103 protein-coding genes and 1 pseudogene (2 of these 104 running past the window's edge) are annotated in these 115,343 nt (G+C 60.0%); 58 read left to right on the top strand and 46 right to left on the bottom strand.

The genetic code is table 11. The annotated features are described in order from the left end of the window. Window positions 1-244, bottom strand: the beginning of a protein-coding gene (gene ctaD, locus PspS34_RS11450) for a cytochrome c oxidase subunit I (RefSeq protein WP_159390388.1). Its footprint begins 1,529 nt before the window's first position; only the first 244 of its 1,773 coding nucleotides appear in the window; its start codon is at window positions 242-244; the stop codon falls past the left edge of the window. Window positions 245-293: 49 nt separating this feature from the next. Beyond that, entirely contained in the window at window positions 294-1,766 is a 1,473-nt protein-coding gene (locus PspS34_RS11445; RefSeq protein WP_159389750.1) for a cytochrome c oxidase subunit II, read from the bottom strand. 314 nt (window positions 1,767-2,080) lie between these two features. On the opposite strand from PspS34_RS11445, the gene PspS34_RS11440 reads away from it, so the two are divergent. Further along, the gene (locus tag PspS34_RS11440) at window positions 2,081-2,419 is read left to right on the top strand and encodes a hypothetical protein (protein ID WP_150813696.1); all 339 of its coding nucleotides are present in this window, start codon (window positions 2,081-2,083) and stop codon (window positions 2,417-2,419) included. Window positions 2,420-3,339: 920 nt separating this feature from the next. On the opposite strand, the gene PspS34_RS11435 is transcribed toward PspS34_RS11440, so the two are convergent. Both PspS34_RS11435 and PspS34_RS11430 read right to left on the bottom strand, forming a co-directional pair. Further along, the gene (locus tag PspS34_RS11435; protein ID WP_159389749.1) at window positions 3,340-4,290 is read right to left on the bottom strand and encodes a LysR family transcriptional regulator; all 951 of its coding nucleotides are present in this window, start codon (window positions 4,288-4,290) and stop codon (window positions 3,340-3,342) included. Next, a complete protein-coding gene (locus PspS34_RS11430; protein ID WP_159389748.1) occupies window positions 4,287-5,261 on the bottom strand; it encodes a quinone oxidoreductase in 975 nt (324 codons plus the stop codon). Before PspS34_RS11430 ends, PspS34_RS11435 begins: the two co-directional genes overlap by 4 nt. A 491-nt stretch (window positions 5,262-5,752) precedes the next feature. Here PspS34_RS11430 and PspS34_RS11425 point away from each other — a divergent pair, with 491 nt between their 5' ends. Together PspS34_RS11425 and PspS34_RS11420 are read left to right on the top strand one after the other, a co-directional pair. Then, window positions 5,753-6,031 (top strand): DUF2790 domain-containing protein, encoded by a 279-nt coding sequence (locus tag PspS34_RS11425; RefSeq protein ID WP_057715339.1) that lies wholly within the window; start codon window positions 5,753-5,755, stop codon window positions 6,029-6,031. 276 nt (window positions 6,032-6,307) lie between these two features. Then, window positions 6,308-6,961, top strand: coding sequence for a hypothetical protein (locus PspS34_RS11420; protein ID WP_154910528.1), 654 nt, complete (start codon window positions 6,308-6,310; stop codon window positions 6,959-6,961). Between the two features lie 146 nt (window positions 6,962-7,107). Here PspS34_RS11420 and PspS34_RS11415 read toward each other — a convergent pair whose 3' ends face one another. Beyond that, a complete protein-coding gene (locus PspS34_RS11415) occupies window positions 7,108-7,407 on the bottom strand; it encodes a hypothetical protein (RefSeq protein ID WP_150813722.1) in 300 nt (99 codons plus the stop codon). A 319-nt stretch (window positions 7,408-7,726) separates the two neighbouring features. Further along, window positions 7,727-8,368 carry a response regulator transcription factor gene (locus PspS34_RS11410; RefSeq protein WP_057715341.1) on the bottom strand — a complete coding sequence of 214 codons (642 nt, stop codon included), beginning with the start codon at window positions 8,366-8,368 and terminating at the stop codon, window positions 7,727-7,729. A 283-nt stretch (window positions 8,369-8,651) separates the two neighbouring features. On the opposite strand from PspS34_RS11410, the gene PspS34_RS11405 reads away from it, so the two are divergent. Both PspS34_RS11405 and PspS34_RS11400 read left to right on the top strand, forming a co-directional pair. After that, entirely contained in the window at window positions 8,652-13,514 is a 4,863-nt protein-coding gene (locus tag PspS34_RS11405; protein ID WP_159389747.1) for a HAMP domain-containing protein, read from the top strand. A 117-nt stretch (window positions 13,515-13,631) separates the two neighbouring features. Continuing rightward, the gene (locus PspS34_RS11400) at window positions 13,632-14,765 is read left to right on the top strand and encodes a response regulator (protein WP_154862244.1); all 1,134 of its coding nucleotides are present in this window, start codon (window positions 13,632-13,634) and stop codon (window positions 14,763-14,765) included. On the opposite strand, the gene PspS34_RS11395 is transcribed toward PspS34_RS11400, so the two are convergent. After that, window positions 14,739-15,101 carry an alkyl sulfatase C-terminal domain-containing protein gene (locus tag PspS34_RS11395; protein WP_159389746.1) on the bottom strand — a complete coding sequence of 121 codons (363 nt, stop codon included), beginning with the start codon at window positions 15,099-15,101 and terminating at the stop codon, window positions 14,739-14,741. The two genes, PspS34_RS11400 and PspS34_RS11395, sit on opposite strands and share 27 nt — an antisense overlap. A gap of 249 nt (window positions 15,102-15,350) precedes the next feature. On the opposite strand from PspS34_RS11395, the gene PspS34_RS11390 reads away from it, so the two are divergent. Continuing rightward, window positions 15,351-15,905, top strand: a complete 555-nt coding sequence (locus PspS34_RS11390) for a YdeI/OmpD-associated family protein (protein WP_159389745.1) — start codon at window positions 15,351-15,353, stop codon at window positions 15,903-15,905. Between the two features lie 226 nt (window positions 15,906-16,131). Here the strand turns inward: PspS34_RS11390 and PspS34_RS11385 are convergent, their stop codons facing one another. Continuing rightward, window positions 16,132-16,923 carry a PDZ domain-containing protein gene (locus tag PspS34_RS11385; protein ID WP_159389744.1) on the bottom strand — a complete coding sequence of 264 codons (792 nt, stop codon included), beginning with the start codon at window positions 16,921-16,923 and terminating at the stop codon, window positions 16,132-16,134. 361 nt (window positions 16,924-17,284) lie between these two features. On the opposite strand from PspS34_RS11385, the gene PspS34_RS11380 reads away from it, so the two are divergent. From PspS34_RS11380 to PspS34_RS11360, 5 genes are all read left to right on the top strand, one after another. Continuing rightward, the gene (locus PspS34_RS11380) at window positions 17,285-18,025 is read left to right on the top strand and encodes a Mut7-C RNAse domain-containing protein (RefSeq protein ID WP_057715344.1); all 741 of its coding nucleotides are present in this window, start codon (window positions 17,285-17,287) and stop codon (window positions 18,023-18,025) included. A gap of 106 nt (window positions 18,026-18,131) precedes the next feature. After that, complete coding sequence (locus PspS34_RS11375; protein WP_159389743.1) at window positions 18,132-20,258, top strand: TonB-dependent receptor; 2,127 nt, start codon at window positions 18,132-18,134, stop codon at window positions 20,256-20,258. Window positions 20,259-20,345: 87 nt separating this feature from the next. Then, entirely contained in the window at window positions 20,346-21,623 is a 1,278-nt protein-coding gene (locus PspS34_RS11370) for a flavohemoglobin expression-modulating QEGLA motif protein (RefSeq protein WP_159389742.1), read from the top strand. A gap of 165 nt (window positions 21,624-21,788) precedes the next feature. Then, window positions 21,789-23,357: a DUF3300 domain-containing protein gene (locus tag PspS34_RS11365; RefSeq protein WP_159389741.1), complete on the top strand. Its 1,569-nt coding sequence runs from the start codon at window positions 21,789-21,791 to the stop codon at window positions 23,355-23,357. An 80-nt stretch (window positions 23,358-23,437) separates the two neighbouring features. Next, on the top strand, window positions 23,438-24,271 hold the full coding sequence (locus PspS34_RS11360) for a DUF2950 domain-containing protein (protein ID WP_057715348.1): 834 nt from the start codon (window positions 23,438-23,440) through the stop codon (window positions 24,269-24,271). A 42-nt stretch (window positions 24,272-24,313) separates the two neighbouring features. On the opposite strand, the gene PspS34_RS11355 is transcribed toward PspS34_RS11360, so the two are convergent. Further along, window positions 24,314-24,817 carry a GNAT family N-acetyltransferase gene (locus PspS34_RS11355; RefSeq protein ID WP_159389740.1) on the bottom strand — a complete coding sequence of 168 codons (504 nt, stop codon included), beginning with the start codon at window positions 24,815-24,817 and terminating at the stop codon, window positions 24,314-24,316. A 158-nt stretch (window positions 24,818-24,975) separates the two neighbouring features. Here PspS34_RS11355 and PspS34_RS11350 point away from each other — a divergent pair, with 158 nt between their 5' ends. The 4 genes from PspS34_RS11350 to arsH are packed head-to-tail and all read left to right on the top strand — an operon-like array spanning window position 24,976 to window position 27,836. Further along, complete coding sequence (locus tag PspS34_RS11350; protein WP_090454848.1) at window positions 24,976-25,323, top strand: metalloregulator ArsR/SmtB family transcription factor; 348 nt, start codon at window positions 24,976-24,978, stop codon at window positions 25,321-25,323. 23 nt (window positions 25,324-25,346) lie between these two features. Beyond that, a complete protein-coding gene (locus PspS34_RS11345) occupies window positions 25,347-26,630 on the top strand; it encodes an arsenic transporter (protein WP_159389739.1) in 1,284 nt (427 codons plus the stop codon). A 28-nt stretch (window positions 26,631-26,658) separates the two neighbouring features. Continuing rightward, on the top strand, window positions 26,659-27,129 hold the full coding sequence (locus PspS34_RS11340; protein WP_159389738.1) for an arsenate reductase ArsC: 471 nt from the start codon (window positions 26,659-26,661) through the stop codon (window positions 27,127-27,129). Between the two features lie 11 nt (window positions 27,130-27,140). Next, on the top strand, window positions 27,141-27,836 hold the full coding sequence (gene arsH, locus PspS34_RS11335) for an arsenical resistance protein ArsH (protein WP_159389737.1): 696 nt from the start codon (window positions 27,141-27,143) through the stop codon (window positions 27,834-27,836). Window positions 27,837-27,985: 149 nt separating this feature from the next. Here arsH and PspS34_RS28395 read toward each other — a convergent pair whose 3' ends face one another. Continuing rightward, window positions 27,986-28,750, bottom strand: coding sequence for a hypothetical protein (locus PspS34_RS28395; protein ID WP_159389736.1), 765 nt, complete (start codon window positions 28,748-28,750; stop codon window positions 27,986-27,988). A 440-nt stretch (window positions 28,751-29,190) separates the two neighbouring features. Between PspS34_RS28395 and PspS34_RS11325 the strand changes: the two genes are divergently transcribed. The 6 genes from PspS34_RS11325 to PspS34_RS11300 all read left to right on the top strand — a co-directional run bounded on the left by PspS34_RS11325 (window position 29,191) and on the right by PspS34_RS11300 (window position 34,400). Further along, window positions 29,191-29,967, top strand: coding sequence for an ABC transporter substrate-binding protein (locus PspS34_RS11325; protein ID WP_154862218.1), 777 nt, complete (start codon window positions 29,191-29,193; stop codon window positions 29,965-29,967). A gap of 91 nt (window positions 29,968-30,058) precedes the next feature. After that, window positions 30,059-30,748, top strand: a complete 690-nt coding sequence (locus tag PspS34_RS11320) for an ABC transporter permease (protein WP_057715357.1) — start codon at window positions 30,059-30,061, stop codon at window positions 30,746-30,748. A gap of 12 nt (window positions 30,749-30,760) precedes the next feature. Then, window positions 30,761-31,459 carry an ABC transporter permease gene (locus PspS34_RS11315; protein WP_159389735.1) on the top strand — a complete coding sequence of 233 codons (699 nt, stop codon included), beginning with the start codon at window positions 30,761-30,763 and terminating at the stop codon, window positions 31,457-31,459. Window positions 31,460-31,468: 9 nt separating this feature from the next. Continuing rightward, on the top strand, window positions 31,469-32,581 hold the full coding sequence (locus PspS34_RS11310; RefSeq protein ID WP_159389734.1) for a succinylglutamate desuccinylase/aspartoacylase family protein: 1,113 nt from the start codon (window positions 31,469-31,471) through the stop codon (window positions 32,579-32,581). Between the two features lie 18 nt (window positions 32,582-32,599). Further along, window positions 32,600-33,364, top strand: a complete 765-nt coding sequence (locus PspS34_RS11305) for an ATP-binding cassette domain-containing protein (RefSeq protein ID WP_159389733.1) — start codon at window positions 32,600-32,602, stop codon at window positions 33,362-33,364. A 127-nt stretch (window positions 33,365-33,491) separates the two neighbouring features. Continuing rightward, a complete protein-coding gene (locus PspS34_RS11300) occupies window positions 33,492-34,400 on the top strand; it encodes a MurR/RpiR family transcriptional regulator (RefSeq protein WP_150814844.1) in 909 nt (302 codons plus the stop codon). A gap of 57 nt (window positions 34,401-34,457) precedes the next feature. Here PspS34_RS11300 and PspS34_RS11295 read toward each other — a convergent pair whose 3' ends face one another. The 3 genes from PspS34_RS11295 to kynU all read right to left on the bottom strand — a co-directional run bounded on the left by PspS34_RS11295 (window position 34,458) and on the right by kynU (window position 38,616). Beyond that, complete coding sequence (locus PspS34_RS11295; RefSeq protein ID WP_159389732.1) at window positions 34,458-35,867, bottom strand: amino acid permease; 1,410 nt, start codon at window positions 35,865-35,867, stop codon at window positions 34,458-34,460. A gap of 85 nt (window positions 35,868-35,952) precedes the next feature. After that, window positions 35,953-37,266 carry an OprD family porin gene (locus tag PspS34_RS11290; RefSeq protein WP_159389731.1) on the bottom strand — a complete coding sequence of 438 codons (1,314 nt, stop codon included), beginning with the start codon at window positions 37,264-37,266 and terminating at the stop codon, window positions 35,953-35,955. A 99-nt stretch (window positions 37,267-37,365) separates the two neighbouring features. Beyond that, entirely contained in the window at window positions 37,366-38,616 is a 1,251-nt protein-coding gene (kynU, locus tag PspS34_RS11285; RefSeq protein WP_154862213.1) for a kynureninase, read from the bottom strand. Between the two features lie 390 nt (window positions 38,617-39,006). On the opposite strand from kynU, the gene PspS34_RS11280 reads away from it, so the two are divergent. Continuing rightward, a complete protein-coding gene (locus tag PspS34_RS11280; protein ID WP_007971266.1) occupies window positions 39,007-39,480 on the top strand; it encodes an Lrp/AsnC family transcriptional regulator in 474 nt (157 codons plus the stop codon). A 15-nt stretch (window positions 39,481-39,495) separates the two neighbouring features. On the opposite strand, the gene PspS34_RS11275 is transcribed toward PspS34_RS11280, so the two are convergent. Continuing rightward, window positions 39,496-40,509, bottom strand: a complete 1,014-nt coding sequence (locus tag PspS34_RS11275) for a helix-turn-helix domain-containing protein (RefSeq protein ID WP_150814848.1) — start codon at window positions 40,507-40,509, stop codon at window positions 39,496-39,498. A gap of 378 nt (window positions 40,510-40,887) precedes the next feature. Here PspS34_RS11275 and antA point away from each other — a divergent pair, with 378 nt between their 5' ends. The 3 genes from antA to antC are packed head-to-tail and all read left to right on the top strand — an operon-like array spanning window position 40,888 to window position 43,811. Further along, window positions 40,888-42,279 carry an anthranilate 1,2-dioxygenase large subunit gene (gene antA, locus PspS34_RS11270; protein ID WP_159389730.1) on the top strand — a complete coding sequence of 464 codons (1,392 nt, stop codon included), beginning with the start codon at window positions 40,888-40,890 and terminating at the stop codon, window positions 42,277-42,279. After that, entirely contained in the window at window positions 42,279-42,770 is a 492-nt protein-coding gene (antB, locus tag PspS34_RS11265) for an anthranilate 1,2-dioxygenase small subunit (protein WP_150814850.1), read from the top strand. The genes antA and antB overlap by 1 nt, the downstream gene beginning before the upstream one ends. A gap of 18 nt (window positions 42,771-42,788) precedes the next feature. Beyond that, the gene (gene antC / locus PspS34_RS11260; protein WP_159389729.1) at window positions 42,789-43,811 is read left to right on the top strand and encodes an anthranilate 1,2-dioxygenase electron transfer component AntC; all 1,023 of its coding nucleotides are present in this window, start codon (window positions 42,789-42,791) and stop codon (window positions 43,809-43,811) included. 83 nt (window positions 43,812-43,894) lie between these two features. Here antC and kynB read toward each other — a convergent pair whose 3' ends face one another. Then, window positions 43,895-44,548 (bottom strand): arylformamidase, encoded by a 654-nt coding sequence (kynB, locus tag PspS34_RS11255; protein ID WP_159389728.1) that lies wholly within the window; start codon window positions 44,546-44,548, stop codon window positions 43,895-43,897. Window positions 44,549-44,847: 299 nt separating this feature from the next. Here kynB and PspS34_RS11250 point away from each other — a divergent pair, with 299 nt between their 5' ends. The 5 genes from PspS34_RS11250 (at window position 44,848) to PspS34_RS11230 (ending at window position 51,529) form a co-directional block, all read left to right on the top strand. Next, window positions 44,848-45,189, top strand: coding sequence for a hypothetical protein (locus PspS34_RS11250; protein WP_057715362.1), 342 nt, complete (start codon window positions 44,848-44,850; stop codon window positions 45,187-45,189). A 100-nt stretch (window positions 45,190-45,289) separates the two neighbouring features. Next, entirely contained in the window at window positions 45,290-46,546 is a 1,257-nt protein-coding gene (locus tag PspS34_RS11245) for a TolC family protein (RefSeq protein ID WP_159389727.1), read from the top strand. After that, window positions 46,543-48,027 (top strand): efflux RND transporter periplasmic adaptor subunit, encoded by a 1,485-nt coding sequence (locus tag PspS34_RS11240; RefSeq protein ID WP_159389726.1) that lies wholly within the window; start codon window positions 46,543-46,545, stop codon window positions 48,025-48,027. Before PspS34_RS11245 ends, PspS34_RS11240 begins: the two co-directional genes overlap by 4 nt. Beyond that, on the top strand, window positions 48,024-51,182 hold the full coding sequence (locus PspS34_RS11235; protein WP_159389725.1) for an efflux RND transporter permease subunit: 3,159 nt from the start codon (window positions 48,024-48,026) through the stop codon (window positions 51,180-51,182). Before PspS34_RS11240 ends, PspS34_RS11235 begins: the two co-directional genes overlap by 4 nt. Then, window positions 51,179-51,529, top strand: coding sequence for a copper-binding protein (locus PspS34_RS11230; protein WP_159389724.1), 351 nt, complete (start codon window positions 51,179-51,181; stop codon window positions 51,527-51,529). Before PspS34_RS11235 ends, PspS34_RS11230 begins: the two co-directional genes overlap by 4 nt. 299 nt (window positions 51,530-51,828) lie before the next feature. Here the strand turns inward: PspS34_RS11230 and PspS34_RS28795 are convergent, their stop codons facing one another. Further along, the gene (locus tag PspS34_RS28795) at window positions 51,829-52,857 is read right to left on the bottom strand and encodes a hypothetical protein (protein WP_178122800.1); all 1,029 of its coding nucleotides are present in this window, start codon (window positions 52,855-52,857) and stop codon (window positions 51,829-51,831) included. Between the two features lie 359 nt (window positions 52,858-53,216). On the opposite strand from PspS34_RS28795, the gene PspS34_RS11220 reads away from it, so the two are divergent. From PspS34_RS11220 to PspS34_RS11210, 3 genes are all read left to right on the top strand, one after another. Further along, window positions 53,217-53,702, top strand: a complete 486-nt coding sequence (locus PspS34_RS11220; RefSeq protein ID WP_057715369.1) for an adenosine-specific kinase — start codon at window positions 53,217-53,219, stop codon at window positions 53,700-53,702. Window positions 53,703-54,034: 332 nt separating this feature from the next. Next, complete coding sequence (locus tag PspS34_RS11215; protein WP_150815227.1) at window positions 54,035-54,844, top strand: glycosyltransferase; 810 nt, start codon at window positions 54,035-54,037, stop codon at window positions 54,842-54,844. A gap of 83 nt (window positions 54,845-54,927) precedes the next feature. After that, complete coding sequence (locus tag PspS34_RS11210) at window positions 54,928-55,731, top strand: 2OG-Fe(II) oxygenase (RefSeq protein ID WP_057715371.1); 804 nt, start codon at window positions 54,928-54,930, stop codon at window positions 55,729-55,731. 92 nt (window positions 55,732-55,823) lie between these two features. On the opposite strand, the gene PspS34_RS11205 is transcribed toward PspS34_RS11210, so the two are convergent. The 4 genes from PspS34_RS11205 to PspS34_RS11190 all read right to left on the bottom strand — a co-directional run bounded on the left by PspS34_RS11205 (window position 55,824) and on the right by PspS34_RS11190 (window position 59,888). Then, a complete protein-coding gene (locus PspS34_RS11205) occupies window positions 55,824-56,573 on the bottom strand; it encodes a hypothetical protein (protein WP_150815228.1) in 750 nt (249 codons plus the stop codon). 102 nt (window positions 56,574-56,675) lie between these two features. Further along, window positions 56,676-58,271, bottom strand: coding sequence for a DUF5666 domain-containing protein (locus PspS34_RS11200; protein WP_159389723.1), 1,596 nt, complete (start codon window positions 58,269-58,271; stop codon window positions 56,676-56,678). Beyond that, window positions 58,268-59,110 (bottom strand): DUF6502 family protein, encoded by an 843-nt coding sequence (locus PspS34_RS11195; protein WP_150815230.1) that lies wholly within the window; start codon window positions 59,108-59,110, stop codon window positions 58,268-58,270. The genes PspS34_RS11200 and PspS34_RS11195 overlap by 4 nt, the downstream gene beginning before the upstream one ends. Window positions 59,111-59,315: 205 nt before the next feature. Then, window positions 59,316-59,888: a DUF2214 family protein gene (locus tag PspS34_RS11190; protein WP_150815231.1), complete on the bottom strand. Its 573-nt coding sequence runs from the start codon at window positions 59,886-59,888 to the stop codon at window positions 59,316-59,318. 267 nt (window positions 59,889-60,155) lie between these two features. Here PspS34_RS11190 and PspS34_RS11185 point away from each other — a divergent pair, with 267 nt between their 5' ends. Further along, complete coding sequence (locus PspS34_RS11185; RefSeq protein ID WP_159389722.1) at window positions 60,156-60,788, top strand: dihydrofolate reductase family protein; 633 nt, start codon at window positions 60,156-60,158, stop codon at window positions 60,786-60,788. Window positions 60,789-60,877: 89 nt separating this feature from the next. Then, a complete protein-coding gene (locus PspS34_RS11180; RefSeq protein WP_154862201.1) occupies window positions 60,878-61,684 on the top strand; it encodes a glycosyltransferase in 807 nt (268 codons plus the stop codon). Window positions 61,685-61,759: 75 nt separating this feature from the next. On the opposite strand, the gene PspS34_RS11175 is transcribed toward PspS34_RS11180, so the two are convergent. The 3 genes from PspS34_RS11175 to mqo form a co-directional block, all read right to left on the bottom strand. Further along, window positions 61,760-62,419 carry a c-type cytochrome gene (locus tag PspS34_RS11175; protein ID WP_154862200.1) on the bottom strand — a complete coding sequence of 220 codons (660 nt, stop codon included), beginning with the start codon at window positions 62,417-62,419 and terminating at the stop codon, window positions 61,760-61,762. Window positions 62,420-62,429: 10 nt separating this feature from the next. Next, complete coding sequence (locus PspS34_RS11170) at window positions 62,430-63,689, bottom strand: molybdopterin-dependent oxidoreductase (RefSeq protein WP_159389721.1); 1,260 nt, start codon at window positions 63,687-63,689, stop codon at window positions 62,430-62,432. A 638-nt stretch (window positions 63,690-64,327) separates the two neighbouring features. Then, complete coding sequence (mqo, locus tag PspS34_RS11165; RefSeq protein ID WP_150815240.1) at window positions 64,328-65,974, bottom strand: malate dehydrogenase (quinone); 1,647 nt, start codon at window positions 65,972-65,974, stop codon at window positions 64,328-64,330. Window positions 65,975-66,365: 391 nt separating this feature from the next. Between mqo and ilvD the strand changes: the two genes are divergently transcribed. Then, complete coding sequence (gene ilvD / locus PspS34_RS11160; protein ID WP_159389720.1) at window positions 66,366-68,048, top strand: dihydroxy-acid dehydratase; 1,683 nt, start codon at window positions 66,366-66,368, stop codon at window positions 68,046-68,048. A 190-nt stretch (window positions 68,049-68,238) separates the two neighbouring features. Here the strand turns inward: ilvD and PspS34_RS11155 are convergent, their stop codons facing one another. After that, window positions 68,239-68,889 carry a DUF2238 domain-containing protein gene (locus PspS34_RS11155; RefSeq protein WP_150815242.1) on the bottom strand — a complete coding sequence of 217 codons (651 nt, stop codon included), beginning with the start codon at window positions 68,887-68,889 and terminating at the stop codon, window positions 68,239-68,241. Between the two features lie 157 nt (window positions 68,890-69,046). Between PspS34_RS11155 and PspS34_RS11150 the strand changes: the two genes are divergently transcribed. Next, window positions 69,047-69,478, top strand: a complete 432-nt coding sequence (locus tag PspS34_RS11150) for a nuclear transport factor 2 family protein (RefSeq protein WP_102672517.1) — start codon at window positions 69,047-69,049, stop codon at window positions 69,476-69,478. Window positions 69,479-70,290: 812 nt separating this feature from the next. Here the strand turns inward: PspS34_RS11150 and PspS34_RS11145 are convergent. Beyond that, window positions 70,291-71,106, bottom strand: a complete 816-nt coding sequence (locus tag PspS34_RS11145; protein WP_090454826.1) for an AraC family transcriptional regulator — start codon at window positions 71,104-71,106, stop codon at window positions 70,291-70,293. Window positions 71,107-71,240: 134 nt separating this feature from the next. Between PspS34_RS11145 and PspS34_RS11140 the strand changes: the two genes are divergently transcribed. Next, window positions 71,241-71,759 carry a carboxymuconolactone decarboxylase family protein gene (locus PspS34_RS11140; protein WP_159389719.1) on the top strand — a complete coding sequence of 173 codons (519 nt, stop codon included), beginning with the start codon at window positions 71,241-71,243 and terminating at the stop codon, window positions 71,757-71,759. Window positions 71,760-71,923: 164 nt separating this feature from the next. Here the strand turns inward: PspS34_RS11140 and PspS34_RS11135 are convergent, their stop codons facing one another. After that, entirely contained in the window at window positions 71,924-73,012 is a 1,089-nt protein-coding gene (locus tag PspS34_RS11135) for a polyamine ABC transporter substrate-binding protein (protein WP_159389718.1), read from the bottom strand. A 54-nt stretch (window positions 73,013-73,066) separates the two neighbouring features. Further along, window positions 73,067-74,368: an FAD-binding oxidoreductase gene (locus PspS34_RS11130; RefSeq protein ID WP_159389717.1), complete on the bottom strand. Its 1,302-nt coding sequence runs from the start codon at window positions 74,366-74,368 to the stop codon at window positions 73,067-73,069. Between the two features lie 163 nt (window positions 74,369-74,531). Here PspS34_RS11130 and PspS34_RS11125 point away from each other — a divergent pair, with 163 nt between their 5' ends. After that, a complete protein-coding gene (locus PspS34_RS11125) occupies window positions 74,532-75,419 on the top strand; it encodes a LysR family transcriptional regulator (RefSeq protein WP_159389716.1) in 888 nt (295 codons plus the stop codon). Window positions 75,420-75,652: 233 nt separating this feature from the next. Here the strand turns inward: PspS34_RS11125 and PspS34_RS11120 are convergent, their stop codons facing one another. The 3 genes from PspS34_RS11120 to PspS34_RS11110 are packed head-to-tail and all read right to left on the bottom strand — an operon-like array spanning window position 75,653 to window position 78,626. After that, window positions 75,653-77,161: a tripartite tricarboxylate transporter permease gene (locus tag PspS34_RS11120; protein ID WP_159389715.1), complete on the bottom strand. Its 1,509-nt coding sequence runs from the start codon at window positions 77,159-77,161 to the stop codon at window positions 75,653-75,655. A 15-nt stretch (window positions 77,162-77,176) separates the two neighbouring features. After that, window positions 77,177-77,659 carry a tripartite tricarboxylate transporter TctB family protein gene (locus PspS34_RS11115; RefSeq protein WP_154910566.1) on the bottom strand — a complete coding sequence of 161 codons (483 nt, stop codon included), beginning with the start codon at window positions 77,657-77,659 and terminating at the stop codon, window positions 77,177-77,179. Between the two features lies 1 nt (window position 77,660). Beyond that, complete coding sequence (locus PspS34_RS11110; protein WP_159389714.1) at window positions 77,661-78,626, bottom strand: tripartite tricarboxylate transporter substrate-binding protein; 966 nt, start codon at window positions 78,624-78,626, stop codon at window positions 77,661-77,663. Window positions 78,627-78,956: 330 nt separating this feature from the next. Here PspS34_RS11110 and PspS34_RS11105 point away from each other — a divergent pair, with 330 nt between their 5' ends. Continuing rightward, entirely contained in the window at window positions 78,957-81,353 is a 2,397-nt protein-coding gene (locus PspS34_RS11105) for a DUF3772 domain-containing protein (protein WP_159389713.1), read from the top strand. Window positions 81,354-81,459: 106 nt separating this feature from the next. On the opposite strand, the gene PspS34_RS11100 is transcribed toward PspS34_RS11105, so the two are convergent. Both PspS34_RS11100 and PspS34_RS11095 read right to left on the bottom strand, forming a co-directional pair. Next, window positions 81,460-82,950, bottom strand: coding sequence for an aldehyde dehydrogenase family protein (locus tag PspS34_RS11100; protein WP_057715395.1), 1,491 nt, complete (start codon window positions 82,948-82,950; stop codon window positions 81,460-81,462). Window positions 82,951-82,998: 48 nt separating this feature from the next. Then, window positions 82,999-83,388: a c-type cytochrome gene (locus PspS34_RS11095; protein ID WP_090454817.1), complete on the bottom strand. Its 390-nt coding sequence runs from the start codon at window positions 83,386-83,388 to the stop codon at window positions 82,999-83,001. Between the two features lie 282 nt (window positions 83,389-83,670). On the opposite strand from PspS34_RS11095, the gene PspS34_RS11090 reads away from it, so the two are divergent. Both PspS34_RS11090 and PspS34_RS11085 read left to right on the top strand, forming a co-directional pair. After that, a complete protein-coding gene (locus tag PspS34_RS11090) occupies window positions 83,671-84,993 on the top strand; it encodes a hypothetical protein (RefSeq protein ID WP_057715399.1) in 1,323 nt (440 codons plus the stop codon). A 54-nt stretch (window positions 84,994-85,047) separates the two neighbouring features. Next, window positions 85,048-87,174, top strand: coding sequence for a methyl-accepting chemotaxis protein (locus tag PspS34_RS11085; protein ID WP_159389712.1), 2,127 nt, complete (start codon window positions 85,048-85,050; stop codon window positions 87,172-87,174). 283 nt (window positions 87,175-87,457) lie between these two features. Here the strand turns inward: PspS34_RS11085 and PspS34_RS11080 are convergent, their stop codons facing one another. Continuing rightward, the gene (locus PspS34_RS11080; protein WP_223509062.1) at window positions 87,458-88,294 is read right to left on the bottom strand and encodes an IS3 family transposase; all 837 of its coding nucleotides are present in this window, start codon (window positions 88,292-88,294) and stop codon (window positions 87,458-87,460) included. After that, on the bottom strand, window positions 88,291-88,596 hold the full coding sequence (locus PspS34_RS28535) for an IS3 family transposase (RefSeq protein ID WP_008047186.1): 306 nt from the start codon (window positions 88,594-88,596) through the stop codon (window positions 88,291-88,293). The genes PspS34_RS11080 and PspS34_RS28535 overlap by 4 nt, the downstream gene beginning before the upstream one ends. Window positions 88,597-89,079: 483 nt before the next feature. Between PspS34_RS28535 and PspS34_RS11075 the strand changes: the two genes are divergently transcribed. The 3 genes from PspS34_RS11075 to PspS34_RS11065 are packed head-to-tail and all read left to right on the top strand — an operon-like array spanning window position 89,080 to window position 92,708. Beyond that, window positions 89,080-90,393 carry an amino acid permease gene (locus PspS34_RS11075; RefSeq protein WP_150815066.1) on the top strand — a complete coding sequence of 438 codons (1,314 nt, stop codon included), beginning with the start codon at window positions 89,080-89,082 and terminating at the stop codon, window positions 90,391-90,393. Beyond that, window positions 90,386-91,666: an aspartate aminotransferase family protein gene (locus tag PspS34_RS11070; RefSeq protein ID WP_159389711.1), complete on the top strand. Its 1,281-nt coding sequence runs from the start codon at window positions 90,386-90,388 to the stop codon at window positions 91,664-91,666. Before PspS34_RS11075 ends, PspS34_RS11070 begins: the two co-directional genes overlap by 8 nt. 10 nt (window positions 91,667-91,676) lie before the next feature. Then, window positions 91,677-92,708: a phosphotransferase gene (locus tag PspS34_RS11065; protein WP_159389710.1), complete on the top strand. Its 1,032-nt coding sequence runs from the start codon at window positions 91,677-91,679 to the stop codon at window positions 92,706-92,708. Between the two features lie 168 nt (window positions 92,709-92,876). Here the strand turns inward: PspS34_RS11065 and PspS34_RS11060 are convergent, their stop codons facing one another. Further along, on the bottom strand, window positions 92,877-93,170 hold the full coding sequence (locus tag PspS34_RS11060; RefSeq protein ID WP_150815062.1) for a DUF6124 family protein: 294 nt from the start codon (window positions 93,168-93,170) through the stop codon (window positions 92,877-92,879). Window positions 93,171-93,645: 475 nt separating this feature from the next. Then, on the bottom strand, window positions 93,646-94,155 hold the full coding sequence (gene hpaC / locus PspS34_RS11055) for a 4-hydroxyphenylacetate 3-monooxygenase, reductase component (RefSeq protein WP_057715405.1): 510 nt from the start codon (window positions 94,153-94,155) through the stop codon (window positions 93,646-93,648). A gap of 259 nt (window positions 94,156-94,414) precedes the next feature. Here hpaC and PspS34_RS11050 point away from each other — a divergent pair, with 259 nt between their 5' ends. Further along, a complete protein-coding gene (locus tag PspS34_RS11050) occupies window positions 94,415-95,044 on the top strand; it encodes a response regulator (protein WP_090454806.1) in 630 nt (209 codons plus the stop codon). A gap of 238 nt (window positions 95,045-95,282) precedes the next feature. Here the strand turns inward: PspS34_RS11050 and feaR are convergent, their stop codons facing one another. The 9 genes from feaR to PspS34_RS11005 all read right to left on the bottom strand — a co-directional run bounded on the left by feaR (window position 95,283) and on the right by PspS34_RS11005 (window position 103,182). Continuing rightward, on the bottom strand, window positions 95,283-96,203 hold the full coding sequence (gene feaR, locus PspS34_RS11045) for a transcriptional regulator FeaR (RefSeq protein WP_159389709.1): 921 nt from the start codon (window positions 96,201-96,203) through the stop codon (window positions 95,283-95,285). A 152-nt stretch (window positions 96,204-96,355) separates the two neighbouring features. Continuing rightward, a complete protein-coding gene (locus tag PspS34_RS11040) occupies window positions 96,356-97,306 on the bottom strand; it encodes a PDR/VanB family oxidoreductase (RefSeq protein ID WP_057715407.1) in 951 nt (316 codons plus the stop codon). 159 nt (window positions 97,307-97,465) lie between these two features. Then, on the bottom strand, window positions 97,466-98,206 hold the full coding sequence (locus PspS34_RS11035) for an SDR family oxidoreductase (RefSeq protein ID WP_154862360.1): 741 nt from the start codon (window positions 98,204-98,206) through the stop codon (window positions 97,466-97,468). A 10-nt stretch (window positions 98,207-98,216) separates the two neighbouring features. Then, on the bottom strand, window positions 98,217-98,717 hold the full coding sequence (locus tag PspS34_RS11030; protein ID WP_046040360.1) for an aromatic-ring-hydroxylating dioxygenase subunit beta: 501 nt from the start codon (window positions 98,715-98,717) through the stop codon (window positions 98,217-98,219). Beyond that, complete coding sequence (locus PspS34_RS11025) at window positions 98,714-99,997, bottom strand: aromatic ring-hydroxylating dioxygenase subunit alpha (RefSeq protein ID WP_159389708.1); 1,284 nt, start codon at window positions 99,995-99,997, stop codon at window positions 98,714-98,716. The genes PspS34_RS11030 and PspS34_RS11025 overlap by 4 nt, the downstream gene beginning before the upstream one ends. Window positions 99,998-100,020: 23 nt before the next feature. Next, complete coding sequence (locus PspS34_RS11020) at window positions 100,021-101,145, bottom strand: amidase (protein ID WP_154910577.1); 1,125 nt, start codon at window positions 101,143-101,145, stop codon at window positions 100,021-100,023. Then, window positions 101,142-101,612, bottom strand: coding sequence for a nuclear transport factor 2 family protein (locus PspS34_RS11015; RefSeq protein ID WP_150815057.1), 471 nt, complete (start codon window positions 101,610-101,612; stop codon window positions 101,142-101,144). The genes PspS34_RS11020 and PspS34_RS11015 overlap by 4 nt, the downstream gene beginning before the upstream one ends. 3 nt (window positions 101,613-101,615) lie before the next feature. Beyond that, complete coding sequence (locus PspS34_RS11010; protein ID WP_057715413.1) at window positions 101,616-101,987, bottom strand: hypothetical protein; 372 nt, start codon at window positions 101,985-101,987, stop codon at window positions 101,616-101,618. 31 nt (window positions 101,988-102,018) lie between these two features. After that, the gene (locus PspS34_RS11005) at window positions 102,019-103,182 is read right to left on the bottom strand and encodes an acyl-CoA dehydrogenase family protein (protein WP_154910579.1); all 1,164 of its coding nucleotides are present in this window, start codon (window positions 103,180-103,182) and stop codon (window positions 102,019-102,021) included. A gap of 72 nt (window positions 103,183-103,254) precedes the next feature. On the opposite strand from PspS34_RS11005, the pseudogene PspS34_RS28900 reads away from it, so the two are divergent. The 9 genes and pseudogenes from PspS34_RS28900 to PspS34_RS10965 form a co-directional block, all read left to right on the top strand. Beyond that, window positions 103,255-103,332 (top strand): annotated as a pseudogene (locus PspS34_RS28900) (outer membrane lipoprotein carrier protein LolA); the annotation flags it as partial. 189 nt (window positions 103,333-103,521) lie between these two features. Next, a complete protein-coding gene (locus PspS34_RS11000) occupies window positions 103,522-105,003 on the top strand; it encodes an ATP-binding protein (RefSeq protein ID WP_159389707.1) in 1,482 nt (493 codons plus the stop codon). Between the two features lie 363 nt (window positions 105,004-105,366). Continuing rightward, window positions 105,367-106,515: an amine dehydrogenase large subunit gene (locus tag PspS34_RS10995; RefSeq protein WP_154862354.1), complete on the top strand. Its 1,149-nt coding sequence runs from the start codon at window positions 105,367-105,369 to the stop codon at window positions 106,513-106,515. A gap of 11 nt (window positions 106,516-106,526) precedes the next feature. Then, a complete protein-coding gene (locus PspS34_RS10990; protein WP_154862353.1) occupies window positions 106,527-107,066 on the top strand; it encodes a MauE/DoxX family redox-associated membrane protein in 540 nt (179 codons plus the stop codon). A 5-nt stretch (window positions 107,067-107,071) separates the two neighbouring features. Further along, window positions 107,072-107,698, top strand: coding sequence for a methylamine dehydrogenase accessory protein MauD (mauD, locus tag PspS34_RS10985; RefSeq protein ID WP_150815354.1), 627 nt, complete (start codon window positions 107,072-107,074; stop codon window positions 107,696-107,698). 18 nt (window positions 107,699-107,716) lie between these two features. After that, the gene (locus PspS34_RS10980; RefSeq protein WP_150815355.1) at window positions 107,717-108,238 is read left to right on the top strand and encodes a methylamine dehydrogenase light chain; all 522 of its coding nucleotides are present in this window, start codon (window positions 107,717-107,719) and stop codon (window positions 108,236-108,238) included. A 223-nt stretch (window positions 108,239-108,461) separates the two neighbouring features. After that, on the top strand, window positions 108,462-108,983 hold the full coding sequence (locus PspS34_RS10975) for a cytochrome C (RefSeq protein ID WP_150815140.1): 522 nt from the start codon (window positions 108,462-108,464) through the stop codon (window positions 108,981-108,983). 120 nt (window positions 108,984-109,103) lie between these two features. Next, window positions 109,104-109,322, top strand: a complete 219-nt coding sequence (locus tag PspS34_RS10970; RefSeq protein WP_057715420.1) for a DUF4287 domain-containing protein — start codon at window positions 109,104-109,106, stop codon at window positions 109,320-109,322. 111 nt (window positions 109,323-109,433) lie between these two features. Further along, window positions 109,434-110,105, top strand: coding sequence for a class I SAM-dependent methyltransferase (locus tag PspS34_RS10965; protein ID WP_150815139.1), 672 nt, complete (start codon window positions 109,434-109,436; stop codon window positions 110,103-110,105). 286 nt (window positions 110,106-110,391) lie between these two features. Here PspS34_RS10965 and PspS34_RS10960 read toward each other — a convergent pair whose 3' ends face one another. Then, complete coding sequence (locus tag PspS34_RS10960; protein ID WP_159389706.1) at window positions 110,392-111,465, bottom strand: diguanylate cyclase; 1,074 nt, start codon at window positions 111,463-111,465, stop codon at window positions 110,392-110,394. 198 nt (window positions 111,466-111,663) lie between these two features. On the opposite strand from PspS34_RS10960, the gene PspS34_RS10955 reads away from it, so the two are divergent. The 3 genes from PspS34_RS10955 to PspS34_RS10945 all read left to right on the top strand — a co-directional run. Next, window positions 111,664-113,118 carry an NAD(P)/FAD-dependent oxidoreductase gene (locus tag PspS34_RS10955; RefSeq protein ID WP_159389705.1) on the top strand — a complete coding sequence of 485 codons (1,455 nt, stop codon included), beginning with the start codon at window positions 111,664-111,666 and terminating at the stop codon, window positions 113,116-113,118. Between the two features lie 22 nt (window positions 113,119-113,140). Then, window positions 113,141-114,097: an alpha/beta fold hydrolase gene (locus tag PspS34_RS10950; RefSeq protein WP_090456361.1), complete on the top strand. Its 957-nt coding sequence runs from the start codon at window positions 113,141-113,143 to the stop codon at window positions 114,095-114,097. Window positions 114,098-114,207: 110 nt separating this feature from the next. After that, window positions 114,208-115,343: the 5' portion of a VOC family protein gene (locus PspS34_RS10945; RefSeq protein WP_159389704.1), read on the top strand. It continues 259 nt past the right edge of the window; 1,136 of the gene's 1,395 nt are visible here — the first part of the coding sequence; its start codon is at window positions 114,208-114,210; its stop codon lies off the right edge, out of view.

The raw sequence follows: 115,343 nt of genomic DNA, 5'->3' as shown, positions 1-115,343 counted from the left end.
TGATCATGCCGTGCATGGTCATCGCCTGATAGTAAGTACTGGCGTCCATGAACGCCAAACTGCCGGGGAAACCTATCTGCATGCGCATCAAGCTGGACAACACCAGAGCGATAAGACCCACGAAGATGGCCGTCAAGGAATATTGAATGGCTATGACCTTGTGGTCCTGACTCCAGATATATTTGGTCAGGAAACTCTTGGGCTCGTGCAGTGCTTCTGTCTCGGCTTGCTCCGCATAGGCCATCACGTCATCCTCCTGCCGAAGTTTCAGTGCATTCCTGGCTGTTTTACGGCTACTTCCCTGGCTCCGCCTTGCTCGCATCAGCGTCAGCATTCGCTTTGGATTTGATAAAAGCGATCAGTGCATTGAGCTCCTCGTCACTCGGAGCCAGGGCCGGCATGACGGCTGCATAGCCCTTGACGATTTTGGCATTGGGATGCAGAACCGATTCTTTGATATAGCCCTCGTCGACCTTTACGCTCGTATCGTCGGCAAGGGTTTGCGTCTTGCCATACAGGCCCTGCCAGCTGGGGCCGACGCCCTTGTTGCCATCGACACTGTGGCAGGCCAGACAACCGAGCGACCCGGCCAGTCGCTGCCCCTGCGCCACCAGGTCTTCACCCGGGCTCGACGCTTCGCCGGTCGAAGGTTCATCGTCTTGCCCCGCAGCACCCAGTGATTTGATCAGGGCGATGACAGCGCCCAGTTCATCGTCTTTGAGAGTATAGGCCACCATCACCGGCGGGTAGCCCTGTACCAGCCGGGCCTTCGGATCGAGAATCGACTCTTTCAGGTAGGCCTCGTCGACCACCGCACTGGTGCCATCGGCAAACTGTTCAGTGCGGCCGTACAGCCCCTTCCATCCCGGGCCGAGACTGGCACTGCCATCCTGGCTATGGCAGGCCTTGCAGCCGAGCTGTTCGACCAACTGGCGGCCTTTTTCCAGCACGCTGTCGCGACCGGGTTTGGCAGTTGTCGTCAATGTCTGCGCAAAAGTCGGCTGGCCTTTGAGCCATTGATCGAAGACGCCCTGCTCTTCCACGATCATATGGCCGCGCATGTTGTAATGACCTACGCCACAAAATTCAGCGCAAAGGACTTCGTATTTTCCGGTTTTAGTTGGCGTAAACCAAAAGTACGACACCATTCCTGGCACCATATCCATCTTGCTGCGAATTTGCGGTACATAGAAATCGTGCAGGACATCTTTAGCGCGCAACAAGACTTTTACCGGCCGGTCGAGCGGAAGGCGAACTTCATTATTCATTACAAGCACATCGTCCTGCCCTGCAGGATCCTTGGGATCAAGGCCGAAGGGATTGGCGGAATCAATAAACCTGATATCCGATTTGCCCAGCTTTGCGTCCTGGCCGGGAAAACGAAAGGCCCACTGCCACTGCTGGGCGACCACTTCAAGTTCGTAAGCCTCTTTCGGCACCCGGATGAAATCGTTGTAGACAACAAGGCCTGGCGCCAACATCCCGGCAATACCGACCGACGTTATGATAATTAGCCACAGTTCCAGCTTTTTATTTTCTGGCTGGTAGGCCGCCCTGGCACCCTCCTTGTGACGATACCGCATCACCGCTACTGCCATGAATACCGTGATGGCAATGAAAAATATTCCGCTAATGATCAGGGTGATGAACAGGGTGGTGTCTATGGAACCCCAGTTGGAAGCTGCCGGTGTCGCGTGCCAAGGCGCCAGTATGTGGAATAGCACTGATGCAATAACGATTAGTATCAGGACAATTGCTATTGCCATTTCCTCTTCATCCTATTCCTGTTGTTCATTGGTTATGCAAAAGCATCGCCTCTGACGTCCAAGCAGGGCAGACAAATACCACCCATCCGGGCGGCAAAGTCAGTAAGAAGTATAGAGCCCATCGGGTTGTACGTGAGGTTGGCAAGCGAGGCCCGGCGACCGGCTATACTGAATGTCTGATGACGGACAGCAGGGTCGGCCAGAAGCGGCGCCAAAAATCGAACCCTGCCCTTGTGCAGTCATCCAACATAAGTGATGGCATCGAGCAGGAACGATAGCTACAGATTCCAGCAATCCACATGGGAGGTTTCGTCATGAGTGCCCTGACGATCGAAGGTTGGTGCAAAACCAGCGGCGCCCAAAAGTCCACCCCGATGGGGGAAGTTCATTTCTACGTCGACGGCCCTCTGCACCTCCGTCTGGAGCAGGCCGAAGAGCGCTTGCAGAAGACCCACGAGCCGGAAGCCATGGTCGATGTCGATATGGACTCGATGGATCTGATCATGCCCGAGGGATACGCCCCCTTGTCCGACTGTCAGATGCGTGTCTATTTGCACCACGAACGCGGACAGTTCCATCTGGTTGGACACCGGGCGAGTGACGGCAGTTTGATCTACACCAATGCGGTGTTGATAGATCAGCTGCTTGAGTAGCGGTTACGTGATTCTCGGCATCGATGTTTCTCCGCGGGTAATGTGCGGTGCCGAAAACTCACTCGTCTATTAAACAGAATTCAGTGTGTTGCTTCGACCGGTTGAATCCACAGTTAGAAGCAGCCCTCTCGCCCCGTTGAATCCACCTCGCCTCAGGGACAAGTAGCCCCTACTAAAAACGATCGGTTAAACAGGGCCGCTACTCTCTCCAAAAATGGGGTACTACACCCACCCAACCAGGCGTTTACCACCAACTTTGAGGAATATTCCCCCCTCCCCCCATTCTCTCGCTTGAAACCCCTCGCAAACAGCTTGTTAATTAATTTGAGTTTTTTCTTCGCCCTATTGAAATGGCTCATTAGTTGCACCACCCCTGGTACCCGCAACAGCTGTCGTCCCGGACATCATGGAGACGGCGGGGCTCGCCGGATTCGGCATGACGCGAGGGGTAGGAAATGAAACGCGTGACACCACCATGCGGTTCCATCGCCTTACTACCCAAGTCAAGCCTGTGGTGCGTGTTCCACGCAAAAGTGAGGATGAGTGATGGCTTCCACTGATAGATCAATTGCTCGAATCACGAAACGGCCGATGGCCCTTTATAAGCAGCTGGCCGAGTTGGGCCTGATGTTTATCGCGTTGGTGATGACGCTGGCGTTGTCCGCTGTACTGGCGATGGAATTGACCCTTGGAGTGTTCTGACGAGTTATTGCTCATGCGACGAGCGCCCGTTTTACCAGGCACCCATGTAAAGAAAGCGGTTATGGGAGGTGTGTCATGTGGAATCAGCCTCTGATGATTGTGGCGATCTACCTTGCCATCACCCTCTGCATCGGCTGGTTGTGGTCCGTTACTATCCTGTATTGGCTTTGATGCAATGCTGATTTTATGAACGCACATGGCCGGCAGCCATGTGTCGGTCAGGTGAATCGAAGGTCAGCCGGTGAGATGGTCCATGGGGGCGCGGGGGTAAACTTTGACTCGATCCATTGTTTGAACGCGACGACCACGGCACCCGGAAACTTGGCTGATGGCCTGACCAGGTAGACCCCACCGGCGGTATCCAATTGCCAGTCAGGAAGGACCTGCAACAGTCCCCCGGCAGCAATATCACGGCTCATCAACCAGTCACCTGCCCCCAGTATTCCCGCATCGGCGCAGGCCGCCGCAAGTAATGATTCGCTGTCATTGGCCGTCAGGTTTCCTTTGGGAGAAACCGTCTGCAGTTCATTGCCGCGATGGAGTCTCCACTGAGGAAAAGACGCAAGGCCACTGAAGCGAAGGCAATTGTGCCTGATCAGGTCCTGTGGCGTTTCGGGCATGCCGTGCTTTGTGATGTAAGCAGGCGAGGCACACAGTATCCGGCGATGGTCACTCAGTTTTTTGGCTATCAGCCGGCTGTCGTCCAACTCTCCGATTCGGATCGCCGCGTCAAAACCTTCATCGATGATGTCGACCAGACGCTCGCTATAGTCAGCGATGATCGAGACATGCGGATGAGCCTTGAGAAACTCCGGCAGCATCGGGCCAAGCCAACGCCTGCCCATGGCTGCCGGCAATGCAAGGCGCAAAGTACCGCGGATTTCGCTGGCACCCTCGGACGCTTGCTGCTGCGCTTCATTCATCAATTCAATGGCTGAGCGAAGGCGTTGCTCCAGCCTGGCACCTGTTTCAGTAATTCGAACCTGGCGGGTGGAGCGCTCCACAAGCCGAACGCCAAGGCGCTTTTCCATTGCGGCGAGTCGTTTCGAAACGACTGTTGGGTGTCGCTGCAATAGCCGGCCTGCCCCGACAAACGAGCCTTGCGAGGCCACGGCCAGAAACGCAGCGATTTCGTCGCTGTGCTGATTGTTCAGAACATCAAGATTCATGGTTTTAGAATGATCGCCCCCGATGAACGCCCCGACTCCAGGTCCGCATGCGCCAATGCTGCGTCCGCCAGAGAGTAACTTGCCCGGACCGAAGGTTTGATAATACCTGCACCTATGGCGGCCAACACATCCTGCGCTCGTTCCTGATACTCAGAGACACTCGCCGTATGGGCTACCAACGAAGGACGTGTCAGGAACAGCGAGCCTTTGGTATTGAGTGTCGACAGTTCCACGGCTGACGGCGCACCCGATGAGGCTCCGAACGATACCATCAGGCCTCGTGGTCGCAAGCTATCCAGGGATGCCTGGAAAGAAACACGCCCTATCGGGTCATAGACGACGTCGACCATTTTACCCTTGGTGATACGAGCGACCTGGGAAGCCAGGCTGTGCGCATCGAACACCAGGACTTCATCGCATCCCGACGCCAGAGCTTTCTCGACACTGGCCTGCTTTGAAACCACGCCGATCACGATGGCACCCAAGTGTCTGGCCCACGGCACCATGATTTCCCCCAGCCCTCCGGCCACACCGTAGAGGAGAATGGTTGTACCGGGCCCCACAGGATAGGTGGCTTTCAACAGGTACTGCGCAGTGATGCCCTTGAACATGACGGCTGCTGCATCGTCAAATGACAGCGAATCCGGAATTCTGACCAGCCGCTCTGCCGGATAAAGCCGGGCCGAAGCATAGGAACCCAAGGGGCCGGTGGCATAGGCGACGCGATCCCCTACTCGCACGTTGCTGACACCCACACCCACAGCGGCGACACGCCCCGCGCCTTCCAGCCCAATTCCAGATGGCAAAGCAATGGGCACCGCCCCTTTTCGTTGGCTAACGTCGAGAAAGTTGACACCTACAGCCTCTTGCTCAAGCCATACCTCGCCCTGGCCGGGCGCTTGTTCGCTCAGTGTCTCCAGGTTCAGTACTTCAGGGTTGCCGAACTGGTTAAACCGGATCGCAGATACCATGGTCATCTCTCCTTCAGTCAGAAGCCGTTATCAAATGAGTGACCTCAGTGTGATAACTGACCTGCTGATGAACAAGACGGGTTGATTGCAGGACATTAATGCACCTGTTGCAGCAATATAATCACGGATAGCACGCTTTACTACGTGGAGCATGTTGGTTTCATTGTGATTTTGGAGATGCCAAAGATTGCCTCCGTGAGTCCTCCATGGGTCGGATATAACCCTCGGTGACAGGCAGAAATCGGCCAATACCCCACGCGTGACAATCGGTCATGACATGTCATGACCTCCTTGAAAAACGGACTTTTTCCAGCAAATACGGGGGTTAAAGGACGAACGGTCGAGAGGCGTCAAGCGTGGGGAATTGCCGGGAGTTTGCAGCCACTACAGGCTTTTCAGGCAGGCGCGTTCGTCGCGGTCAAGTGAACTTCACTTTCACCACGTGTCACATTAAGTCCTTGTCAAGCGAACTTCAGTGGAGGTACAGCCTTATGAGCATGGCCACGATTGTCAGTGCCGTGATTTCCAGTCTCGCACCCAGTGTCTTTGACCAGAGCAGCCTGCAAGAACCCGGTGCGCATGTTTCAGCCGTCGAATACCACTACGGGATGGACATCGATGTGAAACGGGTACTGCAGCGCACCGATACATCCGACAAGACCGGCGTGGTACCGGTGACCCTGGTCTACGAAGACAGCGAGGGCGAGGTTCACAAGATCCGTTTCCTCGAATGGGGTGGAAGCCCCGCCGACCCTACCAGCATTGCCTGATTCGCTCGTCGATCGGATTCCGGGCCTCACCGCCCCCCAGAAGCGGAAGTTAAACCTCCCATGCACTCAGTGCGATTGAGGTTTTTGGTTACTTGAAAATGGACATGATCGAATGACTAAAAATTCATTCGAGAAACTCACTATTATCTTGCTGGCGTAATGTCGCAAGATTAACTGATAACAATTGCTGGATCTAAATGGCAGTCAGCAACGGTAAATTCCAATCAAGCCGTGCCGAGAGCCAAGTTGATTCACTATTGAAGCCAAGAGGTCACCATGGAACTTAGTATGTTTTCTTCGTCCACCGTGGAATATGTGCGTTTGGGCGTTGTATATTTTCATCTTATCGCCTGCTGTGTGGCAATCGGGCTGGTCTTGACCAGCGACATTGCAATGGTCAAGCAACTCCTGAAGGGAGATGCGTCAGGCCACCACGATGACGCGCACATGGAAAGCCTTCAAAAAACCGTAGTGCTTGCACTTGTAGCGCTCTGGATTACGGGCATTGGTATTGTCGGGATCGATTATGCCGGCAAGGGGATGGAATATTTCCTCAATCCAAAACTGCAAGCCAAAATCGGCATAGTTGTGCTGTTGACCTTTAACGGCATCCTGTTGCATAGCGCGGTATTGCCGGCGCTGAAAAAAGCCGGTTCGTTACTCAAACTCTCCTTCAGCCTGCGCATGCTGGCGCTGTTTTCCGGCGCCCTCTCTGGCGTGTCATGGTTCTATGCCGCCATGCTGGGCATTGGTCGTCCGCTGGCCTGGAAGTACTCGCTGGTGGAGTTGCTGGCAGCCTATCCGGTACTCATCGTCGGCGGTTTCGGGATGATGGTACTGCTCACCGCCTGGGCAAAAGACAGAGACACCGAAGCGCGCAGGGAGCAAGGCACCAGGACCCTGGGTAACGCCGCCCTCGCTGGATGGTGAAGCCAGGTTGAACAAGGAAGTTCAGCTTTAGCCAATAAAAATTAGCTGTTCGCAAAATTTGAGTTGAGCGCCTGACCGGCAAAGTTTCCCTGCCGGGCGACGATAGTGAAATTTCAATTACCCGCAGTAGTCATGGAGACAGGCATCTATCGCTTCCCCTTCATGCAGACTACGGAAAGATATGCACCCCAAAGAACACCACATAGGGCAAGTATCAGCTCCGGATTGAAAACACTCTGATCGACCGGCGCCACCAGGATTTCGCTATAAAGGCACATGGCGCCCGCGATCAACGCAATAAAGTAGCCTGTCCGGTTTCTAGTCCGGCGCAGCAACAGAACCTTTTTCAGGCCCTCGTCTTTCCATTCCTGTCGGGGTATGAGTTGGATCTCCTCCAGCAGCACCACTCCCCACAGCAATGCGCATAACCAATAACCTATCATCATGATGCCCTCCAGTTTGAACATTGATTCAACATGAATGCAGCGTGCACTCCGCGCTCAACTTGCGAGTATCAATTCCGGAGTCTTTTCTGACTCGTGAAATTTGCTCTCATGCATATCCTGAAGGCCATGGCGGTACAAGACTTTGACGAAGACAACTCCATTGAGCGAACGAAAATTTGCCGAGAGGTAAATATGCTTGATTGGAACGGCTCGCGCTATCGACGTTAGCAGGACATCTTTGTGGAGATTTCGACCAAGAGCTTGTAGTGATTCCACTACAAACAGTCTGGTGGTCGGCTGCGTCGGATGGCAGGGCGATCTAAGTCAACAGGCCGTTTTCGAGTGCATAGCGGGCCAATTTCGCGTTGCTGTCCATCCCTGTTTTTTCCAGGATACGTGCCCGGTACGTCGTGACGGTACTCGGACTCAAGTGCAATATCTGAGCGATGCGGACAATTCTCTCGCCTGCAGCGAGGAGCTTGAGTACTTCAAGCTCCCGGTCGGATAGCGCTTCGTGGGGCGCCGCGTCGCCTTTGCCGATAGCGTTGACCAGTTTTTCCGCCAGCTCAGGACTGACGTGCTTGCCACCTGAGGCCACCTTGCGAACTGCCGTAACCAGGGTGGCTGCGGAAATATCTTTGGTGAGGTAGCCCGCAGCGCCGAGCTTGATTGCGCGTAACGCATAGGCCTCGACCGAATGCATGCTCAGCATCAGAACGGCGAGCTTGGGCTTGTGCGCACGCATGAGTTTGAGGAGTTGGAGGCCGGTCTTGTCGGGAAGCTGAATATCCACCAGCGCCACGTCGAAATCCTGCTCCCGGACCAGGAGCATTGCGTCTTGTGCCGTCTCGGCTTCACCCGTTACGTCGATCTCGCCGGCAGTCTCCAGCATGCGTCGCACGCCACTACGCACGATGCTGTGATCATCCACCAGCAAGACTCTGATTTTGTGGTCAATCATCTATATTTTCCATTCGCACCCGCAAGGCCCCGGCCGCATCGTGTCTCGACGTACGGATGATGTTGAACCCGCCGACACAGTGGCGTGCGCTCATGCATTCCCACACCAGCCCTGCGGCCAGTGGCCAGCAAGCCATGGAATCTACTGCAGAGTTTGACGTTAGCAGGCACAGAGCACACTTGCACTTTTGCCTCAGGCGTTAGCGGCGCCTAAGCTCTTAGGATTGTCTGCACGCCCATGGGTAATGCCTTGCCCGTGGCATCAATTATGACTGGACAGAGGCATGGCCACAGTGACGACACCGATCGAAGTTTTCGACATGAAGACGTTGCTGGCAGCGCTGAAGTCGTTGCGCAAAGGTGACTTCACTACGCGTATGCCGGAAGACTGGACCGGCATGCCGGGCAAGATCGCCGACACGCTCAACGAGATCATCGACATGGCAGCCGACACCACCACCGAGTTCGAACGCGTGGCGCGTCTGATCGGCAAGCAGGGCAAGGTCGATGAACGTATCGAATTGCCGATGATGAAAGGCTCATGGCAAAAGATCGTCAACTCGAGCAATGCGCTCACCAGCGACCTCATCAGCCCGATGAACGAGATCATTCGCGTTGTCGGTTCGGTTGCCGAGGGTAATCTGAACCAACAGGTACCGCCGGTACTCAACGGCCTGAGACTGCGGGGTCAGTTCCTCAAATCCGCCGAGATCGTGAACACCATGGTGACGCGACTGGGCTCCTTCGCTTCCGAGGTGACCCGCGTGGCGCGCGAAGTCGGCACTGAAGGGATTCTCGGTGGGCAGGCCAATGTCAAAGGGGTGTCCGGCACCTGGAAAGACCTGACCGACTCCGTCAACGACATGGCCGCCAATCTGACCACCCAGATGCGCAACATCGCTTACGTGACGACTGCGGTGGCCAAAGGCGATCTGGGCAAGACGATTACCGTCGAAGCCAAGGGTGAGATTCTCGAGCTGAAAAACACCATCAATACGATGGTCGGCCAGCTCTCGAGTTTCGCTGCGGAGGTGACCCGCGTGGCGCTGGAAGTCGGTACCGAAGGCAAGTTGGGCGGTCAGGCGGAAGTGCGCGACGTATCAGGCACCTGGCGCGACCTGACCGAATCGGTCAACGGCATGGCGGCCAACCTGACCACCCAGGTGCGCAACCTCGCACAGGTGACGACGGCAGTGGCGCGCGGCGACCTCGGCAAGAAAATTACGGTTGAAGCCAAGGGCGAGATTCTCGAACTGAAAAACACCATCAACACGATGGTCGACCAGCTCTCCAGCTTCGCCGCGGAGGTGACACGCGTCGCACTGGAAGTCGGTACCGAAGGCAAACTGGGCGGACAGGCCGAAGTGACCGGCGTGTCCGGTACCTGGAAGGACTTGACCAATTCGGTCAACGGCATGGCGGCCAACCTGACCACCCAGGTGCGCAACATTGCCGACGTGACGACGGCGGTGGCCAACGGCGACCTGTCACGCAAGATCACAGCCGAAGCGAAAGGAGAAATTCTCCAACTCAAGGAAACCATCAACACGATGGTGGACCAGCTCTCGACCTTTGCCGACGAAGTGACGCGCATGGCTCGCGAAGTGGGGACTGACGGCAAGCTCGGTGGCCAGGCCAAGGTGACAGGCGTCGGTGGAACCTGGAAAGATTTGACCGACTCGGTCAACAGCATGGCGGCCAACCTGACCAATCAGGTGCGCAACATCGCCGACGTGACGACGGCGGTGGCCAAAGGCGACCTGGGGCGCAAGATTACCGTGGAAGCCAAGGGCGAAATCATGGAGCTGAAGAACACCATCAACACCATGGTGGACCAGCTCAATAGCTTTGCCGCCGAAGTGACGCGGGTGGCGCGCGAAGTCGGCACCGAAGGCAAGCTCGGGGGACAGGCACAGGTGCAAGGCGTGTCCGGCACCTGGAGGGATCTGACCGAAAACGTGAACTTCATGGCCGCCAACCTGACCAGCCAGGTGCGAGGCATCGCGAAAGTGGTGACCGCGGTAGCCAACGGCGACATGAAGAAGAAACTGACACTGGAAGCCAAGGGTGAGATCGCCGAACTGGCCGACACCATCAACGGTATGACCGATACGCTGGCGCTGTTCTCCGATCAGGTGACCTCGGTGGCGCGTGAAGTGGGCGTCGAGGGCAAGCTGGGGGGCCAGGCCAACGTGCCGGGTGCTGCCGGCACCTGGCGCGATCTGACCGACAACGTGAACGGTCTGGCGGCCAACCTGACCAATCAGGTGCGCGCAATCGCCGATGTGGCGACCGCCGTGACCAAGGGCGATCTGACGCGTTACGTGGAGGTGGAAGCTAAGGGTGAAGTGGCGGAGCTGAAGGACAACGTCAACGAGATGATCCGCAACCTGCGGGAAACCACGCGGCAAAACGCGGAGCAGGATTGGCTCAAGAGCAATCTGGCGAAATTCAACCGTCTGCTGCAGGGCCAGCGCGATCTGGCGGCAGTCTCCAAGATGGTGCTGTCTGAACTGGCTCCGCTGATCAACGCCCAGCACGGTGTGTTCTACATGATGAACGAGAGCCCGCCCGATCCTGCGAAACTCAAGCTACTGTCCGCTTATGCGTACAAGGGAAACATCAATGTAAACGATGAGTGGCGGCTCGGCGAGGGCCTGGTCGGGCAATGCGCCTACGAGAAGCGGCGCATCCTGCTGACCGATGTACCCGCAGATTACGTCGCGATTTCATCCGGACTGGGTGCGGCCGCCCCGCTGAACATCATCGTGTTGCCGATCCTGTTCGAGAACAAGGTCAAGGCCGTCGTCGAAATGGCTTCGTTCACGCGCTACAGCATCATTCATCAAACCTTCCTTGATCAGCTGGCTGAATCGATTGGTATCGTGCTCAACACGATCGAAGCCAATATGCGTACCGAGGAACTGCTCAAACAGTCGCAATCGCTGGCGCAGGAGCTGCAAAAGCAACAAGAAGAATTGAGACAGACCAACGAGGAACTGGGGGACAAGGCTGGACTGCTGGCGGAGCAGAAAGCCGAAGTCGAGCGCAAGAACCGCGAAGTCGAAATCACCAAGCTGTCGCTGGAGGAGAAGGCGGAGCAACTGACGCTGACCTCGAAGTACAAGTCCGAATTCCTCTCCAGTATGTCCCATGAGCTCAGAACACCATTGAACAGCTTGCTGATCCTGGCCCGCCAGCTCAGCGACAACGCGGAACACAATCTCACTCCCAGGCAGGTCGAATATGCCAAGACCATCCGTAGCGCGGGCAAGGATCTGCTGGAGCTGATCGACGAGATTCTCTATCTGTCCAAGATCGAGTCGGGTACGGTCACACTGGATCTGAATGAAGCGCAGTTCGCCGATCTGCACGACCAGATCGAACGCACCTTCCGGCCGGTCGCCGAAAGCCGGGGCCTCTCCTTCACGATTGAACTGGCGACTACCCTGCCCCCCGTCATCCGGACCGACGAAAAGCGCCTGCTGCAGGTGGTCAAGAACCTGCTGTCCAACGCCTTCAAGTTCACTGAGCAAGGCAGCGTCAAGATCAGCATCGCGCCCGCTGTATCCGGGTGGAGCGTGGATAACAGCGAACTGAATCGTGCCGATGCGGTGGTCGCCTTCGTGGTCACCGACACCGGCATTGGCGTCTCGGCCGGCAAGCAGAAGCTGATCTTCGAAGCGTTCCAGCAGGGAGATACCGGAACCTCACGAAAATACGGCGGCACCGGCCTCGGCCTGTCGATCAGCCGCGAGCTCGCACACCGGCTGGGCGGTGAGCTGCGACTGATCCCCGGTGAGATCGGCAAGGGCAGTACTTTCGCGCTGTACGTGCCCTTGCGTACACAGGATGCCCAGGGTCAGACGCTAGACGAATCAGCGACAGAGGCAGTACCTGGCCAGGTCAAGCGCGACCTCATGTCAACGCCGACCGCACAAGTACTGGACGACCGCGAGTCTGTCCAACCCGGGGATCAAGTGCTGCTGATGCTCGAGGGCGACGCCCGATTCGCCAGCATTCTGCTCGAGGCCGCGCACCAGAAGGGGTTCAAGGCTATCGTCACGACCCGTGGCGCGGATGCACTGGAGCTTGTCGAGCGCTTCAAACCCGCCGCGATCACGCTGGACCCGGGCCTGACGGACATCGATGGCTGGTCGCTGCTCGAGCAGTTGAAGCGCAATTTCGCCACGCGTCACATCCCGGTCCAGATCATCTCGATCGCTGACGACCACACCCGCGGGCTGCGCTATGGCGCTTTCGACTATCTGCTCAAACCGGTCACAGCCGACGAGATTCAAAATGCGCTGGTCGGCATCGTGGCATTCGCTCGGCGCAAGACCCGGAACCTGCTGCTCATCGACGGCGACGAAGGGAACCGCGCCCGCATCCTCGATCTGCTCGGCAACACCGACGTGAAGATCACAGCGACCGACAGCGGCGCTGAAGCCATGAAGAAACTGGCAAAGAAACGCTACGACTGCATGGCAATCAATCTCAAACTGCCCGACGCATCCGGCATCAGGTTTCTCGAGGCGTTGCAGGAAGACCCCGCCATGCGTGAATTGCCGATCGTCGTCTATGGTGTAGAGACGCTGACCAAACCGGAGCACGAGCGTTTCAGGACACTGCTCGGCAAGGGCGTCATCAAGGCCGTTCAGTCCCCCGAGCGCATACTCGACGAAACCGCACTGTTTCTACACCGTGTCGTCGCCAGGCTGCCGCAGACCCAGCGCAGAATGCTGGAAAAACTCTATGAGGGTTCGGACAGTCTCGAGGGTAAAAAGGCCCTGGTGGTCGACGATGACGTGCGCAATATTTTTGCCCTGACCAGCGTGCTTGAGAGCAACAAAATGCTGGTGGCCACGGCCGAAAACGGCCGAACCGCCATAGAACTGCTGCAGCAGCAGCCCGATACCGACATCGTGCTGATGGACATCATGATGCCCGAGATGGATGGCTTTGAAACCATGCGCCAGATCCGTACATTCAAAAGATTTGAAGCCCTGCCCATGATTGCGCTGACGGCCAAGGCGATGATGGGTGACCGTGAAAAGTGCATCGAGGCAGGCGCCTCGGACTATGTCAGCAAGCCGGTGGATACCGACCAGCTACTGTCACTGATGCGCAAATGGCTCTATCGATGATTCTGTGCCGCGCTCATTGCGCGACAGCAAAGGTGGCAAAGTGCGCAAGGCCGGCTCGACTTTACCGGTGTTGCCGTAATGGCAAGAGGCGCTAGCGCAAACCGAAGTGGCATAAATATGCAGCAGGAACCCCCGGTATTCAATGAGAGAGCCCAGGTGCGGCACCCGCTCCCGCCTGATGGCGTACCAGCATCCGTGTTGCTGGTGGATGACAATCCCGCCAAGCTCACGGCGCTCGCCGCGGTGATTGCCGACATGGGCCTCGATATTGCCACCGCGACTTCCGGACGCGAGGCGCTGCGCCTGCTATTGCAGCGCGACTTCGCCGTCATTCTGCTCGACGTGAAAATGCCAGTGATGGACGGTTTTGAAACCGCTGCACTCATTCACGGCCGCCCGAAGTCGGCCCACACGCCCATTATCTTCGTCACGGCGGAGGCCGACACCGATTCCGAGCGTTTCCGCGGTTATACGGCCGGCGCAGTCGATTACATCTTCTCGCCGATTGTGGCCGAGGTTCTTCGCGCCAAGATCCAGGTGTTTGTCGACCTGTTCTACTTGCAGCGCAAACTGACGATGCAGGCCGAAGAATTGCTGCAATCGAAGCTGCAGCTGCGTGAACTGGCCTCCTATCAGGAGCACATCAAGGAAGAAGAGCGAAAGCGGATCGCACGGGACATCCATGACGAGCTGGGACAGAGTCTGCTGGCGTTGCGAATCGATGTCTCCATGTTGCAGACGCGCACCAGTACCATGCACCCCAAGCTCAACGAAAAGGCCAGCGATGCTCTGAATCACCTCGATACAGCCATCCGCAGTGTCCGCAGTATCATCAATGATCTTCGGCCACCCGTACTCGATCTGGGATTGCAGGCAGCGATCGAGTGGCAACTTGAAGAGTTCCGTCAGCGCAGCGCGATCGATTGCACGATGTCGGCGAAAGACGAAAACTTCCGTTGCGATCTGAATGAAAAATCCGCCACCACTCTGTTCCGCATCGTGCAGGAATCGCTGTCGAATATTGCCCGGCACGCGCAAGCGACACAGGTGCATATCGAACTCTCCAGTGAGGGTCGCCGGCTTTACCTGCAGATCAAAGACAACGGCGTAGGCATGACGGATCGCAAAAAACTGAACTCGTTCGGGTTGGTGGGGATGAAGGAACGCATCAGCATGCTGGGCGGGGAGTTCACGATCGACAGCGCACCGGACAAAGGAACGAGATTAACGATATCGCTGCCACTCGACTGACCAGGCCGGCATCTTGATATCACCCGAAGCCAGTGCGTCTTTCAACGAGGTCTCTTTCAACACGATCTTGTTCAGCGTGTCGCGGGTCAGGGTCACCTTCGCATCGGCATCTTTTGCTTCTACACCTTCGGTGTGGTTGAGCACGCCATTCTCCATTTCCACCGAATATTTCTGTTTAAGGTCGGTAAAATCGAAGTTGAGCGATAGCCGCTTGCCTTCGGCTTTCGGACCGAAATCCGGGTCTGGAAGCCTCTGCCAAAAGTAAAGATTTCGATCTCGGACGCGTACTTTTTTGAAGCGCAAACCATGGCCGACTTTTTCAACAGAATCGGCCATAAGCAGCCACTGGACAGACTAGTGGCTAATAGGTAGCTTCGACCTTCTGCACTGAGTCTTTACCGCAGCTGAGCATGGCGTCATCAATGTCGCGCTTCTCCCTGGGCTATGTCGTGTTTGCTGCAATTCCTCCAGACTAGACAAGGGCTTGCAGGACGACAAGGAACATTATACGACATCACTGTCGCGTTTAAACGCGACAGTGATGTCGCCAAATAGTAGTTAGGCGTATTAGTTGGAGGAGTTGCAATGACAACAATCGATGTGAAATCCCGATTCGAAGCAAAGCTTCTTCGTCCGGCAAAGTCTGGTAATGATACGTCGTGGGCGTTCGTAGTACTGCCAAGAGACGCAAGTGAACAGCTTCCGAGGCGAGGAAGGACGACAGTTGAAGGCACAATCAATGGACACCATTTCCAGGCAACCCTTGAGCCGGATGGTCAGCGGAGCCATTGGCTGCAGGTAAGTAGAGAGTTACTCGAAGCTGCAGGCGCGGCCGTTGGGGATATCGTTACACTAGAGCTAACCCCTGTGAAGAAGGAACCCGAGCCTGACATCCCAACAGACTTTCAGGAGGCACTGGCAGCCACTCCTGAGGCTCGTAAAGTTTGGAACAACACGACGACCATCGCACGAGTAGACTGGATACACTGGATTACTTCAGCCAAGCAACTTAAGACGCGCGTAAAACGAATTGGTGATGCCTGCGATATGCTTGCATCCGGCAAGAAGCAGGTTTGCTGTTTCGACCAGTCCGGCTACTACAGTAAGGCCTTCCGTGCGCCCGAGGCAGAAGATTTTTAAATGGAACATTCCGTTGAATACGCCTGACAATGCATTCAAATCGTTCGCTTCGTTCACCGGGACCGGCTGAAGCCGGCCTTTTAGCTTAGTTGTTAAGAATGTCTGCAAAGGTTCGTTCACTGCCGTTCATGGCCACGATCCATGGTGTTTAAATCTGGCATAAATGGCTGATCAGTTCGATTGCAAGCGGGTGGGTTAACCTGTGCATTCACCACATGGGCCTGAGCTACGGTATTGTTAGTTTCTTTATTATGGACTTGCCATTACGGACAAGCATGACATCGACCGTTTTTCCCTGGCGCATGCGTACAAAATCGACAGCGTTAGGAATTTGGTCAACGGAAAGATTATCAGCCTTAAGAATTGTATCTCCAGGAAGTAGATCCGCTTGATAGGCAGCAGAACCGCGCACAATGGAGGTAATCACAACAGCACGCTGTGTGCCAAGAGCTTGAGCTTCCGCAGTAGTAGGTGCGCGAAAATGCAGTCCTAAGGGCTGGTTGGTCCTGACGTAGTACGTGGCGGTCTGAAAATAGCTATCCCTACTAACTTGGATCGCAGTCCATTGTTGCCCGGAAACAGTTGCATACGAAGAGCCATATGCAGTGGCTGTTCCTCCATAGTTATTGTAAGCAGTCGCTTGCCCATAACTACTCACGGTTTGCTGAGTGGGAAGTGATACCGGTACAGCTTGGGTGTTGGTACGCTGGTAAATGGGCTCGTAGTAGACCACCAGATCAGCACCAACTGTCCGACCTTGCTCAATTGCTTTCTGCTGTGTCGATAACTCATCGCTGAACATACTAAACCCAAGTGCTTCATAGCTATTTTCATAGTACGTCTGAACGTCCTGGACCGGGTTTGTGCCGAGCGCCAGGGTCGGCTCCGCAGGAGCGGGAGCGGTTCGATAGGCGGCGATATATTCCGGATCAGAAAGTGACTTGTAGCTTTTGGCGTAGGGGTTTGCGCAACCAGCTAGAGTGAGGAAGCCAACGATCATCAATACGTTCTTGATCACAGCCATTTTCCCTATGAGCTATTTGATAGATGCCACATGTCCGAGAGCAGACCGAGCCTAGAGCGTCGTCTAGCTCGGTGACAAGGAAATCCTCTAAAAAAACAAAAGCTGTGCAGCTATGAGGCTTTTCTGAGTGAACCGTTACAGTGGTGGTTGTTGACCGTGGAATTAAATATAGACCCGAGCGGCTGCTTCTGGCTGCTTTTGACTATCGCCACCGGCAGCAATGGATCGGTGGCTGCCCCTCGTCAGAAGCAGCAATCGGCCCAACAATGGTCATTCAATGTCTACAGATCAGGGGCGACTCAGTAGATGTCCGGACCAGACACGGTCATCCTGCAGCCCTGCCATACTGTTCAACATGACCAGTGCAACTTTCCGCTTCTACGAGGAGCTCAACGATTTCCTGCCGGCCGAACGGCGGCGGCAACCCTTCACCTGTGAGTGCGCGCAAGGGGCGACGGTCAAGCACATGATCGAGGCGCTCGGGATACCGCACACCGAGGTCGAACTGGTGCTGCTCAACGGCGAGTCGGTGGGCCTGGAGCGGGTGATCCTCGACAATGACCGGCTGGCGGTGTATCCCAAGTTCGAAGCGCTGGACATCAGCCCGCTGCTCAAGGTTCGTGCGCAACCTTTACGGGTGCTGCGTTTCGTCGCGGATGCGCACCTTGGCGGGCTGGCCAGCCTGCTGCGCATGAGCGGCTTCGACACCCTCTACGACAATGGCTTCGAGGATAGCGAAATCGCCGAGATCGCTGCGCAGCAAGGACGCATCGTGCTGACCCGCGACCGCGAACTGCTCAAGCGGCGAATCATCAGCCACGGCTGTTATGTGCATGCCCTGAAACCGTCGCTGCAGCTGCGCGAATTGTACGAGCGCCTCGATTTGGCGCGTAGTGCGCGGCCATTCAGCCTGTGCCTGCATTGCAACCTGCCGCTGCACGAGATCAGCCTGGAACTGGCCCGGACGCAGGTGCCGCCACGCATTGGCGTCCTCTATTCGCACTTTCTGCGCTGCGACGCCTGCCAACGGGTTTACTGGGAGGGTTCGCACTGGCGCGGTATGTGCGCATTGCTGGCACCGCTGCTGAATCGATAGCCGCCAGTCCTTGGCGGGCAAAATAACAAAATTGCCATGTGCTCCCTTCGTTCCTTCTTGCGTCGCACTGTTCATTGCCCGTTCCCGTACGTCTGGAGTTTTCCCAATGCCCTCGCCTCATTCCTTGCCCGCTGCGCTGCTGGGCCTGGCCCTTGTTTATCCGGCCATGACCGAGGCTCAGGGCCTGGAGTTGGGACAAGTGCTGATTGGCGCTGAGGACCAGAGCGACGAAGACCAGGGGATCGAGGACGCCAGGGCCCGGCTGGCCCAGGTGCCCGGCGGCACCAACGTGGTCGACATGCGCCGTCCGTTGCAGGGCCGCGTGGCCAGCAATCAGGATGTGCTGGCTTACCAGCCGGGGATCTATGCCCAGTCGGCGGGCAACGAAGGGGTGAAGATCTCTATCCGCGGATCGGGGATCAATCGTGCACCGGGTGCCCATGCCTCGGGGCTGTACGCCATGCTCGACGGTCTGCCGCTGACCGGCCCCGGCGGCACGCCCTATGAATTGCTGGAACCGCTGTGGCTCGACCACGTGCAAGTGCTGCGCGGCGCCAACGGATTCGACCGGGGCGCCCTGGCTCTTGGCGGGGCCATCGATTACGTCAGCCATACCGGCTACAACGCGCCGAAGTTGCAGGTACGCTACGCAACGGGCAGTCACGGCTATCAGCAGCGCCAGGTCAGCTCCGGACAGGTGCTCGGCGCCTTCGATTACTACGTGGCCATGACCGACGCCAACGCCGACGGCTATCAGGACCACACGGCCAGCGAGAGCCAGGGTGTCATCGCCAACTTCGGCTATCGCTTCAACCCCAACCTGGAAACACGCTTCTACCTGCGCCACCGCCAGACCGACAACGATCTCGCGGGACGGGTGACCAAACACTCCATCGAGCACAACCCACGGGCGGCCAACCCTGCCTACGTGGCGCGGGACGACCACCGCGACGAGCCGGGCAGCACCTTTATCGGCAACAAGACCACCTGGTACATCGATGACGATTCGAGCATCCAGACCGGTCTTGTCTACCACGACTATCCCATGGACCTGAGCGAGGGCCCCAACCGCCTGAAGGTGGCGTACACGGATGTCAGCGGCACGTTCGACTACAAGCGTCGCGACACGCTCTGGGGGCTGGAAAGCCAAAGCACCCTGGGCCTGCGAGTGACCAAACACCTGCCCAACGCCGGTGCCAGCGAGTTCGTGCGCATCCCCACCGGCAACACCGCCGGTTACGCACCGGGCACGCTGATCCGCAACTTCACCTACCAGGGCTCGGACACGGTCCTGCATGTCGGCAATGACCTGGAGATCGCCGACGACCTGTGGCTGACCACCGGCCTCGCCGCGATCTACACCCGCCGTGAAAGCGCTGTCACCTACCCGCAGGAAGGTGGCAAGACCAGCCTGCACGACTGGGACTACGCCCCGCGCGTGGGCCTGCGCTACCAACTGACACCGGACCTGCAACTGTTCGGCAATCTCAGCCGCTCGGTCGAGGCGCCACATCCGTGGTCGCTGATCTATAGCTCGAACATCCGATTCCCAAAAGGCAGCGGCCCCGCGACAGGCGCCCAGCGCCAACCGGTCACGCTGCAAAACCAGACCGCCACCACCCTGGAAATCGGCGGCCGTGGCGACAGCACGCTGGGGCAGTGGAGCCTGGCCTGGTACTACGCCCAGGTGCGCCACGAATTGCTTTCGGTGCTGCCGGACGCCAACGCCACCACGCCCTACGAGCTCAACGCCAGCCCGACCGTGCACCAGGGCGTGGAAGCCAGTCTGCTGAGCCCCCTCTGGTCGCCGGGCGATGGCGGCCAATTGAGCCTGCGCCAGAGCTATACCTTCAGTGACTTCCACTACCGCGACGATGAGCGCTTCGGCGACAACCGCCTGCCGGGTCTGCCGATGCACTATTACCAGGGCGAACTGCGCTACGACTGGCCACAAGGCTTCTTCGCCGCGGTCAACACGCAATGGGTGTCGAAGGTGGCCGTCGATTACGCCAACAGCTACTACGCCGATCCCTATGCCATATTCGGCGCGACCTTGGGCTACAACGCGCCCAAGGGCGACTGGCAGACCTGGCTGGACCTGCGCAACCTGACCGACAAGCACTATGCCGCCACGGTCACGCCGGGCTACGACGACAAAGGGCTGGACGCGGCACGATCCACCCCCGGTGAAGGCATGGCGATGTATGTCGGGGTGTCGTGGAGCCTGCTCTGAGACCGTCTACCTCACTTCGTAAACGCACACAACCGCGCGCGACGACTAAGCTTTTGTAACGCCACTTCGTCCCTCAAGGAGCTATCCATGAGCGCCGCCGCCCTGTCCGAACTCGATGCCGCCCTGCCCGGCCTGACCCGCAAGATCCGCGTGCTGGATGCCCTGTCCTGGCCGGACGGCGTCGAGGAAGACTTCCTGACGAAATGGCGCGGCGGGCGGGCCGGGTTACCCAAGGTCCAGTTACAACCCCGCGACCACAGCGCCGACATCGCCGCCCTGGAAACCTTTATCCGCCGTTGCGATGTGGGGCATCCGGCCGGCAATTACCTGGCCATGACCGCCCGTAGCTATGCCACGGCCGGGCACATGCTGGGAGCCATCGGTACTCCCGCCTTTACGCAGTATTCATCCGCGCTGTACCGGCGCCCGGATTTCTATTACACACGCCTGCAACTGAGCATGCTTGACGCGGCCCGGTTCTTCCTCAAGACCACCGACGCCCTGCTGGGCAATGCGCGGATTCCACCCTGCCCGGCCGAGATCCCGGCCAAGGCGTTCGCCGCCTGGATTCAACCGGAACTGGACCGATTCTTCGGCGTCGGACAAATCACGGTCGTGCTCGATCCGAACCTGGCCGCCAAGGCCATCGCCGGATCGAGCCGCATTCGCCTGCGGGCCAGCGCGCTGTTCTCGGAACTGGACAAGCATCAGCTGTTGCAACACGAGGCGTTCGTGCATGTCGCCACGGCACAGAACGGCGCGCGCCAGCCCAACCTCACGAGCTTGGGCCTGGGGGCGCCCCGCACCACCCAGACCCAGGAAGGCATTGCCACCCTGGCCGAACTGTTCACCGGCAGCATGGACATCAACCGCCTGCGGCGCCTGGCCCTGCGCGTGCTCGCCGTCCAGCAGGCGCTGGAGGGTGCCGACTTCATCCAGGTGTTCGAAGGTTTTCTGGCGGCCGGACAGACAGAAGAGGAATCCTTCCGCTCAACCCAACGGGTGTTCCGCGGCGCCGACCTGCGGGGCGGTTCGGCGTTCACCAAGGACGCCGCCTACCTGACCGGGTTGCTCGGCGTCCACACCCTGCTGCGCATTGCTATCCGCGACAACCGGCCGGAACTGGTCGGGCATCTGTTTGCAGGGCGCCTCAGCCTGGCTGACACCATGCGCCTGGCGCCCCTGTTCGAGTCTGGCTGGCTCAAGGGGCCGGTCTATCTTCCGGCCTGGGCCAGCGACCTGCGCCTGCTGGCCGCCAACCTGGCCTTCTCGGCGTTCATCGCCCAGATCAAGCTGGAGGTGCTGGACCTGGATGTGTTCATGGCATTCGCCGAAGAACACGAAAGCGATGCCAGTGCACATTGACCAGGAACAGGATCACACCGTTTGAAAGTCAACCTGGCTTTTTAAAATCAACTGCTACCATTAGGAAGCGGTGTCGACGTCAGGCTCTGTGGCTTGCAAAGTCGGCTTCACCTGCCAGGGATTGATCCACTCATTTCAAGCCTGCCTGACCCCACGGGGGGTGCAATGCACAATCCATTACTTTACGCGTTGTCGGCCGTACTGTTCTTGAGCGGATCGTCCTGCCTGGCACTGGGTACGGAGGGGACCGCTGCCGCACCGGCCCCGGTTCCGGCACCCGCCGCAGCCCCCGCACCGGCAAGCACAGCCAATGCAGCGCCCGTCGCCCCGGCGGCCAAGGATCCGGTATTCACCCAGGAACAACTGGATCAGATGCTGGCGCCCATTGCGCTTTACCCGGACCCACTGTTTGCACAGGTGCTGATGGCCACCACCTACCCCGGGGAAGTCGGCGAGGCGGTCAACTGGTCCAAAGCCCACCCGAACGCCAAGGGTGACGATGCGGTCAAACAGGTGGCGAACCAGCCATGGGATCCGAGCGTGCAGGCACTGGTCGCCTTCCCGCAGGTGCTGGCATTGCTCGGACAGGATCCCGTCTGGGTCCAGCGCCTGGGCGATGCCTTCCTGGCGCAGCCCGACGATGTCATGGAAAGCGCGCAACGCTTGCGGCGCCAGGCACAGGCAGCCGGCAATCTGCAGAGCAACCAATATCAGAACGTGACGATCCAGAATGTCGCGGCCCCGGCACCGGCGACCACGACTGCGGCACCGGCTCCAGCCCCTGAATCGGCCCCCGCCAGCAACTCCACCATCATCATTCAGCCTGCCGATCCGCAGGTGGTGTACGTCCCCACCTATAACCCGACCACCACCTACGGCACCTGGCCCTACCCGGCGTCGCCGCCCGCGTACTATCCACCGCCACCGGCCTATTACCCTGGTCAGGCCCTGATGGCCGGACTCGCGTTTGGTGCCGGAGTGGCGATCATTGGATCGTTGTGGGGTGAATGTGACTGGGGCAATAACGACATCGACATCGACGTCAATCGCTACAACAACATCAATGCCAACAACCGGATCACCAACAACAAATGGCAACACAACCCGGTGCACCGTAATGGCGTGCCCTATCGAGACAACGCAAGCCGCGCACAGTACGGCCGCCAACTCAACGGTGCCAACCAGCGTGAAGCCTATCGCGGGGACAATGCACAACGCGCCCAGGCCCGTGAAAATGCCCGCACCTCAATGGACAGGCACGGTATCGAACGACCTGCCACCAGCAACCGCGAAGCCCGTGATCAAACACGCAAACTCCAGTCCGGGGCCTCGGGCGGCGACCGGTTACAGGCCGGTGCAGACAGACCGAAGGCGGCGGACAGAAGCCAGGGCACGGCCAGGAACACCCGGGAGAATCAGCAGCCCAGGAGAGAGACCCAGCAACCCAGGAGAGAGACCCAGCAACCCAGGAACCAGAGCGCCCAGTTGAATCAGCGCAGAGAAGGCTCCGCGCAGACGCGGCAAGCGACGAATAAACGGCCTGCCGCCAGTGCCGGCAGTGCCCGCAACAATGCGTTCGCGGGCGCACGCTCACCGTCCCAGGCCAACGTCCAGGCCAATCGTGGCCGGGCCAGCCAGGTTTCCGCCCAACGCCCCAGTGCTTCGCGATCAGCCGGCCACCAGGTCAGCCGGCCGTCCAATCCACCATCGCGTCAAAGGGGGGGCCGTCGTTGAACAACCATCCTCGATTGAAGGGACTCACGGGCTTGCTCCCTCATGTCCTGGTTATAGCCACCGGCTTGTTGTGGTCGTGCATGGCGACGGCACAGCAGGCCTTTCCAACCCCGGAAAAGGCCGCGGAAGCCTTTGTCGAAGCACTGGGCACGGAACACGCCGACCAGGCACGCCTGACCGAACTGCTGGGCAATGACTGGCACAATTACATCCCCCGCGAAGGCGTGCAGCGCAAAGATGTGGATGCGTTCTTGCAGCAGTACCGCGAGCAACACCACTTTGAAAACACCAGTGACCGCAAGGCTGTCCTGGCGGTCGGCAGTGAGAACTGGACACTGCCTATCCCCCTTACAAAGAACGAGAACGGTTGGCGCTTCGACATGAAGGCCGGCAGTGCAGAGATCCGTGCACGTCAAATCGGCCGCAATGAACTTGCCGCGGTGCAATCGGTGCTGGCCTATCACGACGCCCAGATGGACTATGCGTCAGTGGATCGCGACGATGATGGCGCACTCGAGTATGCGCAGAAAATCTTCAGCACCCCCGGCATGCACGATGGACTCTATTGGGACGAAGACGACAGCGGCCAGATCAGCCCGCTGGGGCCTTCGTTCGGCAAAGCCATAGCCGACGAAGAGTGGCATGGCTATCGCTTCCGCATCCTTCATGGCCAGGGTCCTTCGGCACCGGGTGGCGCCTACAGCTACCTCATCGGCGACAAGATGAGCCGCGGCTTTGCGCTGATCGCCTGGCCGGCAAAGTACAACGACACCGGCGTGATGAGTTTCATGATCAGTCATGAAGGACAGGTATTCGAAAAAGACCTGGGGCCCGAAGGTGAAAAACTGGCGCTGGCGATGAAGCGCTTTGATCCGGATGACAGCTGGAAAGAGGTACCTGAAGATCAGGAGTAGCAGGCGTGACCTGCTACAAGCCTTCAGAATGGTTGAACGCAGTTATCTGATCGACAGGACGAATCGATCTTCGCCCCCCGTGTTGTCGTTGCAGGAAGGTTGCTCAAGCTTGAATCCGCACCGATCCAGGACTTTTCTGGAGCCGGCGTTCTCCCTGAAGGCATACGCAACCAGTTGCGCAAGTCCCCAACGTATCCGGGCCTCCTGGATCAGGTGCCTCAGCGCCCGTGTTGCCAGCCCCTGCCCGCACACGCGTTGATCGATCCGATAGCCGACTTCGGCAGAACCCGTCGATGAGTCGATGCTTTTCAGATTGGCTCGACCGACGATTCTCCGACTGGAATCCTCGATGACAAAGGGGTGCCAGGCGCCGATGGCGAAATCGGACAAATAGCTTTCGATATGATCGGCGACACCCTCCAACGAGTAAAAAGCAGGGTCGCGCGCATCGATATGGGATTCGAACCATTCACGGTTCTGGATTTCGAAAGCCAGCAACGCTTGAGCGTCAGTCATTTTCAGCTCGCGTACGCTAAATGATTCCATTCACCGCCTCTCCTGTGTCTTGTGCCGAATGGGCTCGAGTCTATCTCATACCTGAACAACCTGGTCGGGCCGAGCCTTCCCTTCGCGAGCCCGAGCGGCTTGCACGATACATATGGAAAATCGTATATTCGAATAACCATATGTATCGAGCCACGCCAATGCTCAATCCTGCTGCCGTATTCAAATGTCTGTCCGACGAAACCCGCGCCCGGGCCACTTTGCTCATCACTCGTGAAGGCGAGTTATGCGTGTGTGAGCTGGTCTGCGCCCTGGACGACAGTCAGCCCAAAATTTCCCGCCACCTTGCCCAGCTTCGCGGCTGCGGCCTGCTTCTCGACCGTCGCCAGGGGCAGTGGGTGTATTACCGGCTCAATCCCGATCTGCCCGCGTGGGTTCGCGACGTTCTCGAGACAACCTTGCTGGCAAACGCCGACTGGCTTGCGGACGACAGCACTCGCCTTGCCGCGATGGGCGACCGTCCACTCAACACTTCCGCCTGCTGCTGACCCTTCACTCATCGAGACTCCGCATGTTTACTGCGTTTATCATTTTCCTGTTCACCATGGTGTTGGTCATCTGGCAACCCAAGGGCCTGGGCGTCGGTTGGAGCGCCTCCCTGGGAGCCATCCTGGCCCTGCTGGCAGGCGTCGTGACACTGGACGATATTCCACTGGTGTGGACCATTGTCTGGAACGCCACCGCAACCTTCATCTCGCTCATCATCATCAGTCTGCTGCTCGATGAGGCCGGGTTTTTCCAGTGGGCGGCATTGCATGTGGCGCGCTGGGCCAAGGGTGACGGGCGGCGCCTGTTCGTTTTCACGATTCTGCTGGGGGCCGGCGTATCCGCGCTGTTTGCCAACGACGGTGCAGCCCTGATCCTGACCCCCATCGTTGTTTCAATACTGCTCGCACTGCGTTTTTCGCCAGCGTCTACCCTGGCGTTCGTCATGGCGGCCGGTTTCATTGCCGACACGGCGAGCCTGCCCCTGGTGGTGTCCAACCTCGTCAACATCGTTTCGGCCGACTACTTCGACCTGGGCTTCAGCGAGTACGCCGCCATCATGGTGCCGGTCAATTTCGTTGCCGTGGCGACCACGCTCGTGGTGCTGTACTGGTTTTTCCGGCGTGACATCCCCAGGCACTACTCTCTCGATGACGTGATGGACCCGCGACGCGCCGTGCGTGATCCCCTGACCTTCCGTGTCGGCTGGATTGTCCTGGCTCTGTTGCTGATCGGGCTGTTTGCTCTGGAACCCTTGGGCATTCCCATCAGTGCCATTGCAGCGGTCTGTGCCGCGATGCTGTTCGCCGTGGCTGCACGTGGGCATGTGATTTCAACGCGACGGGTGCTGCGCGAGGCGCCCTGGCAGGTCGTGATCTTTTCGCTGGGCATGTACCTGGTGGTGTACGGGCTGAAAAACGCCGGACTGACCACCTACATGACCATGGCGCTGAACCACATGGCCGAATTCGGCATCTGGGGCGCCGCGCTGGGCACTGGCCTGCTCACGGCGTTACTGTCATCGGGCATGAACAACATGCCCACGGTGCTGGTGGGTGCCCTGTCGATTCAGGCCAGTGACGCCACCGGTGTGGTGCGTGAAGCCATGATCTACGCCAATGTCATCGGTTCTGACCTCGGTCCCAAAATCACCCCCATCGGCAGTCTTGCCACCTTGCTCTGGCTACATGTGCTGGAGCGCAAGGGCATCCGCATTACCTGGGGTTACTACTTCAAGGTCGGCGTGGTCCTGACGCTGCCGATTCTGTTCATCACCTTGTCTGCCCTGGCCCTGCGCCTGAGCGTTTAGCCCTGTGCGACTGCAAAGAGGAATCACCATGCGCGTTCTGTTTATGTGTACCGCCAATAGCTGTCGCAGCATCCTGTCCGAAGCCATGTTCAACCATCTCGCCCCGCAAGGTTTTGAGGCGATCAGTGCCGGCAGCTTCCCCAAGGGACAGGTGCTGCCCCGCAGCCTGAGCACGTTGCAAGAAGCCGGCATCGCCATCGACGGCTTGAGCAGCAAAGGCAATGAGGCTTTCGAAGCCAACCCGCCGGACATCGTCATCACAGTCTGCGACAAGGCCGCTGGTGAGGCGTGCCCCGTGTACTTCGGGCCGGCGTTGAAAGCTCATTGGGGCCTGGAAGACCCATCGGACATAAAAGGGGATGAAGCAACGGTATCGGCGGCGTTCCACTCGACCCTGGCGCGCATCGAAACGCGCTGCCGGGCATTCCTCGACCTGCCTTTTGCACAACTCGACCGCGATGCGCTGAAGCGGGAACTCGACCGCATCGGCACGCTATGACCGGAGCCCCCATGACTCATCCCCTGCCCAATCTCGTCACATCACTGACCCAGCCCATCGACAGTGGGCGCGACGACCAGCACAAACCGCGCATCCTGTTGCTATACGGTTCGACTCGTGCGCGGTCGTTCAGTCGCCTGCTGGTCGAGGAAGCAGCCCGGTTGCTCGAACACTTCGGTGCCGAGACACGGATCTTCAACCCATCAGGCCTGCCGCTACCGGACGACGCGCCCTCCAATCACCCGAAAGTCCAGGAGCTGCTCGAACTGATGCAATGGTCCGAAGGACAGGTCTGGTGCTCGCCGGAGCGCCACGGCTCCATGTCTGCGGTGTTCAAGGCGCAAATCGACTGGGTGCCGTTGGCGTTGGGGGCCGTTCGCCCAACCCAAGGGAAAACCCTCGCGGTCATGCAAGTCTGCGGCGGTTCCCAGTCCTTCAATGTGGTGAATCAGCTTCGTGTGCTGGGGCGCTGGATGCGCATGTTCACCATCCCCAATCAATCCTCCGTGCCAAAGGCTTTTCTGGAGTTTGACGACACCAATCGCATGAAACCCTCGTCGCTGTACGACAGGGTGGTGGACGTCATGGAGGAACTGGTGAAATTTACCCTGCTGCTACGGGATCGCCCCGATCTGGTTGACCGCTACTCGGAACGCAAAGAGTCCGCGCAGGAACTGAGTCAGCGCGTGAATCAGCGGGCGATCTGACTGTAGAAATGTTCGCCTTGGCTCGATAGCCGAAACAAGTCGCAAACCCCACGATGCTTCGGGTTTGCGACTCTTTGCCGATACGTCCCTCAAGCTCCCGGGACGTTTTCTACGGTATGCCTGCCGTGTTCATTGCCGAACGTGCAGGTCTAGTTCTCTACCTCAACCGCGTCGAAATCCGGTTCGTCCGGGGCATCCGGGGCGTCCGCCATATCCTCTCGGACATCTTTCGCCTCAACTTTGGCAGCTTCTCTGGCTGCGTTCGCCTCGGCTTTGGCGGCGTCCCTGGCTGCATCCGCGGTAGCCCGGGCAGCATCCCTGGCGGCATCCGCTTCAGCCTTGGCGGCGTCCCTCGCTGCATCTGCAGTGGCCCGGGCAGCGTCTCTGGCTGCATCCGCTTCTGCGCGCGGAACGCCAGCCGCTCTTGCGGCATCCCGGGCGGCATCTGCTTCAGCCCTGGCGGCATCCCGTGCGGCATCGGCAGTGGCTTTTGCCGCATCACGGGCTGCATCCGCAGTCGCTCTGGCCGTGTCCCGGGCTGCATTGGCATCAGCTCTGGCAGCGTCCCTGGCTGCATCGGCGGCATCGTTGTCATGGGCATTGCCCGGGCCTTTGTTCCCGGCTACACCACCATGGTCAGCGTCGCCGCGCCCCGGACCTCCATGACCGTCACCGTCATGGCCTGCAGCACCATGATCGCCACCCTCTCCTCCATGGCCGCCGGCACCGTGACCGCCACCACCGGAGCCACCGCCACCGCCACCGCCACCGCCGTGACCTCCACCGCCTCCACCGCTGCCGCCATCCTTGGCATACACGCTGGAGAAACTACCGATGTAATCGGGCACCAGGACAGTCGAAGCCGACAGGACTCCGCCGATTGCCAGAGCCAATAAACATTTCTTGAGCAGCATGCTGCACCTCCGCATGGAGTTGCGTACCCATCTCCGTATCGAACGCAATGTCCAGTGAGTTCCCGGCCGCCCGTTGGAGCGGCCGGCCAACCGGCACGGCCATCAATCTGCAGCATGAACGAGCTACTGCGGTATCCGCACGATCCCTGAAAGCCAGTTGGCATCGTTGCGTGGGAAACATTCCCATATTTTTTGGATAAGTGCTTTCAGCCCGAGTTCAAAAAATGAGCATCAGGGCTTACCCATGGGTTGAGCAAAAACGTCTACCTGGCCCAATGGAGCATCGTTGCGATCAAAACTGATATGTTTATTTTCAGTTTATTTGCATATAGAATTTTATTGTGTCATTTATAGACTCGCCGATCACAGGACTGATCCACCACGCCAACCTGGATGGCGGGCACCCGTTTCCCCCAAATGCCTTCCAAGGAGTCAACAATATGAACAAGACAGAACTTCTAGGTGCTCTGGCGCTATGCGCTTTCAGCTTCCTGGCACATGCCGACGAAGACAGCCTGCGTATCGGTATCGAAGCCGCCTACCCACCCTTCTCCTTCAAGACACCGGAGGGCAACGTCAGCGGGTTCGATTACGACATCGGCAACGCCTTGTGCGAAGAAATGAAGGTCAAGTGCGAGTGGGTCATTCAGGAGTTCGACGGCATGATCCCGTCGCTCAAAGTGCGCAAGATCGATGCCGTGCTGTCGTCGATGTCAATCACCGAAGACCGGATGAAGTCCGTGGACTTCAGCAAAAAGTACTACCACACACCGGGCAAGTTCGCGATGAAGGCCGGCAACGTGATCAATGATCCTTTGCTGGACCTCAAGGGCAAGAAAGTCGGCGTGCAACGCTCCTCGACTTACGATCGTTTTGCCACCGAGCAACTGGAAAAAGCCGGCGTCGTCGTGGTGCGCTACTCCTCACAAAATGAAGCCTTTCTCGATCTCGCCTCGGGTCGTCTGGACGCCACCCTCGCCGACATCGTCAACACCGATGAGAGCTTCATCAAAACACCGGCTGGCCAGGGCTTCACCCTCACAGGGCCCGACATCAACGACCCGAAGTATTTTGGCCGTGGCGCCGGGATCGCCGTGCGCAAAGGCGACAGTGCCAACGTTGCACGCCTGAGTGCCGCGATCGACGCCATTCGCGCCAATGGCAAGTACCAGCAAGTGATGGCCAGGTACTTCGCGTTCGATATCTACGGCAAGTAAGCCTTACCCATAGCCCCGGTGCCGGCCTATTGCAGGCGCCGATTCCGGCTTGTCTTGCGCGCCTCGCGGCGCTCGCTTGAGGAACTTCATCATGCTTCACGGCTACGGATCGAGCATTCTCGATGGCGCCTGGCTGACCATAAACCTGGCCCTGACTTCCATGTCCCTGGCGATTGCCCTCGGCCTGGTCGGCGCGGCCTTTCGCCTGTCACCGCTCAAATGGCTGGCCCTGCTCGGGGAAAGTTACACCACCCTGATTCGCGGCATTCCAGACCTGGTGCTGATCCTGCTGATCTTCTACGGCGGCCAGGATCTGGTAAACCGCATTGCCCTGGCGCTCGGTTACACCCGCTATATCGACATCAACCCCTTTATCGCCGGCGTCTGCACCATGGGCTTCATTTTTGGCGCCTACCTCTCGGAAACCTTTCGCGGCGCCTTCATGGCAATCCCCAAAGGTCAGGCCGAAGCCGGCGTGGCCTATGGCATGGGCGGTGCGCAGGTGTTCTGGCGAATTCTGGTACCGCAGATGATTCGTTTCGCCATTCCCGGGTTCACCAACAATTGGCTGGTACTGACCAAATCCACCGCGCTGATCTCGGTGATCGGCTTGCAGGACATGATGTTCAAAGCCAAGAACGCAGCGGATGCCACACACGAGCCATTCACGTTTTTCCTCGCGGTGGCGGCGCTGTATCTGATGCTCACCAGCCTGTCATTGCTGGTGCTGCGCTATCTGGAAAAACACTACTCGGTCGGCATCAAAGCCGCCGAATTGTGAGGGGAGCGGCCCATGATTCTCGACTACAACCTGATTTGGGAAAACCTGCCGCTGTACTTCAATGGCGCCTTGTTGACCCTCAAAGTCCTGCTTATTTCCCTGGCCCTGGGTCTGGTATTGGCGATTCCACTGGCGTTGATGCGGGTGTCGCGATCACCGCTGATCAACTTCCCGGCCTGGCTCTATACCTACGTGATTCGCGGCACGCCGATGCTGGTGCAATTGTTCCTGATCTATTACGGCCTGGCGCAGTTCGAAGCAGTGCGCCAAAGCGTGCTCTGGCCTTACCTCTCCAGCGCCACCTTTTGCGCCTGCCTGGCCTTCGCGATCAACACCAGCGCCTATAGCGCAGAGCTGCTGGCCGGCAGTTTGAAATCCACCCCCAATGGCGAGATCGAAGCCGCCAGGGCCATGGGCATGTCACGCCTGACCCTGTATCGCCGCATCCTCATGCCGTCGGCCTTGCGCCGGGCATTGCCGCAGTACAGCAACGAGGTGCTGATGATGCTGCAAACCACCAGCCTGGCCTCCATCGTCACCCTCGTCGACATCACCGGGGCCGCGCGTACTGTCAGCTCACGGTTCTATCTACCGTTCGAGGCGTTTATCACCGCCGGCCTCTTCTACCTCGCCCTGACCTTCATTCTGGTGCGCCTGTTCAAGCTGGCCGAGCGCCATTGGCTGGCGTATCTGGCACCGCGCAAGCACTAAGGAGCTGCTATGGAGCACATTCAATACCTGTTGCCGTGGAGTGCCTCGGGCACCGAACGAACGCTGTCACTGTTTCGTTTTGGCAGTGGAGCACGCAAAGCGTACATCCAGGCGTCATTGCATGCCGACGAATTGCCAGGGATGCGCGTCGCCGTCGAGCTCAAGCGCCGTCTTCTGGAACTGGAAACACAAGGCCGCCTGACCGGGGTGATCGAGTTGGTGCCAATGGCCAATCCGATCGGTATCGCCCAGATGTTCCAGGCCACCCATCAGGGGCGCTTCGAATTCTCCAGCGGCAAGAACTTCAATCGCGACTTCCCGGAGTTGGTCGATGCCGTTGCACCGCTGCTGGAGGGCCGATTGGGAAGCGATGCCGACGCCAACATCGCACTCATCCGCCGCGCCATGGGCGATGCCCTCGCCGCCATGCCGGCACCGACCTCGGAACTCGACGGCCTGCGCCGCCTGTTGCTGCAGCATGCCTGTGACGCCGATGTGGTGTTGGACCTGCACTGCGATTTCGAATCGATCATGTTGTTGTATGCGATGCCACAAAACTGGCCACGCCTGCAGTCACTCGCCGCTCGCCTCGGTGCCGGGGTCACGTTATTGGCCGAAAATGCGGGCGGCAGTGCCTTCGACGAAGCCTGCGCCATTGCATGGCTACGCCTGGCCGAGCTGTTTCCCCAAGCCAACATTCCCCTGGCGTGCGTGGCCACCACCATTGAATTGCGTGGCATGGCAGACACCGAACGCGAGCAATGCGTCGACAGTGCCCAAGCCATTCTCGGGTATCTCGCCGAACAAGGCCTGATCAGCGGTGACTGGCCAGCGACACCGCCGAGCCATTGCCAGGCCGTGCCATTCGCCGGCGCGCAGTACGCCTGTGCGCCCCATCCCGGTGTGGTGAGTTTTCTGCAACCGCTGGGCGCGCAGGTCAAGGTCGGCGATCCGCTGTTCGAGGTCATCGACCCGCTGACCGACCGCCATAGCGTGGTTAGCGCCAGCACCGACGGCATTCTTTATGCCCGCGAACGGCTGCGCTTTGCCCAGCCTGGATTGTGGCTGGCCAAAGTTGCCGGTTCTACCCCCATTCGCCAGGGTCGCTTGCTCAGCGACTGATTCCAGAGAGTTCAAACCATGTACAAACTTGAAGTTCAGGACCTGCATAAAAGTTACGGCGCGCACCAGGTGCTCAACGGCGTGTCCCTGCAAGCACAGGCCGGTGACGTGATCAGCATCATCGGCTCCAGCGGCTCTGGCAAAAGTACGTTCCTGCGCTGCATCAACCTGTTGGAGCAACCCAATGCGGGCAATATCGTGCTCAATGGCGAACCGCTCAAGCTGGTGGCCAACAAGCTTGGCGGGCTGAAGGCGGCCGAACCCAGGCAGTTGCAACGCTTGCGTTCGCAGCTATCGATGGTATTTCAACACTTCAACCTCTGGTCACACATGAGCGCTCTGGAAAACGTCATGGAAGCCCCGGTGCATGTGCTGGGCCTGGGCAAGAAAGAGGCACGGGAAAAGGCCGAGCACTACCTGAACAAAGTCGGTGTGGCGCACCGCATGAACGCCTGGCCGGCGCATATGTCCGGTGGCGAGCAGCAGCGCGTGGCCATTGCCCGCGCACTGGCGATGGAACCGCAAGTGATGCTGTTTGATGAGCCGACTTCGGCGCTCGACCCCGAACTGGTCGGCGAAGTGCTTAAAGTCATGCAGGATCTGGCGCAGGAAGGCCGCACCATGGTGGTGGTGACTCACGAAATGGGCTTTGCCCGCGAGGTTTCGAACCAACTGGTGTTCCTGCACAAGGGCGTTGTCGAAGAGCGCGGCGACCCGCGCGAAGTGCTGGTCAACCCGCAGTCCGAACGCCTCCGGCAGTTTCTGGCCGGGAGCTTGAAGTAAGACCGCCGCCTAGCCATCGACTGCTCGGCGCTGCCCTGACAAGGTTGGCTTCGGATACACTCCAGCCAACCTTGTCAGGGCATCAGGCACAGCCCTTCTCTCACCTTCAGGAAATGTTGAGCCGGATATGCCCACCCCATCGAAAGACACCACTGTCTATGCCGCGCCGGTCATGCGCAAACTGACGGAAATCGTTTCCGAACTGCCGCCGTCATTGCGCAAGGTCGCGGACTTTATCCTGCGTCACCCGCTCAAAGCCGCGACGCTGACCATCGAGGAGATGGCTCACGAAACGTTGACCTCACCCGCCGCCGTCAACCGCCTGGCCAAAGCACTGGACCTCGGTGGCTACAGCGGCATGAAGGCCGAACTGGTCGCAACGTTGCAGCAAATGGTGTCGCCGGTCGACAAACTGCGCAACGAACTTGCCCATCGCCCGGGCGGCGCGTTTGGTCTGCATGAGCAACTCCAGAGCGCCAGCAGTAACCTGGCCACCGCTGCGGGCAACAACCACGCCGACACCTTTGAAGCCTTCGTCACTCGCCTGACCAAAGCGCGCAAAATCTACATCCTGGGCTTTGGCAACAGTGTCTACTTCGCCGGTCTCGCCGCCTCGACCCTGATGCCCTTTTGCGCGGACGCCACTGCCATCAGCATGGAGGGCGGTAACGAAAACGCCGCTTACCGTCTGGCCGCCATCACCGACCAGGACGTGCTGCTGGCGATCTCCCTGCCACGCTACTCCCTCGACACCCTGCAACTGGCACGCTTCGCCAATGAACGTGGCGCATCAGTGCTGGCAATTACCGACTCACCCGCCTCGCCGCTCACCGGCATTGCCGAGCACACGCTGTTTGCGCCTTGCGATCACCCGGTGCTGACCAGTTCCAACATCGCCGTACTGGCCTTGATCGAAGGCTTGGTCGCCGGCGTGATGGCACGCAATAAAGAAGCGGTCAAACTGGCAACCGAACTGACTGAAAGCGTGATGTCGTACCTGCACATCCCTGCCAGCGGTAAACCAGCGAAAAAGTGAGCGATGGAAATCCAGCGCCCGCTTCTTGCTGCTTGCCGCCCCGGCACGCCCTTCAGGCTATGGCTTGGGCTGCGCACTCAGCACCGCAACGGCCCTGGTTTTCCTGAAGAAAACACCGTAGACAATCGACAGCACCAGCAGGAACGGCACACCGAATACCAGGGTCATCTTGAAGGCTTCAGTGAAGTACGTCGTGATCATCACGGCCCCCATCAGTACCAGCCCGAGCAATGTGCTGTAGGGAAACAGGCGCATGCGGAACGACAGTTTGCGGTTGCCATTGCGTTCGTGAAAACGACGGAAACAGAAGTGCGTCAGGAAGATCATGAACCAGGTAAAGATCGCGCCGAACATCGAGATCGCCATCATCAGGGTGAACGAACTTTCCGGGTACAGGATGTTGAGCAAGGTCGCCAGGGCGATACCTGAACTGGAGAGCAACAGCGCGTTCAGCGGGATCCCGGTCTTGCTCAACACCCCCATGGATTTTGGCGCGTAGCCGGCACGGGACAGGCTGAACATCATGCGCGTGGTGATGTACAACTGGCTGTTCATGGCTGACAACGCCGCAATCAGGATCACGAAATTCATCACGCCCGTGGCGCCGGGAATGCCGATGGCTTGCATCACGGTGACGAACGGACTCTGGGCATGGCCAGCCTGGACCCAAGGCACGATCGCCAGCATCAACGCCAGGGTCAGCAGGTAGAACACCACCAGGCGCACGATAGTCCCGCGAAAGGCTTTCTTCACCGCTTGCTCCGGGTCTTTTGCCTCACCGGCAGCCACCGCGATCATCTCCACGCTCAGGTAGCTGAAGATCGACACGATCACCGCTATCCACATCCCTTGCAGACCATTGGGAAAGAAGCCGCCGTGAGCGCTGTAATTGTGCATGCCGTATTCCGGATTGCCGGAACCGAACACCACATACACCGCCAGGATGATGAAGCCGACAATCGCGCCGATCTTGATGGTCGAGAACCAGTACTCGAAGGTGCCGAAAGTCTTCACGCTGATGGCATTGAGCACGATCAGCACGCTGGAGAACGAGACGATCCATATCCACTCCGGCACGTTGGCAAACCAGTACTTCATGTACATCGCCACCGCCGTCACTTCCGTGCCCACCGCGAGCACAATCGCCGCCCAGTAGGCATAACGCACCAGGAACCCGGCCAGCGGGCTGACATAAAATTCGGCGTAGGCGCCGAACGAACCCGAGGTCGAATGGGCCACGGTCATTTCCGCCAGGCAGCCCATCAGCAGCAACGTGATGATTGCGCCAATGGCATAGCTGAGCAATACGCTCGGCCCGGCATAACCGATGGCATAGGCGCTGCCCATGAACAGCCCGGTGCCGATTGCACCGCCAATGGCGATCATGCTCATCTGCCCCGACGTCAGCTGACGCCGCAGGCCGTGTTCACGGTTGGATATCGTTTCGAAACCGGAGTTATCGGTCATTTTTATGTCCTCTGGATTTTGTCTTTCTTGAAGAGCACGTCGTGGGTTTAACGGTGGGGATCAGCCACACACAGCAGGACACGGATCAGAAAATACTCAGTGGATACTCGATGATCACCCGGACTTCGTTGTTGTCCGTGGTGTCGGCGCGGGCGACCTGCGCGGTGGAACGCACACTGGCCTGACGCACGCGGATTGAAAGATCCCGGGCCTTGCCCGACTGCACGACGTAGCGCGCCTCGATGTCGCGCTCCCAGCGCTTGCCGTCATCGCCGTAACGTCCGTAGGCGCCATTGGGGCCGCCGTCGTATTGGCTGTCATCGATGTGGTCGCCACTGACGTAACGCGACATGAAGCTCAGGCCCGGCACGCCGAAAGGTGCCATGTCCAGGTCGTAACGCAGTTGCCAGGACCGTTCGTTGGGGGCGTTGAAGTCGAGGACCTGAATCGAGTTGGCGAGGAAAATCGAGGTGCCCGGTTGCCGATCGAACCCCAGGTAATCGAACGGCTCATCGCCATCGACCCGCTGGTACGCCAGGGTCACTCGATGGGCGCCGAACCTGTACGCGGTGGACAGCGACCAGGTGGTGTTGTCGATCTTGCCGGCCAGGCTCTGGCCGCTGTCGTTGGTGCGATAGAGATTGAAATCCAGGTTCAGCGACTGGCCTTCACCAAAGGCATAGGTGTAGTTGGCGTTGCCGTAGTACTGGCGCCAGATGTCGGTGAACTGCGAGCCGTAGAGGCTGACACTCAGTTGATCGCTCAGGGCGTAACTGCCGCCCAGATAATCGACGCTGCGGGTTTCCACGCCGGCGTACAGCGCTTTGAGCGCGCCATCGGCATTGGTCGAATTGCTGTCGTTACCGGCTGTGAAGTGACCGATGTCCAGTTGCAACGCCTTGAGTTCATTGCTGGTCAGCTGAAAGCCGGTGGCAACACTGGTAAACAATCGCGCATTGCCGGTGCCGAACACCGGGTTGAGCGGTGTCAGGTTGCCGTACTTGAGCTCGGTCTGCGAAATCCGCGCCTTCACCGCACCGCCCGCTTCGGAGTACTCATCCTCGGGACGACCATCGGAGTCGACCGGCAACAAACCCGTGCCCGTGCGTCCCTTGCCACTGTCGAGCTTGAGGCCCAACTGCGCATAGGCATCGACGCCGAACCCCACCGTTCCCTGGGTGTAGCCGGAGCGGTAATCGAGCATGATCCCGTGGGCCCACTCGTCCCGATAGTTCTGCCCGCCCGGGTTGTTGAGGTTATTGCGGTAGAAATAGAAGTTACGGTTGGTCAGGGTCAGGCTACTGTCTTCGACAAATCCGTTGTCAGAGGTGGCACAGGCCATTTGGCCAAGGCAACTGGAGATGGCGAGCGGCAAGGCAGGCCAGAGGGACAGTTTCATTCTGCGTGCTCCTTATTATTGTGATTGCAGAACTGGTTATTGGACGAGCGAAACCCTGCCGCGTGGAAAATCCCGCAGCAGGACACGGACATCGGGGGTTCAGGTCACGCTGTGGCGAACCTGGAATTGCGCTTGCGACCAGGTGTTCCGGTCGAGGATCTCGCCGAGGATCTGTACCGCATCCCAGACTTCGGTGAAGGTCGTGTACAGCGGGGTGAAACCGAAACGCATGATGCGCGGCTCGCGGTAGTCACCTATCACGCCCCGCTCGATCAGGGCCTGGATTACCGCATAACCTTCGGGGTGTTCGAAGCTGACGTGGCTGCCACGTTTGGCGTGCTCACGGGGCGTGATCAACTTCAGCTCGTGCGCCGCGCAACGCTGCTCGACCAATTCGATGAACAAGTCCGTCAGGGCCAGGGATTTGCGGCGCAAGCTGGCCATGTCGGTCTGGGCGAACACATCCAGGCCACACTCGACCATCGCCAATGAAGTAATCGGTTGGGTGCCGCACAGGTAACGCGCGATGCCGCTGCTCGGTTCGTAATGCGACTCCATGGCGAACTGCCGCGAATGGCCGAACCAGCCGGACAAGGGTTGCGGCACCAGATCGCACAACTGCGGCGAAACCCAGACAAAGGCCTGGGAACCCGGCCCGCCATTGAGGTATTTGTAGGTGCAGCCGATGGCGTAATCGGCACCCGCCTGGTGCAGGTCGACCGGCACCGCGCCAGCGGAATGGGCCAGGTCCCAGATGGCCAACGCGCCACATTCGTGGGTCAGCGCGGTCAGCGCCTGCATGTCGTGCATGTAGCCGGTCTTGTAATTGACGTGGGTGAGCATGACCACTGCCGTGTCCTGGTCAATGGCTTGCGGCAACTGTTCGGGACTGTCGATCAGGCGCAGGGTGTAACCCTGTTGCAGCATCTGCGCCAGGCCTTCGGCGATGTACAGGTCGGTGGGGAAGTTACTCGATTCGCTGACGATCACTCGCCGCTGCGGCGACCTTGTAGCCTGTACGCGCAAGGCAGCGCTCAGCACCTTGAACAGATTGATCGAGGTGGTATCGGTCACCACGACTTCACCCTCCCCCGCGCCGATCAAACCGGCCAGGCGATTGCCCAATCGCTCGGACAGCTCGCGCCAGCCTGCACTGTTCCAGCTGCGGATCAAGCCATTGCCCCATTCCTCGGCAACCACCGCTTGCGCCCGCGCCAATGCAGCGACCGGCCGCGCCCCCAGGGAATTGCCATCGAGATAGATAATCCCTTCGGGGAGCGCAAATTGCTGGCGCAGGGGCGCCAGCGCGTCCTGGGCATCAAGCGCCAGGCAACTGTTTCTTGTCGTCATCGGGTGTCCTGTTTTTTGTTATGCGACGCCATCCGGGCAGGTTGCATCAGCCGGTTCAGGCGCCCTGAATAAAGGCAATTCACCTGATACTGATCAGTTAACACTCAAAACCTGTGGGAGCGAGCTTGCTCGCGATAGGGGCCTGATGTTCAACATCAATGTTGACTGACCCGTCGCAATCGTCGGATCGCCGCCCGGAGCAAGCTCGCTCCCACAAGGATTGCAGTGTTCAATCGCTTAACCGACCGACACCAGGCAATTCGCCTGCCTTTCGATGGAGAGATAATGAACGAACCTTTGAAGAAGGTTCGTGCAAAGTAACCGACCATGTAGTAGTTATTTCGCAGAATATTCGAATCAAACCCCAAAAATCGCGGATTTATTCAAACCATGAATCTTGACTCGACAGACCTGAGAATCCTGCATCAATTGCAACAGGATGGCCGTATCAGCAATCAGGAATTGGCGGAGAAAGTCGCCTTGTCACCCTCGGCTTGCCTGCGACGTTTACGCCTGCTGGAAAGCGAAGGAATCATCACCGGCTATCGCGCGGTGCTGAATGCCGAGCGGCTGGGCATTGAGCTGGAAGCCATCGTTCATGTGTCGTTGCGACAGGACGTCGAGGACTGGCACGAGACCTTCATCAAGAAGGTTCAGCAGTGGCCGGAGGTGGTCACCGCGTACGTCATTACCGGGGCGAGCAACTATGTGTTGCGGGTCCAGGCCCGCAACCTCAAGCACTTCTCGGATTTCATCGTCAATCACCTCAACCGCACCGCCGGCGTCACCGACATACGTTCGGAAATCGTCCTGCAAAAAATCAAGGAGCGCGAACAGTTGCTCGATCTGGTGGTACGCAAGTAAGGCCGGGGCAGCCCGTCAAAGTCCCTGCTGGCGCCGGGCTTCATTGCGCTGCAAGGTCATGCTAGGGGTTTCGTCGAACAGCTTGCGGTACTCGGTGGAAAAACGCCCCAGGTGCATGAACCCCCAGCCCATGGCGATCCCGGAAATACTGCGTGCCGTGCCGTGCTCGAGGATCTCCTGGCGGACGGCATTCAAGCGATACTTTTTCAGGTAGGCCATCGGCGAAAGGGCGAAGTACTTCTTGAATGCGTCGAACAACTTGAAGCGCGAAACGCCGGCAGCGGCTTCGATGTCCTCCAGATGCAGCGCTTCCCGCGCGTTGTCGTGGATGTATTGCCGGGCCCTGACCAGGTAGTGCGGCAACTTCACCCCCAGCGCGTCCCGCAGTTCTTGCGAATAGTTGTTTGGCTGGGCGAGGATCAAGCCTTTGATCAGCGAGCTTTCAATGTCCCGGGTGAAGGCCACCTGCTCGAAGAGTTCACTGCTGCGCTCCATCTCGTCGATGAAATAACGCGCCATGCGCCACCAGGACGCCGATGGCCCATCGATCGCATCCATCATCGGCTCGAAACGCAGCGGCGCATCCAGAGGCCGTTGCAACATCCCCTCCAGAGCCTCGCTCATCGCCACTCGGGTAATCACCACCTGGACCTTGCGACAGTCACCGGAAATCGCCAGCAACTGGTTTTCATTGGGGGAAATGATGACCCCTTGATCGCGGTCGGACCTGACCACACTGCCATCCTTGCTCAGCTCCTGTTCACCCACCAACGGCAAGCTCAGGCTGTAGCTGCTGAAGTGCTCGGCGTCCTCGATATCGATGGTGACATCGGTACCGTATTCGATAGTGCCCAGGGTGGTGGCCATCGACTTGAACATGTTGGCGTTGTGATGAAAGCGGATCCGCTCGGGATTCGCGCTCACCAGCCGATGGGGTCCACAGATACCGGACATCCAGCTTCTGGCGGCCTCCAGGTCATCGCTGTCGACACGAATGTCGCGAAACTGCGGATCGACTTTGTTGCTCATCACGGTGCACTCAAGGTTTTTTTCAGCGCGCTCTGATGGCGCGTATAGGGTTTGCCAAGGCAAGTTCCAAGCCACAAGACGACGGTGCTGACCGAGTGGATAGCAATCGCCAATTAAGTGGATAACGCCTGGCGACTGCAGCCTGGAAATGCCATCAAAGGGACTCGAACGCCCACTCGAACAGTACCTGATTACCGCAAACTGCAGCAGCCGTTTATCGCCTTGTGCATGCCGCTGGGTATTCGCTGCCCAGTCCGCCCCTCGAGTGTTACCGCCAAACTTTACGGACTGCCTTCGCCCACAAAGCGGATAGACCCAGGCACGCCCCACTCCCTCTAATGACGTACCGATTAGCCCCAATAAAAACAGGTACACCTCATGAGTGGCGAAAGAAACGTCGAGCAATGGAAAACGTTTATCGAAAGCTGCCTGGACTTCCGTCCGGCAGAAGGCGTATTCCGCATCGCCCGGGACATGTTCACCGAGCCGCAGCTGTTCGATCTGGAAATGGAACTGATCTTCGAGAAGAACTGGATCTACGCCTGCCACGAAAGCGAGCTGGCCAACAACCACGACTTCGTGACCCTGCGCGCCGGCCGCCAGCCGATGATCATCACCCGCGACGGTGACGGCCAGCTCAATGCACTGATCAATGCCTGCCAGCATCGCGGCACGACGCTGACCCGCGTCGGCAAGGGCAACCAGTCGACCTTCACCTGCCCCTTCCATGCGTGGTGCTACAAAAGCGATGGCCGCCTGGTCAAGGTCAAGGCACCGGGCGAGTACCCGGAAGGCTTCGACAAAGCCACCCGTGGGCTGAAAAAGGCGCGTATCGAGAGCTACAAGGGATTCGTTTTCATCAGCCTTGATGTACACGCCGACAACAGCCTGGAAGACTTCCTCGGCGATGCCAAGGTGTTCTTCGACATGATGGTCGCCCAGTCGCCCACCGGTGAGCTGGAGGTACTGCCCGGCAAGTCGGCGTACACCTACGACGGCAACTGGAAACTGCAAAACGAAAACGGCCTCGACGGCTATCACGTCAGCACCGTTCACTACAACTACGTGGCCACGGTGCAGCATCGCCAGCAGGTCAACAGCGAAAACGGCACCACGGCCAGCGGCACCCTCGACTACAGCAAGCTAGGCGCCGGCGACGCCAATACCGATGACGGCTGGTTCGCGTTCGATAACGGCCACAGCCTGCTGTTCAGCGACATGCCAAACCCGTCGGTACGCTCCGGATACTCGACCATCATGCCGCGACTGATCGAAGAACACGGCCAGCAAAAGGCCGAGTGGATGATGCATCGTCTGCGCAACCTGAACATCTATCCGAGCCTGTTTTTCCTCGATCAGATCAGCTCGCAATTGCGCATCATCCGCCCGGTGGCGTGGAACAAGACTGAAATTATCAGCCAGTGCCTGGGGGTCAAGAACGAGTCGGACGCCGACCGTGAAAACCGCATTCGCCAGTTCGAGGACTTCTTCAACGTCTCGGGCCTGGGCACACCGGATGACCTGGTGGAGTTCCGTGAAGCCCAGCGTGGTTTCCAGGCGCGACTGGAGCGCTGGAGCGACATCTCCCGCGGCAGTCACCGCTGGGCCAGCGGCGCCACCCCCAACAGCGAATCGATCGGCATTGCCCCGGCCATGACCGGCACCGAATTCACCCACGAAGGGCTGTACGTCAACCAGCACAGCAACTGGCAGAAATTCCTGCTCGATGGTCTGGACGCCAAACCCCTGAAACTCCGTGAGGTGCAATGATGAATGCGCAATTGCAGTACCAGGTCGAACAGTTTTTCTATCGCAAATCCGAACTGTGCGACGCCCAGGACTGGGATACCTACATCCAGCTGTTCGCCGAACACAGCGAGTTCCACTTGCCGCAATGGGACTCCGAACATGTCTACACCCGCGACCCCAAGCGCGAAATGTCGCTGATCTATTACCCCAACCGTTCAGGCCTGGAGGACCGCGTGTTCCGTCTGCGCACCGGCAAGTCCGCGTCCTCGACGCCAATGCCGCGCACCTTGCATCAGATCAATAACGTGCGAATCAGCGAGCTGGAAAACGGCGAGTTGGAGGTGCGCCTGAACTGGCACACGCTGTACTACCGCCTGGCGACATCCGAACAGTTTTTCGGTCGTGCGACCTATCACCTCAAGCCCCACGCCGATAGCTGGCTGATCACCCGCAAGCATGTGTTGCTGCTCAACGACACCATCAACTCGGTACTCGATTTCTACCACCTCTGAACCCAAGGAGACCGGGGCATGAACCATAAGGTCGCGTTCAGCTTTGCCGACGGCAAAACGCTGTTCTTTCCCGTGCAACCCAACGAAATTCTGCTCGACGCCGCCCTGCGCAATGGCATCAACATCCCCCTGGATTGCCGCGAAGGCGTCTGCGGAACCTGCCAGGGGCGTTGCGAGTCAGGCGATTACAGCCAGGACTATGTGGATGAGGAAGCCCTCTCCAGCCAGGACCTGCAACAACGCAAGATGCTCACCTGCCAGACACGGGTCAAATCCGACGCCGCATTCTATTTCGACTTCGCATCCAGCCTGTGCAACGCCGCCGGCCCCGATCAACTGAGGGCAAGGGTTACCGATGTCAAACAGGTGTCGGCCAGCACGGCGATCCTGCATCTGAACCTGGGCAATGCGGGCCAGTCGCTGGATTACCTGCCCGGGCAGTACGCCCGTCTGTCGATCCCTGGGACCGAGAACAAGCGCTCCTACTCGTTCGCCAATCGGCCGAGCGCCAGCAATGAGCTGCAGTTTCTGATTCGCCTGCTTCCCGATGGGGTGATGAGCAACTACATCCGCGAACGCTGCCAGGTGGGCGACGAAATCGTCCTGGAGGCACCACTGGGGGCGTTTTATCTGCGACACGTCGCCAGGCCGTTGATCCTGGTGGCCGGCGGCACCGGCCTTTCGGCATTGCTGGGCATGCTCGACGAACTGGCCGAGCGCGGCTGCGAGCAGCCCGTGCACTTGTACTACGGCGTGCGCGATGCGGCAGACCTGTGCGAACAGGCGCGCATCCAGGCGTATGAACAACGCATCCCGGGGTTTCGCTACACCGAGGTGGTCAGCGAACCGTCGCCGCACTGGACTGGCAAGCGCGGCTACATCGCCGAACACTTCGACATCGCCGAACTGCGCGATGGCCAGGTCGACATGTACGTCTGCGGGCCGCCGCCGATGGTGGAGTCGATCAAGACCTGGTTGCAGGCACAGGCACTGGACAGCGTGCACCTGTACTACGAAAAATTCACCGAGAGTAATGCCTGATACCGCTCACCCGAAGGGGACGCCGGAACCGGGCGCCAGGCGGGTGCCCGGTTCCGGCGTCCCCTTCGGATCTGTTGAATGGGTTACACGCGTTGTGACGTACTCAGCGGCCGCAAAATTGCCCTGACCGGACTGGCGTCCAGATGAGCAAACCGCAACGGCAAGGCGATCAACTCATAATCCCCTTCCGGGACCTCATCCAGCACGATGCCTTCAAGGATCGCCATGTGATGGCGGGCCACGGCGCCGTGGGAATCCATGGTTTTGGATTGCTGCGGGTCCAGTGACGGCGTATCGATGCCGATCAAGCGCACGCCAAGGCTCGCCAACAGGTCGATGGTTTCCTTGGCAACGGCCGTGAAGTTCGAATCCCAGGTCGTCAGCGGTGCTTGCCGATAGGTTCGCAGCAGCACACGCTCGGGCACCTCGTGCAAACGCCCTTCCAGTTGCCCGGGCTGCACCAGTTCGCCGCTGTCCAGACAATGCAAAACGCGGCAAGGCCCGATATAGACATCCAGACCGACCTCGCCAATCGCCGCGCCGTCGGCGCTGTAATGCAGCGGCGCATCGACATGGGCACCGGTATGGGGCGACAAGGTGATGCGTCCGACATTCACCGGACACTCGGGACCGTAGGTCCAGACGCGCTCCTCCCGAAAAGGCGTATCACCCGGCCAGGTCGGTGTTTCGCTACTCAAGGATGGACTGATGTCCCACAACGTTGTGTTTTTTGTCATCGCAATGCTCACCGTGGTTTCCGGGTGAAATGATACGAGCGGCAGCCGTGAAGATTCGTGCAAAAAACCCAGGCAGCCCGGCGGGCTTTCGCACAATCCACCAAGGATGGGCGGGATGGCGGCAGGAAATTTCAACACATGTCGCTTGTGGGTTATTGCACTGGCTGCGTAAATCCTCTGTCAGCGATAATGCTGGCTTAATTCCGGCACGGTGATATCGCCTGAATCAACGCCTTCGGCAGGCTGTGAGAACATTCATCCAATTGTAAGAGTCCATTTCAGCCTCTACACTCCAGCCCATGAAACGCTACCTGCGGTTTTGCCTCATTTTCGTGATTAGCCTGGTGCTTCCCCTCAGCGGGATGGCGGGTGTCCAGGCGCCCACAGAACCGTGCCCGATGAAGACGATGGGCATGGCGATGATGGATGACATGGGAATGGACTGCTGCAACGACATGAAAAGCCCGACAGAGCATGGCAAGCCCTGCAAGCCGGGCCAGGAATGCAAGACAGGCGGTATGCTGCAAGTCTCGATCCTCAAGCCTCCTGTAACCGTGTTCAGCCCCGTAGTGGTTTCCTTCTTCAGTGATTCCATGCCCGTACAAACCCCGTCCGGGGTATGGCGACCCCCTCGCGTTTGATTCCTGTCCAACATTGAGCCTCATTCCGTATTAGCGGGATGGACTGGCTGTGCGCATGTCTTTTTGACGCGTGCAGTGGATGATCACAGGAATCGTAAACATGAACTCCAAGTGCTATTGCACAGGCTGGTCCCTCGTGGCCGGTCTGGCGGCAAGCGTACTGGCATTGCCGAGCTTCGCTGCCGCGCTGACCCTCGATGAAGCGCTGCGGCTGGCCGAAAACAATGCGCCGTCGCTGGCTGCACAAGATGCAAAGATTCAGGCTGCCAGCAGTGCGGCTATTCCAGCGGGTGAATTACCTGACCCCAAGTTGCTGGCAGGTGTGCAGAACTACCCCATCGGCGGTCCGGATCGCTGGAGCATCAACGACGACTTCATGACCATGCAAATGGTCGGGGTCAGGCAAGAGATGCCCAACGGTGACAAACGCAAGGCTCGCATCGAGGTCGCCAACGCCGCCGTTGATCGCGCTGCCGCCGAGCGTCGGGTTGCACGACTGAACGTACGCCAGTCCACGGCAGTGGCCTGGATCAACAGCTACTCGGTCGAGCGCAAAGATGCGCTGTTCCAGGACCTCTACAAAGAAAACCGCCTGCTGACCGATACCGTCCGGGCCCGGATTGCCGGTGGTCGCGCTCAACCCGCCGATGCGGTGACGCCCAAGCAAGAAGCGGCTCGACTGGCGGAGCAGCAGGACGATCTGGTTCTCCAGAGAGCGCAGGCCCGAGCGGCCCTCAAACGCTGGATTGGCTCCGCCGCCAACGACAAGCCTGTGGGCAGCTTGCCGCAGTGGCCTGTCGATTCCTCGACCTACGCCCATAAACTGCAACACCACCCCGAGTTGGCAGCGTTTGCGCCGATGACCCGCGAAGCGCAAGCCAAGGTTCGTGAAGCCGAGTCGGAGAAAAAGTCAGACTGGAGTTGGGAGCTTGACTATCAACATCGCGATCGCCAGTTCGGCGACATGGTCAGCGTGCAATTGTCCTGGGACTTGCCACTGTTTCCTGACTCCCGGCAAAACCCCAAAATCGCAGCCAAACAGGCTGAGCTCAGCCAGCTTGAGGCTGAGCGCGAAGCCCTGTCACGGGAGCACACTCAGCAACTGGAAAACGAACTGGCTGACTATGAGCGCCTCAATCGTGCGGTAACCCGCAACCAGGAAAGCCTGCTGCCGCTGGCCAGGGAAAAGGTCGAACTCAGCATGGCCAGCTACCGTGCCGGCACAGGCGATTTAAACGCCGTTGTCGCCGCCCGACGCGAACTCATCGAAGCCCGACTCAAACAGATCGACGTGGAGGAGCAGCGAGCGCTGACCAGTGCGCGTCTGTATTTTGCTTATGGGGAGTCCGGCCAATGATCCTTGAAAAATGGAACGGAGCATTGCTGGTTGGCATCTCGCTGGCATTGGGTGTTGCCGGTGGCTACTGGTTCGCTCACCCGCGCATGAGCGAGGTACCTGTTACCGCCCGGGAGCAGAAAATCAATTCGCCGGACGAACGCAAGGCACTGTATTGGTACGACCCCATGTACCCGCAGCAAAAGTTCGATAAACCGGGCAAGTCCCCCTTCATGGACATGCAACTGGTACCCCGGTACGCCAGCGGTGACGAGGATCGTGCGACCGTGAGCATCGATCCGGGTCTGACCCAGAATCTCGGTCTGCGTTTTGCGACCGTCACCCGTGGAGTCTTTGACTCCAGCCTCGATGTGACAGGTGTCCTGGCATTCAACGAACGTGATGTGGCGGTGATACAGGCACGTACAGCCGGCTTCGTGGAGCGAGTCTATGCCCATGCTCCAGGCGACCTGCTCAAAGCCAATGCGGCACTGGCGGATATCCTGGTGCCGGAGTGGGCGGCCGCCCAGACAGAGTTCCTTGCCCTCAAGCGCAACGGTGATGCCGACCTGTTGGCTGCGGCCCACCAGCGACTGCGGCTCACAGGGATGCCGGCGGCGCTGATCAGCCAGGTAGAGCGCAGTGGCAAAGTCCAGCCGAACCTGACCATCACCAGCCCCATCAGCGGTGTGCTGCAAGAGTTGAACGTACGTGCGGGTATGACCGTGACGGCTGGCGAGACTCTGGCACGCGTCAATGGCTTGAGCCGTGTCTGGCTCGCCGTGGCCGTTCCGGAATCGGATGCCGGAGCCATCACCGTGGGGCAGGCAGTCGAAACGCGACTGCCCGCCTTCCCGGGGACAATGTTCAATGGCAAGGTCAGCGCGATTTTGCCCGAGACCAATCCGGACAGCCGCACCCTTCGCGTACGTGTCGAGTTACCCAATCCCGACGGGCGCCTGAGACCAGGTTTGACAGCGCAGGTCCGCCTCAAACACTCGACCGGGCACAGTGTGTTGTGGGTGCCTAGTGAGGCGGTTATCCGCACTGGCCGACGTGCCCTGGTAATGCTCGCCGAAGACGCCGGCCGCTACCGCCCGGTGGAGGTGCAACCCGGGCAGGAAAGCGATGGCAAGACGGAGATTTTAAAAGGTCTGGAAGAAGGCCGGAAGGTGGTTACGTCTGGCCAGTTCCTCCTCGATTCAGAGGCCAGTCTCAAGGGCATTGTTGCTACCTCGGAGCAAGAGTCACCCGCCAGTGGAGCAGCCGCCAGTTTGCATGAGGCGGATGGGCAGATCGTTGAGATCGACGACAAAGAAGTTACGCTCGCCCACGGTCCTTTCAAGACGCTGGGCATGCCTGGCATGACGATGACTTTCCCTCTCGCCAGTGCGGCGCTGATGCAGGGCCTCAAGGCGGGTGACAAGGTTCGGGTCGCGGTGAGCCAGACCGACGATGGCTTGCGTGTCGAGCGCCTGGCCAAATCGGGGAGCCAGCCATGATCGCTGCCCTCATTCGTTGGTCAGTGGCCAACCGGTTCCTGGTGCTACTGGCGACGTTGTTCGTCGCGGCTTGGGGTATCTGGACGGTGCAGAGCACCCCCATTGATGCACTGCCAGATCTCTCGGATGTGCAGGTGATCATCCGCACCCCTTATGCAGGACAAGCGCCGCAGATTGTCGAGAATCAGGTGACCTATCCGTTGGCCACCACCATGCTCTCGGTGCCGGGCGCCAGAACCGTGCGTGGTTACTCCTTCTTCGGCGACAGCTTCGTTTACGTGCTGTTCGAAGACGGCACGGACTTGTACTGGGCTCGCTCGCGGGTGTTGGAGTACCTGAGCCAGGTACAAAGCCGGTTGCCGGCCAGCGCCAAGCCGGCGTTGGGGCCGGATGCGACGGGAGTGGGCTGGATCTACCAGTACGCACTGGTGGATCGCAGTGGTGGACACGACCTGGCGCAACTGCGCGCGCTTCAGGACTGGTTCCTCAAGTTCGAACTCAAGGCGCTGCCGAACGTTGCGGAAGTGGCCACGGTGGGTGGCATGGTCAAACAGTACCAGGTGCAGCTGGACCCGCTGAAACTGGCCAGCTTCGGTATCACTCAGGCAGAGGTGACCGACGCTATCGGCAAGGCCAATCAGGAAACCGGTGGCGCGGTGCTGGAGATGGCCGAGACCGAGTTCATTGTGCGCGCGTCCGGCTACTTGAAAACGCTCAATGACTTTCGGGCAATCCCGCTCAAGCTGGGCTCGGGCGGTGTTCCGGTGACCCTTGGCGATGTTGCCACGATCCAATTGGGACCGGAAATGCGGCGCGGCATTACTGAACTCGACGGCGAAGGCGAGACCGTCGGCGGTGTGGTGATTTTGCGCAGCGGCAAGAACGCTCGCGAGACCATTGCAGCGGTCAAGACCAAACTCGACGAACTGAAAAGCAGTCTGCCGGCCGGGGTGGAAATCGTCACCACCTACGACCGCAGCAAGCTGATCGACCGCGCTGTGGAAAATCTCAGCCACAAGCTCATCGAAGAGTTCATCGTCGTCGCGTTGGTCTGCGGGATCTTTCTCTGGCACTTGCGCTCATCGCTGGTGGCGATCATTTCGCTGCCGGTGGGGGTGCTTGCTGCCTTCGTCGTCATGCACTACCAAGGCATCAACGCCAACATCATGTCCTTGGGCGGGATTGCCATCGCCATCGGCGCCATGGTCGATGCCGCCGTGGTGATGATCGAGAACGCCCACAAAAAGATTGAGGCCTGGCACGTAGCCAATCCAGGGGAGGAATTGAAGGGCGAGCGTCATTGGCATGTAATGACCGAAGCAGCGGTGGAGGTAGGCCCGGCGCTTTTCTTCTGTTTGCTGATCATCACCCTGTCGTTCATTCCGGTGTTCACGCTGCAAGCTCAGGAAGGACGGCTGTTCGGCCCTTTGGCTTTCACCAAGACCTATGCCATGGCCGCAGCGGCGGGATTGTCAGTGACCCTGGTGCCGGTGCTGATGGGCTACTGGATTCGGGGGCGAATTCCCAGTGAACAACAGAATCCGTTGAACCGGTGGTTGATTCGAATCTATCAGCCGGCCCTGGACGCGGTCTTGCGCTGCCCAAAGATCACGCTACTGGTCGCGCTGTTGGTTTTTGTCAGTGTGCTATGGCCAATGTCTCGCCTGGGTGGCGAGTTTCTCCCCCCGTTGGACGAGGGCGACCTGCTCTACATGCCTTCTGCCCTGCCGGGATTGTCGGCGCAGAAAGCGGCGCAACTGCTGCAACAGACCGACCGGTTGATCAAGACCGTACCAGAGGTCGAACACGTCTTCGGTAAAGCCGGTCGTGCCGAAACCGCCACCGACCCGGCACCGCTGGAAATGTTCGAAACCACCATCCAGTTCAAGCCACGTGAGCAATGGCGTGCAGGCATGACTCAGGAAAAGCTCGTGGAAGAGCTGGATCGCGTGGTGCGTGTCCCTGGCTTAACCAACATCTGGATACCCCCGATTCGTAACCGCATCGATATGCTGGCCACGGGCATCAAAAGTCCCATCGGGGTAAAGGTGGCCGGCACTAATCTGACGGAGATTGATGCCGTCACCCGGGCCGTCGAACGTGTGGCCAAGGACGTGCCCGGTGTCAGTTCGGCACTGGCCGAACGACTGACCGGTGGCCGCTACATCGACGTGGATATCGACCGCAAGGCGGCCGCACGCTACGGGCTGAATATCGCCGACGTGCAGTCGATCGTCGCCGGCGCTATCGGCGGTGAAAACGTTGGGGAGACGATTGAAGGACTGGCTCGCTTCCCGATCAATGTGCGTTACCCCCGTGAGTGGCGGGATTCGCTGGGTGCCCTGGAGCAGTTGCCGATCTACACCCCTCTGGGTAGTCAGATCACTCTCGGCACGGTGGCGAAGGTCAAAGTCAGCGACGGTCCGCCCATGCTCAAGAGTGAAAATGCACGGCCGTCGGGCTGGGTGTACATCGATGTGCGGGGACGGGATATCGCCTCAGTGGTCGCCGACCTGCGCCGGATCGTCAGTGAGCAGGTCAAGTTGCAGCCCGGCATGAGCCTGAGCTACTCAGGACAGTTTGAGTTTCTCGAGCGGGCCAATGCTCGGCTCAAACTGGTTGTACCTGCCACGTTGTTGATCATCTTCGTGCTGCTTTACCTGACTTTCGCCCGCTTCGATGAGGCCTTGCTGATAATGGCCACGCTGCCGTTCGCGCTGACTGGCGGGGCATGGTTCCTCTACCTGCTGGGATTCAACCTGTCGGTCGCCACCGGGGTCGGGTTCATCGCATTGGCCGGTGTTTCTGCCGAGTTTGGCGTGATCATGCTGCTCTATCTGAAGAACGCCTGGGCCGAACGTGAAGACCTCGGTGACAGTACTGAGCACGGATTGATGGCGGCGATTCGTGAAGGCGCTGTGCAGCGCGTTCGACCCAAGGCCATGACCGTTGCCGTCATCATTGCCGGTCTGCTGCCCATTCTGTTGGGCAGCGGAACCGGTAGTGAGGTGATGAGCCGAATCGCCGCGCCCATGGTCGGCGGCATGGTCACGGCCCCCTTGCTGTCCCTGTTTGTCATTCCGGCAGCCTTTCGATTGATGCGCCGCCGGCACCTCCTGCCTGTACCCACCACACATCAAGGAAAAGTCATATGAAACTCACCCTGACCGCAGTCGCAGGCACCCTATTCGCGCTTTCACTTTCTGCCCACGCGCAGGACATGCCGGGCATGAAAATGGACGGCATGGAAGGCATGCAAATGAAGCAGGAAACAAAACAGGCTCCGGTATCCAATGCCGAAGGCACGATCAAGGCTATCGATACTACGAAGCATACGGTGACCATCTCCCACGGCGCCGTTCCCGCCCTGCAATGGCCACCGATGACGATGGCCTTTTCCGTGACGCAAGATCAGTTGTCAGGGTTGGCGCCTGGAGACCGGGTATCGTTTTCCTTCCGGCTAGAGGGTAACAGCGCCTCGATCGTGTCGATTAACAAGTAAATTCCGGTGGTGGAAGTGTCCGGCACATATTGTCGTGCCGGACTAACCCGTTAAATCGGCTGGTTGAGGAAAAACGGAGGGTTCGGGGGATTGTGAACGGCTGGCAATTGCTTACCCGTCCAGTTCCGTCTCCTCTTGCGTCATCCTCGTCAGTGTTTCGGACCTGCAACAGATTTCGAAAAAAAGTCGCAAGCCCCCGAGATTCTTCAGGGCTTGCGACTCATTGCCGATACGTCCTTCAAACTCCCCGGACGTCATCGACGGGTATGCCTGCCGTGTTCATTGCCGAACGTGCGGGCCTAGTTCTGCACCTCAACCGTGTCGAAATCCGGCGCGTCTGGTGCATCTGGTGCGTCTGGAGCATCCGGTGCATCCGGTGCATCCGGGGCGTCCGCTACATCCTCTCTGGCCGCCCTCGCCTCAGCTTTGGCAGCCTCTCTGGCTGCGTTCGCCTCGGCTTTGGCTGCGTCCCTCGCGGCATCCGCAGTAGCCCGAGCAGCATCTCTGGCTGCATCTGCCTCGGCCTTGGCAGCGTCCCTGGCTGCATCCGCAGCGGCCCGGGCAGCGTCTCTGGCTGCATCCGCTTCTGCGCGCGATACGCCAGCAGCTCTTGCAGCATCCCGGGCTGCATCCGCCTCAGCTCTGGCGGCGTCACGGGCGGCATCCGCAGTCGCTTTTGCCGCATCCCGGGCTGCATCTGCATCAGCCCGAGCAGCGTCCCGGGCTGCATTGGCATCAGCCCTGGCCGCGTCCCTGGCAGCATCTGCGGCATCGTTATCATTGTCTTTGGCGTTGTCGTTGTCGTTGTCGTTGTCTTTGGCGTTGTCGTTGTCACGCGCATTGCCCGGGCCTTTGTTCCCGGCTATACCACCATGGTCAGCGTCGCCGCGCCCCGGGCCTCCACGACCGTCACCGTCGTGGCCGTCACCACCATGACCGCCACCCTCTCCTCCATGACCGCCACCGCCGTCACCACCGTGACCACCGCCTCCAGAGCCTCCACTGCCGGAGCCACCGCCGCTGCCGCTGCCGCCACCACCGTGGCCGCCTCCGCCACCGCCGCCGTCACCACCGTGACCGCCGCCTCCGGAGCCACCGCCACCACCGTGACCACCGCCTCCGGAGCCGCCGCCACCACCGTGACCACCGCCTCCGGAACCGCCGCCACCGCCGTGACCGCCACCGCCTCCGCCGCTACCACCACCGCCGCTGCCGCCATCTTTGGCATACACGCTGGAGAAACTACTGATGTAATCGGGCACAAGGACAGTCGATGCCGACAGGACCCCGCCTATTGCCAGAGCCAACAAACATTTCTTGAGCAGCATGATGCACCTCCGATTGGAGTTGCGTTTTCACCTCCGTATCGAACGCAATGTCCAGTGAGTTCCCGGCCGCCCATTGGAGCGGCCCGCCAACCGGCACGGCCATCAATCTGCAGCAATAACGAGCCACTGCGGTATCCGTACGATCCCTCAAAGCCAGCTGGTATCTTTGCGTGGGAAATATTCCCACACACCTTAGATTAGTACCCTCAGCCCAAGTGTCAACGACCACATATCAGGTCCAAGGCACGCGTTGAGCAATTGGCCAAAAACAGACAGAGGACGCAGCAACAACCAATGAGTAGCTATGCTTGGTTTGTGGCCAGGCTCTCCTGGCAACATCGTGAAAGGAGGCGTTTGAGATGCAACTCATCACGTTGAAAATCGAAAAGCCGGATGCGACGAACTTCATTCTGGGCCAGACGCACTTCATCAAGTCCGTCGAGGACATCCACGAAGCGCTGGTCAATACCGTGCCAGGTATCCAGTTTGGCGTGGCCTTTTGTGAAGCCTCTGGTCAATGCCTGGTGCGATGGTCTGGCACCGATAGCTCAATGATTGAACTTGCACAGAAAAATGCGAAAGCCATCGCCGCCGGCCATAGTTTCATCATTTTCCTGGGCGACGGTTTCTATCCGCTGAACGTGTTGAACACCATCAAAATGGTTCCAGAGGTATGCCGTATTTTTTGTGCAACAGCCAATCCAACCGAAGTGATTCTCGCTGAGACGCAGCAAGGGCGAGCGATCCTTGGCGTAGTGGATGGCTTTTGTGCCAATGACATCGAAGGCGATGAAGACATCCTGTGGCGCAAGAACCTGTTGCGGCAGATTGGCTACAAGCAGTGAATTGCAGAACGTGCTGGCACACCACATGACGTAACAAATTACCTGAATGCCTTGTGCAAGAGCAGTTCACACCGTCCCGGGATGCTGGCCCGGCCAGCCTCCTGATGTAACGAATCAAGTCAAAATGTTTACCTGCAGAGCAGATCCTTATACGATGAAGTCCGCTTCTACTGCTCTCCATCGGGTCTGAGCAGCCCGTGGTTATTATGCATGACTAAGCGACTTAAAAAATTGTGCTCTATGGCCATGCAAGATTTTGCGCGGCAAACAAGAAAAAATTGTATACAAGTTAACTCATACAATTAAATAGAATAACATTGAGCACCTGAACGATGAACAACCCTGATTTACTGACTGAAAACTCCAAAACCTTCAGCATAGTTATAGTAAATTACAAAACACCTGAAATCACCAAGATATGCCTGGACTTATTACACCAGCATTTTGGCAGCAATAGCGTCCCGGTATGGGTGGTTGACAACTATTCCGCCGATGAGAGCACTGAGTACTTACGAACGCTTGACTGGATCAATTTGATTGAACGCTCTGTTTCTGAACCAGAAGCGGGCCATATTGCCCATGGCAAAGCACTTGACCTGGTTCTCGAGCGAATTGACACCGATTATTTATTCCTGATGCACACCGATACATTTGTTTTCGACAAGAATGTTTTTCCGATGATGCTGAATAAATGTTTGAAAAACCCAAAAGTCGTGGCCGTCGGTTGTGTCGAGCAAATTAACCGCGGCACCGCCAGAACTGTCTGGCGCTATAGCTCACGACTATTCAAGCATCACTTCAGACGCCTGAAAATCTCCATGGGGTTGCGCTCCAGAGAACCAAAGCCGTACAAAGAAGTCTACTTGAAAAGTTTCTGCACATTGTGGAACTGCAAACTTGTAAAACAGCACAACATGCACTTTTCGATGGATGATCGCGTGCCAGGCTATACGCTTCAGGACCGCATGACCGAACTGGGTTATGCCGTTGAAATGCTTTCACCGCGTAAAATTTTCAGCTATCTGGATCACATTCAGTCCGGCACTGTTGCAGCGGTTGGCGGCTATGCTAAAAATCATAGACGAACCAAAATGTACAACAACATCCTTAAGCGTCTGAACAAGGACGACAGAACAAATTGAGTTGCGAATAGACGCAACGAGCAGTGCATTCAACGCTGCATGAAGTCACCCACAGGTTTTTATATCAGGTCATTGGAGCGGTAATGGCACCCATCACTCAGGCACTACCTATCACCCTGTCCCCGGAGCTTGATTTCGACCAGAATGCCGCCAGCGCCTTTGGTGCCTCATTGACCGATAGCTATGTTCAGGCTACGCCATTTCCGCACATAGTCATCGACAACTTCTTGCACGAAGACCTGATCGCGAGCATCTGCTCGCATTTCCCGGTCGAGCCAACCAACAACGAAATGCTCTACGAGCGCGGCTATAAAGGTCAACGCAAACGTCAAATCAGTCCCAACGAATGCGACCCCTATTTGAAGACTGTTTTCAACGCCTTTAACTCGGCCCCCATGTTGCAGTTTCTTGAGAAGCTCACAGGCATCGAAGGTTTGATACCCGACCCCTACTTTACCGGTGGCGGCCTGCACGAAACGAAAAGCGGTGGTTTCCTGGGGGTGCACTCGGACTTCCGGCTCAACAAAAAACTTAATGTTGAACGCAGACTGAACATCATCATTTATCTGAATGAAGACTGGCAAGAGGAATACGGCGGCAACCTGGAACTTTGGGATGTCGGCATGAAGACCTGCCTTAAAAAAGTCCTGCCCATTTACAATCGCTGTGTCATTTTCAACACAGACAAGGACAGCAATCATGGGCACCCGGAGCCTTTAACGACTCCGGAACACATCACCCGCAGGTCTATTGCGCTTTATTACTACACCGCGGGAACCATGGCGATCGATCCGGCACAAAGAAACAAAACCCACTACAAACCAAGGCCCAAGGATCGTTTGAGCCTGAAGTACTACATCAATAAACTGATCAAGAAGAAAAACTGAACTGCAAAACGCCCGGGAGTGAGGCAAGGGCCTGAGTCGAGGCGGTGAAACGCATCAATGCTGGAAGTTACCTGACAGGCAATGGCCAGGAATCAGAAAGCGTGGCTGAGCAACAGCCCGGCCTCGCCGTCCGGGCTGGCGTCGGAAAAGCCCTTGACGGCATATAACTGAAACTTCCATTCCTGATTGAGCTTGTGCGTGAGGAAGAGCGTCAGCTCCTTGATTTCGTCACCCGTGGAAACGACCTTCTGCCGCCAGTCGTAGGACACGCCCGCCGTGGTGCGCACGAACACGGGCATGGCAAAGCCCAGGCCGGCGAATATCGGGTTGTCGAAGTCGGAGCCCGACGGGTCGCCGAACTTTTTCCAGCCCAGGGTCGCGAACCCGGTCACAGGACCGAAGGCTTTGGCGACATCGACCTGGGCGGAATAGTCGGTTTTACCGGTGCCCAGGCACTCGTCTTCGTCGGCGGTGGGCAACTTGACCTTGCCGATCAGGTCCACGAACAGCCCTCCAACGCTGCCGTCCAGCACGGCATAGCCGGCACCGGCAACGGTGTCGCCCAGACCGCTTTCCACCTTGCCGCAACCGCCGGGCAGCGGTTCGCCGTCAGGGCCGACCGAAGGATTGGTGATGCGTAGCCAGGGCACGGTGAGCTTGTAGGTCATGGGGCCGGTTTCGTATCTGCCCACCAGCGGGACGTACCATGTTTCGGAAGTCGTACCGGTACCATAGTCGCCCCGGGAGTAGTCGGTTCCGATCGAGGTCGTAAAGGTATCGGCCAAGGTCGGCAAGGCCAGGCTGGCAAGCCAACCGACGAGCAGGATGCGCTTGGGGTCCATGTTCACCTCGTGTCTGACGTCATCGAAGTTCACACGCATGTTTTGTTGCGTGACTTACCCAGCCTAGTTACTTATGACGAAAGTGCATCATGACTGCACTGCTTAACCCGACTTGCCGGAGCGATCGACTTTTTCAACCGGCTCGACTTTTTCGACCTTCTCAACTTTTTCTGGCCGATCAACTTTGTCTATCTTCTCAACCTTTTCTGGCCGATCAACTTTCTCGACTTTCTCCGGACGTTCGACTTTCTCCACCTTCTCTACCTTCTCCACCCTCTCCACCCTCTCCACTTTCTCGACTTTGCCGGATTGCTCGACCCTCTCGACTCGCTCTGACTTGCCGGACTTGTCCACGTCCACGCGTTCAATCTTGTCGCCACCGCCATGACTGTCACTCCCCCCGTGGCGAGTATCGTCGACAACGCGGCCTTCGCTCTCGGAGCGGCCGCTCCTGTCACCGCCCGAGCTCCCTGAACTCCCCGAGCTGTCAGAGTTGCCGGAGCCGCTTGAGTCGATCGAGTTGCCCGAGCCACTTGAGTCGTCGGTATCTTGCTCGTTGGTGCCGTGTCGTCCGTGCCGGTTGCTCGCTGGCGAATCGGAGCGATCGCGGGGCAATTCAACACGCGTTGCCTGCACCTCCCGCGCGCCGGTGAACACGCCGTTGATCCGCACCCGTCGATCCAGCGCCAGCTCCGAAGCCTGCACACCGACAAACACGGTGTCGTGCGCCAGCGTCACATTAATGCCGCCCACCACCAAATGGCGGTCCTGCCGGCCCTGTACCAGACCCTCGATCACCGCATTGTGTGCCCGGCCAATGAAAGGCAGGCTCGGATCGGGGCGGCTTTGGTTCACGTCCAGCTCGCGGCCGGACCAATGGCCGCGCACCAGCATTTCCTGCGCCGGGCCTGGGTGATTGCTGAGCTTGAGCCCCTGGAGATAGCCACTGCGATCCACCGGGCCGATGGCACTGGCCTCCTTGAGGCCGGGCGCCCGGTCGATGCGGCTGGCCACCACTTCGCCACGAGCATCGCGCAGCCCGCTGACCCGCACGGGATCCCCCGGACGCAGGCCGGCAGCGACCTGGGCACCGTTGGCCAGGCGTACCGGTTGCCCCATGACGCGCATCGGCATGGAGTCGCGCGGCAGGGCTGTCAAAGGGCCTTCGTAGGCGTGCAGGATAGAAATGCGCCCGGCCTCCAGACCACGCCGGGAATTGAACGCTTCCACGGCAACCACTTGGCCTACCGCCAGGCGGGCACTGGAGCTGGCGATGCCGTTCTCGCTGACAGGAACGTTTTTGTTGAAGTGCACTTCCACGCCATTGACGCAGATCGAGGCGAACCCGGTGATGGTGCCGACAATGCCGGTGCCACCGATTCCTCCGTTATCGTTGCTGATGCCCGTGCCACCCACTCCGCCTGCAACGGCACCGGTGCCGCCAATGCCGCCAGGGCTCTTTTTCAGTGGTGCGCCGGTACCACCGATCCCGCCGTTGTCGGTGTCGATGCCGGTACCGCCCATGCCGCCAGGTGTTGCGCCCGTGCCGCCGGTGCCACCAGGTGCCTGGATGACCGGCACTTCGCTGGTGCCCGCATCATTCTGGCTGACACAGGCTGGGGCGGCTTGCAACACACTTGCAAGCCCGAGGCCCAGAACGAGGGCGATTGCACGAATCAGGCGCAATTTGACGGTCATGGTTCAGGGGCTGTTGGCGAATTGGGATCGGAAGCTTCAGTGTAGAAGTACAAGCCGACTGTGATGCGCTGGCGCGGTTGAAGGCTGGGCAGGTCCCGGGACTCCAGTTCGGCGGCGAGTCGGTTGAAGCTCAACAGGGCCTGCATTCCCTCGCTGGCCACGGCCTCGCGTAACGCCTCGACGCTCATCGGGGCCAGTGCGTCATAGTGGACGCTGCGTTCAAAAAAGGCCGGGGCTTCGCTGCTCAGGTTGTGAACCGCAGCGCAGGCATGATCGTGCAGATTGTGCCCCAGGTAAGCCGCTTTCTCATCGAAGCCCTTTTGTGGCACGAAGGCCTGGGCTTCAAGGTGCACGCGCTCTTGTTCGTCAAGGCGCACGACCCCCAGGCGCAACCACTCGTCCAACACCACCCGCGCCCTGATATCCGTGCTGACCTTCGCCACCAAGGCGTCAAAGGAGCGGTCGCCGCCGACACTGGCCAATCGAGGCAACGGCAGTGGCTGGCCGGCGTCGTTGCAGAAGGGCGCGCTGGCCCAGGCGTTGACCAATTGCGCACCGAACGTGATGTTTTCCGGAAGCGTGGAAGCAGCCGGATCAGCGGTATTGCGCAAGCGCCGTACATCCTTGCGGTGCACACCGGTGAGCAGGCTGATGCGGCTGTCGGTCGGTGCCTTCTCGCCCAGGCGGAACTCACGGTCCGCCACTTCGACGAAAACCTCCTTGAGCAGGTCGGCAAACACCAGGTAGGTGACGCCTTTGCGCAGCATCAGGCGCACCAGCGGCTGCATGACATGCCGCAAGGCTTTGAGGAGCGAGGTGGGCAGCGTTGACGATTGCATTCAGCGAATTCCTGGGTAGATAACCCCAGTATAGCCGCGTGGGAAATAATCCCATGAATTTACCGAGAGCCGTGCCAACGCAATACCCGTTGCTATCCGGGAGCAGCTTGGGAGCAATTCGTCAGACTTACAGCTTCGCCTGAATTTCATGCGCGGGAACTTTTCCCGCGCAATGAAGCTGGCCCGAATTTACAGGAATGGATCGCTACCCCGGTACCGAGTTTTTTTGCGCACCGACACTGCCCGCCCTGCCGGCAACTGCCAGTGCCACGCAACAGGCCAGAAACGAGAATGCGACGAATGCGCCCATCACATGCAGGTAAGGCAACACGTGATTCCAGGCTCGAGCCACGCCCAGGAAAGCGGCGAATAGCCAACCGCTCATGGAAAGCGCACCCAACAAGGCGAGCCGCGTGCGGCCTGCACTGCGCAGCGCGACGAATGGAGCCTTCTGCAGCAGCGGGAAGCCGACTCGATGCAAGAGTGCACCGTTGAGACTCAGCAGCGCGACGACCGTCACCTTGGCCCAGAGTTTCTGATTGAGCAGATACGCGTCGCCTTCATTGAGGTAACCCTGAAGCACCAGCAACAGTCCACTTGCCCAAAGGGCCAGCAGTGCAAGGCTGACGATCTTCTGAGTTTCATCGAGGTATTCCAGCCTCGCCTGGTCCAGTATTTCCTTGCGCCAACTCCAAAGCTTGTGATCCGCCTGCAACACCCTCCCCAGGGCAATACACGTAGCGAGCAGATGACCGTACACGAGAAGCATTTTGAGCATTGCCTTGACCTTATTATTGTTTTGGCGCTGCGTTCCCTGCTTCGCTGAATTGAAACCGAATGATACAAATTTGCAATTGCATCTTCAAGACAAATCCTCGCTAACACGCACCTACACAGACCACCATAAGACTTTCGTCGTATATGGGCCGCGCACTTTGTTGTCGATTTCACAGCGTCTGGTTCGACTACCTTTCAGGGAACGGTCTCAAGGAATTGCAGACTTCCCTGTCTAAACGCTTAAACCGGAATGAATCAGGAGAAGAGCATGCGCACACTGACCGTTGCCGCGTTCGTGAGTCTGGACGGCGTCATGCAAGCGCCCGGCGGGCCTGAGGAGGATTGCAGTAGCGGATTCCGCTTCGGTGGCTGGATCGTGCCCTCCGCCGACAAAACCACCGGCCAGGCCGTAATGGACCTGTTTTCACAGCCATTCGAGTTGCTGCTGGGGCGTCGCACCTACGACATCTTCGCCGCCTATTGGCCGAACATTCAGGCCGATTCAACCCATCACACCATCGCTGACCTGTTCAACGCCGTTCCCAAGCATGTGGCCACTCATCACGCCGACTCGCTGGCCTGGCACAACAGTCATGCGCTGAAGGGCAACCTGGTCGACGCGATCAACGCGCTTAAACGCCAGGACGGTCCTCAGCTACTGACCCAAGGCAGCGGCGATCTGGTGCGCCAACTGCTTGCCGCCGGCCTGGTGGACGAGCTGCGGCTGATGATTCATCCCATCCTGCTGGGGCGCGGCAAGCGCCTGTTCGACGACAACGCACAAGCGTCTGCCTTCACCCTGGTGAATTCGATCAGCTCACCCGGGGGTGTACTGATCGCCCGCTACATCCGCAGTGGCGAAGTGCGTACAGGTTCATTCGAAGGCGTCAGGCAGCGATAGCCAGCGTCGTGTCGCCCAGGTGAAATTAAGCTTGAACTAAGGTTGCCCCTTTAGTCTTCGACTCTTTTGAGTCGTCGAGCATTTCGAAGATGGGTAGTGTCGATACAAACGCCAAGCCACCATTCAGCATCGTTCTGGTTAATTACAAAACCCCGGAGCTCACCAGGATCTGCCTGGAACTGTTGCAGGAGCATGTCCAAAAATCAGGCATTGCGGTCTGGGTGGTCGATAACGGTTCGGCGGACGCCAGCGTCGAGTATTTGCGCTCGCTCGACTGGATCAACCTGATCGAACGCGATGCCCCCACCAAAGAACCGGGGCACATCGCCCATGGCAAAGCGCTGGACATGGCGCTGGCCAGGGTCAATACCGACTACCTGTTCCTGATGCACACCGACACGTTCGTCTTCGATGCAAACGTCTTTGCGATGATGATGGACCACTGCACCAAGGATCAAAACGTCATCGCGGTCGGTTGCACGGAGCAACTCAACCGCGGACTGCCAAGGACCGTTTGGCGCTTCACTTCACGCCTGATCAAGCACCACTACCGACGCCTGAAGCAATCGCTCGGCCTGCGCTCGAAGGAGCCGAAACCCTACCGGGAAACCCACTTGAAAAGCTTTTGCACGCTATGGAATGCCAGGCTGATGAAGCAGCAGGGTTTGCATTTTCAGATTGATGACCGTGTGCCCGGTTATGAGCTGCAAGACCGCGTGATCAGGCTTGGCTACAAAGTCGTGTTCCTTTCGCCCGGCAAAATCTTCAAGTACCTGGACCACGTCCAGTCTGGCACCGTCGCTGCTGCGGGCGGATATGGCCAAGGTCATCGACGGACGAAAATGTACCAGGATATTCTCAAGCGCTTCAGTGCAACCCACTCCTCGATGTCTTGAATAAACCAGCGCCCACAAGAAAGCCCGCTGACCGTCGCCGGTTCAGCGGGCTTTTCGCATCAGGCTAATACTGGCTCACTGTTGCAGGATAAAGGTCGCCAGGCTTTTCAGGTCGTCCGGGCTCAACTGCGCGAAAGGCGGCATGGGCACATCCCCCCACTTCCCGCTGCCACCGTGCTGGATGCTGGACATAAGCCTGTCCATTGCCTGCGGGTCCTTGGCATATTTGGCCGCCACGTCGCGGTAGGCCGGGCCTACCACTTTGTGATCGATCGCGTGGCAGGACAGACAGGCGTTGTTCTGCAGCAAAGCCTTGGCGTCGACATTTGCCCCAGCCCCAGCCCCAGCCACCGGCGGGAGCTGGGCCACCGGGGCGTTCGAGGCCGCCAGAACATCGGCATCATTGGCCTTCGCACTGCCGTAGGTCACCGCCAGGTAAGCGCCGATAACACTCACATCCCGGTCGCTGATCGGGGCGCCGTACACGTGCTGCATCTTGCCCGCTTCGGCGGTCCACTGCGCCAGGCTCAGGCCTGGCGGCTGGAAGTTGATGTAGTCGGCCGAATGGCAGACGGAACACTTCTGCTGCGCCAAAGCGTAGCCAGGCATCGTGCTGGGCTTGAACGCAGCGGTTTCAGGCGGCAGCGTGATAGACAGCGGCGCGGCACCAGCCAGGGTCGCCAGACAAACCTGAGCCGCGCAGAGCAAGGCGGTCATGCATTTCACAAGTTTCATGCGGCCCTCCTCAGGCGACGGTCACGTGGGTGGTTTCGACGACGTGGCGGCGGTAGCCCGCTGGGTTCCAGTCAGCCTGCAGCGGTTGCGTCTCGCCAGCACTGTTGCTGGCCCGCACCATCAACGGTGTGGCGCCCTTGCCGGTAAAGGTGATCGGCAGTGTCCACTCACGAAAGGAGAAGTGGCCAAGGTCCTGCCCGAGCGTGGATTCACGCCAGGTTTTTCCGCCGTCGATCGACACCTCCACCTTGTTGACCCCAACGCCACCGTCGAACGCGATGCCCTTGAGCACCACGCTTTTGTTCAGCGGCAATACATCGCCGTGTTTAACACTGGTGATGAAACTGCGGACCGGCAATCTGGAAATCGGCTGGGTTTTCGCCGCCGTGGTGCCCGGGGCAATGCAGAAGCAATCGTTATCTGGAACCCGGTAACCCTTGGCCATGAAGAAACCGTCGTAGGTGTGGTCGACGACTTCGATCTCACTCAGGTGCTTGACCCAGTACGTGCCGAAGTAGCCTGGCACCACCAGACGAATCGGGTATCCGTTGAGAAATGGCAGGTCGGTGCCATTCATCGACCACGCGATCATGGGCTCGCCGTCCATGGCATGGCTGATGTCCAGCGCCTTGATGAACTCCGGCGTGCTTGGCAACACCGGTTTATCGAGCCCACGGAAGGTCACTTGCCGGGCCTCGGCTTTCACACCGGCCTTTTCCAGCACAGCCTTGAGCGGCACGCCCACCCAGCGCGCATTGCCCATGGAGCCATTGCCCAACTGCGCGCCGAACACTCGAGGCATCGAGAAGCCACGGCTGTTACCCGAACACTGATTGACGGCCACCACTTCTACCGGTGCGGCAAGGGCCTTGAGCTCGGCAAGGGAAAGCGACAGCGGCGTCTCGACCGAGCCCTTGATTGTCAGGCGGTAGCTGTCCGGATCGATGCTGGTCGGGAAATTGGCCAGGTGGTAACGCACGAAAAAGGCGTCATTGGGCGTGATCGGTCCTTCGTTGAAGACCGGGAACGGCGTCTCCAGATGCGGCGGCCGAGTGGTCACCAGGGTCAACGGACGTTTTTGCGGGTATTGCACCAGCGGTCGTGGGCCTGCGGCAAAGGTCACGTCTTCGACGGATTCGCTGGCCGCTGCGGATTCATCGGCTGCCCTGGCCAGGCTTGCCAGCGGCGACGCCGCCAAAGCCAAAGTGAAAGCATCGCGTAAAACCCGCCGGCGGCTCGGCTGGCTGCTGTCTACAAAACTGAACTTCATTCTGCGCTCTCTATGATTGTTTTATTGAGATGCAACTGACTGTGGGAGCGAGCTTGCTCGCGATGATCGTTAACGAAAACGCGTGCTTACTGACTAAACGCGGCGCACTTGAGTCCATCGCGAGCCAGCTCGCTCCTACAAATTCCCGCCAGGGCGGAGAGGTATCAGGCTTACGGTTTCGCCTTACCGAGGTCGGAAAACAAACCAGTATCGTCAGGGCCAAAGTGCCTGCTTCTCATTGAGCGTCAGTGACTTGACAATTGATGACAGGAACCCCCGTTACGGCCGGCGTAGACGCTCCGAGCTCAAAGCGTTGCCTGTGCCATCGCCCACAAAAAATGCCCACTGACCGCCGCCGGTTCAGTGGGCTTTTTCACATCAGTCTAAAAACTGCCCTCGCCTGCTGCCGCCAAGGCAATGGTCTGTCCAAATTGCATAAACGCCAGCTTGTAGGAGCGAGCTTGCTCGCGATGGACGTCAACGATAACGCGTGCTGCCTGAGTGCCCGCGTTGTCCTGGCGTTTTTCGCGAGCAGGCTCGCTCCTACAGGGAATCAGGGGTATTTCGTGGGATCCGAGAGCAAAAAAGCCCACTGACCGTCGCCGGTTCAGTGGGCTTTTTTTGATCCGGCAGTCTAATTAGAGAGCCATATCACTCGCAGCATTAGCCTTCGGCGCTTTCGCATCCGTATCGACAGTCACTGGCTTCACAGCCGGCGCAATCACCGCTGGTGGCGGAGTCAGTTCCAACACCTTGGCGGTGTAGGCCCATTCTTCAGCAACCTTCTCAGGGCTGGCGTTCAGCTGGGTGCCGTAGCTCGGTACGATCTGGTGCAGTTTTGCCTGCCACTCAGGGGTCGCGACCTTGTCCTTGAACACTTTCTGCAGCACGGTCAGCATGATCGGCGCGGCGGTCGAAGCGCCTGGGGAGGCGCCCAGCAGGCCGGCGATGCTGCCGTCTTGCGAAGCGACGATTTCGGTGCCCAGTTTCAGCACGCCACCGGCGGCTTCGTCACGCTTGATGATCTGCACGCGCTGGCCGGCCTGCCACAGGCGCCAGTCTTCAGCCTTGGCGTTCGGGAAGTATTCCTTCAGGGCGTTGAGGCGGTCTTCGTCAGACAGCATCAACTGGCCTGCCAGGTACTCGACCAGCGGGTATTCCTTGATGCCGACCTTGGTCATTGGCCACACGTTGTGGGTGGTCGTGGTGGTCAGCAGGTCCAGGTACGAACCTTCTTTCAGGAACTTGGTGCTGAAGGTCGCGAACGGGCCAAACAGGATCACGCGCTTGCCGTCCAGCACGCGGGTGTCCAGGTGCGGAACCGACATCGGCGGTGCACCAACGGAGGCTTTGCCGTAGGCCTTGGCCAGGTGTTGCTCGGCGATGGTCGGGTTCTCGGTCACGAGGAACGAGCCGCCTACCGGGAAGCCTGCGTATTCCTTGGCTTCAGGAATGCCGGACTTCTGCAGCAGGTGCAGGGCACCGCCGCCGGCGCCGATGAACACGAACTTGGCGTCGGTTTCGGTCTTGCTGCCGTCTTTCAGGTTTTTGTAGCTGACACGCCAGCTGCCGTCTTCGTTCCGGGTGATGTCCTGTACTTCGCTGGACAGCTTCAAGTCGAACTTCGGCGTGGTTTGCAGGTGCGCAACGAACTGGCGGGTGATTTCGCCGAAGTTCACGTCGGTACCCAGCGGGCTCCAGGTGGCCGCGATCTTCTGGCTCGGGTCACGCCCTTCCATCATCAGCGGCACCCACTTTTTGATCACAGCCGGGTCTTCGGAGTACTGCATGCCGGCGAACAGCGGGCTCGCTTGCAGGGCTTCGTAGCGTTTTTTCAGGAACTTGATGTTGTCATCGCCCCACACGAAGCTCATGTGCGGTGTGGAGTTGATGAACGAACGCGGGTTCTTCAGCACGCCTTGCTGAACCTGCCAGGCCCAGAACTGACGGGAGATCTGGAACGCTTCGTTGATTTCAACGGCCTTCGGGATCGAAACCTTGCCGTTCTCGTCTTCAGGGGTGTAGTTCAGCTCGGCCAGGGCGGAGTGACCGGTACCGGCGTTGTTCCAGCCGTTGGAGCTTTCCTGGGCGACACCGTCGAGGCGCTCGATCATTTCCATCGAAGTGCCGGGTTCCAGCTCATTGAGCCACACACCCAGGGTCGCGCTCATGATGCCGCCGCCGATCAGCAGTACGTCGACTTTCTTGGCTTCTTCGGCCTGGGCTGTCGTCATCCCCAACGACAAGGCCAGCCCCAGCAGGGCTGTGTTCACTTTCTTAAACATCTGTAGCACCTATGATAAAACGCCATCCGCCCTTCCGTCCTCATGCGCACAACCCCGTGTTTCACGGCAGTCACGGGTGCGGCACTCAAGGATTGCAGGGTGGGCACACAAGGCCGACGAACCGCATCGACCCCACTTTAATGTCCCTTCTGAACTGACTTTTTATCTTTATTGGCTTCAGCTACTTGAGCGACAGTGATTCTGCTCGCCCGTCTCAAGGACAGGAAAACTGAATAGATCAAACCAAGTTGTCGCGAAGAATATCACGACAAGGCTTACCCGCGCGTCTGTTCCCGACCGGTTAGCCCGGGCCCGGGCGCCCGGCCTTCTATACTCATCCTGTTTTTCTCAACGAGTGTGTGAGCAACAGCCATCAGCGATAGGAGCAGTCATGAGCGACAAAGACGATCTGCGCAAGTACTCCTCTCAGGTAATCGACGGCGTAGAGGCCGCACCGGCACGCGCCATGCTGCGGGCCGTGGGCTTTACCGATGCAGACTTCACCAAGCCGCAGGTAGGCATCGCCTCGACCTGGGCCATGGTCACGCCCTGCAACATGCACATCGACAAGCTGGCGCTCGAAGCCGAAAAAGGCGCGAATGCCGCCGGTGCCAAGGGCGTGATCTTCAACACCATCACCATTTCCGACGGCATCGCCAACGGCACCGAAGGCATGAAGTATTCGCTGGTGTCCCGCGAGGTGATCGCCGACTCCATTGAAGTGGTCACCGGTTGCGAAGGCTTCGACGGCCTGGTGACCATCGGCGGTTGCGACAAGAACATGCCGGGGTGCCTGATCGGCATGGCGCGGCTGAATCGCCCGTCGATCTTTGTCTACGGCGGCACCATCCAGCCGGGGGCCGGCCATACCGATATCATTTCCGTGTTCGAGGCCGTGGGCCAGCACGCGCGGGGCGACATCAACGAGATTCAGGTCAAGCAGATCGAGGAAGTGGCGATTCCCGGTCCCGGTTCCTGTGGCGGCATGTACACCGCCAACACCATGGCCTCGGCCATAGAAGCATTGGGCATGAGCCTGCCTGGGTCCAGCTCCCAGGACGCCATCGGCACCGACAAGGCGTCGGACAGTTTCCGGGCCGGCCAGCAGGTCATGGAGTTGCTCAAACTCGACCTCAAACCTCGCGACATCATGACCCGCAAAGCCTTCGAGAATGCCATCCGCGTGGTGATCGCCCTCGCCGGCTCGACCAACGCCGTGCTGCATCTGCTGGCCATGGCCAATGCGGTGGATGTCGAACTGACCCTGGATGACTTCGTCGAGCTCGGCAAGGTTTCCCCGGTGGTCGCCGACCTGCGCCCCAGCGGTAAATACATGATGAGCGAGCTGGTGGCCATCGGCGGCATTCAACCGCTGATGAAGCGCATGTTGGATGCCGGCATGCTGCACGGCGATGTGCTGACCGTCACCGGCCAGACCCTGGCGGAAAACCTGGCCAACGTACCCGACTACCCGGCCGGCCAGGACGTGATCCGGCCTTTCGACCAGCCGATCAAAAAGGACTCCCACCTGGTCATTCTGCGCGGCAACCTCTCGCCCACTGGCGCCGTGGCCAAGATCACCGGCAAGGAAGGCCTGCGCTTCGAAGGCACGGCCCGGGTCTATCACGGCGAAGAAGGTGCGCTGGCCGGCATTCTCAATGGCGAAGTCCAGCCCGGCGAAGTGATCGTGATCCGTTACGAAGGGCCAAAGGGCGGTCCGGGTATGCGCGAAATGCTCTCGCCGACGTCGGCGGTCATGGGCAAGGGCCTGGGCAAGGAGGTGGCGCTGATCACCGACGGGCGTTTTTCCGGCGGTTCCCACGGTTTCGTGGTCGGTCACATCACGCCGGAAGCCTTTGAGGGCGGGCCGATTGCGCTGGTCGAGAATGGCGACAGGATCATCATCGATGCTGAAACCCGGCTGATCACGGTGGATGTCTCCGATGCCGTGCTGGCCGAGCGCAAGTCGCGCTGGGTGCGGCCGGAATCAAAATACAAGCGCGGGGTGCTGGCCAAGTATGCGAAGACGGTGTCCAGTGCTTCGGAGGGGGCTGTGACGGACAAATACCTGTAGCCCGTAGTTTTGCGTTGTATGGTCTGCCGCCTTCGCGAGCAAGCCCGCTCCCACAGAGGATCTCCATTTGCCGAAGATCACCTGTGGGAGCGGGCTTGCTCGCGAAGGCGTCCTGTCAGGCAACCTCTACCTCAAAACCTGAACCGATCAACCGACCGCGACAGCTGCTCCGCCGAAGCCTTCCACCCGATCACCTTGCAGTCGTCACCGGTTGCTTTTGCGCCATACCCCGCAAAGACACCAGCAACAGGCTGACAAACGCACCGGCAACCGCGATGGCCATGTCCTTTTGCGAGTCCCAGGGATCGTTTTGCGCACCGACGAAGGCCTTCGCCGTGTCTTTGCCCAGGAAAGCCCCGCCGATCCATTCCACCAGTTCGTACAAGGCGGATGTCGACAGCATGATGTTCAGGGTCACGAAAAACAGCCAGAACCCGCGCAGCGGCGTCAGCCGCCACAGCACTTCGCGCACCGGATAAACCAGCAGCAGCCCATAGCTCAGATGTACCAGGCGGTCGTAGTGATTGCGATGAGCACCTGTCGCCCGGTCGAAACTGAAGCCCAACCACGCCGAAGACCATTGTTCGTAAGGCACCAGGGAATAGGTGTAGTGGGCGCCCAGTTCATGCACGCACAGAAACGCAAACACCAGTGTGATGGACACCGCAGACAGGCGGAACCGCCGTGAAACCGCCACCAGCGTCCCCACCAGCAACAGCACCAGCAGGTTCTCCAGCGCCCAGTCCACCCGGCTGCGGGGAGCAAAACCCGACACCACGACAATCACCAGAAACACCATGAGCAACGTCAGGTCGTGCCGTAAACGCGGGTCAGGCTGCATGGCGCAATACCTCGAAGTCAGGACATCGCCCTTTTAACTTCGAGGTACGATCACCGGGCAAGTTCGCTTTTTTCCTCCCTCGCATGCTACGTTGTACGATGACTGACGAATATTCGAACAGTCGTCGCGCAATCCCTACAACAACAAGGAAACACCCATGAAAAAAGCAACAGTGCTGATTGGTTTTCTGTGCCTGTTCAGCGGTTACGTCGCCGCCACCCCGGCCGCCGCGGACAAGGACGTGGCCCAGGCTGTCGACCACCTGACCCAGGCCATGCTGCACAAAGACATCCCGGAGCTGAACGCCTTGACCGCCGAGAACCTGACCTACGGGCATTCCAGCGGCAAGATCCAGGACAAGCAGGCCTTCATCGCCGACATCGAAACCGGCAAAAGCGCCTTCAAGACCCTTGAGATGCAAAACCAGACCATTACCGTCTCGGGCGATGTCGCGCTGGTCCGCCACCACTTCTCGGCCCAAGCGCTCAAAGGCACTGAGGTGGTGCCGACGGAAATCGAAAACTTCCAGATCTGGCAAAAGCAGAACGGCAAATGGCTGCTGGTAGGACGGCAGGCGTTCAAGTTCTGATGCATTGCTAAAACCGCCCCATAACCTGTGGGAGCGAGCTTGCTCGCGAAGGCACAGTGTCAGTCAACTCCCTGTTGGATGTGCCGGCCTCTTCGCGGGCAAGCCCGCTCCCACAGGAATGTTGGCCGGCCACAGAATTGGCATTCACTGAAGATCAGAACTGTGGGAGCGGGCTTGCTCGCGAAGGCGCAGTGTCAGTCAACCTCCCTGTTGGATGTGCCGACCTCTTCGCGGGCAAGCCCGCTCCCACAGGAATGTTGGCCGGCCACAGAATTGGCATTCACTGAAGATCAGAACTGTGGGAGCGGGCTTGCTCGCGAAGGCGCAGTGTCAGTCAACCTCCCTGTTGGATGTGCCGACCTCTTCGCGGGCAAGCCCGCTCCCACAGGAATGTTGGCCGGCCACAGAATTGGCATTCACTGAAGATCAGAACTGTGGGAGCGGGCTTGCTCGCGAAGGCGCAGTGTCAGTCAACCTCCCTGTTGGATGTGCCGACCTCTTCGCGGGCAAGCCCGCTCCCACAGGAATGTTGGCCGGCCACAGAATTGGCATTCACTGAAGATCAGAACTGTGGGAGCGGGCTTGCTCGCGAAGGCGCAATGTCAGTCAGCCTCCCTGTTGGATGTGCCGGCCTCTTCGCGGGCAAGCCCGCTCCCACAGGAATGTTGGCCGGCCACAGAATTGGCATTCACTGAAGATCAGAACTGTGGGAGCGGGCTTGCTCGCGAAGGCGCAATGTCAGTCAGCCTCCCTGTTGGATGTGCCGGCCTCTTCGCGGGCAAGCCCGCTCCCACAAAGGGGATAGACGGTGGTCAGTTGCCCCTCCATTCCCGCGGGCTGAGCCCGGTCTTGCGACGAAACGCCCGGGCCAGCGCCGAGGGGCTTTCGTAACCGACTTCCTCGGCAATCAGCGCAATCGGCCGGCCCTCGCGCAAGCGTTTCTGCGCCAGGCTGATGCGCCAGCTCACCAGGTAATCCACCGGCGTTTGCCCGACCACCCGACGAAAATGTTCGGCGAAACTGGCCCGCGACATGTTGGCGGCGACCGAGAGTTCGGCCACGCTCCAGGCCTTGGCCGGGGTTTCATGCATCAGGCTCAGGGGCCGCGCCAGGCGCGCATCGGCGAGGCCGGCCATCATGCCCGGTTGCTGGCCACCCGTACTCAGAATGTGTCGCAGCAACAGAATCACCAGCAATTCAAACAACCGGTCCATGACGGCTTCACGCCCGCATGTGCCGTCAAACGCCTCGTTGAACAGCCATTCCAGAGTCCCGGCCAGTGCCGGGATTTCATCGAGCTTAAGCACCAGGTAATCAGGCAGTGCCGCCGCCAGGGCATTGCCCGCGCCGCCGTCGAAATCCAGGGTCGCGCAGACCAGTTGCGTGCCGGACGCTTCTGAAGCGAACAGGCGATGCCGATAGGGGCGGGGGAAAAATATCAGGGTCGGTTCGGTCAGTTGCAGATCCGGCTGATCCCCCAACCTGAGCAGCAACTCACCCGCCTGAAGCAGGTGCAAATGACCGCTGACCTGTTGGCCGTCGAAGGCGGTGGTACCGCAAAACGTGCCGCTATGGAACGTGCCGGCATTGACGCCAAAGTGTGTGAGCAACGTAGACAAGCGATCCATGACAAGGCTCCCGAAGGCAGTTCTGGACGATCTGTCGCATATCCTCGACTATTTGCACCCAACAAGCCAGGCGTTCTCCCTAACATCAGCTCCGTACCCAGCGCATTCCGCGCTTCACACCACGGAGTATCACCATGACCCGCATTGCCCCGATCAGTCTGGAACACGCCACCGACGCCACCCGCCCGCTGCTGGAAGGCGTGCAGAAGAAAATCGGCTTTTTGCCCAACGTCTTCAAAGTATTGGCCCACGCCCCGGCGGTGTTGGCCTCGTACCTGCAAAACTCGGCCGCACTGGGCAAGACGTCCCTGAGCGCCACGGAAAAAGAAGCGGTGTCCCTGGCTACTTCGCAGGTCAACGGCTGCGACTACTGCCTGGCCGCTCACACGCTGTTCGCCGGCAAGGCCGGGCTGTCGAAGCAGGACATCCTCAGCGCACGACACGGTGAACTAAACGCCATAGCCACCCTCGCCCGCCAGATCACCGAAAGCCGTGGCCACCTGACCGTCGAACAGATCGCGGCAGCCCGTGCTTCCGGTATCGACGACGGCAAGATCATTGAAGTGATCGCCCATGTAGCTTCGCAGACATTGACCAACTACCTGAACAACGCCGTGCTGACCGACATCGACTTCCCGGCCATCGATGCCTGAGCCCATCTAGCGTAAATCCAGTCTGAAAAAACCTGTGGGAGCGGGCTTGCTCGCGAAGGCGGTGTGTAAGTCGACAGCATTGGTGTCTGATACGCCGCTTTCGCGAGCAAGCCCGCTCCCACACTGACTTTATTCAAGCGACAGAGATGCGCATGACGTCACGATCAGGTATTGGTTTTCAGCTTGGTCCACAGCCTCGTGCTCAACCGTGCGATGGCCGCGGGCAAGTCCTCGACGGTGAACAGCTTGTCCATCACGCTTTTCGGCGGGTAGATCGCCAGGTCCTGCTTCACCGCCGGGTCAACGAAGGCATCCGCCGCACTGTTGGGGTTGGCGTAATGGATGCTGTTGCTGATGTTGGCAATCACCTTCGGCTCCAGCAGGTAGTTCATGTAGGCGTAGCCGTTGCGCTCATGGGGCGCGTTCTTGGGCATGACGACCATGTCCAGCCACAAGGTGGAACCCTCCTCCGGGATCGAGTAGGCAATATCGATCCCGTTTTTCGCCTCCCTGGCACTGGCGGCGGCCTGCACGATGTCGCCGTTGAAACCGATCACCGCGCAGACGTTACCGTTGGCCAGGTCGCTGATGTACTTGGACGCATGGAAATACTGGACGTAAGGCCGGATCTTCAGCAGCGCCTGCTCGGCTTTCTTGTAGTCGGCAGGCTCATGGCTGTGGGGCGGCAGGCCCAGATAGTTAAGCGTGATCGGCAGGATCTGCGTCGGGTTGTCGATGATCGCCACCCCACATTCGCTGAGCTTCTTGATGTTGTTCTCGTCGAAAAACAGGCTCCAGGACCGGGTGACGTCGGTATTGCCGAAGATCGCCTTGATCTTCTCGACGTTGTAACCGATGCCCGCCGTGCCCCACATGTAGGGGTAGCCGTACTGGTTGCCCGGATCGTTGACCTCAAGCTTCTTCATCAGCGCCGGGTCGAGGTTTTTCCAGTTGGGCAACTGGCTCCGGTCGAGTTTCTGGATGGCGCCGGCCTTGATCAGGCGCGACAGGAAGTGGTTCGACGGGCTGACCACGTCATACCCGGTGTTGCCGGTCATCAACTTCGATTCCAGCACTTCGTTGCTGTCGTGGATGTCGTAGGTCGCCTTGATCCCGGTTTCCTTGTTGAAGTTGACCAGGGTGTCGTCGGCGATGTAGCCGTTCCAGTTGGAAATATTGACGGTTTCGTCGGCATGAGTCACGGCGGAAAAGGTCGAGATCAGGGCCACAAGGGAAAGCGTATTGACGCGCATGTTGAATCACCTTCGATGGGAAGTGCTTTTGTTCTTGTTGTGAAACGGGTGTTTTCAGATTTCGCTTCTGGCCCGGACCGCTTCCACGCGCATACGCAGCATGGCACCGATATCGAGCAACGGCTTGGGCGGTAGCCAGCCTGGCTGCGCCCGTTGAATGACCGAGTGCAGCAACGGCGAATCACGACCCGAGGCCAGCTCCGCCAGCAAGCGGCCCCACAGCGTGCCCCGTGCCACGCCGGAACCATTGCACCCGGCCACGGCGAAAACGCCCTCCTCGACTTTGCCGAAATACGGCTGCCCGGAACGCGAAGCGCTGAGATGACCGGTCCAGGTGTATTCGATGTCCTGCTCGCCGAGCATCGGGAAACGTCGTTGCAACCCCAGCACATGGTGCTGGCGGCGAATCGACAATTCGCTCAATGAAAGATCCCGCGAGCGGTATTCCGCGGTGTTGCGGATCATCACCCGGCGATCCGGGGTCAGGCGCACCGTGGCGCCCAACGGGCGGGTCGACAGCACGCCCCAGGACGCCGGCGCACCAAGGGCTTGAAACTCTTGATCGCTGAGCGGCCGCGTAAGGCTGGCGCTGAGCTCCATTGCGAAGGTGCCGCTGTCATCGATGCCCGCGCGAGGGATAAAGGCGTTCAGGCAGACCAATACCTGTCTGGCTTCGACACAGCCGTTTTGGCCCCGGGCGTGAATCCGGCCGTCGCCCAGGCGCTCAAGACCTGCGATATCGGCGCTCTCGTAGACCGTCACTGTCGGCGGCAGGGCATCGAGCAAGCCCCGAACGTACTTCGCCGGTTGCAGCAGCGCATTGCCGTTGCCGCACCAGATCGCGGCGCGGTAGTGCCGGCTGCCGAGTTTTTCGATCAATGGCTCGCCTTGCAGAAATTGCGCGCTGGCGCCAACGGCACGCAGGGTCTGCAGCTTGGCCTCGACGTGAGTCAGCTTGCGTGGGTCGCTGACGGCGAAGAAATAACCCGACTCCCTGAAGTCGCATTCGATGCCAAGGCGGGTAATCTGCTTGCGGACTTCGTCGGCGGCTGCGCGGCCGATTGCCGTATCCGCTTGATACCCGGCGAACCCGTCGCTACCCAGTAGCTCCCCGGCAGCGGGATGCTCATGAGCCACCACAAAACCGGAGTTGCGCGCCGAAGCGCCTTGCGCGGCACGCTGGCGGTCAACAACCACGATACGTGCCTGGGGGTGCATTTGCGCCAGAGCGTGCGCCGCACTGAGGCCGGTGATGCCCGCACCGATCACCAGCCAATCGGCTTGCTGCGCGCCTTTGAGCGGCTCGCGCAAGGGGGAACTCCCCGCTTGCGCAATCCAGCCACAGATATTTTCCATGTGTCACCTCAGGTTCTTGTTCTGCGAACCGTCTCGATCCAAAACAGCACTGCATGCAGAATTTGCATAAGCTGTTTTCGAGGACGGTGGCGATGACTAGAATCTAAAGGCTCAAAACGCGGGTAACCAACGTTATTAAATCATCGAGGCATTCTGAAAACGCATGGACAAGATTCGCCACGTGCCCTCGCTGCAGGGCTTGCAGGCTTTGGTCGAGGTTGCCGGGACAGGCAGCTTCACCCAAGCGGCGCAAAAGCTCTGTCTGACCCAGAGCGCGGTGAGCCGACAGATTCAGCAACTGGAGAGCCACTTTGGCCTGCCGCTGTTTGTCAGGAGCAGCCGCAGCCTTCAACTGACCGCCGAGGGCGAACAGGTACTGGCCAGCGCCCGCAGCATCCTTGAACAGTTGCGTACCCTCGAAGACCGGCTCGCGCCGCAAAAACGCCCGTTCCGCATTCGCATGCACGTGTCACTGGCGGTGCGCTGGCTGCTGCCCAAACTGAGCGATTTCTACCGGCATCACCCGGACGTATCCCTGGCAATCGAAACCGTGGCCACCGAAGTGGTCGAGCCGGCCAGCGACAGTGACGCCTACATTCTCTATCTGCCGGAGCCGTCCACAGCGCCCGATTGCCTGACCCTGTTCGAAGAGGCATTGGTGCCCGTGTGCGTGCCAGGGCTCGGCACTAACGACCGGCCGTTGGCTTCGCAAGAAGATCTGTCGGGTTTCGCGTTGCTGCACCGCTCCTCCGATCAACATGACTGGAAGGTCTGGCTGTCAGCCCATGGTGGCATGTCGCTGCATGACTACCGGCACATCCCTTTCAACCTCGACGAACTGGCACTCGATGCCGCCGCCCGGGGCCTGGGCGTGGCGATGACCGACATGACCCTGGCGGGTGAGTCGATTCAACGGGGCGAACTGGTGATTCCGTTCGGTGAGCCGTTGAAGACCCGGGGGATCTACTCGTTGTGCCTGCAACCCTCGGCCAACGCGCATCCCGCCTGTGGGGCGGTGATGCAGTGGTTCACCGCGCAAGCCACTGCATGACCCTGTAGGAGCGAGCCTGCTCGCGAAGAAGCCTTCACATTCAAAATCAATGTCAACTGACACACCGCCTTCGCGGGCAAGCCCGCTCCCACAGGGTGAGTGGGTGTACGCACTACTCGTGAGCTACTGAAATAACTGTGGGAGCGGGCTTGCCCGCGAAGACGGTGTGTCAGCGAAGCAAATATCAACTGACCCGACGCCTTCGCGAGCAAGCCCGCTCCCACAGGGGTTGCTCAATCATCCTCATGCAACTTGATGCCGCGTTTATGCAACACATAGGGCACCATCAGCACCAGCAACGTCAGGGCGAGGAAGAATGCCGAGATCGGTTGCGTGACGAACACCGTCCAGTCGCCCTGGCTGATGGACAAGGCGTTACGCAGTTGTTTCTCGGCCATCGGCCCCAGCAGCATGCCGACGATCACGGGGGCGACGGGGAAGTCGAAACGCCGCATCAACACCCCGCCCCAGCCAATCGCCAACATCAGTATCAGGTCGAAGGATGAGTGGCGCATGCCATACACGCCGATGGTGGCGAATACCAGGATGCCGGCATTCAGGTATGGCCGGGGGATTTGCAGCAGTTTGACCCACAGCCCCACCAGCGGCAGGTTCAACACCAGCAGGATAACGTTGCCGATATACAGCGACGCCACCAATGTCCAGACCAGGTCGGCGGAGGTTTCGAACAGCATCGGCCCCGGTTGCAGGTTGTAGTTCTGAAACGCCGCCAGCAGGATCGCCGCGGTAGCGGACGTCGGGATGCCCAGGGTCAGCAACGGCACCAAAGACCCGGTCGCGCTGGCGTTGTTGGCCGCTTCCGGGCCGGCGACGCCTTCGATGGCGCCCTCTCCCTTGTTGGCGGAAAACTCCTTGGGGTACTTGCTGAGCTTGCGCTCGGCGGAATAGGACAAAAAGGTTGGAATCTCGGCGCCACCGGCCGGAATCGAACCAAACGGGAAACCGATCAGCGTGCCCCGAAGCCACGCGGGCACCGAGCGTTTCCAGTCCGCGCGGGTCATCCACATCGAAGTCAGGCGATGCCGTCCTTCGTTTGATTCCCCTTGATAGAGCAGGCTGTACAAGGCCTCGCCCACCGCGAACAAACCGACCGCCACCAGCACCACTTCGATGCCGTCCACCAGTTCGGGCACGCCGAGGGTGTAGCGGGCAATGCCCGAGGTCGAGTCCAGCCCGATCAAACCGATGGTCAGCCCGACGCCCAGCGAAGCGAACCCGCGCAGCATCGAAGCGCCGAGCACCGCCGACACGGTGGTGAACGACAGCACCAGGATCGCGAAGTATTCGGTCGGCCCAAAATTCAGGGCCAGCCTGGCCACGACGGGTGCAAACAGTGTCAGCAAAATCGTGGCGATGGTGCCGGCGACGAACGAGCCTATCGCCGCCGTTGCCAGCGCAGGTCCCGCCCGGCCGTTGCGCGCCATCAGGTTGCCTTCCAGGGCCGTGACCATGGAGGACGATTCACCGGGTGTGTTGAGCAGGATCGAGGTGGTCGAGCCACCGAACTGTGCGCCGTAATAGATACCGGCGAACATGATCAAGGCGCCGGTGGGGTCGACCTTGGCGGTGATCGGCAACAGCAGGGCCACCGTCAGCGCCGGACCGATCCCCGGCAATACGCCGATGGCGGTGCCGAGCAGGCAGCCGATGAACCCCCACATCAGATTGATCGGCGTCAGTGCCGAGGAAAACCCCATCGCCAGGCTTGAAAGAATGTCCACGGTGTCGATCTCCTTTCAAAGCCAAATGTTGATCAGCGACGGCAGGGAAACCCCCAGCCCAGCGTTGAACAGCCAATAGATCGGCAAGGTCAAGGCAATGCCGATGGCCAGGTCCCGCACGGGATGACGGCTGCCAAACCCCCGCGCCGAACAGGCGAACAGCAACCCGGCGGCCAGCACGAAACCGATCAGGTTGATCAGCAGGGCCACCCCCACCAACCCTCCAGTAACCCAGGCGGCTCCGGATTTACCGCCAGGGATCGCACCATTGCCGCTGTCCAGTTCGCGAAAACCGCCGGTGAGCGCCTGATAACTCAGCAACAGGCCCACCACACCGAGAAAGCCGGCGACGATCCAGGGGTAGACGTAAGCCGGCAGAATCACGAAGCCCATCTCGGCTGGAAAGCGGTTGGCCCCCACGGCCAGCAAGGCGCTAAGGGCGATCAGTCCAAGGCCGATCGCCAATTGCGTCGGTACGATTGCGCGTGACCCGGCCATCTCAAAGCAGCCCGACCTTGACCAGCATCGCCCGCAGACGCACGTGCTCTTCGTCGACGAATTTGCCGAAGTCATCACCGGTCAACACGCTCTCGGTCCAGGCATTGGTTTTAATGTTGTCTTGCCAGACTTTGCTTTTGCTGGCGGTCACGACCGCGTCGGTCACTTCTTTACGCTGCTCGGCTGTGAGGTTCGCAGCGCCGTAGACACCGCGCCAATTGCCGATGATCACGTCGTAGCCGCTTTCCTTGAGGGTCGGCGCATCGATCCCCGGGACACGCTCGGGCGCACCGATGGCCAGCACCCGGATCTGGCCGTTCTTGATGTATTGACCCAGTTCGGCGTAGCCCCCGGTGAGCACCTTGATCTGGCCGCCCAGGGTCTGGGCCACGATTTCACCCCCGCCGCCGGTGGCGATGTAATTGACCTTGTTGACCGGGACATCCAGTTTGCCAGCCAGCTCGGCGATGCCGATGTGGTCGATCGACCCCTTGGAACCACCGCCAAAGGTGACGCCGGTGGGCTTTGCCTTGAAGTCCTTGATCAGGTCATCGAGGGTCTTGTAGGGCGAATCCTTGCGCACGGCAATCACGTTGTACTCGGTGAACAGCCGGGCAATGGGCGTCACATCCTTAAGGCTGATCTGCGGTTTGTTCTGTTCGATCCCCGCGACCATGATCGCGCCGACCACCAGCAATGCGTTCGGGTCACCCTTGGTGCTGTTGGCAAATTGCGCCAGCCCCAGGGTCCCGCCCGCCCCGCCCTTGTTCTCGAAGGTCACGGACTTGGCCGTATTGGCCTCGACCATGGCCTTGCCCAGCACCCGGGCGGTCTGGTCGTAACCACCGCCCACCGAACCCGGGGCCATGAATTTCACGGTATCCAACGCGAAGGCTGGTGCGACCAGCACGGCAGCGGTCAAACCGGCGGCCATGCAGCGACTGAAACGACGGATCAAGGCGGACATGGGATCTCCTGATTACATTGTTTTTATCGGTGCCGCTTGCCCATCAAGGTGTGCGATGGACCGGGGCCTGCAAACAAGCTTAGGCCATGGATTCATGGGTTGACTTGTTTTGCTGAAACCACCCGCCAAATGCGCCGCCCCCCTTGTAGGAGCCCCCTGTGGGAGCGAGCTTGCTCGCGATGACGGAGTGTCAGTCGACATTTTCGGTGTCTGACACACCGCCATCGCGAGCAAGCTCGCTCCCACAGGTTCTCGGGTTCCATTGCGACAAAACAATGTCCAGGGCCTAACCTCATTGGCTAAGTGACCAACAACCCGTCGAGCTCGCCGATGCGCAATGTCTTGAAGTCAATGATTTACGTCGCCTTCGCGGTTCTGGTGGCAAGCCCGGGATGGCTGTTGGCAGGGGATATGGCCGACGCTCCTGCTCTTGCCCCCGCCCCTGCCCCCGCAGCCCCGATCATCAGCATCTCCGACAGCGAATTGCTGGGGGTGCAAAACCAGCTCAACAGCCTCAAGCAGCAGGTTTCCCAGGCCAGCAATTACACCCAGCTGGAAAGCTCACAGGACCAGGTGCAAGTACTGATTCAGGAGATTGAACGCCTGTCCACATCGCTGCTGCCTGGCCAGGCGCAATTGCAGGCGCAACTGAACGTGCTGGGGCCCGTGCCGCTTGACGAGAACGCACAGGTGACATCTGCAATTACTACCCAACGAGACGCCCTCGGCGAGCAAAAAAACAAGATCGACAGCCAACTCAAAACCCTGGCCGCGCTTAAAATAAGTGCCGCCGAGCTGATCACCCAGATTGCCAGCATTCGGCGCAGCTTGCTGGAAGCGGAAGTGACCCAGCAGACCAGCAGTATCCTGAGCCCGAGATTCTGGTCGCCATTGTTCGCTCTTCCGATCGAGGACCGTCAACGTTTCAGCGCCCTCATCGAGCAACTCGAGGCCACGCACCGAGCCGCCTGGCAACCCGGACAACGCGGGATCACGGCCACCCTGCTGATCCTGGCCCTGGTCACATGGACCGTGGGTCGAGACCTCGCCGGCCGGGTTCTGGCGTGGCTGTGCTTTCATCGAATGCCTGCAGGCCGACTGCGGCGCAGCTCCCTTGCGCTGGCGTCGGTGATGGCGACGGTGCTGACCGCTGGCATCGCCCTGCAACTGTTGCATTTTGCCGGGACCCGGCAACTGCCCTACCCCCCCCTGCTGGCCGACCTGGCGCAATATCTGGAAAAGCTGGCCTATACCTGCGTACTGATCACCGGATTGAGCCGCGCACTGTTGTCCACCAAACATCCCTCCTGGCGCCTGCCCGATATTGCCGATCCGGTGGCGCTGGCGATGGAGCCCTATCCGAGGTTGCTGGCCAGCCTGCTGCTGGTGCTGGTAACCCTGGTGCAGATGAGCAATGTCACCGGCATGAGCGCCGAAGTGGTGTTGTTCGGTCGGGGTATCGTGGCATTGGTCGCGGCACTGGTGATCGGTGCGCTGCTGTTGCGCGTCAGCAAGACGCGCAGAGACCTGATCGTTGCCGGAGAAGCCCCCGAAGGCGTCACCACCTTCGCCGGCCTGATTTACACGTTCACGGGCGCTGCCGTGGTGGTGTCCCTGTTCGCCCTGTTGATCGGCTACGTGACGATGGCCCGGTTCATCACCTATGAAATGGTCTGGATATTCATCATCTGCGCCGGTTTCTACCTGCTCACACAGGTCTATCAGGACACCTGCGACTACGTTTTTTCGCCCCGGCAACCCACCGGCAAGACCATCAAACAGCTGCTGGGCATCGGCAATCCGCGCCTGGAACAGATCTGCACCGTGTTATCCGGAGCCGGCCGCGCCATCCTGATACTGATTGGCCTCATTGCGCTGTTTGTCGGCGGGATCGGTACGACACTCGGGCAACTGTTCACCGGCACGGTGGCCGTACTCGGCGGTGAAGGGCTGCGCAAGCTGAACATCGTCCCGGACAATTTGATGCATGCCCTCCTGACACTGATGATCGGTGTCTACCTGATTCGCACCCTGCGCCGCTGGCTGGATCGCGAATTCCTGCCGAAAACCGAGATGGACCCGGGCATGTGCGCCTCGCTGAGCACACTGTTTGCCAACATCGGCTACGTGTCCGTCGTCCTGCTCACGCTGGCGTCGCTGGGGATCAAGTGGACCAACCTGGCCTGGATTGTCAGTGCCTTGTCGGTGGGCATCGGCTTTGGTCTTCAGGAGATCGTGAAGAACTTCATCTCCGGCCTGATCCTGCTGACCGAGCGCCCGGTGAAAGTCGGCGACCTGATCAGCATCAGCGGCGTCGAAGGCGACATCCGCCGGATCAACGTACGGGCCACGGAAATACAACTGGCCGACCGCTCGATCATGATCGTGCCCAACTCCCACCTGATTTCGCAGAACCTGCGCAACGTCACCCTCGGCGGCAGCGCCCAGGGCGTGGTGATACTCGAGCTGATGTTCCCGTTGGATATCGATCCGGAGCTGGTGCAAAACCTGCTGATGGACACCTACACCGAGCATGAATCCATTCTGGATAAACCAGCGCCGTTTTTACGCTTCAGTCAGCTGAAACCCGAAGGAATCACATTGACCATCACCGGCTATGTCGGCAGCCCACGCACGGTCGGCGCGATCAAGAGCCAGCTGCTGTTTGAAATTCTCAAGCGGTTGGGGGCCGCCGGGATTGAACTGGCGAAACCGCCTGCAGCGTGATGTGGGAGCGAGCCTGCTCGCGATGGTCGCCAACGATAACGCGAACTAACTGACAGACCGCATTATCTTGACGTTTTTCGCGAGCAAGCTCGCTCCTACAGGTTGATCAATGCGCGATACACACCGACTTGAGCTCGGTGTAAGCCTCGATCACCGCACGGCCAAACTCACGGCCCATACCCGATTGTTTGACACCACCGAACGGCATCGCCGGGTCGAGCAGCACGTGGGCGTTGACCCAGACCGTACCGGCTTCGATGCGAGGCACCAGGTTCATGGCCTTGCCCAGGTCGTTGGTCCAAAGGCTGGCCGCCAGGCCGTAGCGGTTGTCGTTGGCCAGTTCGATCACGGCGTCTTCGTCGTCGAACGGCATCACGCCCAGAACCGGGCCGAACACTTCTTCGCGGGCCACGGCCATGCTGTGGTCGATGTCCGCCAGAATGGTTGGCTGCACGAAGAAACCATCACCCTCCAGCAACTCGCCGCCAGTCACCACCCGCGCACCTTGCTGGCGGGCCAGTTCGATGTGCTTGAGCACGCTTTGTTGTTGCTTGCGCGATACCAGCGGGTTGATTGCCGCGTCGCAATTCATGCCGGCGCCAATCGGCATCGAAGAGACGGCGGCAGCCAGGGCTTCGACGAATTGGTCGTGGATCGAACGGTGCACGTAGAAGCGCGAGGCCGCGGCGCAGACCTGGCCGTTGTTCAGCAAGCCGCCGAGGATCGCGCCTTGCACGGCTTTTTCGATATCGGCATCGGCGAGCACGATCATCGGGTTCTTGCCGCCCAGTTCCAGGGAGAAGCGCGTCATGTTCTCCATGCACGCCACGCCGACACTCTTGCCCACGGCGGTGGAACCGGTGAACGACACTTTGCTCACCAAAGGATGCTGGGTCAGCACGCCGCCAACGGAGGCGCCGCCACCGGTAACCACGTTGAATACGCCAGCAGGGATGCCGGCTTCCAGCGCCAGTTCAGCCAGGCGCATGGCGGTCAGCGGGGTTTCCATCGCCGGCTTGATGATCACCGTACAACCGGTGGCCAGGGCTGGCATCAGCTTCCAGGCGGCGATCAGCAGCGGGAAGTTCCACGGCACAATGCCGACCACGACACCGACCGGCTCACGCTTTGTGAACGCGGTGAACTTGGCACCCGGTGGCAACGGGATCGACACGTCGAAGGTCTGGCCTTCGATCTTGGTCGCCCAACCGGACATGTAGCGCATGAACTCCACCGTGGCGTTGAGGTCCAGGGCGCGGGCCATGTTGATCGACTTGCCCTGGCTCAGGGTTTCCAACTGAGCCAGTTCTTCGGCGTGCTCTTCGACCAGGCGGGTGAAGTTCAGCAGGATGCGTTCACGGTCCGCCGGGCGCAGGCTCGACCACACGCCGGACTTGAACGCCTTGTGGGACGACTGCACGGCGCGCTCGACGAGTTCCAGCGGCGCATCCAGGGTTTCGCACAGGGTTTGCCCGGTGGCCGGGTTGACCACGGCGATGCTGTCGCCCTCGGCAAGCACCCACTGGCCGTCAATGAAGCAGCCGTGACGACGTTCGAGGAATGCAGCAACCTGGGGCAGGATTTCAACGTTGCTCATAATTCACCTTTCATTCAGACGATGTGTTCAGGCGCAAATCCGGCCTGATCAGTGTTGTTCTTTGAGGAAGCACGCGACCGCCTGGCGGTCGTCGGCGGAAGCCAGGCCCATGTAGGGCATGTAGGTGCCCGGCACGAAAGCCTGGGGCTGGGTGATCAATTGCGTGATGTTCTCGGCCTGCCAGTCGACGTCTTTGTCGCGCATGGCCTGGGAGTAGCTGAAACCCGCCAGCGAGCCGGACTTGCGCCCATACACACCGAACAGGTTCGGTCCCATCATGCCGGTCGTGCCCTTGGTCACCGCGTGGCAGACGCTGCACTCAGTGGCAAACACTTCGGCACCACGGCGCGTGTCCGGGGCGCACTCGGCGGCGGACACCGCCTGAACCAGGGTGAAAGACAGCAAACCGATCACGGGCAAACGCAGCGAAGTGAACATAGGAAAACGACCTTGAAAATCCACGCGCCCGCCAGCAGGCGAGCGCCAACACTAAAAATGCCGAGGCAACGGTGCTTCGGCAGGTTGGTAGGGATTGTCGGTGGTCGCCGGTACGCAGGTTTTGCCCTGCGTGCCAGTTGTGTTGGCCGGGCTGCCAAACCGGACAATCTGGCATGCACAACCAACTAATTGGCAAACAGGGAAAAGGGCAAACAATAGCCGCGCCTTAGTATCCGGACAGACCGCAAACCTGCGCTCAAGAACAAGAACGGATGCCACACCATGCTCAAGTCCCCCTTGCTTCGTCTCTCGACGCTCGCGCTGATGATCAGTGCCGGCAATGCCGGTGCCTATGAACTCTACGCCGATGACGACAGCCATCTGAACGCTACCCTCGAAGCCGTGTTCGGCATTTTCCACAGCCAGGAAAACTACGCCCTGTCCGGTCGCCTGAATGAAGGCAGCTCGTCGTGGCGCGAGGGCTACATCAAATACGGCTTGAGCTTCGATCAAGGCCTGGGCGGTGTGGGCACCGCGTACGGCGCGGCGAACATGCTCAGCTCCGGCACCTGGGGCGATGGCGATGCGGCCGGCTTCTCCGATGGTTCGGAACGCACCACCAAGTTCGAAGACGCCTACCTCGGCTGGCGCTCGGCCGATCTGTTCGGCGCGCTGGGCAGTGACGGCGTCGACCTGTCCTTCGGTCGTCAGAACATTGTGGTCGGTGACGGTTTCCTGATCGACGGCGACGCGCTGAACATGGGCAAAGGCCTGGCCGACGGCGAATTCAACCGGGGCGGCGCCTACTACCTGGCGGCACGCAAGGCCTTCGACGAAACCGCCGTATTGCGTCTGGGTGGCAAGGAAGGCTGGCGCAGCGACCTGATGTGGCTCAAATCCGACAACCGCGCCCAGGCCAAGACCGAAATGTACGTCGGCACCCTGGAGCACGTGGCCGAGGCCGGCACGGTCGGCCTGACCTTCATCAAGACCACCGATATCGATGAACAGTACGCCTCGCCGATCCAGCTCGAACGCGACGGCATGAAGACCTACAGCCTGCGTGCGGCGGGCAACGCCGGGGTGAAAGACCTGTTCCTGTCCGGTGAATACGCCAAGCAGGACAAACCCAACACCTCCAGCGAAGACGCCTGGTACCTGGAAGCCGGCTGGACCTTCTCCGACGCGGTCTGGACGCCTAGCGCCAGCTACCGCTACAGCCGCTTCTCGGAAGGCTACGACACCCTGTTCTACGGTTTCAGCCGTGGCTACGGCACCTGGTTCCAGGGTGAAGTGGCGGGCAACTACGCCGGGCCGTTCAACAGCAACTCGCGCATCCAGAACGTCACGCTGAAAGTTTCGCCACTGGAGAACCTCACCGTCGGCGCGATGTACTTCAACTTCGACACCATCGACCGCAACCTGGGCAACACCGATGGCCACGAAGTCGACCTGTACGCCGAATGGCACGTCAACGACCACCTGACCGTGATGCCACTGGTGGGCATCTACCAACCGGACAAGAGCGCCGAAGACGGTGGTACCCAACTGGGTAACAACGACAAGAACGTCTACGCCCAGGTGGTGTTCGCCACCGGCTTCTAATCTCGGCCGCGGGCAGTGGCCACGCCATTGCCCGCGTGGAAAAAGGTATTTCCAATGCACAGAACATTCCTGACGATCCAGAGCAAGATCGCCCTGCTCGCCGGTCTCTGCCTGCTGTTGGTCGTCGGCTTGTTGATGGGTTTGTCGCTCTATCAGACCCACAAGAGCAGCCGGCAAGTGGCCGAGGCCAGCGGCGACATGCTCGCCAATGCGGCCAGGGAACACATGCAGGCCCTGGGCAAAGTGCAGGCCATGCAAGTGCAGCGCACCTTCATGCAGACCCACGAATACGGCCAGGGGTTATCGCGCTACTTGTTGTACCTGCGACAGTTGCAGCATCAGGGCAGCCTGACTCGCCCGCAACTGCGCCAGGAACTCAGCACCCAGCTTCACCAAGCCTTGATCGACAAGCCCGACCTGCTCGGGCTTTATGTCATTTTCGAACCCGGTGGACTCGACGGTGCCGACGCAGACTTCGCCGGCCAGGCCGCCTTGGGCAGCAACGAAACCGGTCGCTTTGCGCTCTATTGGGTGCAGAGCAAACCCGGCGAGCTGCAAGCGGTCATCGGCGACGAAGGCTTGCTTGCCAACACCGAGCCCGGGCCGAGCGGCGCACCGTACAACGCCTTCTACACCTGTGCCCGCGACACCGGCCAGGCCTGTGTGCTGGAACCTTATTTCGACGAGGCCTCCGGCAGCCGCAACCTGGTGACCAGCGTTGCCTTCCCGCTGCTGGAAAACGGCAAGGTCATTGCCGTGGTGGGACTGGATATCAACCTCGCCGCCTTGCAACACAACAGCGAAGCCAGCGCCCGTGAACTGTTCGATGGCAACGGCCAGATCAGCATCGTCAGCCCCCGTGGGGTGATTTCTGCCAACAGCCAGGACGTCGGTCGCCTCGGTCAGCCGATGGACAATGCCGAAGTGATGGACAGCCTGCGTCAGGGCCAGCCAAAAGTGTTTGTCGACGCCCGGCAAATCAAGGTGCTTGAACCGCTGGCGCCGATTGCCGGAGCCGCGCCATGGGGCGTGTTGGTCGGTGTGCCGCAGAACGTGTTGCTGGCACCGGTCACCACGCTGCAGAACGAACTCGATGCCCAGGGCGTGCAAAGCACCGCGCTGGAGCTGTTGCTCGGTGGCGGTTCGGCCCTGCTCGGCCTGCTGCTGATCTGGTACACCGCGCAACGCATCACCCGGCCGCTGCAAGTGCTGACCCGGGTAATGGAAGACATCTCCCTCGGCGAAGGCGACCTGACCCGTCGCCTGCAAGTGCAATCGCGAGATGAAATCGGCCAACTGGCGACCGCCTTCAACCGCTTTGTCGAGCGCATCCACCATTCGCTCCGCGAGGTGTCATCGGCGGCGTTGGGGGTGAACGAAGGCGCGCGGCGGGTGCTGGATGCGTCAAACTCGTCGATGAGCAATTTCGACGATCAATCCACCCGCACCAACAGCGTGGCGGCGGCAATCAACCAGTTGGGCGCGGCCGCGCAGGAGATCGCCCATAACGCCTCCGATGCCTCGCAACAGGCTTCGTCCGCACGGCAGCAAGCCGAGGATGGACGCCAGGTGGTGCAGCGCACGATCGAGGTGATGAACGAACTGTCCGGCAAGATCAGTGCCTCCTGCGCCAACATCGAAGTGCTCAACGACAAGACCGTGAACATCGGGCAGATCCTCGAAGTGATCAAGGGCATCTCCCAACAGACCAACCTGCTGGCGCTCAACGCAGCGATTGAAGCGGCGCGGGCGGGTGAAGCGGGTCGTGGATTTGCGGTGGTGGCGGACGAAGTGCGCAGCCTGGCCGGACGCACCCAGGCCTCGGCGCTGGAGATCCAGCAGATGATCGAAGAGCTGCAAGTGGGCGCGCGGGAATCTGTCACCACCATGACCGAGAGCCAGCGCCACAGCGAAGAAAGCGTCACCATCGCCAACCTCGCCGGCTCCCGCCTGGGCAGCGTGACCCAGCGCATCGGCGAGATCGACAACGTCAACCAGTCCGTCGCCGCCGCCACCGAAGAACAGACCGCGGTGGTCGAGGCCCTGAATGTCGACATCATCCAGATCAACACCCTGAACCGGCAAGGCGTGGAGAATTTGCAATCGACATTGAGGGCTTGTACCGAGCTGGAGCAACAGGCGGCGCGGTTGAATCAGTTGGTGGGGAGTTTTCGGATCTGAGATTTTGGTTGCCTGATATGCCGCCATCGCGAGCAAGCTCGCTCCCACATTTGGATTTCTGCCGTGCACAAAATCCGTGTACACCGCAGATCCCCTGTGGGAGCGGGCTTGCTCGCGATGAGGCCATCACATCCAACATCTCCACTGACTGACACTCCGCCTTCGCGAGCAAGCCCGCTCCCACATTTGGATTTCTGCCATGCACAAAATCCGTGTACACCGCAGATCCCCTGTGGGAGCGGGCTTGAACCGGTCAAGTAATCCCGGACACCGGTTACGGTGCTTATGCCGCCTTTTGCTCCATGGCTATTGGCGACAGATAGTTGTTGTAGCTGTGGAGCCTCGTGCGGTTGTAGTACATGAAGAAGCGCACCATATCGGTTTTTGCTTCCTCGATCTTGCTGTAGCCACTACGAGGCACCCATTCTGATTTCAGCGTGCCAAAAAATCGCTCTGTTGGAGCGTTGTCCCAACACTGCCCGCGATGACTCATGCTTTGCAATATGTCTCGACGCTTCAGTTCTTCCTGAAACTTGCGGCTGGTGTACTGACAGCCCTGATCCGAATGGAACATCAGTCCCGGAGGACACATTCGAACCTCTATTGCCATGCGTAGCGCCTTGCTGACCAAGTTGGCGTCATTGACCAGCGAAAACGCCCAGCCAATGACGCGGCGAGCAAACAAATCGATCACGATGGCCAGATGAACCCAGCGCTCACCCACCATCAAGCTGGTCACGTCGCCACACCAGACCTGATCGACTGCAGCCGGCTTAAAATTGCGTTTGAGCCGATTGGGCACGACAAATGCTTCAACACCTTTGGATCTGAATGGGTGAGGCTGGCGTTGTTTACTGACAATGTTGGCCTCCCTCATTAGCGTTCTGACAAGGCCTCTTCCGATCGCGATGTTTTGGGACTTCAGGTTCTTGCTGATCATTCTGGAACCCATGGCTTCCCGGCTTTCGCTGTGCAGTTCAACCACTTTCAGCTTGAGTTCTTCGCGTCTGATCCGCGGTTTGGCTCGCCGCTGAAGCCACTCATAAAAGCTGCTGCGCTTCACATCGAAAACACGACACACAATGGCAGTCGGGAACGACTCTCTTAGTTCCGCAATCATCGAAAACGATCGGGATCCGACATCAAGAGAGCGGTAGCCTTTTTTAAGATCTCGGCTTCCATTTCCATGCGCTTGATCTTGGCCTTCAGTTCCTGGATCTGGCGTTGATCTTCGGTAATCGCCTTAGTGCCTTTAACTGGCTGCCCCTCGCGCTCCTTGCGAACCTGATCGACCCAGCGCCGTAAAGCGGTGGGCCCGATATCCAGCGATGCACAAACGTCTGGAACCGGGCAGTTATCATCAAGCACCATGCTGGCAGCATGCAGCTTGAACTCGCGGGTATAGACCTTTCTTTCGTTCATGGAACCTCCAAGTTGGCGAAATCATATCGCCCTTAAGAGGTGTCCGGAATTATTAGGCCAGTTCAGCTTGCTCGCGAAGAGGCCAACACATCCAACATCTCCACTGGCTGACACTCCGCTTTCGCGAGCAAGCCCGCTCCCACATTTGGATTTCTGCCGTGCACAAAATCCGTGTACACCGCGGATCCCCTGTGGGAGCGGGCTTGCTCGCGATGAGGCCACCACATCCAGCACCATCGTTGACTGACACTCCGCCATCGCGAGCAAGCTCGCTCCCACAGAGATCAAGGCAAGCCCGCACAAATCTGGCACCCACAGCCAATGACATGGCATGCGCACACAGCTGCCGAGCCGCACCCCGGGCGTAGTATCGAACTCGACCTCAGGGCACAGCCCGCTCCAGGGCGCCCTGCAATGCAACGCTGAACCCCTCCATTTCTCACTAACAACAATAAATCGACCCTCGGGTCGCGGGAGATTTCTGTGCTCAAGAAAAGTGCGCTGGGCTGGCCAAAGATTGCCGGCCTCGGAATTGCGTTGGTGGTGGCCGGGCAGTTTTCCGGCTGGAACTTCGGACTGGCGGCCGGTGGCTGGCTGAACATGCTGATCGCTACGTTGTTGATGGCCCTGCTCTGCGGCGGCCTGGCGTTGTGCGTGGCGGAAATGTCCACCGCACTGCCCAGTGCTGGCGGTGTATTCGTCTATGCGCAAAGTGCGTTCGGGCCGTTCGTGGGTTACCTCGTTGGCGTGGCCTGTGCCCTGGCTTTGACCATCGGCACCGGTGCAGCCGCGACCTTTATCTGCGCCTATACCGAATCAATTTTCGGCCTCGGTGGCTGGCCGGTGAAGATCGCCCTGTTCGCCGTGATCATCGGCATCCACATGCGCGGTGTCGGTGAGGCCATGGGCCTGACGTTCATTGCCGGCGTGATCGCCGTCATCGCCCTGCTCACGTTTGGCGTGGCCATGGCGCCCCATGTCGAGTTGACCAATTTGCTGAAGTTGCCCGCCAGCGTCGCAACACCGGTCAGCCTTGGCGGTATCTTCGCCTGCGTGCCATTCGCAATCTGGCTGTTCATCACCGTTGAGCAAACCGGCTCGGCCGCCGAGGAGGCGCACAATCCCGGTCGCACCATGCCCCGCGGCATTCTGGCGGCCATTGGCACGTTGCTGGTGACCGCGCTGGTGGTGCTGGTATGCGCACCGGGTGCCGGTGGTGTCGAGCTCGTCGGTTCGGCAGGTGATCCGCTGTATGCCGCGATGTCCAGCAACAGCGCCTTCGGTGAAGGTTCATGGCTGGCCAGGGTGATTGGCTGCGGCGCGGTGTTCGGCCTGATCGCGACCTTCTTTTCACTGGTGTACGCCGCGTCCCGGCAACTGTTCGCCATGGCCCGCGACGGCTTGTTCCCGCAATGGCTGGGCAAGACCGGCAAGCGCGGCACGCCCTACCCGGCGTTGTTGCTGATCGGTGCCATCGGCCTGCCGCTGTCCGAAGTGGACCCGGCCACGGTGATGCTCGCCGTCGTGTTGCTGCTCAACGTTTGCTACCTGTTCATTTTCGGCGCGTACCTGCACATCAAACGCAACCAACCGGACCTGCCACGGCCGTTCACCCTGGTCGGCGGAAAACTGGTTGCCTGGCTCGGCCTGGCCCTGACGCTGGTGGTGATCGCCGCCTGCTTCCAGCTCGACATGCTGATGCTGATCGCCCTCGCCGTGACCTTCACCCTGTGCATTTTCAATTACCTGTTGCGCAACCGTCGCGCCACCGTCATCGAGGTTCCAGACCATGCCTGAAGACACTCTGCTGAAACGCCGCCATCGCGTGCTCGGCAGCGCCTCGCCGCTGTTCTACGACAATCCCTTGCATCTGGTGCGTGGCGAAGGCGTCTGGCTGTTCGACGTCGACGGTCGCCGCTACCTCGACGTCTACAACAACGTTCCCTGCGTCGGTCACTGCAACCCTCATGTAACCGAGGCCATGCGCCGCCAGGCCACCACGCTGAACATCCACACCCGCTACCTGGATGAACACGTGGTGCGCTACGCCGAGCGCCTGACCGCGACCTTCGCCGCGCCGCTGGACACCGTGATGTTCACCTGCACCGGCAGCGAGGCCAATGAACTGGCGCTGCGCCTGGCGCGGTTCGCCAGTGGCGGCACCGGCATCATCGTCAGCGACTACAACTACCACGGCAACTCGGCATCGCTGGCCGAAGTCACCACTGCCCTGCCCTCGCCGGAACCCTTCGCCGCCCATGCCCGGGCCGTGCCGATTCCGTGCCTGTACCACGCACCGGCCGGCACCACCGAAGCGCAACTGGCCGAGCAGTACGCGGCCAACATCGCGGCGGCGATTGCCTCGATGCAAGCCCAGGGCATTCGCCCCGCCGCGCTGCTGATCGACACCCTGTTCGCCAACGAAGGACTGCCACGGGTACCGGCCAGCTTCGTCAACAAGGCGGCAGCGCTGATCCGTGCAGCAGGCGGATTGTTCATCGCCGATGAAGTGCAGTCCGGTTTCGGTCGTACCGGCGATCACCTGTGGGGCCATCAGGCCCACGGCGTGGTGCCGGATATCGTCACCCTTGGTAAACCGATGGGTAACGGCTATCCACTGGCCGGGTTGATCACCCACAAGGCGCTGGTCGAATCCTTCGGCCGCCACGCCATGTACTTCAACACCTTCGGCGGCTCGCCGGTCGCGGCAGCGGTTGGCATGGCGGTGCTGGATGTGATCGAGCAACAGCAACTGCTCAAGAATGCGCAAAACGTCGGCGCTTATGTGCAGCAACGCTTGCAGGAGCTTGCCAACAAACACTCGATCATCGGCGACGTGCGCGGCAAGGGTCTGTTCTTCGCCATGGAGCTGGTACGTGATCACGCCAGCAAGGAACCGGCCGGACTGGAGGCGCGCAAGGTGGTCAACGACATGCGCGAGAACGGCGTGCTGATCAGCAAGATCGGCGCTGGCGACAACATTCTCAAGCTGCGCCCGCCGCTGGTATTCAGCCGCGACCACGCTGACTTGTTCGTCGACACACTGGACAGCGCCCTTAGCGCGATTTGAGGCTATTGCCATGACTGAATTCCGCAGACCTGCATTCGATACCTTGAGCCATGACCAGCAAGTAACCCGTCTGCACGAACTGGCGCGCCATGCCCTGCAACAGTGGGAAGGGGAATTCGCCGACATCGAACTGGTGAAGTTCCGCGAGAACGCAGTGTTCTCGGCCCGCCGCCACGACGGTCAGCGCGTCGCCCTGCGCATCCATCGCAATGGTTATCACTGCGAGGCCGCACTGCGTTCCGAGCTGCAATGGATGGAAGCCCTGGCCAGCGCAGGTATTACCGTGCCGCAGATTATCCGCGCACAGAATGAAAGCCATCTGATCGAAGTCACCCACCAGGCCATCGGCGAGGCACGTCACATCGACATGCTCGCCTGGCTGCCCGGTGCCACCGCCGGTACTTCCGAGGCGGGTGTGCAGTCCGATACGGAGATCGATTTCCTGTTCAATGAGGCGGGGGCGATTGCCGCGCGCATCCACCTGCATTCGGCGGAATGGCAACAACCGGACGAGTTTGTCCGGCATGCCTGGGATGAAGAAGGCCTGATCGGCGCCAATCCGTTCTGGGGGCGTTTCTGGGAGCTGGAGCAGCTCAGCGACGAGCAACGGGATCTGCTGCAACAGGCCCGGCGTACGGCGCGCAAGGACTTGCGCCAGTACGGGCGGCACCTGGGCAACTTCGGTATGATTCACGCGGATCTGGTGCCAGAGAACCTGCTGATCGAGGGCCCGCAACTGCGCCTGATCGACTTCGACGATGCCGGGTTTGGCTGGCACATGTTCGAGTTGGCCACTGCCTTGTACTTCTGCCTGGATGACCCGCGCTTTGATCAGATCAAGGTGGCGCTGCTCGACGGCTACAACGCGGTCAAGCCGCTGACCGAGGCGGATCGCAAGACACTGGCGTTGTTCCTGATGCTGCGTGGCACCACGTACCTGGGCTGGATTCACACCCGCCAGGGCACGCCGACAGCGATTGAAATGGCGCCGATGCTGATTGAGCGGGCTTGCTTGTTGGCTCGGGAATATTTGCAGGCCTGATACACCGCATTCGCGAGCAAGCCCGCTCCCACAATGGATCTCCAGTGAACACAAATCCTGTGTACGACACTGATCAAAGTGTGGGAGCGGGCTTGCTCGCGAAGAGGCCCTCACAGCCAACATCAGTGATGGCTGACACGCTGCTTTCGCGGGCAACCCGGATCAGGCTCAAGACGGATCGAGACGATCCAGCGCCCGATTCACCGCCAACTCCCCCAGCATGATGACTTGCGCGATGCCCAGCAGGGTGTTGCGGTGCGTGCCTTCCAGAAAACCCGCCAGGTCATTGGCCATGACGCTCGCCGAGGCCAGCGATTCGCAGGCGTGGGCCAGCAGGGTTTCGGTGTTGATGTCGGGGTTGATGGTGAAGAGTGTGGAGGGTTTGTGCGGGCTGGCCATGATGTGAGCGGCCGGGTTGGGGCAGGAATCGTTGTCTGGTGGATCAGGCGTAACCTTGAACATGATGTTCTTTTCCGTTGTGATGCAGCCACGCCGTCGCTGCTAAACGAGGGGGTGGCGGCTGTACGCAGGTTAGCAGACCGGGGAAAAGAAGAAAGCCGGCGCGCCCAAGGACGCCCTACGCACAGCCACCATCAAATGCAGGTATGGAATACCTGCCTGACGGACACTCGTACGACCTTCAAATACCACGGGCTGCTAAACCCGATCACTGGGAATCAGTGACGCGGACCAAGTTACCGATGGCCTCCAGGGCGCACAAGCCGGCGGATTCTGGCTTAGCTGTAGGCAATGACGCAAGGCGTTGTGGCTTGCAGGAAGTTACTCCTACAGCCGTTAAACATGCATTTCAGATTGATACCGCTTTCGCGAGCAAGCCCGCTCCCACAGGGGGGCTTCGTCGTACACAGTATTTGTGTTCGCCGAAGATCCAGTGTGGGAGCGGGCTTGCTCGCGAAGAACGATAACGCGGTCTCAATCAAGCCGCGCTGGCATGCTCAACGCGATGAAACAACCGGTTGAAATACACCAGGCTGTCACGCGGCTCGCGCACGCCCACCTTCGTCAGTTCCACGAACATCACCGAATGCGACCCCACTTCCTTGCACTCGCTGATCCGCCCTTCGAGCTGCACCAGGGCATCGCGCAGCACCGGCACATCGGCCGCGCCGTCGTCCCACAGGTCCCAGGCAAAACGCTCGGCCATCGGCACCTGGGTCATGCCGGCGAAATGACGGGCCAGTTCTTCCTGCTCGCCACACAGCACGTTGACGCACAGATGGCCGTTGGTGCGGAACACGTCGTGGGTGGCGCTGTTGCGGTTGACGCACACCAGCACGGTGGGTGGCGAGTCGGTCACCGAGCACACGGCGCTGGCGGTGATGCCGCAACGACCGCCGGGGCCGTTGGTGGTGATGATGTTCACCGCGGCAGGCAGCTGCGCCATGGCGTTGCGAAAGTCGATTTGCTGCTGGCTCAGGTCGGCCATGTCGATGCCCCTTCCTTCAGGAGGACCGCTATCTGGCGGCCCGTAGGTGATGGAACAAGACTAAGGCTGCGGGCGCGCCGCAACCATTCTGACGATCCCCATGGCAGGGTTGGGTTTCCGCTAGTCGACTAGGTGGTTTCTTTATCGCAAGGGCCGGTCACAGTGGGTATTCTGCATACAGGCTCCAGAACGATGAGCCGATGCGTGCCGCGCGTTCGCGTGCGAAAACAATAATTAGAAAACTTTCGTGGCAGCCCCGATGGAAATCCGAAAACCGATTGTTTATATCGTTGACGACGACAAGGACCTGCGAACCTCACTGGCCTGGTTGCTGGAGTCGGTGAGCGTGCAGGCGCAGTGCTTTGCCGGCGCCGAAGAGTTCCTTAGCCAATACGACCCCAAGCAGCCCGCCTGCCTGGTGCTCGACGTGCGCATGCCGGAGACCAGCGGTTTCCAGTTGCAGGAAATCCTCAACCAGCGCGGCAGCACCCTGCCGACCATTTTCGTCTCGGCCCATGGCGATATTCCGATGTCGGTCACGGCGATGAAGAACGGCGCGCTGGATTTCGTCGAGAAGCCCTACAACCCGCAGCAGATGATCGACCGCATCCAGGCCGCGCTGAAGACCGCCGTACACGCCCAGGCCGATCAGCAACAGCGTCAGAACCTGCAGAGCAAGCTGGCACTGCTGACCAGTCGTGAGCGGGAAGTGTTGATGCTGGTGATCGATGGCAAGGCCAGCAAGGTGATTGCCCGGGAGCTGAACATCAGCGTGAAGACCGTTGATGTGCACCGCACCAAGATCAAGGAAAAGATGGGTGTGAGCAGCATTGCCATGCTGGTGCGCGAGGTGCTGCATTTACCGGTGGATGAGCCGGTGCGGCACTGAGTGATTTGCAGCGGTCATGAGGCCGCCATCGCGAGCAAGCTCGCTCCCACATTGGCTCTGTGTACGACGCAGATCCAATGTGGGAGCGAGCTTGCTCGCGATGGGGCCGGCACATTCAACATTGATGGTGACTGACATACCGCTTTCGCGAGCAAGCCCGCTCCCACATTGGCTCTGTGTACGACGCAGATTCAATGTGGGAGCGGGCTTGCTCGCGAAGGGGCCAGCAAATACAACATCAATTGTGGCTATACCGCTTGCGATAAGCCCCTGGCGACACACCAAAGCGCGATTTGAACGCCGACGAGAAGTAGCTCGAATCCGAGAAGCCCCAGGCATAACACAGCGCCGAAAGCTTCTGCTCGACATCGGCGCGGCGCAGGTTTTCGGCGCAGAAGTCCAGGCGGCGGTGCTTGATGTATTGCGCCACCACCAGGCCGCGTTTGGAGAACATCCGGTACAGGCCGCGCACGGAAATCCCGACTTCACGGGCGATCAGCTCGGGGCACAGTTCTTCGTCGCTGAGGTGGGCGTCGATGAAGGCGATGATCTTGCGGAACTGCCGCTCATGGGCGTCTGCACCGCCGTCCCGGGCGCTGATGCCCGGCAGCAACAGACTGGCCAGGGCATCGAGCACGGCCTCGCTTTCCTGCATGTCCAGCCCTTCCTGCTGGCGGGTGTCCAGCACCAGCTTGTTGGCCATCGCGGCCAGGGGGCTGCCGGCCGCGATGCGCGTGGCGCAGTTGACGGTATTGAAGTGCGAACCCCGCTCGACCACCTGGCGCGGAAGAATCAGCGACAGCTGTCGGCAATCGTCGTTGTAGATCATGTCGCTCGGACGGCTGGCGTCGATCAGGGCGATGTCGCCACAGCCCAGTTGCGCGCGGTTGTCGCCCTGCTCCAGTTGCGAGCTGCCGCGCATCTGGAACACCGCGTAGTAGTGGCCGTCGCTGCTGGTGCTGACGTCCTTGCTGGTGCGGTACAAATGCACGTGCGCCATGTCGACCACACTCAGGTTGATCGCACCGCTGCGAAATTCCACCAGTTCGCCGTAGAAATCGGTGTCCAGCGCCCGGGCATCGAAACGCCCACAGGCCTGGTTCACCTGGCTCAACCAACTTTCGAACGCCTCGTTGCGCACCGTCGATGCTGTAATCATGTCCGCAAAGCCTCACGTTTTTGTTGTTATTTTTCGACCGCTTCATCGAGCGGTTCGTCAAAACGGTTGTTTCTGTAGCCATCTCCTCCTTCGACGGCCGCCGGGCGCCCATTCAACAGGCTCCGGCCCAAGCTTTCCAGTCGACCTACGGGTTAAATGTCCAATACCAGACGAGCGGAAAGCGCCCGTGATACACACGCGCAAATCTGCTTGTTGGACGCCTTTTCCTTGTTCGACAGGCAGTTGTCGCGGTGCTCCGGCACGCCGTCCAGTACCTCGACGATGCAGGTGCCGCAGATGCCTTCGCGGCACTCGGTGTCGATGTCGCAACCATGGGCCTGCAACACGTCGACCAGGCTGGCGTTGGCTGGCACTTGCAGCACCACGCCGGAACTGGCCAGTTCCACTTCGAACGTGCCGGCCGGGGCGCTGTTGGCGGCCGGGTCTGCGGCAAAGTGTTCAAGGTGAATCGAATCGTCAGAGCGACTGCGGGACGCCACTTCCACCACTTTGTTCATGAAAGGTGCCGGGCCGCAGGTGTAGACGTGGGCGGCGCTGCCGGCACGCGCCAGGCATTCGCTCAACGCGCCGTCCAGATCCGCCGGCTCCACGCCGTAATGAAACTCCACGTGGTCGGCGAATTTTGTCGCCAACAGCTCTGTAAACGCCGCGTACTGCGCCGAACGGGCGAAGTAATGCAAACGATACGGCTGGCCGCTTTCCGCCAGTCGATAAGCCATGCTCAACAGCGGAGTCACGCCGATACCGGCGGCGAACAGCACGTGTTCGCGGGCACTGTCATCGAGACGGAACAGGTTGCGCGGCGCGCCCATTTCCAGCTCCATGCCCTCTTCCACTTGTTCGTGCAGCGCCAGCGAACCACCGCGCGACTGGGCTTCTTTCTTCACCGCCACCAGATACGCACGGCGATCCTGCGGCGGGCTGCACAGCGAATACTGACGGGTCACCCCGGTCGGCCCGGTCAGGTCGACGTGGGCACCCGGTTCATAGGTGTCGAGCGGCTGGCCGTCACTGCGCACGAGGCGAAAGGAACGGATATCCAGCGCTTCGTCGACGATCCTTTCGATCTTCACCTTCATCATTGCATCACCTGAATACTGTTGTTTTGGTTTACTGCCCCTTGTAGGAGCGAGCCTGCTCGCGATGAACCTGAGGTCGCCATGGGGTGTCAGGTTTCCAGCGTCATCGTTGACGACCATCGCGAGCAGGCTCGCTCCTACAGGGGGGCATTTTTCTGCTGCTCAGCGCATGAACAGGCCGCCGTTGATGTCCAGGCACGCTCCGGTTACGGAGGTGGCGTTCTCGGCGATCAGCAGCAACACGCTGTCGGCGATGAACGTTGGGTCACCGAGGGTGCCGGCCGGGATCATTTTCAGGATCTGTTCCAGACGCTCCGGAGCCACGGTTTCGCGTACCACCGGCAAGTCCAGCGGACCTGGCGAGATGCTGTTGACCGTCACGCCCTGGGGCGCCAGTTCACGGGCGAAGACTTTGGTCAGGGTCGCCACGCCACCCTTGGCCGCCGCGTAATGCGCACCGGTGGCGGTGCCGCCGTTCTGACCGGCCAGGGACGCAATGTTGACGATGCGACCGAAGCCGCGCTCGGCAAAGTGCGCGCCGAATACCTGGCAGGCCACGAAGGTGCCGCGCAGGTTGATCGCCATCGACTCATCGAACTCTTCCGGCGTGATGTCCATCAGTGCCGCGACTTTCGACACACCGGCGTTGTTCACCAGAATGTCGGTGCCGCCCCAGCGCTCGGCGAGCACATCGCGGGCACGTTGAAAGTCGGCCTTGCTGCGCACATCCAGTTCAATGGCCACGGCGCTGGCGCCACTGCCATCGAGTTCCAAAGCCAGTCGCTGCACGCCATCGAGGCGCACATCCGCCAGGCCGACGCGATAACCGGCTGCGTGCAGACGGCGGGCGATGCATTCGCCCAGTCCGCGCGAGGCACCCGTTACGAGGGCTACTCGACTCATGATGTTGCCCTCACAAAAGGAAGCCGAGCGCGCTCAGGCTGTCGGTGGAGTTGATCAGGCGCACCACTTTTCGCTCCAGGGTCGGCACGCCGTCGGTGAAGCGGATACGGTGGTTCAGGTCGGCCACGAACGGCGTGTGCACGCCGCGCTTGTAGGCGTACAGCAGCTGCGCCGAATTGACTTCGACGATGTCGCCGGCCGCTTCCACCAGGCGGAAACGCGAGATCGTGCGAATGGTTTTCGCCGCGTCCACCGCCGACGGCGAGTAGCCGGCGGTCAGGCGTTCGATACGCAGGTCACGCATGCGCGCATCGTCGTAGGCGTAGTTGAGGGTCGCTTCGAAATCTTCGGTGTCCGGGTCGATCGGCACGATGTACTTGCCGCTTTCGCTCCACAAGGTCGCCCATTCGGCGTAGTTCTTGTGGTCGAGCAGTTCGGCTTCGCGCCAGATGAACTCGATGGCCTGGGCCAACGGGCCGGAAAAACCGTTCAGGGTGTCGTGATTGCTCATTGGCTCATCATCCTTTTCCACATGTCGTAGGCACCGCGCATGCCGCCTTCGTCGGTGGCGTGGCTGACCTTGTCGCCGTTTTCAGCGGTGATTTCGCGGTTCAGGCCGCGGTTGACCAGAATTGGGGCATCGACGCCGGCGTACGAGCCGCGCTGCACGCGGTCCCAGGCTTCGGCATCGTCAGGGCTGCCGAAACCGAACGGGCCCTGGAAGTGTTCGTGGATGCGCATGCGTTCGCGGTTGGCGATTTCCGGGCCACCGTCCATGCCGAGGGCCACGTGGCGGATCTCGGTTTCGGTGACCGACACCGGGCGCAGCACGCGGAAGAACGACATCGACATCGCCACGTTGGGGAACAGGTTCAGGTTGAAACCGGCGCCGTGCAGCGAGCGCACGATGCGACGGACCTGATCGGCCGGCAGGGTTTTCGACAGCTCTTCAGTGACGTGGGCGAAGCGCTCCTGCAACTGCTCGGTGCCGTCGTCGTGATCGAGGTCGACGTGCTCCGGCACCATCACCATCACGCTGTGGCCGTTGCCCAGGGAGTGGGTCACGGCTTGTTCGTCGGTCATGAACGAGAGCATTTCCGAAGTTTCTTCATCCACCGACGACATGAACGACTTGTGCACGATCGGGAAGTGATAGCCGTCGGTGGTGTTTTCCAGCTGGATCTTCCAGTTGCCCTTGAAGCTGAACTTGTGTTCGCCCTGGGTCTTGATCGGGTAGCCGGCGCCCTGCTTCATGAACAGGTCCATCCAGTGTTTGGCGCCGCCGAGGAAGTCTTCCAGCGGTTCGATCTCGTCGTTGTAGCTGGCGAACACCATGCCAGCGTAGCTTTCGACGCGCAGGCTGGTCAGCGGCAGTTCGGACTTCTCCAGAATGCCTTCGTAGCCGTCCGGATACGGCAGCGCACGCAGCTTGCCGTCCAGGCCATAGGACCAGCTGTGATACGGGCAGGTGAAACCGGTGGCGTTGCCCTTGTGCTTCTCGCACACGGTGGCGCCACGGTGCCGGCAACGGTTTTCCAGCACGTTGATGTTGTTCTTCTTGTCGCGCACCACAATCACCGGGCGGCGGCCGATGGTGGCGGTCTTGAAGTCGCCGCTATTGCGCACTTCGCTTTCGTGGGCAACCCACACCCAGGTGCGGTAGAAAATCTTGTCCAGCTCGGCTTCGAACAGCGCCGGGTCGTTGTACAGCGAGACGTCGACGCGGTCATGTTGGACCAGGTCTTCGGGGCTTTTCGACGTTGCGATCAGCCGGTATTCATGAGTGCTCATGCGGTTCTCCTCATGGCTTCTTTTTATGATTGAGTGGTAGAGGCTTGCAGCTGCGCACCAAAGGCGCAGACCAGTTCGTCCTGACCTTTGCGGCCAACGATTTGCAGGCCGACTTTCAGCCCGCCGCAATCGAGTTCCACCGGCACCGTCAGCGCGGGGTGACCACTGAGGTTGAAAGGCCGCACCAGCGGGGTCATGCCGGCCACGGCTTTGCTGCCGGCGCGGGCTTCGCTGAGGGTTGGCGGCAAGGTTGGCAGCGTCGGCAACAGCAATACGGCGAAGTCTTCCAGCGCTGCATCCACCTGTTGGGTGAACCGCGTGCGCACGGATTCGGCCTGGGCCAGTTCTTCGCGCGTGGTGCGGCTGGCCGCCAGCAAGCGTGTTTCCACATCGGCGCCGATCAGGCCCTTGCCGGTCAAGTGGCCGAATGCCGTCCAGTTTTCGAAATTGATCACGGTCAGGCCGGCGGCAAACGCTGCTTCGAATTCGCTCAGGTGCAGGTTGCTGCGACGCCATCCGGCGCGGTCGGCGGCTGCACCCAGGCTGGCTTGCAGGTGCGAATCACAGGCCACCTCGAGAAAGCCGACCCTGGCGCCGTCGCCTGGCAGCCCTTGAGCGGTAAAGCCCGGGCAGATCACCTGCATCGCGGCGATCAGGTCGTCCATGCTTTTGGCGAACGGCCCGACGCAATCGAGGCTCGATTCCAGTGGATGCGCACCGACACGGCTGACGCGACCATAAGTCGGCTTGAGCCCGGCAATCCCGCAGCACGCTGCCGGCACCCGCACCGAACCACCGGTGTCGGTGCCGATGGCGACGTCCGCCAGGCCTGCCGCGACCGCCGAAGCCGAACCGCTGGACGAGCCGCCAGGCACACGGTCCGGCGCTTGCGGATTGATCGGAGTGCCGGTCCAGTCGTTGATGCCGGTCACGCCGAACGCCAGTTCATGCAGGTTGGTCTTGCCGACGATCTGCCAGCCAGCATCGAGGATCGCATCGACCACCTCGGCGTTTTGCGTCGCCGCCGGTGCATCGGCGAACGCACGGCTGCCTGAGCGGGTCGGATGGCCGGCGATGTCGATGGAGTCCTTGATGGCGACGCGCTTGCCGTTGCCACCGAGGAGGAATTCGCTGATGAAAGTACTCATGCGCTCAGCTCCGAATTGAACAAGCGTTGCGTGCGGAAATGCGCGATCAGCCAGACGCCGTCGACACAACGGAAATCGATGTTCAGGCGCGTGCCGAACAACTCATTGCGGCCATCGGCGTAGGTCGAGATCTGCTGCATGATCCACTGCCCCTGCGCCGCCTTGCCGTCGACCACGATCGACTCGCTGGTGAGGTAATGCAGGTTCAGCTTGAAGTGGTCGGACGGCGGCAGATAACCGCCGACAAACGCCGCCACCGCCTCACGTCCACGGTGTTGACCGAAGGTCTGCGCGGTCTGGGTGCCGAGGCCTTCCCAGACCGCATCCTCGGTGAACAACTGCGCCAACTGGCACAGATGAATCGCCGCCCGCGGCACATCGCACAGGTCCATGTAGCGCGCCATCAAGCGACGCACTGCGCTTTCCCCTTCGAGCGTCGCCAGACGCTGCAGCAAGGCCTCGTTCATGACTTACACCTTGGCCGCGTCAGGAATGGTCAGCGGACGACCGATGCGCGCTTCGATCTTGGCGTAGCGCCACAGGCTGTACTGGCCAACCGGTGTCGTGCGGAACAGGTTGCAGGCGTCGATCACCGACTGGTGGCAGTCGACGTCGGCCATGATGTACACGGTCCAGGGCGAGGTGGTCGACGGGCCGACCATCAGGCGGTCGTCATCCATCGCGCCGAGCACGGTGATGCCGGGCATCGCGCCAAGGTCGCCCATCATCTGGCTGAAGCCTTTCCACACGCTCAGGCCTTCGCCGGTGGGCAGGTCGAAAAAGTTCTGGGTGATGCCGATGCAGAAGACGACGCGCAATGGCTCTTGGGTGGTTTGCGACATGGGTGCGATTCCTTGAAAAAGTAATGGGGATTCAGATGTAGCCCGGGAACGGCGGAACGCCGAGGAACACCGAGCCGGCGCCGTCGTACAGGCCTTCACTGAGGAAGGCGTGCTGGGTCACCACCATCGAGTCGCGCAGGTAGCGTTGCAGCGGATGGCGCAGGTAAATGGCGGTGGTGCCGGCCAGGCTGTAGGCGCTCTGCACCACCTCGGCACCGGCCTGGGACACATGAATGGCCGACAGGCGCAACAGGCTGGTCTGCTCCGGCGTGACCGGGTTGCCGACCAGGATCGAGTTCCACACCTGCTCGGTGGCGTTGTAGAAGAAACCGCGCGCGGCGCTGAGCTTGGCTTCAGCCTTGGCGATCTCGATGCGCACGTAAGCGCGGTCGGACAATTTCGGCGCGCCGGTGATGCCGCTACCACCCGCCATGCGGCTGATTTCGTCCAGCGCAGCACGGGCCAGTCCGAGGTTGACCACCGCCAGCACTTGCGCGGCGTAGGCGATCGATGGATAGCGGAACAGCGGCTCGTCGATGGTCGAGGCACCGCCGCGGATGAACGTCCAGCGCTCGTCAACGCGTTTATCGGTCACCCGCAGGTCATGGCTGCCGGTGCCTTTGAGGCCGACCACTTCCCAGTTCTCGACGATGTCTACCTGCTCCGGGCGGAACACAGCGGTGCGCGGCTTGCCGCCAGCGGCGCCGATGCCGACACCAAGCAGGTCCGCGCCTTTGCAGCCGCTGGCGAATTTCCAGGTGCCGTTGACCTGATAGCCGCCTTCTACGGCCTCGGCCGGTTGCAAGGGGAACAGGCCGCCAGCGAACACCAGGTCAGGGCTTTCGGCGTAGAGTTCAGCGAGGGTTTCCCGCGGCAAGGCTGCCAGGTAGACACCGGCGCTGCCGAAGCTGGCCACCCATCCCGCCGAACCGTCGGCTTCGGAGATGCGTTCGATCATTTGCAGGAACAGGTGCGGTGCCAGGGCGTCGCCACCGAAGCATTTCGGCGTGGCGGCACGGTAGATGCCCACTTGTTTGAAGCGCTCGATCATGTCCCGTGGCACGTGGGAGCCAGTGTCGAATTCTTCGCGGCGCCGGCGCACTTCATCCAGTACCTGCGCAAAGGCCTGGCTGTCGACGACATTCTCGTCAACGCCGATCGATGCGTCTTGTTGCGCAACCGCTGAACGCAGCATGGGCATTCTCCGTTTTGTTTATTGTTAGTGGGGTGACACGCATGCCCCGTTGTAGGAGCGAGCCTGCTCGCGATGGTCGTCAACGATGACGCTGGAAACCTGGCACCCCGTGGCGCTCTCAGGTTCATCGCGAGCAGGCTCGCTCCTACAGGGAATCGGCGTGGTCACCCTTGCATTGCGGTCCAGTGTAAAAACCGCATCCGGCCGCCACTATTGGTGCGTGCAGCCCCCTCGCTAAAGAAAACCCCTAGACCCACACCGGTAACCTCTGAGCGCATCCCGCTGTGCGAGCAGGTATAAAACGCCATACTGCAAATCTCTGCCGCCAGGGGCCGTGCGATGTACCAGCCAAAACCGAACGACTTTTATGCGCTGATCGAAGCCATGCCGCTGTGCATCATTCTTCATGACGCGCACACCAAGGAAATTCTCTGGGCCAACGCCGCTGCCCTGGCGGCGTTGGGCTTTACCCTGGAAGAACTGACGCCGCTGAAGGCCTCCGACATGACCCGCGATGCGCCGAAATACCGGCGCTCCATAGGTTTGCGCTGGCTTGAGCGGGCCGCGCGCACCGGGCAACGGACCATCGAGTGGTGCTATCGCTCCAAGCAAGGGGTGGAGATTCTTTCCGAGGCGGTGGCGACCCTGGTGCACCTGGACGGTCGCGATGTGTTGATGGTGCAGTTCCGTGACATTTCCAAAGAGGACAAGGTCAAGCGCGACCTCAAGCGTTTCGAGAGCCGGCTCAAGGCCTTCATGCAGGACCTGGCCGAAGGTGTGGCGGTGCTCGGCCCCGAGGGCGATATAGGTTTTATCAGCGACTCCGGCGCGCACCTGCTCGACAGCGAAGTGCACCAGCTGATGGGCGAGAACTTCCTGGCCTGGTGCGACGACGCTTCGCGTCAGCGCTTGTTGCAACAGTTCGACCATGAAACGCCGGAGCACACGCCGTTCAACGTGCACTACAAGGTGCAGCGCCGGGACGGCGAATGGCGCTGGCATGACGCAACCTGCCGCTACATCGAGATCGAGGACGATCTGGTCGGCCATCTGCTGCTGTTCCGCGACGTGACCGAGCAGGTGCAGGCCGAAGAGGCGCGGCGGGTCAGCGAGCAGAAGCTCGAGTACCTGGCGCGCTACAACGCCATGGGCGAAATGGCCGTGGCCATCGCCCACGAGCTGAGCCAGCCATTGGCGGCGACCCGCAACTTTATTGAAGGCGCAGTGATTCGCCTGGGCAACACAGGGGAAACCGATCAAGGCGTCGCCTGGGGCTTGCAGAGCGCCGTGCGGCAAATCGAGCATGCCTCGGTGATCATCAAGAGCGTGCGCGATTACGTGGTCAAGCTGGAGCAGACTGAAGAGCTGGTCGACCTTAATGAGCTGCTGCGCGAAACCCGCTACTTCATCAGCCTGCGCGCCGATCCCAGTCTGGTGCGCGTGGAAATCGTCGCCGCGTCCGAACCGCTGCGGGTGAGTTGCGAGAAGGTGCTGATCGGCCAGGTGATCCTCAACCTGGCCTTCAACGCCATTGAAGAAATGGCCGACCTGCCGACTGAACGACGCCTGTTGCGTATCCACGCCAGTCGCGAGAACGATGTGGCCCTGGTGCGCATCGAAGACTGCGGTCGCGGCATCCAGGCCCAGGCGCAGGAGAAGCTGTTCGACGGCTTTTTCTCGTCCAAGGTCAGTGGCAATGGCATCGGCCTGGCGCTGTGCAAGAACATCATCGGCCGCCACCGTGGCGATATCTGGGCGCAAAACCTGGAGCCGTGCGGCGCGGTGTTTACCTTCTCCCTTCCCCTCGCCAATCCCGCCTGACCTGCACCACTACTGTGGTCTGACATACACAAATCCTGTGGCGAGGGGGCTTGCCCCCGTTCGGTTGCACAGCAGCCGCAAAACCTGCTGGCACGGTGTGACTGGCAAATGCTGGGGCCGCTTCGCGACCCAACGGGGGCAAGCCCCCTCGCCACAAATGCAGCTTCGCCCTTCCCACCTCTGACGCCAGTCAAACCCCCGCCTTATCAGATTGTGCAGCCAGTTTCATGACACTGGCACAGACACACAAACACTTGGCAGGCAGGGCAATTCTCCCGATCTCGGGGCACGGCAGAATCAAAGGGTAAAAATCTGCCAAAGCACCCGCGATCCGCGTTACCAACAATTCAGGAAGTTCCCCTTATGCGAACAAACAGGATCTCCGTACAGTCAGCGCTAGGCCTGAGCCTGCTTGTACTCGGTTTGAACAGTGCCCACGCGGACCTGCCCGCCGGTACGATTGGGCAGACCGTTCTGGCGTTTCCACCCGAAGCTCACCGCGCGTTTGTCATCGACGTCGAGTTCGACAGCTTTGTGGCTGGCCGCGTGACTGTGGTCGACCCGGACCAGAAGCGCATCCTCGGCATGGTGCCGACCGGTTTTGCCGCGCCGTCGACCCTCAGTCACGACAAAAAAACCATCTACAGCGCGGACATCTGGTATTCCCGCGGTACCCGTGGCACCCGCACCGACGTGCTCACCGCGTGGGACAGCTCGACCCTGTCGCCGGCCTGGGAAGTGCTGATTCCGAACAAGCGCGCCGAATCGCTGACCCAGCGTTATGCGCTCAAGCCAAGCGGCGACGACAAGTTCGTCTACGTCTACAACTTCACCCCGTCGACGTCGGTGACCGTGGTCGATACCCAGACCAAGGCGGTTGCCACGGAAATCGCCATCCCCGGTTGCGTGCTCAACTACCCGGTCGGTAACCGCCGCTTCGCCTCGCTGTGCGGCGACGGCAGCCTGCAAGTGGTGACCCTCAACGATCAGGGCCAGGAAACCGCGCGCAGCCGCACGCCGTTCTTTGATCCGAACGCGGAAAAACTGGTAGAGCGCGCCGTCAACGTCGGCGACACCTACTACTTCACCACCACGACCGGCACCGTACGCCCGGTGGATTTTGCCGGTGATGCGCCGAAGGTCTTGCCATCCTGGTCGCTGGTTTCCGACGAAGACAAGAAGGCCGGCTGGGCGCCGGGTGGCTGGCAGATGATGGCCGTGGCGCCGAAGCTGGACCGCCTGTACGTGCTGATGCACGACACCCACGAACCGATGAAGTGGGAAGACCCGAGCCCGCTGATCTGGGCGTTTGACCTCAAGACCCACAAGAAGGTGGCGACTCTGGAAGCCCCGGTTCCGGTGTGGAGCATGCAGGCAACCGGCGACGACAAGCCGTTGTTGCTCGGCACCGACGTGGAAGGCGGTCTGCAGATTTTCGATCTGAAGACCAACAAGCTCACCGGCAGCATGCCGAAAGTCGCCAAAACCGCGACTCAGGTCCTGAGCTACTAAGAGGTTCGGCCATGCACACAGATCCGATCTTCATCATTGCCAGCGCCATCGCCATCGCGGTGTTGCTGGCCAGCGCCGCGACCCACAAGTTGCGCGCGCCGGCCCGCTTCGCCCGGCAACTGGCGGACTATCAACTGCTGCCCGAGGCGCTGGTGCGCCCGACGGCACGGTGGGTGCCGCTGTTGGAACTGGCCATTGCCTTTGCCCTGCTGGTACCGGTCAGCCGTGGTTACGCCGCGTTGAGCGCCGCCAGCCTGTTGGCCCTGTACGCCGCCGCCATCGGCATCAACCTGTGGCGCGGTCGCGCGGACATCGACTGCGGTTGCGCCGGTCCCGACCAGGCACAGCCGCTGCGTCCGGTGCTACTGGCACGTAACAGCGCACTGATAGCGCTGGCGCTGCTGGCCAGCGTGGCGCCGGTTGCCCGCGACCTCAACCTGTTCGATGGCTTCGTGACCCTGGCTGCCGCCGCGGTTGCGCTGCTCATCTACGCCGCCGCCGATGGGCTGCTGGCGAACTCCCCTCTTCTGCTCAAATTGATTGGTAGGTAATCGAAATGGAAGGCTTGATTGTTTCCAACGTTCTGCTCTGGGTGCTGCTGGTGGCTGTGGCGTTTGTCGTCATGGGCCTGGTGCGGCAGATTGGCGTATTGCACGGTCGCCTGGCCCCGGCTGGCGCGCTGATGGTCGACAAAGGCGTGGCGGTCAACGAGCCCGCGCCGCAAGTCACCGCCAGCGACCGTCACGGTCGCCCGGTGAACTTCGGTTACGCCGGCGAGAAATCGCAACTGCTGTTCTTCCTCTCACCGACCTGCCCGATCTGCAAGTCGCTGCTGCCAGCGATCAAATCCATCGCCAAGGAGCAGGCCGATCGTCTTGACGTGGTGTTCGTCAGCGATGGCGACATGGACGCCCAACAAGCGCTGATCCGCGAACACAAACTCGAAGACGCCACCTACGTGGTCGGCCCGGAAGTGGGCATGACCTACCAGATCGGCAAGCTGCCGTACGCCGCGCTGATCGACAAGGCCGGCACCCTGCGCGCCAAAGGCCTGGTCAACTCCCGCGAGCACCTGGACAGCCTGTTCGAAGTCGAGCATTTGAAGCACGCCACGTTGCAGCAATACCTCAATGCCCAACCGCACACCCACGATCACGACCACAGCCACGGCCATAGCCACTGATAAGGCAGGGAGACCTTTATGAAACTGCTGGATCTGTTGTTTGAGCGTTCGTCCCGCCGTGTCGCCGACACCACTTCGCGCCGCAAACTGCTGGCACGCATGGGTTCGCTGATGGTGGCCGGTGCCGCCCTGCCACTGTTGCTACCGCTGGACCGCACCAGCAAGGCCCTGGCCGCGGAGCCTGCGCAGGCCGGCGACCCGGGCGATCCGAACACCTGCGACTACTGGCGCTACTGCTCCATCGACGGTTTTCTGTGCAGCTGCTGCGGTGGGTCGGTGACGTCCTGCCCACCGGGAACCGAAGCCTCGCAAGTGACCTGGATCGGCACCTGCCGCAACCCGGCCGACGGCAAGGACTACATCATTTCGTACAACGACTGCTGCGGTAAGCAAAGCTGCGCCCAGTGCGCCTGTACCCGTAACGACAGTGAAGAACCGGCCTACCGCCCGTTCAACAATAACGATGTGAACTGGTGCCTGGCCGCCAAATCGCACATCTACCACTGCACCGTTTCGGTCATCCGCGGCGTCGCCGTTTAAAGAACGCGCTTTGCGCCGGTTGCTCGCGCAATCGGCGCTTTTTTTCTGTGGCTGCTTTTCTTTTTTTACTGCTTTGTGTGTGTACCTGTAGGAGCGAGCTTGCTCGCGAAGGGCGTCAACGATAACGCGGGCTATCTGGTTTAACGCGTCGCCCTTTAGTTCTTCGCGAGCAAGCTCGCTCCTACAACAGGTGCCAAACCGGTCATCAGCGGAGTTGGATTACATGCGTAGTTTGATATTGCTCGGTCTCGTCTGCGCCCTGAGCGCCCCGCTCGCTTTCGCCCGGGCCATTCCCGACCCGGCGCAGAGCCATGCGCCGGGCAACGAAGACGTTCAAACCCCGATTGCCCAGGCCGGTTACAGCGTCGGCGTGAACTACCAGCTGCAATGCGCCGGTTGCCACCTGGGCGACGGCACGGGTTCGGCCGCCAACGACACGCCACGGATGAAAGGTTTCGTCGGTAACTTCCTGAAAGTGCCCGGTGGCCGCGAATTCCTCGTGCGAGTGCCGGGCATGTCGCAGTCAGCGCTGAACAACGCACAACTGGCGGACCTGCTCAACTGGCTGTTGCGCGAAGACGGCATGGCGGGTAGCAGCATGCCGGCCGATTATCAGCCTTACACCGCCGAAGAAGTCATGACATTGCGCGCCAAGACCATGCTCAACCTGCCCGGCACCCGTGGTGAGTTGATCAAGGCCATGCGTGCCCAAGGCCTCGCGATCGATGACGGGATGAATTACTGAGAACATTTGCCCCGCCCCGCTTCAACATCAACCGCCCGGACGATGGACGCGTTGACGGCAAATAAGTAACGTAACCGGTGCTGTTTTCGAACCTGGAAAATCGAAAAGGGAGTTTGCATCGTGACCGAAGAGACAAAAACCAAAGGACCGGCTTCGTACTTCCCGTCCATTGAAAAAAAGTACGGGCAGCCGATCAGCCATTGGCTGGACCTGCTCAAGTCTGTCAGCGACAAGAAACACATGGAGATGGTGGCCTGGCTCAAAACCGAACACGGAATGGGTCATGGTCACGCCAATGCGCTGGTTGCCTATCATCTGGCAGCCACCAAAAGCGCCTAGCCACAGGTCCATCCTTTGCTGTGCTATCGGTGGTGCCGGGTAAAACCGGCTCCACCGTAAATCTTCTGTTGCCCTATTCTTTCATCCAACCCATCACGCCGGACATCGACCATGTCAGCCCCCGAATCCATCCTCCTCGACAGCTGGCACCACAACGCCCGGGCCTGGATCGACGCCATTCGCAGCGGCACCATCGAAAGCCGCCTCAAGGTCACCGACCAGGCCATCCTGCTGGCGGTGCTGGGTCGCCAGCCCGAGCGTGTGCTCGACCTGGGTTGCGGTGAAGGCTGGTTGTTGCGTGCGCTGGCAGACCGGGCCATCGATGCGGTCGGTGTGGATGGCGATGCGACGCTGGTGGAGGCGGCGCGGACGGCGGGCACTGCGCGGGTGCATTTGGCGAGCTATGAACAACTGGCTGAAGCGAAAGTCGACATCGGCCGCGACTACAACCTGATCTGCGCCAACTTCGCCCTGCTGCATCAGGACATCATCCCCCTGCTCGCCGCCATGAACACCCTGCTCGCCCCGGGTGGCGCGCTGCTGATCCAGACGCTGCACCCGTGGGCGGCTGCGGCGGGCGACTACCAGGATGGCTGGCGGGAAGAGACCTTCTCTGGCTTCAAGGGGCAGTGGCAGCCCATGCCATGGTATTTCCGCACCCTGTCCAGTTGGCTGAATGCACTGGACATGGCCGGCTTTGCATTGGCCGGCCTGCAGGAGCCACAGCACCCGCAAAGCCCCGTGCCGCAGTCATTGCTGTTGGTGGCCGAGCCACGGCGCTGAGTGGCTTCAATATCGCACACAGTTCTTGCACCCACCGAACATCCCTGTGGGAGCGGGCTTGCCCGCGAAGAGGCCGGCACATTCAACATCGATTTCGCCTGACATTCCGCCATCGCGAGCAAGCTCGCTCCCACAGTGGATTTCTGTTGAGCACAAATCTTGTATTAACCCGGAATCCCTGTGGGAGCGAGCTTGCTCGCGATGAGGCCGTCACAGCCAACATCCATGCCGCCTGACACGCAGCCATCGCGAGCAGGCTCGCTCCCACAGGTTTTGCGGTGAAGGGTCACACCGAGTCGAGCAGTTCGCGATGGGGTTTCCCGTTACCGCAGCAGATCACCCGATTACGCCCGGTGGTCTTGGCTTCGTACAACGCATGATCGGCATCATTGAGCCAAAGCATCGCGTCGGCATGGGCCGGGTTGAATGACGCCAGGCCAATGCTCAGGCTGACTTTCAGGGCCGGGTTCTGCTCGTAGCCCAAGATGGCGAAGCGAGCGCGCAGGGCATCCATGATGGCGGCGGCGCGGTTCAGGGGCAGGTCCGGAAGGATCACGCAGAACTCGTCGCCGCCGTAGCGCCCTGCCACATCGGTCGTTCGCAGGTTCTGCTTGAGCATTTTGCTCAACTGACGCAAGACGATGTCGCCGGCAACATGGCCGTAGGTGTCGTTGATGGCTTTGAAATGGTCGATGTCGATCAGGGCGATCGCTCCGCCTTTTTGCTGGCTGTTGCAACGCTGGAACTCGATCTCCAGTTGGTCCTTCCAGGTGCCATGGTTCAGCAGGCCTGTCAGGCTGTCGGTGCGGCTCAGTGCCAGCAGTTCACGCTTCTGACAGCCCAGAGTATGGGCCTGGCGGAAGCAGATCCAGCCCAGCGCCAGCGGATACAGGCACATCAACGGCAAACAGGCATAGAGCTGCACCGCGCTGGTGGCAGGAATGAACGCCGGGGAGAAAATCAGCAGGCCAACGCCCACGCCCAGGATTTGCGCGGCTGTCCCGGCCAGCAGAAAGCGCGAGCCACCTATGGCCACGTTGTTCATGGCCATCATGGAAATGGTGGTCGCGCTGGGCAGTGGATTGAATTGCATCGCGGCAATCCAGAAGCCGCCGAGAAAGGCATCAATCAGCAGATTGCGGTGCTCGGCATGGTAGGGCGTCTTGGCCCGGCGCGCCCATTGGTAAGCCAGGTGCGGCCAGACCAGGCCATTGAACCACATGAAGCCCCAGACCCAAGGTGCAGGATCGAGTGGATACATTGCCGCGCTCACGCACACCAGCCCCAGGGCCAACCCCAGGATCCGCGATGTATAGAGCCTCCTGGCCAATGAAGATCCCTTTCCTCCCGCTTTTGCCATAGGACCTCTTTGCCACTCCACGGAATGCGATTACAGCCTGAGCCTATGCGCTGGAGTCTATCAGGGTGGCATTAAATAGCCATCACCGACTAACGGGCTGAAAATCGCGACATCAGGCTCACATAAAAGCAAAAGCCTCACCCCATAAACGGCTATACATGAAGGAAGGGGTTGATCAATGACCATAAGAGGAGGCCCATGCAGACCTTTCAAGTATTGATCATCGGCAGCGGGTTTGGCGGCCAATGTGCAGCAATCAATTTGCTCAAGGCCGACATCGACGATTTTCGCCTGCTGGAGCGGCGTGATTTCTTCGGCGGCACCTGGTGCCAGAACACCTACCCCGGCGCGGCAGTCGACGTGCCCTCGCCGCTGTACTCCCTGTCTTTTGCTCCGTATCGCTGGACGCAAATGTTCGCCGAACAGGCCGAACTGCACCGTTACACCCGCCATGTGGTGGAGCACTTCGGCCTGCGGGACAAAGTGGAACTGGGCGCCAATGTCGAGCGCGTCGAATGGGACGACACCCACAAACGCTGGACGGTGTACACCGCCGGCAAAGGCACGTTTTGCGCGCAGTTCCTGATCAACGCGACCGGGCCGCTGAGTCAACCGGTTGTTCCGCGCTTCGACGGACAGGAGCGCTTTCAAGGTAAAGCGTTTCACACCAACAACTGGGATCATCACTACGACTACCGGCAAAAACGCGTAGCCATCGTCGGCAGCGGCGCCAGTGCGGCCCAGGTCATTCCGGCCATTGCCCCGGACGTCGGGCACTTGCATGTATTCCAGCGCACGCCCCATTGGGTCCTGCCCCGGGCTGACCGCAGCTTTGGCCGTTTCCAGCGCTGGCTGCTGGGGTTCAAGCCGGCCTACAAGCTGCTGCGCTGGGGGATCTACTGGCAATTCGAAACCCGGGTGATTGCCTTCAAGTATTCGAAACCGGCGGTGCACATGGTCCAGCGCCAGGCCCTGCGTTTTCTCAAACGCCAGGTGCCGGATACCGAACTGCGGCGCAAACTGACGCCGGACTACACCATCGGCTGCAAACGGGTGATTCTGTCCAGCACGCTGTACCCGGCACTGGCGCGCGACAACGTGACGCTGCACAGCCGCGAGCAAGGCATCGCGTCCATCGACGAGACCGGTATCGTTACACTGGACGGCCAGCACATCGACCTGGATCTGATCGTCTGGTCCACTGGCTACGATGCCACCGACGGGGTGATTTCCTACCCGGTAACGGGCAAAAAAGGCACCCGTCTCAAGGAGGTCTGGGCGCAGTACCCACGGGCCTACCTCGGCACCGCCCTGCCCGATTTTCCCAACCTGTTCATCGTCACCGGACCGAACACCGGGATCGGCCACACCTCGGCGCTGTTCATCATCGAATCCCAGATGAATTACATCCTCGATTGCATTCGCACCTTGAAGACTCAAGGTTTACGCAGCATCGAAGTTCGCCATGAGGCGGAACGTACCTACACTGAAATGATCCACCGGGAAATGGAACGCACCGTGTGGAAATCCGGTGGTTGCCACAGTTGGTATCAAAGCAAGAGCGGTCATGTGATTGCCATGTTTCCGGGATTCAGCTTCAGCTTTCATCGCTTGACCCGAGCGCTGAAACCCGCCGATCACATTTTGTCCTGAGCAGATAGAAGGGAGACGCGTGATGCTTTTGTTGTTCGTCGTTCTCGCAGTGTTCGTTGCCTGGAGCTGGCTGACCTACCCGGCCATCGGCTACTGGCTCTATGACTTGAGCATGGCGGCCGAGGCCAAGTTGTACCGGCTGCACAAGATCGTCGTGCCCATCCCCGAAATGACCGTCTCGACCTGGCAAGGCGGGCCGTACGAGGCCACCAGCAGTGTGCTGATGCTCCATGGCTTCAGCGCCGACAAAAACCTCTGGCTGCGTTTCGCCCGGCACTTTGTCGGCAGCCATCGGGTGATCATCCCGGACATCGCCGGCCATGGCGAAACCGGCTTCAAGGCGGGCGGCGGCTACGACATCCCGCTGCAGGCCAAACGCATGATCCAGCTGCTGGACGTTTGCGGGGTGGAGAAAGTCCATGTCATCGGCAACTCCATGGGCGGCTACATGGCGGCGTGGCTCGCGGCCACTTACCCGGAACGCATTGTGTCCGTGGCCCTGGTCGACCCGGCCGGGGTCACCGCCCCCGAGCCCAGTGACCTTGAGCGGCATTTGGCCAAGGGCCACAACCCGTTTCTGATTCACTCGCGCGAAGAATTCCGGCGTTTCTACGCCATGACCATGGCTTCGCCACCCTGGGTACCGAAGCTGGTGCTCGATGCCGTCGCCCAGCGCTATGAACAGTCCCGCGAAGAACTGGAGGAAATCTTCCGCGAATTCCGTGCCAGCCCGCCGATGGAACCGCACCTGCCCGACATCACCGCCCCGGCGCTGTTGCTGTGGGGGCGCAAGGACCGGCTGATCGACGTCAGCAGCGTGGCGGTCTGGAGCAAGGGCATCGCCGACCTGCGCGTGCATATCTGGGACGCCATCGGGCACATGCCCATGGTGGAAGCGCCATACGGTTCGGCGCGCCTGTATCGCGAGTTTTTGGCATCGCTGCGCTCGGAGAGCCCACAGGATCAACGACTGCACTAGGTATGTAGTCCTTAACAGAATGAAGTTCGTCAGAAACTTCGTTTGTCGGCGTCGCTGAAGGCTGCGATCTTTCGTCCATCCTTTACGTCACCGCGCCAGGAATCCTGTTCATGAACCACCCGAACTTCGTCAGCCCTGACCTGATCCGCCAACGCTTCTCCAAAGCGATGTCCGACATGTACCGCGAGGAAGTGCCGTTGTACGGCGCGTTGATGGAACTGGTGGAACAGTCTAACCGTCACGTGCTGGACAACGATGCGAAAATCCTGCGGCAGCTCACCAGTACCGGCGAAATCGAACGCCTGGACCTGGAACGTCATGGGGCGATCCGTGTCGGTACGGCCGATGAACTGGCGACCCTCGCCCGCCTGTTCGCGGTGATGGGCATGCAACCGGTGGGTTACTACGACCTGACACCGGCCGGCGTGCCGGTGCATTCCACGGCGTTTCGCGCGGTGCATGAAGCGTCGTTGCAGGTCAGCCCGTTCCGGGTGTTCACGTCGCTGTTGCGCCTGGAATTGATCGAAGACCTGGAGCTGCGAGCGTTCGCCCAGTCGATGCTCGACCAGCGTTCGATCTTCACCCCCACGGCCCTCACGCTTATCGAGCGCGCCGAATCCCGGGGTGGCCTGACCGAGCAGCAAGCCCTGGACTTCGTCGAGCAGGCACTGGAAACGTTTCGCTGGCACCACAGCGCCACCGTCACCGCCGAACAGTATCAACAGCTCAGCGCCCAGCATCGTCTGATTGCCGACGTGGTGGCGTTCAAGGGCCCGCACATCAACCACCTGACACCACGGACCCTGGACATCGACATCGTCCAGGCGCAGATGCCGGCCCATGGCATCACCCCCAAAGCGGTGATCGAAGGCCCGCCTCGCCGCCAGTGCCCGATCCTGCTGCGCCAGACCAGCTTCAAGGCCCTGGACGAGCCGATTGCCTTCACCGATCAAAGCGAGGCTCGCGGCAGCCACAGTGCCCGGTTCGGCGAGATCGAACAGCGCGGTGCCGCCCTCACGCCCAAAGGCCGCGCACTCTACGACCGTTTGCTCAATGCCGCGCGGGACGAACTCAAGGACTTCCCCAACGAAGCCAACGCTGCGCGCTATAACGCCCTGATGGAGCAGCATTTCAGCGAGTTCCCTGACACCTGGGAAGGCATGCGCCAACAGGGCCTGGCTTACTTCCGCTACTTCGTGACGGAAAAGGGCCTGGCGGCGGGCGACCTGAAAAACGCGCCCCTGGA

The organism is Pseudomonas sp. S34, from assembly GCF_009866745.1.
GTDB lineage: Bacteria > Pseudomonadota > Gammaproteobacteria > Pseudomonadales > Pseudomonadaceae > Aquipseudomonas > Aquipseudomonas jessenii.
Note: the sequence above shows the minus strand (reverse complement) of the source record. Positions and strands in the feature narration are given on the sequence as shown.

Coding starts and splice junctions, on each gene's coding strand:
- PspS34_RS11365 (WP_159389741.1), top strand. CDS start 21,789: ATGCACAATCCATTACTTTACGCGTTGTCGGCCGTACTGTTCTTGAGC.
- PspS34_RS10980 (WP_150815355.1), top strand. CDS start 107,717: ATGAAACTGCTGGATCTGTTGTTTGAGCGTTCGTCCCGCCGTGTCGCC.
- PspS34_RS11300 (WP_150814844.1), top strand. CDS start 33,492: ATGCCCACCCCATCGAAAGACACCACTGTCTATGCCGCGCCGGTCATG.
- PspS34_RS11295 (WP_159389732.1), bottom strand. CDS start 35,867: ATGACCGATAACTCCGGTTTCGAAACGATATCCAACCGTGAACACGGC.
- PspS34_RS10950 (WP_090456361.1), top strand. CDS start 113,141: ATGCTTTTGTTGTTCGTCGTTCTCGCAGTGTTCGTTGCCTGGAGCTGG.
- PspS34_RS11040 (WP_057715407.1), bottom strand. CDS start 97,306: ATGATGAAGGTGAAGATCGAAAGGATCGTCGACGAAGCGCTGGATATC.
- PspS34_RS11345 (WP_159389739.1), top strand. CDS start 25,347: ATGTTTACTGCGTTTATCATTTTCCTGTTCACCATGGTGTTGGTCATC.
- PspS34_RS11015 (WP_150815057.1), bottom strand. CDS start 101,612: ATGAACGAGGCCTTGCTGCAGCGTCTGGCGACGCTCGAAGGGGAAAGC.
- PspS34_RS11355 (WP_159389740.1), bottom strand. CDS start 24,817: ATGGAATCATTTAGCGTACGCGAGCTGAAAATGACTGACGCTCAAGCG.
- PspS34_RS11370 (WP_159389742.1), top strand. CDS start 20,346: ATGAGCGCCGCCGCCCTGTCCGAACTCGATGCCGCCCTGCCCGGCCTG.
- PspS34_RS11445 (WP_159389750.1), bottom strand. CDS start 1,766: ATGGCAATAGCAATTGTCCTGATACTAATCGTTATTGCATCAGTGCTA.
- PspS34_RS11100 (WP_057715395.1), bottom strand. CDS start 82,950: ATGAGCAACGTTGAAATCCTGCCCCAGGTTGCTGCATTCCTCGAACGT.
- PspS34_RS11110 (WP_159389714.1), bottom strand. CDS start 78,626: ATGTCCGCCTTGATCCGTCGTTTCAGTCGCTGCATGGCCGCCGGTTTG.
- PspS34_RS11425 (WP_057715339.1), top strand. CDS start 5,753: ATGAGCATGGCCACGATTGTCAGTGCCGTGATTTCCAGTCTCGCACCC.
- PspS34_RS11130 (WP_159389717.1), bottom strand. CDS start 74,368: ATGGAAAATATCTGTGGCTGGATTGCGCAAGCGGGGAGTTCCCCCTTG.
- PspS34_RS11025 (WP_159389708.1), bottom strand. CDS start 99,997: ATGAGCACTCATGAATACCGGCTGATCGCAACGTCGAAAAGCCCCGAA.
- PspS34_RS11155 (WP_150815242.1), bottom strand. CDS start 68,889: ATGCAGCCTGACCCGCGTTTACGGCACGACCTGACGTTGCTCATGGTG.
- PspS34_RS28535 (WP_008047186.1), bottom strand. CDS start 88,596: ATGAACGAAAGAAAGGTCTATACCCGCGAGTTCAAGCTGCATGCTGCC.
- PspS34_RS11145 (WP_090454826.1), bottom strand. CDS start 71,106: ATGGATCGCTTGTCTACGTTGCTCACACACTTTGGCGTCAATGCCGGC.
- antB (WP_150814850.1), top strand. CDS start 42,279: ATGAATGCGCAATTGCAGTACCAGGTCGAACAGTTTTTCTATCGCAAA.
- PspS34_RS11410 (WP_057715341.1), bottom strand. CDS start 8,368: ATGATTGACCACAAAATCAGAGTCTTGCTGGTGGATGATCACAGCATC.
- antA (WP_159389730.1), top strand. CDS start 40,888: ATGAGTGGCGAAAGAAACGTCGAGCAATGGAAAACGTTTATCGAAAGC.
- PspS34_RS11440 (WP_150813696.1), top strand. CDS start 2,081: ATGAGTGCCCTGACGATCGAAGGTTGGTGCAAAACCAGCGGCGCCCAA.
- PspS34_RS11340 (WP_159389738.1), top strand. CDS start 26,659: ATGCGCGTTCTGTTTATGTGTACCGCCAATAGCTGTCGCAGCATCCTG.
- PspS34_RS11180 (WP_154862201.1), top strand. CDS start 60,878: ATGGGTAGTGTCGATACAAACGCCAAGCCACCATTCAGCATCGTTCTG.
- PspS34_RS11070 (WP_159389711.1), top strand. CDS start 90,386: ATGCCTGAAGACACTCTGCTGAAACGCCGCCATCGCGTGCTCGGCAGC.
- PspS34_RS11150 (WP_102672517.1), top strand. CDS start 69,047: ATGAAAAAAGCAACAGTGCTGATTGGTTTTCTGTGCCTGTTCAGCGGT.
- PspS34_RS11050 (WP_090454806.1), top strand. CDS start 94,415: ATGGAAATCCGAAAACCGATTGTTTATATCGTTGACGACGACAAGGAC.
- PspS34_RS11090 (WP_057715399.1), top strand. CDS start 83,671: ATGCTCAAGTCCCCCTTGCTTCGTCTCTCGACGCTCGCGCTGATGATC.
- PspS34_RS11435 (WP_159389749.1), bottom strand. CDS start 4,290: ATGAATCTTGATGTTCTGAACAATCAGCACAGCGACGAAATCGCTGCG.
- PspS34_RS11420 (WP_154910528.1), top strand. CDS start 6,308: ATGGAACTTAGTATGTTTTCTTCGTCCACCGTGGAATATGTGCGTTTG.
- PspS34_RS10995 (WP_154862354.1), top strand. CDS start 105,367: ATGCGAACAAACAGGATCTCCGTACAGTCAGCGCTAGGCCTGAGCCTG.
- PspS34_RS11360 (WP_057715348.1), top strand. CDS start 23,438: ATGGCGACGGCACAGCAGGCCTTTCCAACCCCGGAAAAGGCCGCGGAA.
- PspS34_RS11350 (WP_090454848.1), top strand. CDS start 24,976: ATGCTCAATCCTGCTGCCGTATTCAAATGTCTGTCCGACGAAACCCGC.
- PspS34_RS11380 (WP_057715344.1), top strand. CDS start 17,285: ATGACCAGTGCAACTTTCCGCTTCTACGAGGAGCTCAACGATTTCCTG.
- PspS34_RS11320 (WP_057715357.1), top strand. CDS start 30,059: ATGCTTCACGGCTACGGATCGAGCATTCTCGATGGCGCCTGGCTGACC.
- PspS34_RS10960 (WP_159389706.1), bottom strand. CDS start 111,465: ATGGCAAAAGCGGGAGGAAAGGGATCTTCATTGGCCAGGAGGCTCTAT.
- PspS34_RS11085 (WP_159389712.1), top strand. CDS start 85,048: ATGCACAGAACATTCCTGACGATCCAGAGCAAGATCGCCCTGCTCGCC.
- PspS34_RS11395 (WP_159389746.1), bottom strand. CDS start 15,101: ATGGCCGATTCTGTTGAAAAAGTCGGCCATGGTTTGCGCTTCAAAAAA.
- PspS34_RS10965 (WP_150815139.1), top strand. CDS start 109,434: ATGTCAGCCCCCGAATCCATCCTCCTCGACAGCTGGCACCACAACGCC.
- PspS34_RS11010 (WP_057715413.1), bottom strand. CDS start 101,987: ATGTCGCAAACCACCCAAGAGCCATTGCGCGTCGTCTTCTGCATCGGC.
- PspS34_RS11220 (WP_057715369.1), top strand. CDS start 53,217: ATGCAACTCATCACGTTGAAAATCGAAAAGCCGGATGCGACGAACTTC.
- PspS34_RS11000 (WP_159389707.1), top strand. CDS start 103,522: ATGTACCAGCCAAAACCGAACGACTTTTATGCGCTGATCGAAGCCATG.
- PspS34_RS11250 (WP_057715362.1), top strand. CDS start 44,848: ATGAAACGCTACCTGCGGTTTTGCCTCATTTTCGTGATTAGCCTGGTG.
- ilvD (WP_159389720.1), top strand. CDS start 66,366: ATGAGCGACAAAGACGATCTGCGCAAGTACTCCTCTCAGGTAATCGAC.
- PspS34_RS11415 (WP_150813722.1), bottom strand. CDS start 7,407: ATGATGATAGGTTATTGGTTATGCGCATTGCTGTGGGGAGTGGTGCTG.
- PspS34_RS11290 (WP_159389731.1), bottom strand. CDS start 37,266: ATGAAACTGTCCCTCTGGCCTGCCTTGCCGCTCGCCATCTCCAGTTGC.
- PspS34_RS11310 (WP_159389734.1), top strand. CDS start 31,469: ATGGAGCACATTCAATACCTGTTGCCGTGGAGTGCCTCGGGCACCGAA.
- PspS34_RS11080 (WP_223509062.1), bottom strand. CDS start 88,294: ATGATTGCGGAACTAAGAGAGTCGTTCCCGACTGCCATTGTGTGTCGT.
- PspS34_RS11115 (WP_154910566.1), bottom strand. CDS start 77,659: ATGGCCGGGTCACGCGCAATCGTACCGACGCAATTGGCGATCGGCCTT.
- antC (WP_159389729.1), top strand. CDS start 42,789: ATGAACCATAAGGTCGCGTTCAGCTTTGCCGACGGCAAAACGCTGTTC.
- PspS34_RS11060 (WP_150815062.1), bottom strand. CDS start 93,170: ATGTTCAAGGTTACGCCTGATCCACCAGACAACGATTCCTGCCCCAAC.
- PspS34_RS10990 (WP_154862353.1), top strand. CDS start 106,527: ATGCACACAGATCCGATCTTCATCATTGCCAGCGCCATCGCCATCGCG.
- PspS34_RS11215 (WP_150815227.1), top strand. CDS start 54,035: ATGAACAACCCTGATTTACTGACTGAAAACTCCAAAACCTTCAGCATA.
- PspS34_RS11095 (WP_090454817.1), bottom strand. CDS start 83,388: ATGTTCACTTCGCTGCGTTTGCCCGTGATCGGTTTGCTGTCTTTCACC.
- PspS34_RS11240 (WP_159389726.1), top strand. CDS start 46,543: ATGATCCTTGAAAAATGGAACGGAGCATTGCTGGTTGGCATCTCGCTG.
- PspS34_RS11190 (WP_150815231.1), bottom strand. CDS start 59,888: ATGCTCAAAATGCTTCTCGTGTACGGTCATCTGCTCGCTACGTGTATT.
- PspS34_RS10975 (WP_150815140.1), top strand. CDS start 108,462: ATGCGTAGTTTGATATTGCTCGGTCTCGTCTGCGCCCTGAGCGCCCCG.
- PspS34_RS11200 (WP_159389723.1), bottom strand. CDS start 58,271: ATGACCGTCAAATTGCGCCTGATTCGTGCAATCGCCCTCGTTCTGGGC.
- PspS34_RS11135 (WP_159389718.1), bottom strand. CDS start 73,012: ATGCGCGTCAATACGCTTTCCCTTGTGGCCCTGATCTCGACCTTTTCC.
- PspS34_RS11430 (WP_159389748.1), bottom strand. CDS start 5,261: ATGGTATCTGCGATCCGGTTTAACCAGTTCGGCAACCCTGAAGTACTG.
- PspS34_RS11105 (WP_159389713.1), top strand. CDS start 78,957: ATGCGCAATGTCTTGAAGTCAATGATTTACGTCGCCTTCGCGGTTCTG.
- PspS34_RS11275 (WP_150814848.1), bottom strand. CDS start 40,509: ATGAGCAACAAAGTCGATCCGCAGTTTCGCGACATTCGTGTCGACAGC.
- PspS34_RS11230 (WP_159389724.1), top strand. CDS start 51,179: ATGAAACTCACCCTGACCGCAGTCGCAGGCACCCTATTCGCGCTTTCA.
- PspS34_RS11315 (WP_159389735.1), top strand. CDS start 30,761: ATGATTCTCGACTACAACCTGATTTGGGAAAACCTGCCGCTGTACTTC.
- PspS34_RS11325 (WP_154862218.1), top strand. CDS start 29,191: ATGAACAAGACAGAACTTCTAGGTGCTCTGGCGCTATGCGCTTTCAGC.
- PspS34_RS11185 (WP_159389722.1), top strand. CDS start 60,156: ATGCGCACACTGACCGTTGCCGCGTTCGTGAGTCTGGACGGCGTCATG.
- PspS34_RS11205 (WP_150815228.1), bottom strand. CDS start 56,573: ATGGACCCCAAGCGCATCCTGCTCGTCGGTTGGCTTGCCAGCCTGGCC.
- PspS34_RS11005 (WP_154910579.1), bottom strand. CDS start 103,182: ATGCTGCGTTCAGCGGTTGCGCAACAAGACGCATCGATCGGCGTTGAC.
- PspS34_RS10955 (WP_159389705.1), top strand. CDS start 111,664: ATGCAGACCTTTCAAGTATTGATCATCGGCAGCGGGTTTGGCGGCCAA.
- feaR (WP_159389709.1), bottom strand. CDS start 96,203: ATGATTACAGCATCGACGGTGCGCAACGAGGCGTTCGAAAGTTGGTTG.
- PspS34_RS11195 (WP_150815230.1), bottom strand. CDS start 59,110: ATGCAATCGTCAACGCTGCCCACCTCGCTCCTCAAAGCCTTGCGGCAT.
- PspS34_RS11405 (WP_159389747.1), top strand. CDS start 8,652: ATGGCCACAGTGACGACACCGATCGAAGTTTTCGACATGAAGACGTTG.
- PspS34_RS11175 (WP_154862200.1), bottom strand. CDS start 62,419: ATGAAACTTGTGAAATGCATGACCGCCTTGCTCTGCGCGGCTCAGGTT.
- PspS34_RS11235 (WP_159389725.1), top strand. CDS start 48,024: ATGATCGCTGCCCTCATTCGTTGGTCAGTGGCCAACCGGTTCCTGGTG.
- PspS34_RS11020 (WP_154910577.1), bottom strand. CDS start 101,145: ATGAGTACTTTCATCAGCGAATTCCTCCTCGGTGGCAACGGCAAGCGC.
- mqo (WP_150815240.1), bottom strand. CDS start 65,974: ATGTTTAAGAAAGTGAACACAGCCCTGCTGGGGCTGGCCTTGTCGTTG.
- PspS34_RS11170 (WP_159389721.1), bottom strand. CDS start 63,689: ATGAAGTTCAGTTTTGTAGACAGCAGCCAGCCGAGCCGCCGGCGGGTT.
- PspS34_RS11245 (WP_159389727.1), top strand. CDS start 45,290: ATGAACTCCAAGTGCTATTGCACAGGCTGGTCCCTCGTGGCCGGTCTG.
- hpaC (WP_057715405.1), bottom strand. CDS start 94,155: ATGGCCGACCTGAGCCAGCAGCAAATCGACTTTCGCAACGCCATGGCG.
- PspS34_RS28395 (WP_159389736.1), bottom strand. CDS start 28,750: ATGCTGCTCAAGAAATGTTTATTGGCTCTGGCAATCGGCGGAGTCCTG.
- PspS34_RS11035 (WP_154862360.1), bottom strand. CDS start 98,206: ATGAGTCGAGTAGCCCTCGTAACGGGTGCCTCGCGCGGACTGGGCGAA.
- arsH (WP_159389737.1), top strand. CDS start 27,141: ATGACTCATCCCCTGCCCAATCTCGTCACATCACTGACCCAGCCCATC.
- PspS34_RS11210 (WP_057715371.1), top strand. CDS start 54,928: ATGGCACCCATCACTCAGGCACTACCTATCACCCTGTCCCCGGAGCTT.
- PspS34_RS11030 (WP_046040360.1), bottom strand. CDS start 98,717: ATGAGCAATCACGACACCCTGAACGGTTTTTCCGGCCCGTTGGCCCAG.
- PspS34_RS11140 (WP_159389719.1), top strand. CDS start 71,241: ATGACCCGCATTGCCCCGATCAGTCTGGAACACGCCACCGACGCCACC.
- mauD (WP_150815354.1), top strand. CDS start 107,072: ATGGAAGGCTTGATTGTTTCCAACGTTCTGCTCTGGGTGCTGCTGGTG.
- PspS34_RS11065 (WP_159389710.1), top strand. CDS start 91,677: ATGACTGAATTCCGCAGACCTGCATTCGATACCTTGAGCCATGACCAG.
- PspS34_RS11125 (WP_159389716.1), top strand. CDS start 74,532: ATGGACAAGATTCGCCACGTGCCCTCGCTGCAGGGCTTGCAGGCTTTG.
- PspS34_RS11305 (WP_159389733.1), top strand. CDS start 32,600: ATGTACAAACTTGAAGTTCAGGACCTGCATAAAAGTTACGGCGCGCAC.
- PspS34_RS28795 (WP_178122800.1), bottom strand. CDS start 52,857: ATGCTGCTCAAGAAATGTTTGTTGGCTCTGGCAATAGGCGGGGTCCTG.
- PspS34_RS11280 (WP_007971266.1), top strand. CDS start 39,007: ATGAATCTTGACTCGACAGACCTGAGAATCCTGCATCAATTGCAACAG.
- kynU (WP_154862213.1), bottom strand. CDS start 38,616: ATGACGACAAGAAACAGTTGCCTGGCGCTTGATGCCCAGGACGCGCTG.
- PspS34_RS11375 (WP_159389743.1), top strand. CDS start 18,132: ATGCCCTCGCCTCATTCCTTGCCCGCTGCGCTGCTGGGCCTGGCCCTT.
- PspS34_RS11390 (WP_159389745.1), top strand. CDS start 15,351: ATGACAACAATCGATGTGAAATCCCGATTCGAAGCAAAGCTTCTTCGT.
- kynB (WP_159389728.1), bottom strand. CDS start 44,548: ATGACAAAAAACACAACGTTGTGGGACATCAGTCCATCCTTGAGTAGC.
- PspS34_RS11400 (WP_154862244.1), top strand. CDS start 13,632: ATGCAGCAGGAACCCCCGGTATTCAATGAGAGAGCCCAGGTGCGGCAC.